Source organism: Undibacterium sp. GW821-FHT07F11 (assembly GCF_059418665.1).
In genome coordinates this window covers 1-115,343 of sequence record NZ_JBWKQH010000012.1, presented here as the reverse complement: position 1 = coordinate 115,343, position 115,343 = coordinate 1, and the positions used below count along the sequence as shown (strand labels likewise).

Genomic DNA, 115,343 nt, shown 5'->3' with positions numbered 1-115,343 from the left:
CGCCTGAAACCCAAACGCCATGAAGTCGAAGCCAAGTTGCGCGAAATCTGCAAACGCTATTCGCTCGATGTAGACCCACTGGCGACGATACAGGACTTGTCTGTCGGCGTGCAGCAAAGGGTGGAAATCCTCAAGCAGATTTACCGCAGCGCCAATATCCTGATCCTTGATGAGCCGACCGCCGTCTTGACGGTGCAAGAGGCCGCTTCGCTGTTTGAAGTGCTGCGCCTGTTCAAGGAACAGGGCAAGACCATTATCCTGATCACCCACAAGCTGCAAGAAATTTTAGAAATCACTGACCAGGTCACGGTCATGCGTGCAGGCACCGTCATTGGTTCTGTCGCCACGGCAAATACCACGACCACCCAGTTGGCCGAGATGATGGTGGGTCGCCCCATCGTCACCCACTTGCCACGTGCTGCCTATGCGCCGGGCGAGACGGTGCTGGAGGTCAAGGACCTGAACCTGGTGAATTCGCAAAAAGTCAGTCTGTTGAAGAACGTCAGTTTCAATATCCGCGCTGGTGAAATCGTCGCGATTGCCGGTGTTTCTGGCAATGGCCAGAGTGAATTGCTGGAAATTTTAAGCGGCATGCGCCTGCCCACCAGTGGCAAGCTGCAAATGCAGGGCAAGGACTTGCCCTTTGCTGGCCGCAAGGATGCCGACGGTTTGCCTGCCACTTTCCGTGATCTGGGCATAGCCCATGTGCCAGAAGACCGCTTGCGTGATGCCGTCATCAAGAATTTCTCGGTGATGATGAACAGTTTTTTGGGTTACCAGAAAAAGCTGGGCAAATCCTTTGGTTTGCTCGATTACAAAAGCATTTTGAAAAATTGTACAGACTTGCTGGCCAAGTTTGATGTGCGCCCGGCAGACCCGCATCTGCGTATCGCCCTGCTGTCTGGCGGTAACCAGCAAAAAGTGGTGATGGCGCGCGAGATTGCAGCGAATCCAAAACTGATGCTCGTCGGCCAGCCTACCCGTGGTGTTGATATAGGCACGATAGAAAGCCTGCATACCCGCCTGCTGGCCATGCGTGATGCCGGTATTGCTATTTTGCTGGTATCGGTAGAACTGGAAGAAGTACGCGCCCTGGCTGACCGCATCCTGGTCATCTCTGGTGGTGCCATCACGGGTGAATTGAAGGCAGAAGAATTTGATGCGACCGAGATAGGTTGCCTCATGGGTGGCATACATACTCATTGATATGCATTGATGTGCATTCCCCCATTGAGCCGTAATTAGATTATTGCAAGAACAAGCAAATACAGACAAGCACAGACAAGCGACCAAACCAAGATGAATCAAGCCGACCTCCCACGCTGGGCCACCGCATTTGCCCTGCCGCTGTTAAACCTGTTCTCCGCCTTACTGGTCGCGGCGGGTGTGATTTATCTGCTGGGCGAAAGCCCGATAGAATCCCTGAGCATCCTCATCAACGCCGCAGTGCTGAACCCTGAAGGCCTGGGTTACACCCTGTTTTATGCAGCGACCTTTATCTTCACTGGCTTGTCAGTGTCAGTAGCCATGCAGGCCGGTTTGTTCAATATCGGCAGTGAAGGCCAGATGTATGTCGGTGGCCTGGGTCTGACCCTGGTCTTGCTGTGGCTGGATTCGTCCCTGCCAGGCTGGATGCTGATACCTTTGGCGATGCTGGGCGCGGCTGTATTTGGCGCGGCCTGGGCTTTTTTGCCGGGTTACCTGCAAGCCAAACGCGGCAGCCATGTCGTAGTGACGACCATCATGTTCAACTTCATCGCTGCCAGCTTGATGAATTATGTGATCGTCAGCTTCCTCATCCCTGCTGGCCAGCAAAACACTGCCAGCCGCGTGTTTGCCGATGCCTCATGGCTGCCCAAGCTGAATGGCATTTTGCCTGTGCTGGGTGAAACACCGCTGAACATCAGCTTCGTGCTGGCGCTGGTGGCACTGGTGATTTATGGTGTGGTCGTCTGGCGCACGACCTGGGGTTACCAGTTGCGTGCCACTGGTCTGAACCAGCATGCGGCGCATTATGCGGGTATCTCCATCAGCAAAACCATTATTGTGACGATGATGATCTCCGGTGCGCTGGCTGGGCTGGCGGCAGTCAATTCTGTCATGGGTTCTACCCACTATCTGAACCTGAACTTCCCTGCCGGTGCCGGTTTTATCGGTATCGCAATTGCCCTGATGGGGCGTCAGCATCCGGTGGGTATCTTGCTGTCGTCCATCCTGTTTGGCGCATTGATACAGGGAGGCTTTGATCTGTCGCTGGAAAAAGCCAATATCCCGCCAGAGACCTTTATCTTTATCCAGGGTTTGATCATCCTGTTCTGCGGTGCCATGGAAAATCTGTATGCCCCTGCCCTGTCTGCCCTGCTCAAGCGTAAGGAAAAATGATGTTTGATGATTTTCAATTTTCCAGCATCCTGGTATCGACCATACGCAATGCGCCGGTATTGATGTTTGCTGCCATGGCTGGCCTGTTTGCAGAACGCAGCGGCGTGGTTGACCTGGCACTCGAAGGCAAGATGCTGGCCGCCGCCTTTGTCTCTGCCGCCGTGGCCTTTGTGACCAAGAACCCCTGGCTGGGCATCATGGCGGGTGTTGGTATTTCTGTCGCCATCGCCCTGCTGCAAGGCTTTGTCAGCATCACACAAAAGGGTAACCAGCTCGTTGCCGGTATTGCCATCAATATTGCTCTCAGCGGTCTGACCTTTGTTATCGCCCAGTATTTCTTCCAGCAAGGTGGCCGCACGCCTGACCTGGGTGAAGCGCGCCTGTTTGATATCGTGCTGCCGGGCTCAGCCACTATCGCTGGCATCCCTTTCATAGGCTGGGTATATACCAAACTCATCGGTGGCCATAGTGCTCTGGTGTATCTGGCATTTGCCCTGATCCCTGTCGTCCACTGGGTCTTGTACCACACCCGCTTTGGCCTGCGCCTGCGCGCCGTCGGTGAAAACCCGCATGCAGCAGATGCGGCGGGTATCAATGTAGAACGCACCCGCTTCATGGCCATGCTGTGCGCTGGCGTGCTGTGCTCATTCTCCGGCGCGTATTTGTCCATCGTACAAAGCGGCTTCTTTTTGCGTGATATGTCAGCAGGTAATGGTTACCTGGCCCTGACGGCGCTGGTATTCGGTAACTGGCGTCCACTGCACACAGCCCTGGGCTGTTTGATGTTCGGCTTCTTCGCCGCCCTGCAAGTCCAGATCGAAGGCGTGGTCTTCCCTGGCATAGGCAAGGTACCGGGCTCCTTGATACAAATGATTCCTTACGTCGTGACCGTGATCGTTCTGGCAGGCTTGATGGCAAAGTCCGTCGCCCCGAAAGCGATTGGTCAGCCGTTTGTGAAGTCACGGTAATTTGAAAAACATAAGACCTCTCACCACAGAGGCACAGAGGGGGCGAGTAAGTAGCGAGGGCGTAGGTTGGGCTACGGTTCACCAGCCCAACACTCACCCTCTGATAAACGTATACGTAGTTGAACCGCCGAGTGTTGGGCTGATAAGGCATAGCCCAACCTACAATCTTGCAACCTCCTCGGCTTTTTCTCCTGCTTTTTTCTGTGGTGAGCCCTTAGGTCTTACACTACAAAACAATATTTCGACCTCCTTGAACCGGGTCAACTGCAACAATTCACATCGCGACTGGGTTCTGCCCAATGGCCAGCCGGTGTAATTTTGGAGAGCATCCACATGTCAACAACAGCAAAACATAAAGTCATATTTGATACTGATCCAGGCGTCGATGATGCAATGGCCTTGTACTTTGCGCTTGCGCATCCTGATATCGACATGGTCGGCATTACTACGACCTTCGGTAACGTTTATGTTGAACAGGCGACCATCAACGCCTTGTACCTGACTCGCATTGCTGGCCGCAATATCCCGGTCGCCCAGGGTGTGCCCGTACCTTTTGCCAAGGCTGCCGGTACGCCGCCTGACTTCATCCACGGTGCTGACGGTTTGGGTAACCTGAACAGCCGTATTGAAGTCGGTGGCAAGGCAGAAGTAGAAAGCGCGGCGGAATTCATCGTCAAGATGGCACGTCAGCATCCGGGTGAAATCACCCTGGTCGCGGTTGGCCCGCTGGGTAACCTGGGCCTGGCCCTGAAGATGGAACCACAACTGCCAAAACTGCTGAAGCAAGTCGTGCTGATGGCGGGTACAGTTGATGAACCAGGCAATGTATCGCCAGTGGCAGAAGCCAATGTCTGGAATGACCCGGACGCAGCTGACCTGGTCTTTACCGCAGGCTGGGATTTGACCATGGTGGGTCTGGACGTGACGCACCGCGTGGTCCTGCCTTCGACTTTCTTTGCACGTCTGGCAGAGCAGCATAAGCATGTGGCGATGGATACCCTGTCACACGCAGTCAACTTCTACGCCAACTTCTACCAAAGCATACGCCCAGATCTGGGTCATGCCTGCTATGGTCATGATGTACTGGCATTTGTCTGGCTGGTGGCACCGCAGATTTTCGAGACTAGTTCTGGCCGTGTGCGTGTCGCCAAAGAAGGCATAGGCAATGGTCAGACCATGATGGCAAAACTGCCTATCCCTTACCCACAGGCGGGTTGGGAAGCCAGTAAGCCAGAGACCCGCGTTTGCATGAAAGTCGATGCTGAGGCTTGCAAACAATTGATCGATGCAACACTGTCTTCTGACTGGTTGCAAGCTCCCCTGGCACAGTAAGGAGGAATCATCATGTTTATCGAACCAGTTGATTATCGCGCACCCGATGCTGCGAAAAAATTCACTGAAAGCCTGCACCGCACCGGCTTTGGTGTCTTGACCAATCACCCGCTGTCGCAAAGCCTGCTGGAAACCATCTACAAGGAATGGTATGACTTCTTCCAGACCGATGCGAAGAACAAGTATGACTTTGACCCAGAGAAAATGGATGGCTATTTTTCGCCAAAAATTTCCGAGACAGCCAAGGGCCAGACCAAGCGTGACCTGAAAGAGTTTTATCATATCTACCCTACAGGCCGTTATCCGTCTGAAGTGTCGGATGCTGCGCGCAAGTATTATGACGATGGTGCCAAGCTGGCCGCAGAGTTGTTGCAATGGGTAGAAGACCACTCCCCTGCAGACGTCAAGGCCAAGTATTCCATGCCTCTGTCAGACATGATCACCGACAGCGATCTGACCCTGCTGCGCGTTTTGCATTACCCGCCGCTGCGTGGCGATGAAGAACCGGATGCAGTACGCGCTGCAGCCCATGGCGACATCAACCTGCTGACCTTGCTGCCTGCTGCTACTCAAGCCGGTTTGCAGGTACAAGGTAAGGACGATGCATGGCATGACGTGCCTTGTGACTTTGGCATGCTGATCGTGAACATCGGCGACATGCTGGATGAAGCCTCTGCAGGCTACTATCCATCGACTATCCACCGCGTGCTGAATCCGACCGGTGAAGAAGCGAAAAAATCACGCATCTCGCTGCCGCTGTTCCTGCATCCGCGTCCTGACGTAGTACTGTCGGATCGCCATACTTCTGGCAGTTATCTGCAAGAACGTTTGCGTGAGCTGGGTGTGAAGAAATAAGTTTTTTGTAGCTTGGTTTTGCAAGGTTCTACAATTGAAAAGCCCGCAACAGTTTCCTGTTACGGGCTTTTTTATGTTGCACATGTCCCTGGATATTCTTCGAGGTGCTGCCCGACGCAGGGCAATATTCATCGCCAGTAATAGCCTCCCAATCGTCATGCCAGGCTCGATCTGGCATCCAGCGTCGTTAAGCCGTGCCGCTTGTTTTATCGTTCACACAGCAAAGCAGTGAATTTACTCGCCGACCAAGAATAGCCTGCTTCAGCATGCCAACAACGCCACTGGATGCCGGATCAAGTCCGGCATGACGGGTTTGAGGGTGTGCGTTTAAATAGCGATATGCGTATTCACAAAGCGCAAACTACTCTATGCGAACCACAATCGCTTTCACCAAGTTCTCATGCCAAAGCTGATAATAGAAAACTTGGGCAGCCAGTTCATTTGCTAAAAGTTTGTTCCACCACGCAATGCCAACAATGCCGAGGCAAGAGCTATCAGGCCGATTATTGTGCGGAACCAATGCCACGCGGCCCAGCGTGCCAGCTCTGCGGGAAGAGCTTCGTGTGTGATGCTCGCTTCAGCAAAACTGGCATTGGCACGCCGAAAATACAGGCCGTAGGTTGAAAGAATAAGTAAGGCGAGAACAGCTGCGACAACCGACGCCCAACTGAGTGGACGGTTTGTGGCGACAGAAGTAATGGCAGCGACAACCGCAAGAAGCGTTGCGCCCATGGTGAGTGGTGCAAAAAAAGTGTACAGGCGATGAGCATGTGCCGCATGTAATGTGAAAAACTCTTGTGGTGGCAATGATCGCCACATGGGAACAAGCACCATCGCCTCGGTTAACAGCGCGCCAATAAACAGGGCAAAGCCCGCAGCAGCAAAAAAAGGCATTAGCTCGGCGAACAGATTCATGGACTATCCCTTAAGTTTGTTGGACGGCTAATTCAATGTATATCGCAAAATGCCAGTTTAACATGGGGGTTTGCGATATCAATCACGCAAACTGCAGCATTGCTTTCCCCAACTCTTCATGCAAAAGCTGGAACACCGCCTTGACACGGGTAGTCTCACGCAAATCCGGATGGATCAGCAACCATAACGCCGCCGCACATTCGGGTATAGGTTCACCCACCCGCTGCAAGGCATCTGAGCTATCACCCAGTATGCAAGGCAAGATCGCCAGCCCCATGCCATGCACGCAAGCTTGCTGGACCAGGCCAAAGCTGCTGCTACGATAACCCACCTCATCCAGTGGCAGGATATTGGCCAGCCAGCGCAGGCTGCGGTGACCGCTATAGGCATCATCGAGCGCTATCCATTCATGCTGTTCCAGCGGCAAGTCTGCATGCAATGCAAGATAAGACGTGGCAGCATAGATGCAAAATTCCAACGCGGCGATGTGCTTGCCTATCAGGTAATCCGGCGGCGCTATGGTCGGGCGCACGGCAATATCGGCATCGCGCTTGGACAGATTGGCAGACTTGTTATCGACTTCCAGCGTCAGTCTGATCTGCGAATAACGCTGGCGGCACAAGGCCAATATCGGTGGCAGCAGCGTTAAAGCCAGGCTGTCGGTGGTGGAAATACGCACCTGGCCGCTGGGTCGCAAATCTGCGCCCGCTACCCGCAACATGGCGCTGGTGGCAATCGCGTCCAGCTCTGCCCCGGCGAGCATGAGTTCTTCACCTGCTGCTGTTGCGTGGTAACGACCTGCAATACGCTCAAACAGGCGCACGCCAGTTTCAGCTTCCAGCTGGTTCAGGCGGCGGAATACGGTTGCATGATTCAATCCCAGACGACGGGCAGCACCTGCCAGCGAGCCAGTCTCGGCTATCCAGGCAACCAGCCGCAAATCATTGAGGTTTTCTACGCTTTGCATTTTCGCAAATAGAGTTGTCATTGATAGCTAATTGTATTGCATAAATGTAGTAACTACACTGCATACATCAACACTTTCAATGAGAACAAGATGAAACGCACAGTATTAGCCGTCATGACAGGTTTGGTGTTTGCCACTACTGCTCAGGCAGCCGAACCTATCTGGGATGGCAACAAGGTCGAGATGGTCAGTGAAAAGCTGGGTGATGGCGTCTATGCCTACTATGCCAATAACGCCAAAGAACTCAATGCCAAGGGTGGTGCAGCAGCCACCAGTGGCGGCCTGATTGTAGGCAGCAAGGGTGCCTTGCTGATAGAAACCATGCTCAACAAGCGCCTGAACTCTCAAGTGATGGCACTGAGCCAGAAGCTGGGCAAGAAACCCATCCTGTACGCCGTCAACACCAGCTCACATGGTGACCATGCATATGGCAATATGTATATGCCTGCCAGCACCAGGATCATCCAGCATGCCCAGACCAGCAGTTATATCCATGCGCATCTGGATGATGACAAGGCCTTCATGATCAAGAACTTTGGCACTGGCCGTGGCATAGAAGAAATCAAGGCGCGCACTGGTGATGTATTGGTGGCACCGGGCAGCACATTGAAGCTGGATCTCGGTGGCAAAGTGGTGGAGATCATGGACTTTGGCTTTGCCCAGACCGGCGGTGACTTGTGGGTGTGGGAACCGCAAAGCAAGGTCATGTGGAGTGGCAACCCTGTCATCGCTGGCAAACCTGCGCTGCCGTGGTTGCTGGACGGGCACCTGATTGCCACGCTGGAAACCCTGCGTCGTGTTGATGCCTTTTTACCGGCAGATGCCCGCATCGTACCTGGCCATGGCGTTGCCATAGGCAAGGAAGATTTGAAATGGCAAATCGCTTATCTTGAAACCGTACGTAGCCAGGTACAGGCAGCCATTACACAGGGCTTGAATCTGGAGCAAACCGTGCAGCAGGTTGCCATGCCTGATTATGCGGGTTATGCGCTGTTTGGCTGGGTACACCCGGGCTTGAATGTGCCTGCGGCGTATAAGGATTTGGGCGGGAAGTAAGCGAACATAAACCTGCAGATGCCGCTGTCGTGGCAGCATCTGCAATGCAGCGTAGGGTGCGCCGTGCGCACCGCCGGTAAAACACATCGTAAGCCAAGGTGGTGCGCACGGCGCACCCTACAAGAGCTTAATTCAGGCTGCTTTAGCTGTCGCTGGTTTTGCCAAACTTACTGTATCACCGGACGGTATACCTTCAGATTTCCAGCGTGCAAATTCTGTGCGTATGGTTTCCAGGGTTTGCTTGCTGATATCAGGCAGGCTGCCACCCAGAATTTCCGCCGCTTCTTTAAAACCTTTTTCTACTGCAGCAGTAATTTTATCCAGCTTGGCTGGGTCATCGCCAATCGCAGCCTTGGCAAAACTGAGTATGCGTTCGGCAGTTTTTTGTACGCTGAATTCACCGCCATCTGCAATCGCTGCCTGGGCGGCTTTAATGGCTTCAGGGCTGGCTGATATTTTTTGCTGACCGCTGACGACCTTGGATAATTCCAGCCCCTGTTGCTCAACCAGAGGTTTGATGAGGTTGATAATATCTTGTGCCTTGCGGTTGGATTCTTCCAGCAGGGCTTGCAGGTCAGGTGCCGCCGTTTTGTTCAGGCGCGGGTCAGTGTAGACGACCGTGTCGTTCTTGCTGCCTTCCAGACTGACATTGGCACTGTCGGTATTGGCCGAACCGCTGTCTTCTGCCGCATTGTCGCCCACTTTGGGTGGCTTGGTTTGCGCAGTCTGGTAAGTGCGGACGTACAAATCTTGCCTGGATATGCCGATACTCATAGTATTGCTCCATAGTAAATAGTGGGGGACTTTTGATCCTGTACTTTAGTTATGGTGTATGAAGAGAGAAATTGCAATGGCAAAAATAGATCATTATTGCCGTACAAAAGTTTGCTCAGGCAGCCTCATCTGTCACGGCATCAAACATGATGCGGTTACGGCCTGCATGTTTGGCTGAATACAATAACTGGTCAGCCCGTGTGCGCACCATGTCAGGGGTAACGTCACCGCCCTGGTATTCTGTAATACCTATGCTGCTGGTGACATAAATATTTACGCCTGCAACTGTCACAGGATTGTTTTCCAGGCGCAAGCGCAGCCTTTCCATGGCTGCGGCTGCATCCATGGCATTCGATTCCGGAAAGAGGACTGCAAACTCATCACCACCCAGGCGTGCGGCCTTGTCTATGCCACGGGTATTCGACTGCATCAGGCTGGCAAAGTGGGCCAGCACTTCATCACCGGCCTGGTGACCATACACATCATTGACTTTCTTGAAGTGATCAATATCGAGCAGGGCAAGCGCATAAGTGCGCCCCAGGCGCTTGGCACGCTGGTGCTCTTCTGCCAGCATGGGTAAAAAGGTGGCGCGGTTAACCAGTTTGGTCAGTTCATCGACCTCAGCCGCTTTTTGCCATTCCTGTCTTGCGGCTTCTATGGTCAGCAACTGGCGGTTATGCAAGGCCACCGCCATGATGGTGAACGTGGTAGTGCAGACAAAACAGACCAGCATGAAATTCGCCTCGACCAGATTTGTGCTCTGGAATGGCCCCAGCTGTTGCCCGGTAATCGCGATGATGGCGACCATGCTGGCAGTCACCGCCAGTGTCATCAGGTTAAGGCTGATATAAAAAGCCAGCAGCAACAGCACGGGCAACACAAAATAGATAAAGCCGGGATGACCGCGAAACGCCAGGTACAGTAGCACGCCTATGCCCAGGCCAGTCAGCACCAGTCTTTGCACTTCGCTGCTTCGCCATTCGTGGTCGTCGCGCCATGCCTGGTAAAGTGGATAAATCAGCAATATCCCCAGGCTGTCTGCCAGCACCAGCATGCGGAAAAAATTGCCTGCCTCATCCCAATGGATGTAACCACCGACTGCCATATTCAGGCTGATGATGAGGCTGCTGAGCATGGTTGGTATCAGACAGACCTTGATGCCGAAATGCAACAGGTCAGTAGATTTGCGTAAGCCATCAGGCAAAGAAAGACGCATCATGAGCATGGCGACGACGCCGGCCATGGCATCTGCCGTGGCAGAAATCAGGGTGTAGAGCTTGGGTGAAACCCTGTGGGCTTCCAGCATGCCGGGATAATTTGCACAAAAACTGGCAATCAGAATAAAGGGAAAAGCCAGCAAACCATGCCGCATGCACATCACCATGCCTATGCCTGAGGCCAGCCACAACAAGGTAATATTGCTGGGCTTTAAGGCAAACAATTGCATGCCGGTGCGCGCCGCCAGATAATAGAGACCGGCAGCGAAGATCAACCAGGCTATTTCCTGCAGTTTTTGCCTGACGCCAGCATGAGTTCGTCCGCCCTGCCCGCCAAGGCCGGGAGCGGAGGAATTAAGCTGATTCACCATATTTGACATGTTTTGATAATACAATGTCGCCTATATCAACGAAAGACGAACATGTTTAACAAAAGTGAACTATTGCAAGCTGCGAATACAGCCCGTGAATCCGCTTATGCGCCCTACTCCAAATTCAAGGTCGGCGCAGCCGTTTTGACCAAGGATGGCAAAACTTTCCATGGTTGCAATGTAGAGAATGCCTCTTATGGTTTGTGCAACTGTGCTGAACGCACTGCCCTGTTCTCTGCCATTGCTGCCGGCTACCGCCCTGGCGACTTTGCTGCCATAGCCGTGACGGGTGATACCGAAGGCCCGATCGCCCCTTGCGGCGCTTGCCGTCAGGTCATCATAGAACTGGGCGGGCCAGAATTGCCGGTGCTGCTGACCAACCTCAAAGGTGATGTCAAGACCACCACTGCGGGTGATCAGTTGCCGGATGCGTTTTACCTGAAGCCGGAATAATCCTCCACTATCCCGCACAGCATCCCAACAACATCGCTGTGCGGGATTTTTAACATCTCTATCTTCAACATCTCCATCATCTCCTGCATGAGCAAATCCATACTGATCATCGAAGATGAAGTCAGCATCGCCGACACCTTGGCCTATGCCCTGAAGACTGACGGCTTTCTCCCGCTACACCTGAGCCTGGGCCAGGAAGCTCTGGAACTATTACGTACCACTGCCACGCCCCCGGCCCTCGTCGTGCTCGACATCGGTTTGCCCGATATCAGCGGCTTTGATGTCTGCCGCCAGTTGCGCCAGTTCTCTGATACGCCAGTGCTGTTTTTAACTGCACGCAATGACGAGATAGACCGCATCGTCGGCCTGGAAATCGGTGCCGACGACTATGTCAGCAAACCCTTTTCACCACGTGAAGTCGTCGCCCGCATACGCGCGATTTTGCGGCGTCAGCAAGGCAAGGTGCAAACTGCAGCAGATGCAGCCGCGCCTCGTTTTGAATTGAAGACGCAAGAAGCACGCATACTTGCATTTGGTCAAACCTTGAACCTGACGCGTTATGAATACCTGTTGCTGAAGACCTTGATGGAAAGCCCCGGCCATTTATTCTCACGCGCACAGCTCATGGAGATCGTCTGGATCAACGCACCAGATACGCTGGACCGCACCGTCGATGCCCATGTCAAATGCTTGCGTGCAAAACTGCGGCAGGTAAGGCTCAACAATACAGGTGCGGCATACGATGTCGAAACCACAGACGAAGGCATTATCACTCACCGCGGCATGGGCTATAGCTGGTCACCTGCATGAAGATAGGCCTGCGCATACTGCTGGGTTATTTCCTGATACTGGGCCTGAGTGCCTGGCTGATCCTGAATGTGGTGGTCGAAGAAATCAAACCCGGCGTGCGCGCCACGCTGGAAGACACCCTCATTGACACTGCACAAATGCTGGCCACCCTCGTTGCCGACGATGTGGCAGCAGGCAAGGTCGCCGATAGTGACTTGATGAAGCGCCTGCAAAACTATGCGCAACGCAGCATCGATGCCAACATCAGCGGCATACGCAAGACCAGCCTTGATTACCGGATCTACATCACCGACATCAAAGGCATCGTCATCTTTGACAGCGATGGTAAGGACGTAGGCAAAGACTATTCACTGTGGAATGATGTCAATCGCACCCTGCAGGGCAAATACGGTGCACGCAGCACCCGCAGCAAGGCGACAGATGAAGGCAGCAGCGTCATGCATGTGGCCGCCCCCATCATGGACCATGGCAATATCATCGGTTCATTGACAGTGGCCAAACCCATCTCCACCATCAACCCTTTTATCTGGCGCAGCCAGCGCAAGATACTGCAGCGCAGTGCCTGGTTGTGGCTGGGTTCGCTCTTGATAGGGCTGGGATTTTCATGGTGGCTCAACCGTACTTTGCGCAAACTGCAAAGCTATGCTGCCAGTGTGGAAAACGGTGAGAAAGCCAGCCTGCCAGAACTGGGCAATAATGAAATCGGCAGCCTCGGCCGCGCCCTCGAAGCCATGCGCGACAAGCTCGAAGGCAAGCAATACGTAGAACAACTCATGCACACCATGGCGCATGAATTGAAGAGCCCTATCGCTTCAATACAAGGCTCTGCCGAACTCATGCGCGAAGACATGGCCGCCGCTGACAGGCAGCATTTTCTCAACAACATTCTCGAACAAAATTCCCGTCAGCGGCAATTGATCGACAAATTGCTGGCCCTGGTCAAGCTGGAAAAACAGCAGAGCCTGAGCCACGTACAAGTCGTCAACATCCCGCGCTTGCTGGCACTGGTGACTGAAGATGCCCAACCCAGGTTATTGGCCAAGTCGCTGCAATTGCAACAGGATATCGACACAGCCATCGTCAGCATCAGTGGTGATGAATTACTCTTGCGCCAGGCGCTGGGTAATCTGCTCGACAATGCCATTGCCTTTGCGCCTGTTGGCAGCACGATAAAAATGCAATCCAGCCTGGTCAACAATGCAGACAGTACGCCATTCCTGCAAATCAGCATCAGCGACCAGGGGCCGGGCATACCCGACTATGCCCTCGATAAAATCTTCGACCGCTTCTACTCCCTGCCCCGTCCACATGCAGCCAAAAGCACAGGCCTGGGTTTGCCATTTGTGCGTGAGGTGGCGTCGCTGCATGGGGGGAGTATCAGTGTGAGTAATCAGGCTGATGGTGGAGTAAGGGCAATGTTGTGCTTGGGAGTGTAAATACCGTATAACGTAGGTTGGGCTGGTAAATCGTAGCCCAACCTACGACTGACTGACACTCCAGCGACAAAAAAACACCTCCCCACTTCACACAAACCACATCATCCCCGCACATTACTTTTTTACATTACAGGCTACACCATTACCGGAGCCTGTCATGCAAAGAAGTCTGTTATTCAAAATCGTCATCGTTGGCCTGCTGGCTATCCTGCTGTATGTGCCGCTGACGATGATACAAGCCACCATCTGGGAGCGTATGCGTTACCGTGATGAAGCGGTGCGCAGTATCACGGCGGATTCTGTCAGTGAGCAGGTCATCGTCGGCCCAGTACTTGTAGTCCCCTATACCGAGACCTGGGAAGATGAAAGCTTTGATGCTTCGCTCAATAAAACCGTGCGCCGCCAGTTGTCTGCCAATAAAAAACATTACATCTATCCGAACGAGATGCAGATCATGGGTAATATCGATACCGACCAGCGTTATCGTGGCATCCATAAAGTGCTGGTGTATACCGGTCATCACAAAATAACTGGTGACTTCATGTTGCCAGAGTTGTCGAACATGGTGCAGAAGGACAATCCCAAGGCCATCATCACCCTGGCAGAAACGCCCTATATTTCCATGGGCCTGAGCGATACCCGCGGCTTGCAAAATTTCCCTAAACTGACATGGGATGAAAAAACCCTAGAGTTCAAACAAGGCAGCAAACTCAGTGCTTTCCAGCGCGGTATTCATACGGGGCTGGATGGTGTCAAGCTCGCCAGCGCCGAGCAAGTTAAATTCAAAATAGATCTGGATCTTGATGGCATAGAAAAACTCAGCTTTGCGCCACTGGCAAAAAATAACCAGGTGACGCTGGCATCAAACTGGCCGCATGTGCAATACGGTGGACGCTTCTTGCCATCACCAAAAGGCAGGGTTAATACAGACAAGAGTGTCAGTGCGAACTGGAATATCTCTTCCCTGTCCAGCAATGCGCAGCAACAAATGACGCGACTTGAAAATGCCGGGAATGCAGTCAATGTGGCGCGTGGGACAAGCACGAATGAAGATGGCAGCCCCACTTCATCTGCCTCACCTATCGATATCTTCAGTGTTTCATACATTGAGCCCGTCAACATCTATTCGCAGGCTGACCGTGCTGTCAAATATGGTTTGATGTTCGTCGCCCTGACCTTTGCTGCCTTCTTTTTGTTTGAGGTCTTGAAGCAGTTACCCATCCACCCGGTGCAATACACCCTGGTTGGTCTGGCGCTGGTGATTTTCTTTTTATTGCTGGTCAGTTTGTCAGAAAAAATCAGCTTCGTACTCGCTTATCTGATTGCCAGTGCCGCCTGTATTTTGCTGATCGGTATCTATCTGGCGAATGTGCTGCGCGACCGTAAGCGTGGTTTTGGATTTGCTTGCGCGCTGACGGTCTTGTACGGCATCTTGTTTGGCTTATTGAGTTCAGAAAACAATGCCATGATGATGGGTAGCTTGTTGCTGTTCGCAGTCCTGTCCGGCATCATGATTGCCACCCGCAAAGTGGACTGGTATAAGCTGGGCAAACCTGCTACTGATATTGCCTACGATCACGCCTGATAAGCCAGATCAGGTAAATGTATGAACACCAGAACCTCGCCTGCAGCATGCAAGGTTCTGGTTTTTATGCATGGTCTATCGTCAGCCCGGCATTGATCTCTGTCAGGCTGCGCATCAGGGTTTCGGAATAATGCAGGCCCGCACCGGAAGTGGCATAGATCAGCCTGAGCAGGATGAAATATTCACCATCGCAAAAATCGCCAACAGCAGGTAATTTGTATTTGACCTGTTCAATAAAGCCCAGCAACTGGGCTTCTTCTGCCAGCCATGCTGGCAAATTTGCCTCTGCCTCTGCTACATTTTCAACCAGGCCCGTGCACCATTGCCTGGGGCCGCCATGAGGGACAGAGCTTGCTGGCTGTTCTGCGCCTGCCAGACTGATCGCCACCGATGCATCTTCACCCCAGCGCTTGAGCGTCTTGCTGTTATTGCTGATGCGGGATACGGCACCGTCTAGCCCTTTGTTATCCGCCGCCTGGGCAAAGCTGTCAGCATCAAATTCTTCACCGCCCACTTCGAGATAAAAACGCAGTAATTTCATTCTTGCCCCCGTATCCAGGATTTGACAATGTGGTGCCATGCTCATTCACCCGGCTGCGAAATAAACCGGCCAGACCATCCTTATTCTAGTCGTGATTGAAGCTTTTGCAATTTTTATCACCAGGAAATATCTGGCCCGAGGCTTATCGGGCCGGTAGCCTTTCTCAAAAACTACCGGCCTTTGCTCTTGAGAACAGGATTAAAAACACAGCCCCTCAGTCTTGACCAGGCTGGCAAACAGGCCATTCAGAGTCATATTGTGATGCGCAATGATGGTGCTGGCGGGCAGCAAGGCTGTGTCATTGCAGCTATGCGCATCTTCTACCAGAATGACTTTGAAGCCCAGCTCGCTGGCGGTGCGGCAATTTGTGTCTATGCAGTACTGGGTTTTCAGGCCAGCGATGATGAGTTCCTGTATGCCTTTTGTGCGCAATTGCTGCAGTAAATCCGTGCCCTCAAAACAGCTGGGTCTGGTCTTTTCAAATACGGTATCCCTTTCCATGTCTATCTGCAGTTCAGGCATGAATTGCCAGTTGGCGCTACCAGCTTCTATGGGCGAGCCTTGCGGGCCGGTGTGGCGCACGGCAAATACCGGCACGCCGGCAGCGTGTGCTTTGGCCAGCAGGTGATTGATATTGGTCAGCACCTGCTCTGCTGCATGGATAGCCCCACTCTGCAACAAACCTACCTGCACATCGATGACCAGCAAGGCCGGGCTTACATACGATTGTTGTTCCATTTTCCAGACTCCTTTTTGCATTCTGCATGGATAAATTGCCAGCGAACAGGCAAGAAAAAACCCCGCTCATTGCTGGCGGGGCTTGCTATATCAGGTAAATTTTTAATTACCTGTGATGACTCAATCAAATCAGGCGCTAGCCTACCCCGCCACTACCAGTGGTAGTCGTGGTGACGGTGAAACCAGTCGTCGTGGTCAATTGAAATGTCATGCAGGGAGTGTAGTTGATAGAACTCATTTCATCAATAGAAATGAGTTCTACAAATACAATAGTCAAGTACCTGGCACATATCACTTCCTCAGGAACTTTGGATAAGCATTGATCTTCGCCTGCAAACGTTGCGCCAGGCCAAAATCTGCCGTCAGCAATTCATCGTGGATGAGTTGTGCTTCGTCACGATAAGAGAGAATCTTCTCGTTGTCCCAGTAATGTGGTGGGTGGTACAGATTGGTGATGCGGTCAGCCATCTTGACCATCCAGATTTCTGCCGGTTGCTGGCGGATGCGGTCGAGGCTGTCACGCATCTGTTCTGCCTTGGTCGGCAGGCTGGTGTTCTTGGACAGCGCTTGCACACCATCAGCCACGGCCAGGCCAAATTCCTGTTTCAATAATTCATGGCTGGCGCTGGTATCTTCTATGGTGTCATGCAATAAGGCACATTGCACCGCCAGCGCACCATCGGCAGTGGTATTCGATTGCAATGCCCAGATGACTTCCATGGCAACGCTGGCGATGTGGTTGATGTATTCCACACGCTCACCTTCCACTTTGCCACCGTAGGTTTGCCCGCTATGCTGGCGCGATGAAAACGACCAGGCCTTTTCGTAGATATCGGGGGTCCAGTTATTCATTTGCATTCCTTTCACAGGTCAACTTCTTCAGGCGACTCTCATTACTGAATTGCGTCATAGTGCCGGATTGAACTACAGATTTGTCAAATTTTGCAGGAAAGCAAGTCAAAAACAAGAATGTCATGTCTGACTAAAGCTCACCATATAAGCCACGGAATGGGCTAGCGAGGGGTAAATCAGCCCGGTTCTGATCCGTGCTGCCAGACGTATTTTACTACGATCTTCAGGTTGGAAAATTACAGGATGACAAAATCCCGCATAAAAATATCACCCTGTGGCAAAGATGCCGCTTGCTGCAAATTTAATCAAGTCACGGGCTAGGCAAGCAAGCATCCGCTCATTAGAATGGCCGACCTTTCCAGACATGCCAGGAAATTGAATCAACGCGAAGGAGATTCCATCAATGGAAGACTATAGTGGCAGCTATCTCAAGTGTAGCGGGTGTTTTTACACGGTTGGCTTTCAAGATTTCAATTGCTCTCACACATACACACGCAACACGACCAATCAACAAGCATTTTCACAGGCAAACTATCCTAGATGTGAGGTCACAGGTCTGCCTCACTATTGCGATCCAAACACAATGGTGATGCTCGCCTCACCTTGTTGGTGCCTGCACTGCAACAAACCAACTTTAATTGAACGCATACCGGACATAGGCCAATACATGAAAGCTGCTGCCTTGCGCAGATTACCAGAGCAAGAGAGACATAACGCTGCAAGTGACTACCTGCTTTATCTTGAAGATGAAAATTTCCTTGAGCACTATCAATGGCGCATGACACGCACAGCGCCATCAAAGTGTCTGCGTTGCGGTAATAGCGCCTATATATTGATTGATGAAAACCAACGCGATACAGGCATCACACATGAATACTGCTGGAATAGTCCCATAGAATGCATACCTCCACATATTTGCTCTCATGAATATGTGGCGCAAATAAACTGTTATCACTCTTTGACAGGCGAACTGAATTGGCTGCATGTACATAGAAGAACGGTTATTTCCTGCATGACTGATGACCCGTGCAAAGCTGATTTGCGTAAAGCTGCATACGCTATCGTACGCTATAAAGAAACAGAGGCCTTTGATATTCTTGAGGCACTCTCAAAAGAAAACAGAACCCCTGCCATGACCGCGCTGGGTACGCTTTACCTGTTCGGCATTGGAGTTGAGGCAGATGGCGAGCAGGCTTTCCACCACCTCAGCAAGGCACTCCAGGCAGGCGACGGTCTGGCTGCCATGAACCTGAGCAGGATGTACTGGGCAGGCATGGCGGGCATCAAGGCTGATGATGAAAAGATGAAATATTACCTGCATACGGCGAGGGAAATGGGGATATATATCCGCTAGCCATCATTTATCTTTTGTCACTTCACAGCTTTTTCCAGCTCGGACTTAGACATGAAGACGTATCTTTAAATGCACGGAAAAATATGAGGAAGCACGGATGGAAGACTATTGTGGCAGCAATTTGAAGTGTACCGGGTGTGGTAAAGTTTTTTTCTTTGCAGACTCAGATCGCTATCACCGGTACACCAGCAGTAACACGAATCATCAGGTATTTGCCCAAGTCAACAATCTCCAGTGTGAAGTCACAGGTCTGCCGCATTTTTTTGATGGCAGCGCAGTCACGTTACTGACTTCACCTTGCTGGTGTCTGCGATGTGATACAGCAACTTTAGTTGAGCGTATCCCTGAGATAAATCATTACATGAAAGCTGCCGCTGTACGCAAGATGCAGGAGAAAAAGATTTACGTCTCTGACAGATTACTTGATCTGGACGATCAAAGTTTTTTGGCGCATTATCAACGGCGTATGACCCGCGCTTCGCCACCAAAGTGTTTACAATGTGGCCATAGTAATTACGTACTGATTGAGGAAAACAAAAGCCTTACCGGCATCACCCACGAGCCTTGCTGGAACAGCTCTATTGTATGCATGTTCCCTCCACTCATCGTGGCACTAACAAACGCGACTGTATATTGCTATCACGCCTTGTCAGGCGAACTGAACTGGCTGCATATACAAGAAAGAGCTGTTTTTTCCTGCATGACAAATGATCGATGTCAACTCGATTTACGCGAAGCCGGATATGCAATCATCAGGAAAAATTATGCGCCAGCACTGGACATCTTGCAGTCTCTTGCCAGGGATGGCATACCAGCAGCAATAACAGGTATGGGGGCACTTTACCAAACCGGCACGGGTGTCGAACCGGATGGCAGCATGGCACTCCATTACCTGAGCAAAGCAATGGAAGCAGGAGATGGTATTGCCGCAGCCAATCTGGCCATGCTATATCGTTTTGGTTCAGCTGGCATCGATAAGGATGAAAAAACTTCATGGTCATATGCCCGCACCGCCAGAAAAATGGGAATATTCTTATGTTAGTTTTTAGCAGCCGATAAGCAAGCCCATACGCTCACATTGCCACCCACCTGGTACGACGCCGCCGGTCGCGGAACATGTGGATGGCGGAATGCACCATGCCTTCCGGGCTGCCGCTTTCCTGGTATTGCTGGCGCAGGTACTGGGCATCATTGCCGGTGCGTGCCACTTCGCTTAAATGCGTCAGTGCGGCCACTGCATCCAGACTTTCTGCATGGGGTTTGAGCCTGTTCAGGGTAGCCAGTATGTCTTCGCGCAAGACTGTGCTCTCATAGGTCTTGGGGTGCACAGTAACACCATCAAAACCGAAACGGCAAGCCTGGAAACGGTTGTAGTTATACACCAGGTAATCATCTTCTGCCGGTGGCGGCTCGCGCCTTTCCAGCAGATAGGCACACAGAACTTGCAGGTAGGCGGCCAGTGCAGCAGCTCTCTCCACGTTCAGCGGAGTATCGCAGACGCGCAACTCTATTGTGCCGTATTCGGGCTTGGGGCGGATATCCCAGTAAAAATCTTTCATGCTTTTGACGACGCCGGTTTTTTCCATCTTGCTGAAATAGTCGTGAGAAAACTCATCCCAGTTCAATACGAAAGGGGCCCGCCCTGACAAGGGGAAGGCATATACAGAATTGAGACGGGCAGAATTGAACAGGGTGTCACCACCCTGCACATAAGGTGAGGAAGCAGACAGGGCAATGAAGTGCGGCACATAGCGGTTCAGTGCATGCAGCAGGAACATGGCGTCGTCACCGGATGTGCAACCTATGTGTACATGCTGGCCAAAGATGGTGAACTGTTTGGCCAGATAGCCGTACAGGGCCGACACTTCGACAAAGCGTGGCTTGGAAAATATCTTGCGGTCTGTCCATTTCTGGAAGGGGTGGGTGCCACCACCGCAAATGCCTATATTGAGAATGTCGGCGGCCCGCACGAGAGTGTCGCGAATCTCTGTTAATTGCCTCAGGACACCGGTATAACTGGTTTGTACATCGGTGCAGATTTCTATCATGCTCTGGGTAATTTCTGGTGTCACATTACCGGGGAAAGCTCGCTTGGCCAGCAGGTGCAAAAGATCAGGGCTGGCAGCGGTGAGGTCAAAGTCCGACAGGTTGACCAGTTGCAATTCCAGTTCTACTCCCATGGAGAGGGCGTTAGACTGCATGAAGTCTCCGAGTGGCATATTATTGCTCCGTTTCTTCCGGGGTTTCTTTGGCGGCAAACAAGGCCAGATGAGTCAGGATGGGGCCGGCGATTTCCAGTATCAGGGTCATGGCAACCAGGGCAAACCATTCGTCGGTCATGGCCATGCCCAGTTTGTTGGGCTGCTCAAGATTAAGGATCAAAAAGACGGATACCGGTGCCAGCCCCAAACCACTGAGCATGCCCTTGCGCATGGAGATACCGCTGACAGGTGCCAGCAAGGTGGTGACAACGATCTTGCTGCCCAGACGCATGACCAGCAACAGGCTGCCCAGCATGGCACCCGCCAGCACCTGCGCCCACGGTAATGTGGATGCTGCAAAGACGAACAGCACGACTGCCAGCAATTCACCCAGGACACCAAAGTTTCTTTGGGTGCGGCCAAGGCTGATGCGCCTGTGCCTGGCAATCAAGCCAAAACTCAGGGTCGCCAATATCGGTGACAAACCGCTGGCATGGGTGAGTGCCACCAGAACGATAACAGCAAAGGCAAAACCCAGGGTGGCATCCTGTGCCTGCCGGCCACGCCAGCGCAATATCGTGGGCAACAAAATGCCAAATATGGAACCTGCCAATACAGAAGCACAAGCCACCAGCATGACATGCAAACTTTGGGCAGAGGCTTTCAGGATATCACCTGGGCCTTGCATGACCCAGTACACCAGGATGAGTTTGAAGACAAATACTGCCAGCACAGAATTGATGGCCGTCAAATGCAGGATGCGTTCGCTGACCTGGCCTGAACTGCGCTGTTCATTAATCACACGCAATACGGCAGCAGGCGAAGACGACATCGCCAGTGCGGCCAGCAATAGCGATATCAACTGCGTACTGCCATACCATAAGGCCACACAATACACGGCGGCGAAGGTGGCACCCGCCTCCAGCAGACCTGTAACGGCAACCCATGGATTTAGACGCAACCAGCGCAAATTGATGCGATAAGCAAACTCAAACAACATCAAGCCAAAAGCGATATTCGCCAACAGCACCAGGCTATGGTTGTCCAGCGGCGACAGATAATCTGGAAACAGGTTCACCAGCACAAAGCCTGTCAGCGCATACACACTGATACGCGGCAGGTGCAAGAGACGATTGAGAATATCACCCAGCAACCATGCCAGCGCAAGCACGCAGGGCCAGGCCATCTGGCTGATATTGATGGAAAATTCAGTCATGCTGTCTCCCTGCCGGACCAGGCTGTTTTTTAGAATCGGGTTTCTCTGGCAGCCCGTAAAAAGCTGTCCAGTATGGGTGTGCAATCAAGCAGATCGCTCTGCCCTGTCAAATGAAATTCAGGGTGCCACTGCAGGCCGACGACAAATTTGGCTTTTTGGTAGCGTATTGCTTCTACGATATTATCTGCTGGTGAAATTGCCTCTACCTTGATATCCCTGCCAAGATTTTTAATGGATTGATGATGAATGGAATTAACTTTGGCAACGACACCTGGTGGGAATAACTGCGCCAGTGAAGATTGCGGTGTGAACTGTAATTCATGGCCATGCTGGTCATACAGTTCATTCACGTGGGCAAGTGCACCGGGTACTTCAGTGACGATGTCCTGATACAGACTGCCACCAAAAGCCACATTCAATAACTGGCAACCGCGGCAAATGCCCAGCAAGGGTTTGTCAGCTTCAATAAACTCATGCAAGAGCTCCAGCTCATACATATCGCGGGTGCGATCACCATTCCATTCAGGGCGGGTGGATTGTTGTGAATAACTCTCGGGTGCCACGTCAGCACCACCTTGCAGAACCAGGCCATCCAGATGCCTGGCGTAATCGCGCAAGCGTATATTGCTGGGCCGTATCAAGCCATTGGTATTGACTGAAGGGATCATGAACACCATCACATCACGCGCCATGACCCACTGCGCGATCGATTCTTCCAGATATTGCAGGGTCTTGCTGGAGAGGCCTTTGGAGCCAGTCTGGGGATGGAATATGCGGGCAGAAACACCTATCTTCAGCGTGCGCTGAGTGATGCCTTTTGCGGTACGCATGGACGTTGCCCGCAAGCGCGCGGTGATCACACGTATCATCGTGCGCCAGGGTGATTCATCAGCCAGGTAAGGTGCTTGTCTGTCGGCTTGATCCTTGGCCATCGGCTGGGCCATGGTTTCTGTCTGAGTCACCGCAATGGCAGACTGAAACGCTGTCGACTGTGTAGCAGGTTGCGTGGTGGGTTGCGTGCTTGTCTGAATAGTCGATGGTACATCCGGTAAAGTGCCCGGTGCAATATGGACAGGCAAGCTTGTTGGCACAGGAGGCTGCACTAGCTCTGTTTTTTTGGTGTCTTGAGGTGCTTGATCATTTTTTTCATCCGGCATGGTATCTATCCATCGCTGATAAGCTGAAATGTGTCTGCATTCTCATGCTGATAGCAAATTACATGAAAAAAAAGCGATGCTACATCAGGGGCAGATATGGAAATTCCCTGTTTTCACCAATGCCACCCTGCACAAATCGCACAAAATGCGCGTCGCAATGGTGTACGCGCCTCCATGAGTGACATACTACACTGCTGGCGAGCCTGGGTCTGTCAGATAACGCCTACCCAGTAGCAAAGATCATTTCCCAGAGCTGCTATGCGTTCTCCCACCTACTCAGTATAGTTCAAATCCATTTTTTTGAAACACACCTGTAACGACGGATAACATCCCGCTTTTATCTGAATTTGATCGTACTCAGGCATCACAGCAAGAACAGCAATGCCGCCACCACCGTTGGTGGCAAGGCACCCAATAGCAATCCCATTGCGCCTATGGATTCATCATTGAAACCGCGTTTCAACAAAGCCACACCTGCCGGGTTAGGAGCATTGGCGATCACGGTCAGGCCGCCACCTGCAACAGCACCGGCGACCAGCAAATATTTCGCCTGGTCGCTCAGGCCCGCAATCAATGAACCCAGATAAGTCAGCGCCGCATTATCAGTAATCGCAGTCAGGCCCAGAGCCGCAAAGAACAGGGTATGCGGTTTCAGGCTCGCGACTATGGGTTGCAACCACCATTGCTGCATGCCACCCAGCACCACCAAACCAGCAAGAAAAAAACCAACCAGTAGCCCCTCTTTTAAAATCAAGGGGCTTTGATAACGTTCATACGCCTGGGTATACCCCATGAAGAACAGGAATAGCCCCAGAAAGAATACCGGGTGATGCGCGAACAAGACCACGCCCGCCAGAAAGGCCAGGTGGATCAGGCTGACGATCAAAGGCACAGGTGTAACCGCTGTGTTTGTTTCCGTGTTTTCTGCAGTGATATGCTTACGCAAAAGCAGTGTGACGACAGTAGCGTTGAACAACACGGCGACAGCGGCTTTCAAACCAAAAGTCGCCAGCATGAAAGCGCTGTCCCATTGCCAGGCAGTAGCAACCATCAGCACTGGTGGCGCAGCGTAAGAAGTAAGAGTGCCGCCGATAGACACATTCACAAACAACACACCGAGCGCTGCATACTTCAACCACTCCGGCATGCCCTGGCGGAAAATTCTTGGAGCCAGCATCAAGGCGGCCAGCGTCATGGCTGCCGGTTCGGTAATCAGCGAGCCCAGCAAGGGCACTGCCGCCAGGCCAAACCAGACCATCGCCAACGCATCAGGCACAGGCATGAAGCGCGCCAGCATTTTAAGGACGCGGCCGACAATCTCTAATACAGGGCGCGATGCGGCCACCACCATGACAACAAAGACAAACAGGGGTTCAGTATATTGACGCGACTCGGCGTAAGTTATTGCTGCATCACCACCAGACACCAGGGCCATAACGACGATGAGTACAAAAGCCCAAAAACCAAATACGACTTCCACTTCACCCAGGAGATGGAACAGACCGGCATGCCTGGCATGCCTGTGCGCCAGCACTTCAAAAAACTTGGCGCTGAAAGTGTGCAACAGGGCCAGGCCAAAAATCACTGCGCCCAGGGTTTCCATTAAGCTCATCACGTTCATTCCCGCATAAGTACAGATACATATCTTACACGAGCTTGCGTGTGCTTACGAGCTAAACCGGCATATTATGGACTGTAAAAATCGGCTGATTACCCTGGTCACCTGTTGATCAAATGCAGCAACCAGGTCATGAAAAGCTTTCGTCCGATCCCACCATATGCATGCTTAAAAATCAGTCCCCTTGCTGCTGCCAGACTGCTTTACCCGACTTCAAATAAATCAAGCCGCTGGCGGAGCCTTCTTTCGCTACCACAATGCCATCATTCTGCAATTTCACAGACTTGGCATGATAGCTGTGCGGCTGCGAACCTTTATCTTCGACATACCAAAGTTCCAGCCAAGAAAAGTCGTCGCCACCATTGCCTGTCACATGCCCTGCACCGACGATGACAGGCCTGGCTTTGCCGTGTGACAAAAAGACGATGCCTTCTTTATTGCTCTTGCTGTCCTTGACCAGAACCGCCAGGTCTCCCTTACCGGTGCCCAGGAAATTGCCACGCCAGACGAAGGGATTGATACGGCTGTTCACCTCGATTGATTCTTGCCTGGACAAGCCATCAAGCTGCTTGTTTGCCCAGTCAGGCAATTGCATCCTGGGCGATACCTCCTGTGCAAAAGCGATGCTGTTGGCGAATAACAGGACGACGGACGCTAATTTGAAATTCATGGCAAAACTCCTGGTAATGATATAAATGTATAAGTATCGTTTGAATAAAAGCCTGCTTTGCTTCAACTGATTATTGCTAATGATGTCACTACAAATACCTCACCTCAAACTGACGGTCTGCCTCTTCCACGCTGGGTCTTGCCACTTGTAGAACACACTCAAAGAGCCCGGTTTGTCGGCATAATTTTCAACTTGCAGGCTGTCCATGCTGACGACTTCAAAGCTCTTTTTGAAGCGGCCTTCGACTTTGGCTTCACGTGCTACCAGCATCTTGTTGGTACCGGGTACCCAGCCTGCGAATTCTGCATAGCCAAGCTCAGGGTCACTATTCGCTGGGGGCAGGATGTCGATGATCCAGCCCTGGCTGGTCTGGTGGAATAGCCAGAGTTCACGCCAGTTTTCCATGGGTTGCACGGCCAGCGTCAGTGCGGTGTTCTGTGCATTGGCGCGGGCGGATGCGGGCCAGACCACGCTATAAGTGCAGCGCTTTGCCAGCGGGGTTTTGACGTCGTGTTTGGCGTCAGTCAGCATGACACAGGTTTCACCTGGCTGGCCTGGGGCGGTGATGATGTTCAGGCCAGGTTTGGGAATGACTGCGGGTTCGGCTGCCCAACGCGTTGTGCCTGCACGCACACCGGCGTCAGCATAGGCATACACATCTTCATCGGCGAATTCTTCTTTGTTGACGGCTGCCAGTTCTGTCAATGCGCGGTTGGCGGCATCTTCTACCTTTTCGCCTTTGCGGGCGCGCTGAAAGGCGATGCTGGACCAGACGCTGGCCTTGCGCATGCGCATACGGTTTTTCAGATACTCGGGCAGGCTGGTGGTGTTGACCTTGTCGAGCACATCGGCACGCCACTGGTCGAGGGCATAGCGCTCGGTCGGGCGCATGGTGGGGTCTATGCAATCCTGCCTGGTCAGTGCCAAGGCAGCGCGGGCTTTTTGGTCGGGCGTGGCATTCATGGCCAGCACGCGGCGGAAGGCTTCGCCGTCATAACATAGTTGCATGCGGCCTTCGCGTTCATAGCCTTTGATGTTGATACCGTAATTGGCGACCACTTCCAGGTGGGCGGCAATAGTCGCCTCATTTTGCTTGGGCTGTTTGCTGGATGCACGTTTGGCCAGGCGCTCTGCCATGCTGCCGAGTGCATCAAAAGCTTCGGCACCTATGGCATTGGCGGGAGCAGCCTTGAGGTAAGCAGCGGTATAGCTGATGCCCAGGGATTCTGCACCTGGTGTATCACGCAGGAAGCGGATAACGGCGAAGGCATCCGGTGCATCATCAGGTTGCATGGACACCAGGCGAACTTGCGATGCCTTGATATAGCCTGCCCGTTCGCGCCTGTGGTCATACACTTGCAGGTAGTCGAGTTTTTCACCACGGATTTCCAGGCTGTCGCCCTGCCATAGCACGGCTTGTTGTTGCGCGCCGTCCTTGGGGGCGGCGCGCAATTGTGCCTGGTCTTGTGTGACAACAGCCAACACGGCGACAGCAGCTAAAGTAGCAAACATGATTATTGGCTCTCTTTGTTTTCGTTAGTGGTTTCTGTTTCAGCTTCGGTTGATACTTTTTGCATGCCCTGCTTGCTGTTCCTGCCGCTACCCAGTAATGCGGCACCAATGAAGCTGCCATCTGTTGGTGGGGGTGCGATGATGACCGATATCTTGTCTGACAATTTGTCGGCCATGGTTTTCTGTATCAACAAGGGGTGCTTGGTCAGCAGGACACCTTCCCTCTCCATCTGCACGCTAGTGACCTTGCCAACCAGGTCTTGTCTATAGGCTTCGGCATCGGCCAGTTTGCGGCGTGAATCGGCTTCACCCTGGGCTTCGATGACGCGTGCCTGCGCTGTGCCTTCCGAGGTTTTGATGCGGGATACTTTTTCTGCCTCGGCTTCAAGCTTGCGTTGCTCTATCTGCTTTTGCTTGAACGGCAGGACATGCTTCATGGCTTCTTCCTCTGCTTTTGCAGCGATGATTTGCTCGTTACCAGCAGCCTCGGCGGCTTTCTCGCGCTTGATCTTGTCGGCGTCAGCTTCCAGCGCGGTTTGTTTGACCTGTTTGTCTTTCAGTTCCAGGGTGTAGCGCATTTTTTCGCTTTCCAGTTCTTCGGCCAACAGTTTTTCCATGCCGCGTTTATAGTCGGCAGGCAGATCAACCTTGCCCATCATGACACTGCGCAGGATGATGCCATCAGCCGCCAACTTTGGTTTTAATTCAGCTTCTATCTGCTTCTGGATTTCTGCCCGCTTGCTGGAGAATATCTCGCGTACTGTATACAAGGTGAATGCCTTGTAGATCACGCCCTGCACTGCCGGTTCAACGATGTCGGTGTTGATGTTCTCTGGCAGACTGGTAGACATATTGGTCAGCTTGGTTGGGTCAACGGCATAACGTATGCTCAGGTCCACGCCCAACGACAGGCCTTCTACCGACTGAAAAGGCGCTTCGCCATCGGCACGGCTGCTGCGTGTGGGTTTATATAACTGGTCTTGCAAACTGAACAAGCGCAACTCATGCAGACCTGGCACGACAATCAGGGCACCGTCACGCACCTGGTCGGCATGACCTGTCAATTGATTGATACGTACACCGATTTCACCACGCGGAATATGCTTGACAGGCGGATGAGTGCTGATCGCATACACGGCACCACCTACCAGGCTGAGCACTACCAGACGCTTGAAAGTGACTTTGCTGAACATGCCTGATTCTGTCGTGACCCTGGCCCCCGCTTTGATTCCCGATGCGCTTTTGCTGAAAACGGAAGACAGAGTGGATCTTACGGCTTGTACCAGGGATTTGATACGGTCAGACATGATAGTTCTCCAATGAGGTAGTAACAGGTTCTTAGGGTTAGCGCAGTGGCGTTTGCCCTGCATCCCTGAGACACATCATGCGCTGTACTAGGCGGAACATACAATGCTGGGGCGGGGGCAGAAATATCACTGTGGCAAGCTATTTATTCCGCGCCTGGAATAAGCCTTGCCGCGTGTGAAGAAAAACTCACAGCGGCTTTATGACTTTTGCCTGAAAAGCGTAGATACTGCGAATATTGATATCAGTGCAGGAGAATGAAGTGGTCAAAGTAGCTGTCATTGAAGACGATCTGCCCACCAGCAATCAGTTAAAAACCTGGATAGAAGCAGCAAAACCAGGCATACAGATAGACCAGTGGTTCAGCCGGGACGATGCCGAGGCAGCCATCGCACGCGAAAACTATGACCTTGTGGTGCTCGATATTGAACTGGGGCGCGAGCGCCATGCCGGCGTTGCCATCATCAATGCCATCAACAAGCAGCATGCAACGCCAGTGCTGGTGGTGTCGGCCATGCCAGCCACCATTTACCGCAGCATCATGAAGGCACTGGATGCCTGGGATTACCTGCAAAAGGCGACCTTTGAAGAAGCCGATTTCATAGAAACCTTCCTGGAAATGCTGCGCTCGGTCAAAGAACGCAAGCAACATAAAGAGAGCCAGAGCGCTGCTTATAAGGAAGCGGCCAAGTCCCCGGTTGCCGACCAACTCAGCATGGACCCACTGCGCCAGCGCACTCCTATCTGGCGAGGCCAGCGTATCAACCTGCCACTGACTGCGCAACGCATACTGGCAGCCCTGTTTGCCCGCCGTGGTCAGGTGGTGTCGTATGAAGACTTGTATGAAGTCGTCAAGAGCGGGCGCAACCGCGACAATATACGCAAGCATGTATCAACCATACGCGACGCCTTCCGTGAGATTGATGCAGACTTTGAATGCATAGAAAACGTCCCCATGCGCGGTTTCAGATGGGTGGATGACGACGCGGGCAGAAGCTGAGATGGGCAAGTTCTTGCTGGCGACTTACCGGCTACGGATATTATTTCGCGGCGTTTTTTTATTGCTGGCGCTGGCAACAGTGGGCCTGGCGCTGTCTGTCTTACAGCAGGAAAAGCAACTCAGCTATAACAATTACCAAAGCAATTTCAATAAAACCCGGCTGCAAATATCGGCCACGCTACGCCACCCTGCCGGGCAACTGGCGCTGCTCAATCCTCCTGATGACAAACAGCGCGCATCCTTGCGTCCCTTGCTGCTGCCGTATTCTGCAATAGATTTTGACGACCAGAACAAGGTGCAGCAAGCCATTGCCATGTCGGGTTGCCTGGTGCAATATGGTAATGAAGGCGCACTCTGCAGCGGCATAGGCAATAACCCCTGGGCGGGCGGCTTTATCTATATAGCGGGTAACTTCAATAGCAGCCAGCTGGTGTCACACAAGCGCGGCAATGAAAGTCTGACACAGGCACACAGGCTGAAAGTCAGTGTCAGCCTGCGCGGCCAGACATATCGCTGGATAGCACCGTTTGAAGAAGAGATAGCGCCAGCGAGACAAAACCAGGGTGTACGTGGGCGCTGGACAGGGTTCATTGAAAGCGAAGCCAACAGACCGAATGCTCGCCCGGTAAAAGACTTCCGTGGCTGGGCCTGGCAACAGGCGATCTGCAACCAGGCAGACCAGGATGACAAGGATGCTGACTGCCAGAAAAATACCTTCTTCTCGCTGCGTCTGCCCATACCGGTATTGCAGGAAGCCCTGTTTGAAAAAAAACGCCCGGTCTGGCCACCACAGGATCTCGATCAGATGGAAGTCAGCCTGTCCGTCCTGCCACCGGATTCTGACACCGCCCTGCTGGACAGCAAGAATGCGCCAACTGCAACACCATTCTCCCTCAAGGATTTGCAAGACAATCTCTTGCCTGGCGAAACCCTGCGCATACGCAAGCGTGATGCTCAGGACAGCAAGGATAACAAGGATGACCTGATCAACCTGACCGGCGCCTTTGAGCAAAGCGATGAATCATGGAACATCGTCACCCGCCTGATACGCCGCCTGCCTGTTGATGAATACGATGTCCCGCTCGAAAGCCGTGAAACCATCAGCACACCGCTGGCCAATTATGAAGTTTTGCTGAAGGGGGATGTGCGTAGCGTCAGCAAGAGCCTGAGCGTAGTTGCCAGCCGTGTGTCCTGGTTTGTCGGTGCGATGCTGCTGGCATTGACACTGGCCTGGCTATTGATCGAGGTCAGTATCATCAGGCGCATCACTCTGCTGACCAGGCGTGCCGTGTCATTGTCAAAGACCATGAAGGGTGCGGGTGAGCTCGAACAATTCGACGTCAGCGACTTGCGCAGCCCGGATGAGCTGGGTGTGCTGGCCAGTTGCCTGCATGATTTATTGCGGCGCGTGAAGGAAGACGTGGAACGCGAAACCATACGCACTGAACAAGAGAAAGAAATGTGGCATGCCGTCGGCCATGAAATCATGTCACCGCTACAGTCTTTGATGGCCTTGCATGGTAATGCCGAAGACCAGAGCAACCGCTACATCAGCCGCATGCAGCAGGCCATACGTGTGCTGTATGGCAGCGCCTCACCCAGCGAGGCATTTCAATCTACCGTCTTGCAAGTCAGTGAAATTGATATCACCCTGTTCCTGAAAAACGTCGCAGACAATGCCCCCATGGTAGGCATACCTGATGTCAGCTATCAGGGCACGGATGATGTCGTCATGGTCAAGGCTGATGAGTATTCGCTGGAAGATGTAGTGACCCATGTCTTGCGCAATGCCGAGCGTTACCGCAAGCCAGGCAGTGCTATCAGTATCCAGTTGCAGAATACTGAGACGGCGGCGACCATCACTATCCACAATGATGGCCCGCATATTGCGGACGATCTGATCGACAAGATTTTTGAATATGGCGTGTCGGACCAGCATGATTCGGGCGCGAATGGTAACCGGGGCCAGGGATTGTTTGTTGCCAAGACCTATATGGCGAAGATGGGTGGGACGATCAGCGTGCAGAATGTGGACCAGGGTGTGAGTTTTGTACTCACTTTGCAACGAGGAAATCCGTAAGTCTGCAGAGAGACAAAATAACGACACTGGATGACGGCCAGGAGCATGCCGGAATGACGTGGCTAAGGCATGGCAAATCAAACTCTGTGCCAGTCTGCATAATTCCAATAAATTATTAAAAAAATAATAATCCGACGACTTCAACAGTTTTTGCCGAAAAAGCAAAACTTAGTTTTGCATCCCACCACAAATCACGTCGCACTATCGGAAAGCATGGCTTTAGAATCCTTGACGGGCGCGCTGAACTAAACGCCAGCTCACGGGGTCAATTACTGCACTATCCATATAGTCATATTCAAACCCCTGAGAAAAAATACCAGGCTGAGACAGCCTGTCCAACAATAAGGAAAGCAATGAAACCACAATTGAAACTGATCGCGGCGCTGTGCATGGCAGGTGCAAGCGGCCTGGCACTGGCCCAGGCAGAAGACAAACACCAGTGGCTGGAAGACGTCACCGGTGACAAGGCCCTGAGCTGGGTCAAGGACCAGAACAAGGTCACCCGCGGCAAGCTTGACAACGACGCAGGTTTTGCCAAGCTGAAAGCTGATTTACAGGTCGTGCTGGATTCGAAAGACCGTATCCCAGGCATACGAAAAATGGGTGATGCCGTCTACAACTACTGGATGGATGCAGAACACCCGCGCGGTGTCTGGCGTAAAACCACACTGGAAGAATACAAGAAAGCCCAGCCTAAATGGGAAGTCGTGCTGGATGTTGATGCACTGGCCAAAGCTGAAAATGAAAACTGGGTATTCAAGGGCAGCGTATGCCGTGAACCCGTGTACGACCGTTGCCTGATCGAGTTGTCACGCGGTGGTGCCGATGCGGTTGTCACCCGTGAATTTGACCTGGCCGACAAATCCTTCGTCAAAGGTGGTTTCAGCCTGCCAGAAGCAAAAATGAACCTGGACTGGGTCAACAAAGATACCCTGTTTGTCGCCACTGACTTTGGTGCCGGCACGCTGACAGATTCTGGCTATGCACGCGTCGTCAAGGAATGGAAACGTGGTACGGAATTATCTGCAGCCAAGACGCTGTTCGAGGGCCAGAAAACTGATATGGCGGTGGGTGCCAATTCCAGCGACCATAAGGGCATACACAGGGAACTGGTTAACCGCCAGATCACTTTCTACACTTCAGAACAATATCTGAAAGAAGGCGACAAACTGACCAAGCTCGATGTGCCAGCCAAGAGCAATCTGTATTTCTTTGACAAACAGGCCGTGATCACCCCGCGTGAAACCTGGAATGTCGGTGGCAAGACTTATGCATCCGGCAGCGTACTGGCCATCGATTTTGATGCCTTCATGAAGGGTAACCGTGAGTTCACCGTCTTGTTTGAACCCAGCGACACTACCTCTTATAGCGGCGCTACCATCACAAAAAATTATCTGTTATTGCAGACCCTGGATAACGTCAAGAGCAACCTGAAAGAATGGAAATTCGATGGCGGCAAGTGGTCTTCCCGTCAGGTCAGCCTGCCTACCCTGGGTGCGGTTGGCGTGAGCGGCATTGATGCAGAAAATTCTGACGATTACCTGCTCAGCTATTCTGATTACCTGACACCCAGCGTTTACATGATGGCACATGCAGGCAATGACAAGCGCGAGCTGCTGAAGTCTGCACCGAGTTTCTTTGATGCCGGTGCGTATGAAACAGTACAAAAATTCACGTCCTCCAAGGACGGTACCAAGGTGCCTTACTTTGTCGTGCGCCGCAAGGATGTGAAATACGACGGCAATAACCCTACCCTGCTGTATGGCTATGGCGGTTTCCAGATTTCCATGACACCTTCTTATTCCGGTGGCCTGGGCAAGAGCTGGCTGGACAAGGGTGGCGTGTATGTCGTCGCCAATATCCGCGGTGGTGGCGAGTTTGGCCCGCGCTGGCATCAACTGGCGCTGAAAGAAAACCGTCAACGTGCTTATGATGACTTTGCTGCCGTAGCAGAAGACCTGATCGCCAGCAAAATCACCAGCCCTAAACACCTGGGTGCCATGGGCGGCAGTAACGGCGGCCTGCTGGCCGGTGTTGCTTTGACCCAGCGCCCTGACTTGTTCAATGCGGTGGTCAGCCAGGTGCCTTTGCTGGATATGCGCCGCTTTAACCAGCTGCTGGCGGGTGCCTCATGGATGGGTGAATATGGCAATCCTGATGTAGCGGCAGAATGGGATTACATCTCCAAATATTCTCCATACCAGAACGTCAAGGCAGGTGTGACTTATCCTAATGTGCTGTTCATCACCTCTACCCGTGATGACCGCGTACATCCTGGCCATGCACGCAAGATGGCAGCCAAGATGATGGATCAGGGCCATAAAAATGTCTGGTATTACGAAAACATAGAAGGTGGCCACGGTGGTGCGGCGAACAATGCACAACGTGCCGACATGAGTGCGATCACTTACACCTTCTTGTGGAATATGCTCAAGCGTGACAATGATGCTGTGCAAGTGCACTAAGTAGCAAATAAGGCGGCCTGTATCTGCCGTAAAAACAAAAGCCCGGGATGCACAATCCCGGGCTTTTTCTTTTTGCGATGAAGCGTTTTAATTCACCTTGTCAGAAGGAAAGCGTATGGTTTCCTTCAGCAAAGAACCCATGGGCCAGGCCAGGTTCATATTGTTTGGTTGTATGGCTTTGGTAAACCACTTCTCATACAGTCTGGTGATGTCGCCATCGGCCATCAGACGTGCCATTTCTATGTCAATGGCTTTCTTGAATGCGGCATCGCCTTTGGGCAGCATGATGGCATAGGCTTCAGAAGCCAGCGGGTCGCCGACGATCATGAATCTGGATGGGTCTTTGGCTTTGGCTTTCAAGCCAAACAAGATCGCCTCATCCTGGGCAAAGGCATTGACGTGACCAGTTTCCAGCATGGTGAAAGAATCACTGTGATCTTTGCCTTCCACCAGCGCCATATGCAGGGCACGCACCTTGTCACGCTCCAGTATGAATTTATCGGTGGAGGTACCCTTGGTGAAGACGACTTTCTTGTCCTTCAAATCTGTCCAGTTCTTGATGCCTGAACTGGTATTCACCATCATGCGCAGAGTAGAAAAGAAATGCGGTATCGTGAAATCAACGAGCTTCCTGCGGTCAGCCGTATTACTGGTTGAACCACATTCCATATCAGTCTGGCCAGATGTCATGGCCTGGATGCGGTTATCAGCCGTCACTGGGACAAAATTGATTTTCAGTTGTGGCAACTTCAATTCTTTTTTGAGGGCATCGACCATTTTCTTGCAGATATCGATGGTGTAACCAACTGGTGCTTTGCTTTCTGATAAATAAGAGAAAGGCAAGGCTGACTCGCGATAAGCGATATTGATGGTCTGGCTTTTTTTAATACGCTCCAAAGTGTCAGCTGATGCCAGTTGAGCAAGAACAGCGGCCGACGCAAATACGCCAGCCTGAAAAATACTGCGCAATTTCATATGATTTCCTTATGCCCTGCATGACAACTTTAACTGTCTGAGCATTTTGTTGGGGGCTGCTGCAAAAGATGTTCAGGTGCAGCCTTGGTTGAGCTTGCCTGAATAGGGGTAGTACGAAAGGGCCATGCAATCAGGCCCGGATTATTTGCAAAAGCGTGGGGGTTTTAAAAATGAGGAATCGGATTATATCGTGGTCTTGCAATATTGAGGGAGAGGTAATCCTCTATGTTTCTATCCAGCTAATGATCAGGCTAATGACCAATTAACAGCAAATTAGCAAAAGATTCTCGCAGTGACAGGTCATGCAAATAAAAAAACGCTGGCATCAACATCAGCGTTTTATATGCGGGGCTCCTGCTATTCAGCGACCTTGCGCTGCATCTCTGCCAGATAAGCATCAAGCTCTGCGGTACTGGTAAAAATTTCATTCAACGGTGCGGCACGGACAATTTCAAATACTTTTTGTACCTGGCGGCTAAGATTGACAAAATAAGTGGCACCGCCATGATTGCGCATGGTTTTGCGTATCTTGGCCAGCACCCGCAAACCCTCGCTGGAGATGAAGGTCAAGGCTTCCATGCTCATGACCAGAATCTTGACTTCTTCACTGACGCTGCTGGCAAAGAACTGCTCAAGGTCGGCTGCGGTACTGGTATCAAGGCTGCCGGACAAATCTATTCTTGCGGTTGGTAATTGGGTTTCATCTATGGAAATTTCTAACACTGTCTGTCCTCTATGGTTTAGCTTGCAGGTGTTCAGGGTTTGACAAGAAATTTACGTATGTGCAAATTATTCTGGCCGTGCGCGTAGTTGTAATCAATATGATCTGCCAGGGCATTCACCAGATACAGGCCCAGGCCGCCTTCAGGACGGTCAGCAAAATCCACTTCGAGGTCGGGCTGGCTGACGCCATGCAGGGGATTGTAAGCGTGGGAATTGTCGACCACGTCGAGTATCACTTCTGACTCTTGCAAATGCACGTCCAGCCGTATGGATGCCGGGTCCTGATCTGTTGCACCATGCTTGAGTACATTGACCAGTACTTCTTCAGTAATCAATTGCAGGTCATCAACCACTTCATCACTGACTTGCTGTGCATGCAGCAAACCAGCCAGACGAGGCCTGACCTGATCATAGGCAAGTGACTGACCATTAAGGCTGATCTGCCAGTCGGCAAAAGCCGGTTTGCGTCGTTTGGCTTCAGGATGAAATTGCATACTTAGTAATGTCAAATCGTCAAACTGCGGAGCTTGCGCAATAAACTGCTGATGCGCCAGTGTCACACTGCGAATAATGTCTGCTGCAAATGCCGGTGCCTGTCGACTAATTGTAGTCTGTAATCGGGCTTCTGAGAATTCTTCATTATCCTGATTCCTGGCTTCGGTGATGCCATCGGTATACATGACGACAATGTCATGAGCAAGCAGGCGAATTTCAAACTGCGGGAAACTGGCTTCTTCTTCCAGCCCCAATGCCGGGCCGGTTTCCAGTGCCAGCTTGCTGACCTGGCCATCACGTAACAGCAGCGGCGCATCATGACCTGCGCTGGCGTACTGCAACACACCGCTTTTCAGGTCGAGCATGGCAAAGAACATGGTGACAAAACGGCATTCGGGATTGTTGTGCGCCAGTTCGCGGTTCACGGCAAACAGCAAGGCTGCCGGTGAACTGCTCTGATGTGCCAGTGTGCGCATCAGGCTCAGGGTGCGCGCCATGAACAGGGCAGCTGGCACACCCTTGTTGGCGACATCCCCTATCACCATGCAAATACGCTCATCAGCTATATGAAAAAAATCATACAGGTCGCCACCAACTGCCCTGGCGGGTTGCAGCAAAGTACTCACGCTGTAGCGTGGATCGATAGCCGCATCTGCGCTGGGCAACATGGCTTGCTGTATCTGGGCTGCGATGGCGAGTTCACTTTCCATACGCTGTCTTGCCGCTGTAGCTTCCTGCAATTCCAGTATGTGCAGCTTCAATGAATCACGCATGCGCCTGAATGAACGCGAGAGGCGCCCAACCTCATCGCTCCTGGGGATTTTGGTCAGTTCTGTATCCAGATTGCCCTGGGCAATTTCTTCCGTGCTTTTGCTAAGGCTGCGCAGTGACCTGGTCGTCTGCCGTGATACCAGGGCAATGGCGATGCACATCAGCAGCATGTCCTTGCCCATGGAAAAGATGACGATCATGAAATACTTACCGAGGTACGTCTGAAACTCTGATGCAGGAAAATAAAAGCCATAGACCAGCGGCATATCCCGCAATTGCAGGCTGTAATGTATGTCACCGCCCTTGCCAGATCCCTCAGTTGGCCGTGTAGATATATTGTTGAGATTGAATTCAGCTCCCAGCAAGAAATTGCCAGTCAACTTATTTTTTACATAAGAGTGGCCTTGCACGCTATGATCGACCTCATCAACCAGGTGCAAATTGTTTTGCAGGTCTAGCAACAAGGGCTGCATATTGATCTGGATGGCAATGCTTTGCAGCGATTGCCCTTTCATAAAAAAGCCGGTGCAGAAAACCAGTTCCTGATTACTGATATGACTGGTCCAATAATCATGACCATCAACAGCATTGCAGGAATGCAATAGATCCTCATCTGCTGCGGTACTTTCCCAGGATTGCCTGTTTACCCCTGCTTGCCAGCCAAAGCGATGTTCCTCATTTTTCGCGCCAGAAGAAATAGCCAGTTTGCCAACATAGGGCGAGAGGGGCAAAATTACTTTAAGACCGTTCTGATCAGCTAGATAAAGGCGCTCATCCATTTGCACCAGGCGGCTGGCTTGCTCAGCGATCAGGTGCAGGCTGGATTGGTGTTTTGCCACTATGGCATCGAGTTTGGATATTGCTATCTGATTAATCCAGCCCGTCATGACTTGCTGCAGCAAGGCACGCATCTGGTAATAAGAACTGCCATAAATCACCACCGCCGCCATCAGGCAGGCAAAAACCAGGCGGTAAGTAATACTGGTGAACTGCAATGCTTTTAATTTAATCACGCTGTATTTAGTCACACTATATGTCTATACGAAAGTCTGCCGGATACGGGTGAGCAAGGCCAAAGTCTGAGGATACTGTATCATTTCCTGCTTTGCCATCTATCGAGGACTTGCATTTGATGCATGCAACCATTTTCTGTCTTGCTGGTCTGAATCATCCATGAGTCTGTACCAGCTTTTAGCGCAATTTATCCGCCAGCACTGGCGTCAGTACATCAGTGCTGGCCTCATGCTGTTTGCCGTTGCCGTCATGACGGTGCTGATACCACGCCGTGTCGGCATGATTATCGATGGCATGGTGGCGGGTCGTTTTGACAACACAGCCCTGATGTGGGAACTGTCCTGGCTGCTGGGCATGGGCCTGGCCATCTACTTCCTGCGGGTAGGCTGGCGCACGCAATTGTTTACGGCTTCTTATCAACTGGGCATGCAGTTGCGTACCCGTTTGTATGAACGTTTGAGTGTGCAGGGTTCACGCTTTTTCCAGCAACAAAGAACTGGCGACCTGATGGCGCTGGGCACCAATGATGCAGATGCCATAGAACTGGCCGCAGGTGAAGCCGCCCTCGCCGGTTTTGATGGCAGCATGACCTTTGCCCTGGTGATAGGCATGATGCTGCTGGGCGTGGACTGGCGACTGGCACTGGCGGCCTTGCTGCCCTTCCCTTTCATGGCCTGGGCCTTCAAGCACATTACCCATCATATACAGGATGCATCACGCGATTCGCTAGACCGTTTCAGCAAGCTCAATGACCAGGTACAGGAAACTTTATCCGGCGTGCGCACCCTGCGCGCCCTGGGCCTGGAACAACGCAGCGCCGCGCAGTTCGCCGAACTGGCAGAAAACGCTGCCGCTGCCAGCCTGAATGCGCAACGCTGGGAAGCTGCCTATGAACCGGCAGTGGGCCTGTCCCTGACTGCGGCCGGTGCGCTGACGCTGGGCGTCGGCGGTTACCTGGTCTGGCATGGTGAAATGAGCATAGGTGCCTTGACCAGCTTTTCCATGTATCTGGGCCAGTTGATCTGGCCGATGTTTGCTGCGGGTTGGGTCTTGTCATTGCTGGAACGCGGCAAGGCTGCCTGGGCGCGGCTGGAACCGGTATTGACGCAGGAACTCAGCGTCAATGATGAGGGCAAGCTGGACACGCCACCAAGCGGTGATCTGGTCGTGGACAAAGTCAGCTTCGCTTATCCTGGACAAACCAGGCCAGCCTTGCAAGACATAAGCCTGCGTATTGCGCCTGGACAAACCCTGGGCATAGTTGGTCCTACCGGCTCAGGTAAATCCAGCGTGGTGCGCCTGCTGCTGCGCCAGATTGAGGCTGAGCAAGGTCAGGTAGCCTGGGGCGGACATGCACTGGCAGACTATAAATTGCAAGCCCTGCGCCTGTCCATCAACTGGGTGGCGCAGGAACCGTTTTTATTCTCGGCTTCGATTGCTGACAATATCTCGCTCAGCAATCCTGCCGCCAGCCGTGCCGAGGTCATGAAGGCTGCACAACTGGCATCGGTGGATGATGATATCCAGCGCTTCCCGCATGGCTATGACACACTGGTGGGTGAGCGTGGCGTAACTCTGTCTGGCGGCCAGAAACAGCGTGTAGCCATCGCCCGTGCCCTGTTGACGGCCAGCCCTTTATTATTGCTCGACGATGCCTTGTCGGCAGTAGATACGCAAACTGAGACTCATATCCTGCAACACCTGGCAGAGTTGCGACAAGAACATCCTGAACGCAGTGCCGTCATCGTCAGCCACCGCCTGAGTGCGGTACTGGAAGCCAATCACATCCTGGTTTTGCGCGAAGGCAAGATCATAGAGCAAGGCAATCATCAGGCCTTGCTGGACTTGAATGGATGGTATGCAACGCAATGGCGTTATCAACAATTGGAAGCAAGCCTGGATGCAGCCTGATACGAAACAATTACCCGCTGCCATGTCAGAAAAAAAACAGGCAGTGCATTTGCTGCTGCACGCAGCCCGCAGTGAAAAACGCCATGTCTGGCTGGGCATCTTCTTTTTATCTATCGCCGCTGGCCTGGAAGCTGTCGGCCCTTTTCTGGGCAAGGCTTTCATAGACCGTTACCTGTTGCCACACCAGATGGACATGGGCATGGTCATCGGCCTGCTGGCAGCTTATGTGCTGACGGGCTGGGGCGCGACCTGGCTGCGCTACCTGCAACTGACGCGCCTGGCTGGTGTCGCCATGCGTTCTGTACGGCGCTTGCGTGAACAGGTGTATGAACATGTACTGCGTCTGCCCATGGCTTTCTTTGACAAGGCAATTACCGGGCAACTGGTGAGCCGCGTAACAAATGACACTGAGGCGGTCAAGAACCTGTATGTGCAGGTGCTGTTCGTCATGCTTGACAGTTCCATCGTCGTCCTTGGCGCCCTGACTGCCATGGCCTTGCTGGAATGGCGCTTGATGCTGATTGTGCTGATGCTGATACCGGCGGTCATCATCATCGTCTGGTTTTACCAGCGCTGGAGTGCGCCTGCCGTGAGCAAGGCGCGCCAGTTGCGCAGTGAAATCAATGCCCAGGTGGCAGAGAGCATCAATGGCATGAGCACGCTGCAAGCCAGCAATGCCGAGCGCCGTTTTGGTGAGCGCTTTGCCACGACCAATCAATTGCATTATGCCGCCAGGCTGGATGAATTGCGTGCTAATGCCTGGCTGTTGCGCCCGGCGCTGGACCTGATGAATTCGCTGTTACTGGTAGTGGTGATTTTCACTTTCAGCCAGCGCAGTTTTTCTGGTGTGGAGATAGGTGTGCTGTATGCCTTTGTCAGCTATATCGCCCGCGTGGTAGAGCCGCTGATACAGATCACCCTGCAGTTTGGCCAGATACAGCAAGCCGTGGTTTCTGCTGCGCGTGTCAACAAGCTGCTGAATGAACACCAGCATGTACAGGCCAGCAGCGATGCGCGTATTACTGACGGCCACCTGACGCTGGACAAAGTGAATTTTGGTTATGATCCGGCGCGTCCAGTCTTGCATGACTTCAGTCTGGATATCCCGGCGGGCAGTTTTTATGGCATCGTCGGCCATACCGGTAGCGGCAAATCCACCCTGCTGAGTCTCTTGCTGCGTTTTTACACGCCACAGTCTGGCCGCATGGAAGTCGATGCTCAGCCGCTGGCCAGCATCACGGATGCGCACTTCCGCGAGAAGGTGGGGCTGGTACCGCAAGAGCCATTTTTACTGGCGGCTAATGCCCGCGAAAACATCGCCATGGGCCGTGACATCAGCGAGGCAGATATCATCGCTGCGGCCAAAGCGGCGCATGTCCATGATTTTATTTTGCAACTGGAAAACGGCTACGATACACCGCTGGGCGAAGGTGGTGCGCGACTCTCCACCGGGCAAAAACAATTGCTGGCAATTGCCCGTGCGCTGGCTGGCAAACCGCGCATCCTGTTCCTGGATGAAGCGACTTCCCATATCGACAGTGAAACCGAACAGGTAGTACAAACCGCACTGATTGAATTGCGGGGCAAAGTCAGCATCATCGCGATTGCCCACAGGCTCTCTACCATACGTGACGCCGACAACATCATCGTGCTGAATCACGGCAAGCTGGCAGAGCAAGGCAATCATCAAGAATTAATGCAAGTGGATCAAGGCATATACCAGCGCCTGTATCTGTTGCAAACCCTGGAAGAGTAAGGAATAGCATGAAGAAATGGATAGTGTTTGGCCTCAGCCTTTGTACCACCCTGTTACTGGCGGGTCTGGCCTTTATATTTTTTGTCGTCGCGCCTGGTTTACCAACACTGGAAGCGGTGACTGACTACCGCCCAAAAATCCCGCTGCGCATCTACACGGCAGACAATGCCCTGATCGGGGAGTTTGGTGAAGAACACCGGGATTTTGTACCCATCAAGCAGATTCCTGCTGTCATGAAGAATGCCATCCTGTCGATTGAAGACGAGCGTTTTTATGAGCATGGTGGCATTTCTTTCCGCAGTGCGGCCCGCGCCATCGTGGCAGATTTGCGTGGCGGTTTTCATCAGGGTGCATCGACCATCACCATGCAGGTGGCACGCAATTTCTTCCTCAGTAATGAAAAGTCATTGCCGCGCAAATTGAAAGAAATCCTGCTGACTTACCGCATTGAAGACGCACTGAGCAAGGACCAGATACTCGAGCTGTATATGAACCAGATTTTCTTGGGCCAGCGCAGCCATGGTTTTTCCAGTGCAGCCAAAACCTACTTTGGCAAATCGCTCGATCAGCTGACGCTGGCAGAAGCCGCCATGCTGGCAGGTGTGCCGCAAAACCCCGTCAGGCATAATCCCGCGGTCAATTTTGAAAAGACCAAACAAAGACAATTACTGGTCCTGAGAAACATGGTCAGGAATGGCTTCATCACGCAAGCGCAGATGGAAGCCGCTGCCAAAGAAGAAATCAAGGTCGTCAAAGGCCAGCAATTCGATGCCCATGCTGATTATGTTGCCGAGATGGTACGCCAGAGTATTTTTGCGCAATACAAGGAAGACACTTACACCAAGGGTATCAAGGTCTACACCACCATCAACAAGGCCGAGCAGGATGCTGCTTATGAAGCCGTGCGCCGCAATATCATGGCCTATGACCAGCGTCATGGTTATGACGGCCCGGAAGCCCATATAGACTTGCCTGCCGATGAAGATGAGCGCGATGACGCCATAGACCAGATCTTGCGCAAACATCCTGACAATGACAAGGTATTGGCGGCAGTCGTGACCCAGGCATCCGGCAAGATCGTCAAGGCTGAACTGCAATCCGGTGACAGCATAGAAATCACTGGCGATGGCTTGCGCTTTGCCGCAGCGGCACTGACCGACAAGGCCAAGGCGGGCATCAAGATACGCCCAGGCTCGGTGATACGTGTGATACAGGATGCAAAAAAACGCTGGGCGATTACACAAATCCCGGAAGTTGAAGGTTCATACGTGGCACTGAATGCAGACGATGGTTCTTTCCGCGCGATGGTAGGCGGCTTTGATTTCAACCGCAAGAAATTCAACCATGTGACCAGTGCCTGGCGTCAGCCGGGTTCCAGCATCAAGCCCTTCATTTATTCTGCCGCGCTGGAAAAAGGTTTTTACCCTGGCACACTGATCAATGACGTGCAACTTTCGGAGACATCAGACAGCAATCTGCGCTGGGACCCGCGTAATGATGACGGCAAATATGACGGCCCCATCACCATGCGTACTGCGCTGGCGCAATCCAAGAACGTGGTGTCGGTACGCATATTGAAAGCCATCGGTGTTGACCAGGCCAAGTCCTGGTTGCCGCGCTTTGGTTTTGACAAGGACAAGCACCAGGCCAACCTGACCATGGCCCTGGGCACAGGTTCGGTGACACCCTTGCAACTGGCATCGGCCTATGCGGTGTTTGCCAATGGTGGCTACGCGGTCAACCCCTGGCTGATCAGCAAGGTGGTGGATGGCAAGGGTGCCGTACTGTTTGAGAACAAACCGCCTGCCAAGGCGCAGGAAGAATCTCGTGTCATCGATGCACGCAATGCCTACATCACGGACCTGATGTTGCGTGAAGTGGTGCGCAGCGGTACCGGTGCCAGCGCCACGGCAAAACTGGGACGCCGTGACCTGGCTGGCAAGACAGGCACGACCAGCGACGCTGTCGATGGCTGGTTTGCCGGTTATGCCGCCAATGTGGTGGCGGTGGCCTGGATGGGCTATGACGATCCGAAAAGCCTGGGTGGCCGTGAATTTGGAGCGACACTGGCCCTGCCTATCTGGATAGACAGCATGCGCGTGGCACTGTCTGGCAAGCCAGAAGTAGCCCGTGCGGTACCTGAAGGTGTCAGCAATGCAGAGGGGGACTGGATGTTTAATGAATTCTTGAATGGTGCCGGGGTACGCACGCTGGATATGGGGGACACCCCGGCAGCAGCAGCACCAGCTACGACTGCGACGCAGTAGTCAGATAGAAAAAGCCCGCAGATCGCTCTGCGGGCAAGTATCCCGACCTTTGGAGGTAAAACTTTTCAGGACTGCCGCATGGTAGTGGCTGGAAGTGACAGGCGCATGACAAATCATGCTCGCCATAAAAAAAGCCCGCTGGCAGAGGCCAACGGGCTGGAAATCCTGACCGGGAACAGGCACAGGATGGCGGTAATTCAGTATTGCCAACTTCTATTCCGAATTTCTAAGCAACAAACAGAGCGCAAAGCACCCCCTTATTCCGCGTCTGAAACATCCCTCACATTTTGTAGACTCTTCAGCATCCCTTTACAAAATGTCAGGTTAAGAGATGACTACTACCTACCGCCCGCAAAGGTCTTTGCCACGCGAACCGCAATTCATGCATGGGACGCCAGGTACTATCTACATTTTGCAAAACGATGGCTTGCGCCAGGGTCTGTACAAGATCGGTGCTACCCGCCGCTCTGGTGTCTCCAAGGCCATGGAACTCAACCGTGACCAGCAGCAACTGATCCCTGGTCTCTATGAATGCGCATTCGAACTGCATACCAAGGATTGCGGCCAGGCTCTCGATGAAATCCTGAAACTGTTCCAGCATGAACGTCGCGGCAAGCGCGGGGATGAATTCTATGAATTCGATCTTGACGACGCCGCCGGGAAAATAGCCAATATTATTGCCACCATCAACCGCCAGGGTCTGATACGCCAGCAACACACCCTATCGATGATGCGCCACCTCGAACCAGACGAACCCAGCACCAGCAATACCGAAGCCTTCACCCCGCCGCCTTCCGGCATATTCAAGAAGGCAATCGCCTGGGTGAATAGCTGAACTGGTGGGCCGTATTTCAACTCAATATTCCAACTACACCACGGCCTTCAGATAATTGCGCTCACGTCCTGTTTCCTGGCCCTTGCGCAGGGCTGCAAAACCCTGATCAAGATCAGCTAATAAATCCTGCACTGCTTCCAGCCCTACATGCAGGCGCAACATGGGTGCCTGCCATTTGGCGGCATTCACAGTGCGGTAGGATGCCGGATTGGTTGGCAAGATCAGGCTCTCGTAGCCACCCCAGCTAAAACCGATGCCGAACAGACGGGTACGGTCTATCAGTGCCGCGACTTGCTGCTCTGTAATGTCAGCACGGAATACCGCACCCATCAAACCGCAGGCATATTCGGCTTTGAAGTCACGCTTCCATAATTCATGGCCAGGGCTGCCGGGCATGGGCGGGTACAAGACCTCGGCCACTTCTGGCTGCTCTTGCAACCAGAGCGCGACCACGTGTGCACTTTCTCTGTGCGCAGCCAGGCGTGCTGCCAGGGTGCGCAAACCCCGCAAGGCCAGTGCCGCGTCATCTGCACCTATGGTCATACCCAGTTGGCGGTAGGTATTGCGGATGCGCTCTTCCAGCGCTGCCGTGGTCAGGATCGCACCCATCAGGGCATCAGAATGACCGACGATGTATTTGGTGGCGGCATGGATGGAGACATCAATACCCAGTTCAAACGAATCCCAACCTATCGGTGTCGCCCAGGTGGAATCAGATACCACCACCGCGCCGCGCGCATGGGCGGCAGCGGCAATGCCGGGAATGTCTTGTATTTCAAATGTCAGAGAACCTGGCGACTCAACAAAGATCACCTTGGTATTGAATTGCATGAGATCAGCAATGCCACGGCCTACCAGTGGGTCGTAATAAGTCGTGGTGACGCCCATCTGTTTCAACATGCCATCGCAAAACAGACGTGTAGGGTCATACACGGTATCGACCATCAGCAAATGATCGCCAGGCTGCAGCAGCGCCAGCAAGGTAGTGGTGACGGCTGACAGGCCAGACGGTGTCAGCATGCAGGCAGCAGCGCCTTCTGCAGCGCACAGGGCCTGCTCCAGCGCCTGTGTGGTTTCATTACCATGGCGGCCATAGGCGCGGCGTGTGCCACAGGCATTCTTGAGGGAAGCGACATCAGGAAACAGCATGGTCGATGCGCGCACTACGGATGGGTTCACAAAGGCTGCATGGTCCTTGCCCTTGCGGCCGGCATGGGTCAGGCGGGTTGCGGTTTGCATTACTGGCTCGACGATATTCATGGTGATTCCTTTGTTAATTCTGTGCATTAGCTGATTGCTCCCCTGATATGCATTCATAAAGACCATGAACACTTCAGGGTGTACAAGACACATCCTAGCAACAGCCGATAAGAATTTTTTACCAAATTATTCAAGGATTTATGCTATTTTTAGAAAAATTTACTATAAATTAGAAAATATGGATAAAATTGATCTAGAAATTCTGAATATCTTGCAGAAAGATGCCTCCATTGCACTGGCTGACCTGGCCCAGGCCGTGCATCTGTCCGTCACGCCCTGCTGGCGGCGCGTGCAAAAACTGCAGGAGGATGGCGTGATCAGGCAGCAGGTCACGCTATGCGACCCGGTCAAGCTGAACCTCGGTTTGACGGTGATGGTGGCGCTCAAGGCAGCACAGCACAATGAGAAGTGGATGCAGCGTTTTATCGCTGGCGTCGGTGCGATCCCAGAGATAGTCGAAATCTTACGGATGAGTGGCGAGATCGACTATCTGTTGAAGGTGTATGTGCCAGATATGGCAGGCTTTGATCAGGTCTACAAAAAACTGGTGAAGGTGGCTGACTTGCAGGACGTCAGTTCCAGCTTTGTGATGGAAGTCATCAAGAACACCACGGCCTTGCCGTTGAATTATGCGGTGCTGAAAAGTGGCAAAACCTGAGCTTTTTTATCCCCTGAAGCGATAGTGCTCTTGCGTGAACAAGTCTATGCCGCATTGCAGGTTTTCTATCCAGTCCAGAAAAGCCGTGATTGCTTCACGCCCCTGGAAGTAGCGGCCATGCTGGGGCACCAGCATATCCACATCCATTTTCCTGACCATATTCGCCCACAGGCGGCAGACCTTGTTGGAGACCATATAGCGCTTGTGAAAACCGCTCATGGTATGCACATGGTCAAGGAATTGCGCCTTGGTCGTGATGGCTGCTTCTATATCATGCGCATCGACCATGGAAGCACCGACATCGCCAGAAAACAGTATCTTTGATTTGCTGTCGTAGAACTGGAAATTTCCTTCTGCGTGCAGGAAATGCGCCGGCACGGCATGAATGATGGTGTCGCGCAAACGCACAGGCATGCCTTCATCGGGGATGCCGACGATACGGCCTTCTGCACGGTTCAGGTTACAAAAATGCGGGACAAAGCGTGACCATAATTTAGATACATACAAATCACAATTCGTGCCCATCAGCCACTTGTCGAGTGCGCCTATGATGTCCGGGTCCTGGTGCGAAGCAAACAAATACTTGAGATCTTTCTTGGGCAAATACTTGTGTAAACTCACCAGCAGCGCGTTATAGGTCAGATTGCCGGAAGGATCTATCAAAGCCCCCTCACCGTCAGAAACGACAAGGAATTGATTGGCCTGGACGGCATGGTCTGCAGTGTCATCGAGCAGATCATTGAACATCACACAGATGTGTTTGCCATCATTAAAAAGTTCTATCGCCAATTGATCCCCGCACGTAGCTATGAACGGATATTGTAGGAAAACTGGCGGCCTTGCTCTTGACGTGGATCAAGGATAGAGAAGGCTTTTTGCTAATGCCGTTCACATGAAATCTTGTCATCTGTGTTTTCTGCCACAGCGCAATACCAGCAAAGCAGCTACACTCTGGCTGAAGCAAGACTATCTCTCCTCATTTTTCCGGCAAGCGCACGCATGATAGAACGCATACTTTCCATTATTCTTCCTGTGTTCATCATCATTGGCCTGGGCTATGTCTATGCACGGCGCAAAGGCCCGTCTGCAGCGGCGGATATGGTGTCAGTCAACCGCATCAGCATGGATGTGCTATGCCCCCTGCTGATTTTCACTGCGCTGGCGGGCAAGGACTTTGATGTTGCCCACAATCTGTGGCTGATACTTGCCGGGACATTGATCGCCCTGGGTTCGGGTTTGCTGGCCTGGCCGGTAGCACGTTTGCTGGGTTACGATGTACGCAGCTTTGTGCCGCCGATGATGTATAACAATTGCGGCAATATGGGCTTGCCGCTGGCAGCACTTGCATTTGGCACCAGCGGCCTGTCGGCTGCGGTGGCATTGTTCATGGCCTGCAACCTGGTGTATTTCACGGTGGGCATACGCATCATCCAGCATGGGCATCCTGATCATCAGGACAACCCTTGGCGCTTTTTGTTAAGCCCGATGATGCTGGCAATGGCGGCAGGCATGCTGTTCGCGATCTTGCATATTCCCCTGCAGCCCACCTTATTCCTGGCTTTGAAAATGACGGGCGACGCCTGCATCCCCATCATGCTGTTTGCGCTGGGAGTGCGCATGCTGGATATCAATTTCGCCAGCTGGCGCATAGGCATGGCCGGTGCCATCGTCTGCCCGCTGGCGGGTTTGCTGGTGGCCGGAATGCTGGAATTTATCTTGCCGCTGACAGCGACCCAGCGCGGCCAGATGTACCTGTTTGCGGCTCTGCCACCGGCAGTATTTTGCTTCATGGTGGCAGAGCAGTACAAGCAAGAACCAGATAAGGTGGCTTCAATAGTCTTGCTTGGTAACGCCGCAGCTGTACTGTTTGTGCCTGTGGGTTTGTGGCTGGGTTTGCGTTAGAAAAAACGCCAGGCAATATAAGCTGGCACCAGCATCACAGGCCCGGCCAACAAGCCTGACCAGGCAAAGCGGTTTGCACCCGGAATCAATACACTCAAACCGGGCTTGTCCGGGTGGTAAGCAATAGCGACAGTGCTGCCCTCAGAATATTTGGCAACGATATTCCTGGCGACACGCTTGCTCGGCGCACTGCCAAAAAATGGCCGGTAACCCTGATAAGCCTGCCCAAGGACGCTGTAGTCATACAATATCTGGAAACTCCACTCCTGCCCAATACTGTCTTTATACCCCGTCATGGGACGCCAGTATCGTTGCAACTTGCATCGCCTGATTGTTGCATGCGCAGTAGGCCAGTGAGTACTTTGACGCGCCCGGAAAAACTCAAGGGCGGACCAAGCCGTGGCCACAACGGCCAGGAGCAAAAACACAATAGTGCAAATAATTCCTGTTGAAATCATCATTCTGGCTTAAAAAAAATCCCCGGCAGATCATCTCTGGCGGGGATTATTTAGAGATGAACACAAACATCTATATTAAACCAGTCTTTGCCAGATTGCCGTCGTTGCCGCGGCCTGATTCAGAGAATAGAAATGCAAACCCGGTGCACCACCTGCCAGCAAACGCTCACACATGGCAGTCACCACATCCAGGCCAAAGGCTTTGATGGAGGCAGTATCGTCACCATAGCTGGCCAGCTTCAGGCGTATCCAGCGCGGGATTTCTGCGCCGCACATTTCAGAGAAACGCTGTAACTGCGTGCTATTGGTGATAGGCATGATGCCGGCCACGATAGGTGCTGTGACGCCAGCCTTGCGCGCTTCTTCAACAAAGCGGAAGTAGGCATCCGCATTATAAAAATACTGGGTAATCGCAGCATTGGCCCCTGCATTCATCTTGCGCACGAAGCTGTTCAGATCATCTTGCGGTGAACGTGCCTGTGGATGCATCTCAGGATAGGCTGCTACTTCGATATGGAACCAGTCACCAGTCTCGGCACGGATGAATTCCACCAGCTCATTGGCATAGCGGAATTCACCGCCCATGCCATAGCCACTGGGTAAATCGCCACGCAGGGCAACCAGGCGGCGTATGTCATTGGCCTTATATTCATTGAGGATCGCACGTATCGATGCATGCGTACCACCGACGCAGGACAGATGCGGCGCGGCATCGTGGCCTTCACGGCGTATCTCGGTCACGGTATCGAGCGTGCCCTGCTGGGTAGTACCGCCGGCACCAAAAGTGACAGAGAAATATTTGGGTTTAAGTTCGGCCAGTTTGGCCCGGGTGACACGCAGCTTTTCCGTGCCTTCCGCCGTCTTGGGCGGAAAAAATTCTATGCTGAAATTAGGCGTCTTCATCTTTTTTATTTTGCAACAATAAGGTCGAGAGTGCCCAGGAGATCACGCTATACAACAATGCACCACCCACTGCGGCCCAGAAGCCGGTGACATGAAAGCCATCCACCATATTTGCCACTGCCCAGAACATCAGGCCATTAATGATGAAGATGAACAGACCCAGACTCAATACCGTTGCCGGTAACGTCAGTATCAAGACTATGGGGCGGATGATGGTGTTCACCAGGCCCAGCACGACTGCCACGACCAGTGCCGTACCAAAAGTGTCGATTTGCACCGACGAAATGAGATAAGGAATCGCCAGCAAAGCCAGCGCATTGACCAACCAGGTTGCCAGTAAACGCATACATGCTCCTGTTGTAGAGGGATGAAGCTGTAGCCACAAGATACAGCTTCATTGCACCTATCCACGTCTGCAACCCAAAAACTGCAAACACGGATAGGCAACTAAGGTGATTAATAACGGTAGTGATCTGGCTTGTATGGACCGTTTTGATTCACGCCGATATAGGCAGCCTGCTCTTCTGTCAGCACGCTCAGTTGTGCATTGAGTTTTTTCAATTGCAGACGGGCGACTTTTTCATCCAGATGCTTAGGCAACGTGTAGACGCCTACCGGATATTTCGCTGTATTGGCAAACAATTCGATTTGCGCAATAGTCTGGTTAGCAAAAGAAGAACTCATGACATACGATGGATGGCCAGTACCGCAACCCAGATTAACCAGGCGACCTTCTGCCAGCAAGATGATGCGCTTGCCGTCAGGGAAAATCACGTGGTCAACTTGTGGCTTGATGTTTTCCCAGGTGTATTGCTTCAATGCAGCGACGTCGATTTCATTATCGAAGTGACCGATGTTGCAAACGATGGCCTGGTCTTTCATCTTCAGCATGTGAGCATGGCTGATGACGTGGTAGTTACCTGTCGTCGTCACGAAAATGTCGCCATGTTCAGCAGCATATTCCATGGTCACGACGCGGTAGCCTTCCATCGCTGCCTGCAATGCGCAGATAGGATCGATTTCAGTTACCCAAACCTGTGCAGACAAAGCACGCATGGCTTGCGCAGAGCCCTTGCCTACATCACCGTAACCGGCGATAACGGCGACCTTGCCAGCGATCATGACGTCAGTGGCACGCTTGATACCATCAACCAGGGATTCGCGGCAGCCATACAGGTTGTCGAACTTGGACTTGGTAACGGAATCATTGACGTTGATAGCCGGGAAAGCCAGTTTGCCGTCTTTGTGCATCTGGTACAGGCGATGTACGCCTGTCGTTGTTTCTTCTGTCACGCCCTTGATTTCTGCCAGACGTTTGGAGTACCAGGTGCCATCAATCGCCAGGTGTTTTTTGATCGCATTGAACAGGCAGATTTCTTCTTCTGAACCTGGATTGGCCAGGACAGAAATATCTGTTTCTGCACGTGTACCCAAATGCAGCAACAATGTCGCATCGCCACCATCGTCAAGGATCATGTTGGAATAGCCGCCGTCTTTCCATTCGAAAATGCGGTGGGTGAAGTCCCAGTATTCATCCAGGTTTTCGCCTTTGAAAGCGAACACTGGTGTGCCGCCAGCAGCAATCGCTGCGGCTGCGTGATCTTGTGTGGAGTAGATATTGCAAGATGCCCAGCGCACTTCTGCCCCCAGGGCCAGCAGTGTTTCGATCAGCACGGCAGTCTGGATAGTCATGTGCAGGGAACCGGTGATACGCGCACCCTTCAGAGGCTGGGTAGCAGCGAATTCTTCACGGATAGCCATCAGGCCTGGCATTTCTGTTTCAGCAATGCGGATTTCTTTACGGCCCCAGTCAGCCAGACTCAGGTCAGCAACGAAAAAATCTTGGGAAGCAGTATTGGATGTGTTTGCTACGACGGCGTTCATCACGCCCTCCTTTCTAATGAAAAAAGTAACGTGAGCGCGGTTATGGATATCCCAAGCCTGGCAAAAACTTGTAGTTTTCGTCGCAACGCTCCTTGGAAGATTTCAAGTATAGCGCAGCTCAGGCATTTTTGCTGATTTCTTGCATTGTCAAAGAAATCAGCAAAATCGCTGTCATGGCTGGATTTCGGGCAAATTCAGTTGTTTTTCAAAGCAAACGGCCTCTGCCTTGCCCACATATTTGCCAAAATTGGGAATGCGGTAATAGCCATGTTTTTCATAAAAGGCAACAGCGCGCTGGTTGACCAGACGGGTTTCCAGACGCAGCCTCAGATAACCATATTCTTTGGCGGCAGCTTCAAGATGCGTCAATACGGCAAGACCTACACCTGATACCTGCGCATACATGCGTTTGACTTCTGCCATCCCTTCACCCATGGGGCGAAAAGCGCCACAACCCACTGCCTTGCCATCGGCATTGTGTGCCAGCACAAACAAAGCGCCGGGTACACGAACATCTTGCATGTCAAAAGAAGAACGGCCACTGTCACCCGTGATAGCAGCCAGGCTGGCAGACAACTCATCCAGCATAACCTCAGCCTCGGGCAAGGCAGGGTCAACGGCAGCAATATGAAACGAACTCATTGAAACATGCTCATGTGGGCGACAGCGCTTAACCTATTGATTATATTGCTTATTATACTTCTTGCTACATTAATTAATGGCCATCAAAATTACAGACGGTGAACAACGGCAAGCCACTGTCACGGATAATTTTTGAGCCACCCAGTTCAGGCAAGTCAACGATGACGGCGCCTTCTACTACGGTTGCGCCCAGACGTTCCAGCAATTTCTTGCCTGCCATCATGGTGCCGCCAGTGGCGATCAGGTCGTCGATCAACACCACGCGATCGCCTTTTTTGCATGCATCGGAATGCAGTTCTACCGTCGCGCTGCCGTATTCGAGCTCATACTGCTCAGACACAGTATGAAAAGGCAGTTTGCCCTTCTTGCGGATAGGCACGAAACCCAGGTTCAGTTCATATGCCAGGACAGAACCGATGATGAAGCCGCGTGCATCCAGGCCAGCCACGACGTCGAGCTTTTCATCCATGTAGCGGTGCACGAACATATCGATCAGTACACGGAATACTTTAGGATTTTGCAACAAGGGGGTAATGTCGCGAAACATCACGCCCGCTTGTGGCCAGTTTTCCACCGTGCGTATATGTTCTTTAATGTACTCTGATGGATTTAACATCAAGCATGTCCTTCAAATTTTAAAATAACCAGCTATTTTAACAGCCGCTGCTCTGCTCTAGCGACTGCTTCGGAAGTTCCTCTGACAACGACCACGTCGCCATTCTGTAAAACGATGTCATCCAGATGGTCAAGCCTGACTTTACCACGCCGTACTGCATGGATATCGACTTCAAATTCTTCCAGCTTCAAGTCTGCCAAATGCAAACCCAGTGCATTGGCGCGTTCGGTCAGCACTACGGTGTGCAAGCGTATCTGCATGCTCTCAGGGCTGTCGGCAGCATCACTGGCACCATGGAAGAAGCCGCGCAGGGATTCATAGCGCGCCTCACGTGCTGCCTGTACCCTGTGCACCACGCGCCGCAAAGGCACGCCCAGCATGACCAGGGCATGAGAGGCCAGCATCAGGCTGCCTTCCATGAGCTCCGGCACCACTTCAGTAGCACCGGCGCTCCTGAGTTTATCCAGGTCTACATCATCATGGCTGCGCACAATGACAGGCAGGCTGGGGTTCATTTCATTAACGAAATGTAAAACCTTGAGGGCGGATGCGGTGCTGGTGTAGGTCACCACCAGTGCCGAGGCGCGGTTGACACCGGCAGCCAGCAGACTCTCGCGCCGGGCCGCATCGCCATACGAGACATTGGCACCGGCAGTCTGCGCTTCGCGGACACGGTCAGGGTCAAGATCAAGGGCGTGGTAATCAATATTTTCTTCCGCCAGGATACGCGCCAGACTCTGGCCGCTACGGCCAAAACCGGCGATGATCACATGCTTCCTGGTGGTCATGGTGCGGGCAGCGATCTGGGTCAGTGCCAGCGACTGCATCATCCATTCATTGGCAGAGAATTTCATGACGATGGCGTCGGACTTGGCCAGGATGAAGGGTGAGATCAGCATGGAAATCACCATCGATGCCAGAATCAATTGCACCAGCATGGGATCTACCAGTTGCAAGCCACCTGCCTGATTCAGCAAAACGAAACCAAATTCGCCAGCCTGCGCCAAACCAAGGCCGGTACGCAGGGCGACGCTGGTGGAGTTGCCAAAAGCCCTGGCCAATGCAGCAATCAGTACCAGTTTCAACAAGACCGGCCCGGTCAGCAACAATAACACCAGCCAGAATTGCTCATAGACCAGCCGCACATTGAGTAGCATGCCCACAGTAATAAAGAACAAGCCCAGCAGAACATCACGGAAGGGTTTGATATCTTCTTCCACCTGATGGCGGTATTCAGTTTCAGATATCAGCATGCCAGCGACAAAGGCACCCAGCGCCATCGATAAACCGGCTTTCTCAGTCAGCCAGGCCGCACCCAGGGTAATAAACAAGAGATTGAGCATGAACAGCTCTTGCGAACGCCGCTTGACCACGATATGGAACCAGGCACGCATGAGTTTTTGCCCTACCACCAGCAGCAACACCAGGACGACGATGGCCTTGCCACTCGCCAGTGCCAGGGTTTTACCCAGGTCAGGGGACTTAGATGCCAGTGCTGGCACCAGGATCAGCAGTGGTACCACGGCCAGATCCTGAAACAGCAGCACGCTGATGATTTGCCGGCCATGCAAACTTTCCAGCTCCAGCCTTTCCGTGAGCATTTTGGACACAATCGCCGTTGATGACATGGCCAATGCGCCGCCCAGGGCAAATGAGGCTTCCCAACTGATCTGGAACAGGCTGGGCAGCCAGCGGCTGGCTACCCAGCCAAATACCATACTGGTTAGTATGGTGACCAGTACCTGTGCCATCCCCAGGCCAAATACCGCCTTGCGCATGGCCATGAGCTTGGACAGGGAAAATTCCAGTCCTATGGAAAACATCAGGAAGACCACGCCAAACTCGGCAAGTTCGTGGGTAACGGCGCTTTCTTCTGCCATGCCGAAACCGTGCGGGCCTATGAAAATACCAACCACCAGATAACCCAGCATGGGCGGCAGTTGCAGCATACGGAATGCGACCACGCCCAATACGGCAGCAGCCAGCAATAAAAGTGTGGTGTCCAGTCCTGTCATGCCGCCTATTATTGCCGATTTATCGCCCTGCTATCCTGCTTTTGGGCAAACATTATTCATTACGTTACAACTGGCAAAGTTTTTGCTTTGAGGATTTCGTTTATACTTCCGGCATGAATGAACTGAATGCACCTTTAACTTTTAAACAAGTACCCACGACAGACGCAGCTGTCGCAGCACAGCGCGCCCTGAAACTGGCTTGTGAAACCCTGCAAATCGAGGCTGACGCCCTGCTTGCCCTGCAAAAACGCTTGGGTAATGGCGATGCTGCCGGCTTTTCCCAGGCTGTCAGCATGTTGTTGGCATGCCACGGTCGGGTCGTCGTTTCTGGCATAGGCAAGTCTGGTCATATTGCGCGCAAGATTGCGGCGACCTTTGCTTCTACCGGCACCCCATCGTTTTTTGTCCATCCGGCTGAGGCGGCGCATGGTGACCTGGGCATGGTGACATCGCAAGATGTGTTTATCGCCATCTCTTATTCTGGCGAAGCCTCAGAGCTGATGTCCATCCTGCCCATTATCAAGCGTCTGGGTGTGAAGCTGATTGCCATGACAGGCAACCCGGAATCCAGTCTGGGCAAGCTGGCAGATATCCACCTGAACCTGCATGTGGACAAAGAAGCCTGCCCGCTCAATCTGGCACCAACGGCCAGCACCACGGTCACACTGGCGCTGGGCGATGCCCTGGCGGTGGCGGTACTGGATGCCCGCGGTTTTCGTGAAGAAGACTTTGCCCGCTCCCACCCCGGTGGCTCACTGGGCCGCCGTTTGCTGACCCATGTCAGGGATGTCATGCGTGTTGAAGAAGCCATACCGCGCGTCGGCCCGGAAACCAGTCTGAAAACTGCGCTGCTCGAAATCACCAAAAAAGGCATGGCGATGACTGCCGTAGTGGATGAACACCAGCATGTGCTGGGCATCTTCACCGATGGTGACTTGCGCCGCCTGATGGATGGCACGCGTGACTTTACCCAGTTACGCATTGCCGATGTCATGAACCACGCCCCACGTCGCATACGCCCTGAACAATTGGCAGTAGAAGCTGTCGAAGTCATGGAAACTTACCGCATCAACCAGTTGCTGGTCGCTGACGACAGCGGCAAATTGGTGGGTGCCTTGCATATACATGACCTGACCAGGGCCAAGGTGATTTGATGGGTACAGCAATAGAGATAGCAACAGCGGCGGCCAGCAAGATCAGACTGATGATTTTTGATGTGGACGGCATACTGACCGACGGCAGCCTGTATTTTGGCTCCGAAGGTGAAATGATGAAGTGCTTTAATGTGCTGGACGGGCAAGGTATCAAACTCTTGCAACAGGCAGGCATCATCACGGCCATCATCAGCGCAAGACAATCGGCCATCGTCAGCAAGCGTGCTGCTGATCTTGGCATCAGCCACGTCAGCCAGGGCGTCCATGACAAGAAGAGTGCATTCCTGGGACTGCTGGAGAGGCTGGATATTCCCGCACAAGAATGCGGCTTTATCGGTGACGACGTGATTGATTTGCCGATACTGACCAGGGTCGGCTTTGCAGCCAGCGTACCGAATGCCCATGCCGAAGTACAACAGCGCGTGCCATACATCACCAAGGCCAATGGCGGCCAGGGTGCAGCGCGCGAAGTCTGCGACTTCATCCTGCGCGCCCAGGGTAAATATGAACAGGCTTTACAAGCATATCTGACATGAAACCCCAAATGACCATAGACCGCTTCCGCATCTGGCTGGCCGTGATCCTGCTGGGCGTGATCACCATGGGCACCATCTGGGTCATGGAAGTCATACGCCGTCATGCCGATGATGAGCAAAACCGCAGTTCGGCCAGATCAGCGCCTGATTACTATGTGGAGAAATTCAATTTCATCCGTCTGTCGAATAATGGCAAGGCCAATTACCACATCACCGGCGACAGCCTGGTGCATTTGCCACGTACCGACAATATAGAAATCAAGCACCCGCAGATCAATAGTTTTGACCAGGACAGGCCGCCCCTGCATCTGCGTGCTGACCTGGCTGTAGTGTCACAAAAATCATCACTGGTCACACCCAGGCGCGAACATGACGAAGTCCATCTGCATGACAATGTCAGTATGGAAAGACCGGAGGGTCTGAGTTCACAGTTCGTGCGCGTGGAGTCAGATTATCTTTTGCTATTGCCGGATGATGATATCGTGAAAACCGATAAACCCATTTCGGTCACGACGGGAAAACTAAGCTCTACAGCAACAGGCATGATTGCCAATAATTCTACTCAAAGCCTGGCGATGCTGAGCAAGGTCCACATTCAACTCAAGAAGCGTGAACCGGCTCCCAAAGCCAGCACAAAATAATGAAGAAAGCGAATATGCGTATGATCAATACACCATTCAGCGTCGCCCGCTTATTGGGTCTGGCCTTTCTGAGCCTGGCCTGCGTTTCTGCCCATGCAGAAAAAGCCGACAGTAATAAAGAGACCATCATCGAAGCCGGTTACGGCGAGAGTGATGGCAAGACCAGTGTGCGCAGATTGTCCAAGGGTGTCTCTTTGGTACGTGGCACACTCAACGTCAAGGCAGAAAATGCCGTGGTTACTGAAGCGCCTAATGGTGACCAGTTCGTCGTCCTCACCGGTGGCAGCAACCGCAAGGTCACCTTCCGCCAGAAACGTGATGGCGGCCCGGACCTGTGGGTGGATGGTGAGGCTGACCGCGCTGAATACAATCAGAGTACAGAAATCGTCAAGTTCATTTCCAAGGCCAAGGTGCGCTACCTGGAAGGTAAACGGGTCACCCAGGAACAGGAAGGCGAATACCTGTCTTACGACAGCAAAAATGACTTTTTCATCGGCACCAATTCGACCAGTGGCCAGCATGTGGATGGCTCTGGCAGCCTGAAAATCATCTTGCAACCAAAACCAGAAAAACAGGCTAATTAAGATGACAGCACAGTCCAGCAGCACCTTGCTCGTCAAGGGCCTGCAAAAGCGCTATGGCGCGCGCCAGGTGGTGCGCGATGTTTCCCTGCTATTGAAAAGTGGCGAGGTGGTGGGTTTGCTGGGGCCGAATGGCGCAGGCAAGACCACCTCGTTTTACATGATCGTGGGCCTGGTGCCTTCCGACGCCGGGGATATCACGATTGATGACGTGAATATCTCGCAACTGCCTATCCATGAGCGTGCAGTACTGGGTCTGTCTTACCTGCCCCAGGAAGCTTCGGTATTCCGCAAACTGACGGTGGAAGACAATATCCGCGCCGTACTCGAATTGCAAAAAGACAGTGAAGGCAAATATCTCGGTGCCAAGAAAATTGAGCAAAGGCTCAATGCCCTGCTGGCAGATTTGCAGATAGAAAAGATACGTGAAAGCCAAGCACTATCACTCTCAGGTGGTGAACGCCGTCGTGTCGAAATTGCCCGCGCGCTGGCGACCAACCCACGCTTTGTTTTGCTGGATGAGCCCTTTGCTGGCGTTGACCCGATTGCCGTCATCGAAATTCAACGCATTGTGCGCTTCCTCAAGGAACGCGGCATCGGTGTGCTGATCACCGACCATAATGTGCGCGAGACCCTGGGCATCTGCGATCACGCCTATATCATCAACCAAGGTGCGGTACTTGCCAGTGGCAAGCCTGACGACATCATACAAAATGAATCTGTACGTCGCGTTTATCTCGGAGAACACTTCCGGATGTGACGGGAATCATCATGAAACAAAGCCTGCAACTACGTACCTCACAACATCTGGCCCTGACGCCGCAATTGCAGCAATCAATACGATTATTGCAGTTATCGACTCTGGAATTGCATCAGGAGCTGGAGACGCTGCTGACCGACAATCCCATGCTGGAGCGCGTCGATGACCCACTTGATCACGCCGTGCGCCTGCTGGCAGACGGTGCCATCAATACCAGCAGCACCTCTGCCGATGCTGGCATGGAAGCACCCGCAGCAAGAGACGACAGCGACAAGTCTGCAGAACCTGCGGCGGCTGATGCTGAAACCGTCATCAGCAATGACAGCACCACCTCCAGTGAAGAAGACTGGGGTTTTGATGACGTGCAGCATGGCAGCAAGTCTGGCGATGATGAAGATGGCCGCCCACAACTGGGCGCAGCCCATGTCACCCTGCGTGAACACCTGCTGGAACAGATGCGCCTGAACCTGCGCGAGCCGCGTGACCGAGCCCTGGTCGAGCTGATGATAGATGCGCTTGACAGCAACGGTTACCTGACTGAAACCTTGGATGAAATACATGCCAGTTTGCCACTGGAATTGTTCGTAGAACCAGAAGAACTGGCTTTTGCCCTGAACATGCTGCAGAGCTTTGACCCTGCCGGTGTTGGTGCGCGCAGCCCTTCAGAATGCCTGGCACTGCAAATCAGGCGCTTGCCCAAGATTGCTTTTGTCACGCGCAGGCTGGCGTTGCAAATTGTTGAAACGCAACTGAGTTTATTTGCGCAAAGAGATTTCACAAAACTCAAGAAAATACTCGACTGTGATGACGAAGATTTGCGCGATGCACAAACGGTCATCCGTATGTGCAAACCCAGACCCGGCATCGCTTTTGCTGCCGATGAATCTGACTATGTTGTACCAGACGTCATCGTCAGAAAATCCGGTAACGGCTGGCAAGTCATGCTGAATCAGGATGTCATGCCCAGGCTGCGGGTAAGCAGTATGTATGCCAACATCATGAAGCAAAATCGCGGCGAGGCAGGCATGGGTGCGCAACTACAGGAAGCACGCTGGCTCATCAAGAATATGCGGCAACGCTTCGAGACCATATTGCGCGTTGCACAAGCGATAGTCGAAAGGCAACGCAATTTTTTCACGCACGGTGCTGTTGCCATGCGCCCCCTTGTTTTGCGCGAAATTGCTGATACACTAGGATTACACGAGAGCACTATCTCACGTGTAACAACCCAAAAATACATGTTGACCCCACATGGCATGTTTGAGTTGAAGTACTTTTTCGGCAGCCATGTCGCGACGGAAACAGGGGGTGAAGCATCTTCCACCGCGATACGTGCACTCATCAAGCAGCTGATAGGAGCAGAAGACCAGAAAAGCCCACTCTCTGATAGCAAAATTGCAGACATGCTGGGTGAACAGGGCATGGTAATTGCCCGACGGACAGTTGCCAAATACCGTGAAGCCCTCAAAATCCCCCCAGTGAGTTTGCGTAAATCTTTGTAAGCAGTCCTTGTAATCACGGTTTGAATTGCTATATATGATTTAGCTCAAGGCAAATAAATGCCAGGAGCTTATCGTTACAGCAAGTAACATCACTATAGGAGCACAGTATGAATCTCACCATCAGTGGACACCACGTCGAAGTAACTCCTGCAATTCGTGAATATGTACATACCAAACTAGAACGTATCAGGCGGCATTTCGACCAGGTCATTGATATCGCCGTCATCCTGACGGTGGACAAGCTCCGGGAAAAGGAAAAACGACACAAAGCCGACATTAATTTGCATATCAGCGGTAAAGATATCCACGTTGAAAGTCTGGCGCATGATCTGTATGCAGCCATTGATGCACTGGTAGACAAACTGGATCGCCAGGTCATCAAGCATAAAGATAAAATGCAAGACCATCAGCACGACGCCATCAAGCACATACCTGATCCGGCATCGGCTTCATAAAGACCCCAGTCCTTACCCGAACAGGGTTGTGGACATCCAAAACAAGGACGCTAGAAGGCGTCCTTTTTGTTGGGTGATTGGTTTTGATTTAATGATTTACCTCAATCATTAATTGAATTGCCCTGCGACAATCCGTACACATAATAACCGTCATTCCAGCGTGCTTTTAGCTGGAATCCAGCGGCGTTCGTTATATGCCGTGGCTCTTGTTGCAAGTGGCACTTTGACTAAAACGTTTGCCCTCCGTGGATACAAGCCGGGTCTCGGCCCGGCAGCCGAAATACTTTCTTTGCGTCGCCAAAGAACGTATTCAAAGAAAGGCGACCCAGGCGTCGTCGCCCCCTGAAGGGGGTTCCCGTTTGTGCTGTACAAAAAATGGGAAGGCCCGAAACTCGCTTCGCTCAAACAGCGGTCCTTCTTAATCCATTTTCTGTACGGCACAAACGGCGTCGACACATGGGAACTGCTAACGTCAAAAACAACAGCAACGAGCATGCAGTCCTTACGCTATTTCCTCATAAGCATAGACACCCCGTGACGACCAAGCCTGACAAAGTTAAAATAGCAGCTTCATCCTCTACCCTGCATAGTCAACCATTATGAGCGAATTTGTCCTCACCTCCGTCAAGAACAATATAGGCTATATCACCCTGGACAGGCCCAAAGCGCTGAACTCGCTGTCTCTCGATATGGTAAGAGCGCTGACGACGACCTTGCTGGCCTGGCAGGATGATCAGAATGTGCGTGCGGTGTTTATCCATAGCAGCAGCGAGAAGGCATTTTGTGCTGGTGGTGATATCCGTTTCTTCTATGACGTTGGTACTGCCACACCCAGAGGTGACTCGGCCCTGCTGGAAGATTTTTTCACCGAGGAATATGCCTTAAATCATTTAATCCATTTCTACCCAAAACCCTATATCGCGCTGATGAATGGCGTGGTCATGGGTGGTGGCATGGGTATTGCGCAAGCAGGTGAAGACTGTCGTTTGCGCATCGTCACGGAGCGTACCAAGATGGCGATGCCGGAAGTGAATATTGGTCTTTTCCCTGATGTGGGCGGCGGTTATTTCCTGTCGCGTACTGATGGTGAAATTGGTACTTACCTGGGATTGACTGGTGAAATCATCACCGCTGCGGATGCCATTTATGCAGGGCTGGCGGATGTCTATATTCCCACAACTGAAATACCTGCACTGATGAATTTGCTCAGTGAAAGTACGGCCACAGACTTGCATCTGGTAATACGCGATTTTGCTGCGGCTTTTGCAGACCAGGCAAAACCGGACACCAGCAAACTGGCTGCACAACACGCCATCATCAACGACATTTTCGCAGGCGATAGCGTTACTGCGATCTGTGAAAAACTACAACAAGACAACAGCGACTTCGCCCAGCAGACCCTGGCCACCATGCAAAAGCGTTCACCACTACTGATGTCAGTCACACTGGAACAACTGCGCCGCAGTAAAGGTATGACAGTATCGGCCTGCCTGCGCATGGAAAGAAACATGGTACGCCATTGCTTCAAGCATGGTGAAGTGCTTGAGGGCGTGCGGGCCCTGGTGGTAGACAAAGACAATGCACCACGCTGGTCACCTGCGACATTGGCTGAAGTGACGACGGAACAAGTGACAGGATTCTTTGCTGAAGCCTGGCCTGCTCATGCGCATCCTTTGCGGTATTTGGAAGCTTGAGTTGAAAGACTGACTGATCAGAGTTTGATCAATCGTATATCTAAAAATTAGATCAAGGTCGTATTGACGTTGATTTTGACTTTGGGGTTGTTTTTGACTTTCTGCAGTTCCCATGTGTCGACGCCGTTTGTGCAGTACAGAAAATGGATCAAGAAATGCCCGTGTTTGAGTGTAGCGAGTTTCGGGCATTTCCCATTTTTTGTACTGCACAAACGGGCACCCCGCAGGGGCGACGACGCTGGGTCGCATTTCTTTGAATTCTTTCTTTGGCGACGCAAAGAAAGAATTTCGGCTGCCGGGCCGAGACCCGGCTTGGTTCTACGAAGGGCAATCGCTTTAGTCAAAGTGCAATATTCAACAAACAACACGGCATACCACGAACGCCGCTAGATTCCTGCCTACGCAGGAATGACGTGAATAAGATTGCCATAAAATCCAAGGCTGAGCAGCCTGTTATGCATATCTGCAATCACTTCAACTCAAACGCCTTCTTATCCCCCTTAAACCATCCAGCCAACCCCGCAATAAACTCCTGCGCCCCATTCCTCCTCGCAGTCTTCAAACCATGACTGGCACCTGGAAATTCCACGAACTGAAAATCTTTTTCCGGATGCTTCAAAAAGTAATCCCGCAAGGCATGTCCTGATTCTATCGGCACACTCTCATCCTTCTCACCCATTGCTGCCACCATGGGAATATCCAGGCTTGCGTACACAATCAAAGGATCAGAAAACAGATGTCCAGACCAATACGCATAAGGATGTCCAAAGAACTCTTTCCTGAGATTCTTGTCATCTTTCCTGATCTCAGCATACACATGCAAAAAATAATCGCGTGAAAATGGATTGGCATAAGGTTCCACGCCGCGGTCTGCAAAGATCAAAAATTCTTCACTCTGCGGCAAACCACCACTTCCTGCGGTCGCCAGCCAGTCTATTTTATTACTGTCCCTGGCAATATAAGGAGCGACAGCTCCGCCTTCAGAAAAGCCCAAGACTGCAATAGAGCGTACAAGCATTTTTTGAAGCTCAGGCTGAAGCGCCAAGAACTTCAAATGATCAGACAATCGTTGATCGAGCTTATCTTCCGCCTGGAATTCTGCGGAGCACTTGCTGCCATCGGCATTTTTGGCAACGCCAGGTTTTTCCAGGTAATAGACATTTACCGTTCCGGGATAGCGTTCAAAAAACATGGGCAAACGAACTGCAAAATCATCGCATCCTGAACCGCTGACCAGCAATACAGGATGGCCATGTGTTGTCGCAGCCGGATCAGATAAATGATAATAGCGCCTTTGCTTGCCATCGATTTTTATGCTGTGTTCTTGCAGAACAGGTGCCGCCATCGTGGAAGCACAAAAGAGTGTGATGGAAGCCAGAACGATATGACGGATGTGCGAAGAAAAGGAATTGATGTGCATGGGAATGCTTGGTTTTCTTAAAATGAATCAAGAAAATATCATAGCCCTGCCAGCATTGCGATAAAAATAAAAATGGGGAGCAAGCTCCCCATTCCCTGAACGTGCATAAACTTGCGTATGCAATACTATCAGTGCTGCGCACCACCACCCAGATAAGCCGCCTTGACTGCCGGATCATTCTGCAAACTGGCCGCCGCACCATGCACGGATATCCTGCCATTTTCCAGCACATAACCATAGTCAGCCACTGCCAGTGCCGCTGCCGCAAATTGCTCCACCAGCAGCATGGTCGTGCCCTGCTCTTTCAAACGCACGATGATGCGGAAAACTTCATCGACCAGGATAGGTGCCAGGCCCATTGATGGCTCGTCCAGCAAAACCACATCGGGATTGAGCATGACAGCCCTTGCCATCGCCAGCATCTGTTGCTCACCGCCAGACAAAGTACCAGCCAGCTGGTTCTTGCGCTCTTTCAGGCGCGGGAACAATTCCATGGCTTTTTGCAGATCACTTTCTATATCGCCACGTGGCCGGCTACGGGTGAAACGCGGGAAGGCACCGAGCAAGAGATTGTCTGTCACCGACATGGTGGCAAACACACGCCTGCCTTCTGGCGAATGTGCCAGGCCTGCCCTGGCGATCTTGTGGGAATCAAGGCCAGTGACATCCTTGCCCGCCAGCGTGACCGTGCCTTCGCGCGGCTTGAGCATGCCGGAAATCGCGCGCATGGTGGTGGTCTTGCCAGCACCGTTGGAACCGATAAGAGTGACAACTTTACCCTTGGGCACTTCCATGGAAATGCCATGCAAGACTTCGACCTTGCCATAGGCTGCATGCAGATTTGAAATAGTTAACATTGCTCTCTCCTTATGCAGCTGCGACTTCAGTGGCATCAGCTACGCTGCCACCCAGATAGGCTTCAATCACTTTGGGGTCGGCCTGTACGGCTGCCGGTTTACCTTCTGCAATTTTCTGACCGAAATCCAGTACAGTCACAGTATCGCAAATCGACATGACCACATCCATATGGTGCTCGATGAGGATGATGGTGATACCGTGTTCGCGTATCTTGCGGATGATGGCGATCAGGTCTTTGATGTCAGGTGCAGTCAAACCAGCAGCAGGCTCATCCAGCAGCAACAATTGCGGATTGAGACCCAGTGCGCGGCCTATCTCCAGCAGGCGTTGTTTGCCGTAGGGCAGATTGCGCGCTTCCTCATTGGCCAGGTCAGCCAGGCCAACAAATTGCAGGATGTTGGCAGCACGTTCTCTCGCCAGCCGTTCTTCGCGCAGATAGCGTGGTGTATGCAGCATGGCGTCACCCACATTACTGCGGAAGGTACTGTGCAAGCCAACCAGGATATTTTCTGTCGCCGTCATCTCGCCAAACAACTGCACGTTCTGGAAAGTGCGCGCCACACCACCCAGGGCAATTGCCGAAGGCGTGCTGCCGGAGATGACTTTACCGGCAAATTCCACTACACCGTCAGTAGGCTGATAAATACCGGTCAGCACATTCATCATGGTACTTTTACCGGAACCGTTAGGACCGATCAAACCATGCACCGTACCTTTGTTAATTTGCAGATCAACCTGGTTCAGTGCTTTCAAGCCACCGAATTGCATGAGAATTTTTCTGCCTGTCAGCAGGACACCCATGCGGGCATCACTGGCATTGACGATGGCATTGCCAGCATTGGTCTCGGCGCTTTCTGCATTGATGATGAGATGCTGCTGGCCCTTACCCAGCAAACTGTTGACGAAGCCGACGATACCATCTTGCAGGTAGTACACGACAAACAAGGTCATCAAACCAAAGATGGTCAGACGCCAGTCGGTAATGTTTTCCAGCTTGTACGAGAACAAGGCCATGGCGACAGTCGCTCCAACTGGCACGATAAGCTCCCTGGCTGTCTTGCGTTGTTTGGCAATGGCTAAGCCACCGGCAACTACGGCTATCACGGCAGCCACGGTAGCGATCTTGCGGAACAGTTCTATATCGGCAAGCAGTGACGGCAACATGACGACGATCAGGGCACCCAGCAGTGAACCTGTGCGGGTCTTGCGCCCGCCCATGATGACTGCCAGCAGGAACATGATGGTCAGTTCAAAGTTGTAGGTATTCGGCGAGATATATTCTTCCGAATACGCATACAGGCTGCCTGCCAGGCCAGCCAGCGCAGCACTGATGACGAAGGCAATAACCTTGTACTTGTAGACTGACACACCCATGCAGTCAGAAGCAATCGGGCTGTCACGCAAGGCCTGGAAAGCCCTGCCGTAGTGAGAACGCAAGATGCGATGAACCACAATCAATGACAGCACCAGCATGATGGCAACAACATAGAAAAAACCTACCTCGCCCAGTTTTTGTCCAAAGATCACAGGCTTGGTAAGTTTGATACCCATCGGCCCTTCAGTCAGGAAACTCATTTCATTGATGAGGATCTGGATGATGGTACCAAAGGCCAGAGTCACCATGGCCAGGTAGGGGCCGGTCACGCGCAGTGCGGGCAGGGCCAGCAAGGCACCAAATACGGCAGTGACGGCGATACTGCAGGGGATGGCGACAAACACCGACATGCCGAGCTTGAACACCAGCACGCCCGTTGTATACGAGCCTATACCAAACAAACCGGCATGACCGAGTGAGACCTGGCCGGTGTAACCAACCACGATGTCCAGACCAAACAGGAGGATAGCGTAAATCAGTATGGTTTCTGCCAGATGCAGGTAATAAGGATTGTGTACGACCAGGGGCATTAGCGCCAGTGCGGCTATACCCAGTATGGAAAAAACTAAAGTCTGCTTATTCATGTTCCTGCCTCACACTTTCTTGATGGCGGCTTTGCCAAACAAACCGGCAGGTTTGACGGCCAGCACCAGCAGCAACAAGACCAGGCCCGGCACTTCCTTGTAGCCAGTGGAAATGTAGAAACCGGTCAATGTTTCAGCAATCCCCAGGATCAGGCCACCAACGATGGCACCTACGCCAGAAGTCAGGCCACCGATAATGGCAACGGCAAAGGCTTTCAGGCCCAGTGCCGAACCCATGGTGGCGCCTGTCAGTGTCAATGGTGCCACCAGCACACCTGCGAAGGCAGCAGTAGCAGATGACAAGGCATAAGAGAAGGTAATCACCATGCTGGTATTGATACCCATGAGGCCAGCAGCATCCCTGTCATTTGAGGTTGCCACCACTGCCTTGCCGTAAATCGATTTGCGGTTAAAAAATTCAACTGCCAGCATCATCGCCAGTGCGCCAAGAACCACCACGACTTGCATGGCTTGTACATTTGCGCCAAGCACCTGGAATGGTGCGGCAGACAATGGAGATGGGAAGGTCAGGTCATCCTTGCCCCAGATATTTTCTGCGACGTTTTTGAAGATGATGGCGAGTGCGATGGTGGACATGATCCAGCCAAATTCTGATTTGATCTTGATGGCTGGACGTACACCTATCCACTCCACCACCATGCCTTGCAAGCCACCGAAGAGCAGGACGATAGGTATCATCACCCAATAATTCATATAAGGGCCACCGTGCACATTGCCGACCACACTAAGGCCGACCAGGGCACCCAGCATCAGGGCTTCACCCTGACCAAAGTTGAGGGTGCCAGAAGTGGCAAATGTGAGTTGATAGCCGAACGCGATGACAGCATAAATCATCCCCAGGGCGATGCCGCTGAAGACGAGCTGAAGTAATATTTCCATTTTGTTTCACCCGTGGAATGCAGCCTGCCAAGGCTCTCCAAAACTGTTGGAGAACCTTACGGCTGTCTGTCTGAATAACAAGCTCAGCGCCACGCGGGCGGCTGAGCCAAGGGCTGGTTTAAGCTAAGGACTTGTGTGGTTGCCCGGCCTTATTTAGCCTGGACGATCTGACCAGCTTTGGCCAGGCCCATGACAGGCATGCCAGGCTTGATGGCTTCATGATCGTCATGCGTGAAAGGCTTGTTGTAGGTGGTGATCACGCCTTCCACTTTTTCATTCAGGTTTTCCAGTGCTTCGCGTACTTTGACACCATCTGTACTGCCTGCCTGCTTGATGGCAGCAGCCAGCAAATAGATGGAGTCATAGCCCTGTGCAGCAGAGACTGCTGAAGGCATACGTTCGAGCTTATAAGCCTTTTGATAGGCTTCGATGAAGGCCTTGCGCTTAGGTGTATTCGGATCTTGAATGAAGGTTTGCGGCATGGTCGCACCATCACCATTTTTGCCTGCGTTGTCGAGGAAGTTACCCATGGACAAAGTCCAGCTGCCGATGATAGGTACTTTCCAGCCCAGTTTTTCCATGCCATTGGCGATCTGGGCCAACTCAGGGCCTATGCCATAGGTCAGCACGGCTTGCGCACCACCCTGCTTGGCTTTCAACAACTGGGCTGTCATGTCGACATCCTTGATATTGAATTTTTCTACGGCAACTGGTTTGATGCCTTTGGCGCTCAGGGTTTTTTCCAGATCTTCACGGCCCAGCTGGCCATAATTGGTAGAGTCAGCCAGGATGGCGACCTTGGTAAATTTGTTTTTGACGACGGCTTCATCAACAATCATGGCGGACTGTATGGTGTCATTGGCTGCCGTACGGAAGATGTAATTGTCCTTGTGTTCAGGTGCGACAAATTGCTTGGTCACCACGCTGCCTGTGGCAACATTATTGAGGACAGGGATTTTGGCTTCCTGATAGAAACGCTGGGATGCCAGCGCTACACCGGTATTGATATAACCAACCGTGGCGACCACTTTTTCTTTGTTGATAAGTTCTTGTGCTACCTGTACACCGCGCTCATTTTTTGCTTCATCATCACGCTCGATCAATTGCAATTGTCTGCCCAGCACGCCGCCTTTGGCATTGATTTCACTGACGGCAAGTTTGACGCCATCGCGCATGGATACACCCATGGGGGCGGAACCGCCAGTGAAAGGACCGGCAACACCGATCTTGATAGGCTCTGCTGCATTGCTTGCAGCGGCCAGGCCAAAAATGATGGATGCAACTAGGGCTTTGACTTTGTATGACATCTTTGTCTCCTGATTTTTTATGTGAGTACTTCAAAAAATAAATTCATGAATTACCGACATAAGTTAGCAGGAAACCGGAAAAATCTCAGACTCCATTCTACTTAAGTAAAACTACGCAAACGCTTGAGGGGGCAGCTTGGCGCTATGAGCAGGAGGCCGCAAAGCCTTATGCAGCAATGGTTTTCAGCATGCAGGCAAATTTTGGAGAGGCAAAAACGCGACACTGAAATATCGGGGAAGAAACTCTTTCAAGCCTGCGATGAAAGATTTTCATGTGAACAGCAGGGGACAGGGAAATTGACAACAAAACTGCTGCAAAAAAGCTGCAGACTTTTCATGTGAATCTCATGTGATTCTATATCTCCGGCCAGGCAAACACACTGCCTGGCCGGTTTATGCCTGCTTATTTCAACAGGCTGAATACTTTACTGATGGCTTTGCTGCCGGCACCCAGAGGGTCCTGGCGGATTGCTTTTTCTTCTTCGGCGATCATCAGGAACAGGGCATCCATGGCTTTCTGGGTGACATAGCCTTCAACAGTTGCCTCTTGCTGCGACACGGCTCCAAACTTTTGCGCCTGCCCCATGATGCTATTGTATTTGGCTGACAAACCCACCTTGTCGGTGACACCTTTGACCATAGGCAAGAATTTAGCGCTTAAAGGTGTGGAGGTTTTTTCCCTGAAAAAATCAGTGACTGAGGTTTCGCCGCCGGTCAGGATATTTTTGGCATCGGTCAAAGACATGGACTTGACGGCATTGACCAGCAAGGGTTTGGCCATGGGCACCGCAGCTTCTGCAGCGCGGTTCATGGAGACCACCAATTCATCAAGTTGCTGGCCCTTGCCTGTCATCTGCAAAATCGGACGTGCTTTTTCGAGTATCGAAGGTAACTGGATCTTGACCTTGTCATTATTCAGGAAACCGCCATCGACTCCCAGCTTGCTGACAGCAGCGGACGAGCCCTTGTCAAGCGCCGCTTTCAATCCCGTACTGGCATCCTGATTACTAAGATCAGCAAAGGAGATAGCATGCGCCGCTGCAGTGGCGAGAACCAGGCTGCTGGCAACCAGCAGACGGGCAAATAGAGTTGAGATGGATGGCATGGTTTCCTCCTGATAAAGAGTTGGTATTCTATACAAAGCGCAGCCTGTATCCTGAATTTGAAAGTACAAATTATGTAAATACACTATTTATCTGAGAAATCCAGAGCGCATCAGAATCATGCAAGCGGCAGTTCTGCCGGAGCTAGATTTCATCCACCATATATAAGCGTCTGTGTTCACGCATGGCGTAGTGGTCTGTCATACCGGCGATGTAGTCGGCTATTTTCCTGACTTGCAAATGCTGCTGCTCTTCGCTGCCTGCCTGACTTACCTGATAATCTGGCGGCAGCAAATTTGGCTGGGCATGCAGGGCATCAAATAATTCTGTGATCGTGCGTCTGGCCTTGAAGGTCATGCGGTTGACCTGATAATGACGGTACAGGTTTTCAAACAGAAACTGCTTCAGTGTCTGCGCCTCCTGGTACATGCCATCAGAAAAAGCGATCATTCTTTCCATATTGCGGACGTCATCTACTGAGCGTGGCTGGCAATCCTGGATTTTCTGCGCCGAAGTCTCAATCAAATCGACGATGAGGGTATTGATCATGCGGCGTATGGTCTCGGCGATGCCACGGCGGCCGCTGATGCCGGGATAGGTGGCATCGACGATGGCGCGATGGCGTGCGTAGATATCCACTTCCAGCATTTGTGATTCAAGTAACAGGCCGGAGCGCAAGCCATCATCGATATCATGATTATTGTAAGCAATGGAGTCCGCCAGATTGGTGACTTGTGCTTCCAGCGCAGGGCGCTTTTTATCAATGAAACGCTGCCCCACATCTCCCAGCGACCTGGCATTCGTGATGGAGCAATGTTTGAGTATGCCTTCGCGGGTTTCATACGTGAGGTTAAGGCCATCAAAAGCGCCATAGCGCTCTTCGAGCTCATCCACTACACGCAGACTCTGCAGATTATGTTCAAAGCCGCCAAAGGGCTTCATGCAGGCATTCAAGGCATCCTGACCAGCGTGACCAAAGGGGGTATGGCCGAGATCATGCGCCAGCGATATTGCTTCAACCAGATCTTCATTCAGGCGCAGGTTGCGGGCAATCGAGCGGCCTATCTGAGCTACTTCAAGGCTGTGCGTGAGGCGATTACGGAACAGGTCGCCTTCATGATTGACAAAGACCTGGGTCTTGTATTCAAGCCGGCGGAAGGCTGTGCTGTGGATGATGCGGTCACGGTCGCGCTGGTACTCGCTGCGCGAGGAAGATGATTCTTCGGTGTAACGCCGCCCTCGCGAGCTGGCAGATTGTGCTGCATAGGGAGCGAGGTGGGCGTCGGTAAACATGATTTTTAATTGGTGATACAGCTACGCAAGGTTTCCAGCAAAATCTCTTTGGGTACTGTGGTGATGTGCGCCTGTCCCAAAGGTTTTAACAAGATGAATTTGATTTTCCCACCTTCATTTTTCTTGTCGACTTCCATCAATTCCAGCCAACGCTCTTCGCCGAGATCCGGTGCTACGCCTGGCAGGCCTGCAGCTTCCACCACTTGTTTGATACGGGTCTTGGTGACGTAATCGATATAACCCAGGCGACATGACAAGTCAGCAGCCATGATCATGCCACAACCGACGGCTTCACCATGCAGCCATTTGCCATAACCCAGACCAGACTCGATGGCGTGACCAAAGGTGTGGCCGAAATTAAGGATGGCACGCAAGCCACCTTCGCGCTCATCCTGGCGGACGACATCGGCCTTGATTTCACAAGAACGCAAAATCGCATGCGTCAACGCCTTGGGGTCTTTGGCGCGCAGGGCAACCATATTGGTTTCTATCCAGTCAAAAAACACGGGATCAATGATCGCACCATGCTTGATAACCTCGGCCAGACCGGCGGAGAGTTCATTGTCGGGCAGGCTTTGCAGGCTGCCGATATCGGCCATCACCGCTTCAGGCTGGTAAAACGCGCCTATCATGTTCTTGCCCAGAGGGTGATTGATACCGGTCTTGCCGCCAACGGATGAATCAACCTGGGATAATAAGGTGGTGGGAATCTGCACGAAAGGCACGCCACGCATATAGGCTGAGGCGGCAAAGCCTGTCATGTCACCAATGACACCACCACCCAGAGCCAGCAAGGTAGTTTTTCTATCGCACTTATGTTCCAGCAGGGCATCAAAGATCAGCATCAGGCTGGCCCAGTTTTTTTGCTCTTCACCATCAGGCAATATCACGGACAATACTTCTTTGCCAGCGGCGTGCAGGGCTGCTTCCAGCTTGGCAAGATAAAGAGGGGCAACGACTGTATTGGTGACGATGACGGTCTTTTTTCCTTTGATTTTCGACTGCAGGAACTGGCTGTCGGACAGCAGGGAAGTGCCTATCGCGATGGGATAGCTGCGTTCGCCCAAGTCTACATTCAGGAGCGTGGTGGTGCTGGCGGTGCTTTCTGCTGACATAGTTGTTTTACTGTTGCTGAGTAGGGCGTCAGGAATGTCGAATAACTTTTCCTGCGCTAATTTGTCCAATACGGTTTGCACCAAAAATTGTACATTGGGCCTGCCGGTCTCAATGCTGATATGGGCAACTTCCTGGTAGAGGGGGGCACGCTGGGATTCCAGCTCTTCGAGTTTTTTGCGCGGGTCTGCAGTGCGCAAAAGAGGACGGTTCTTGTCGTGGCGAGTACGCTGCAAAATGCTGTGTATACCTGCACGCAAATAAATGACAATGCCGCGTTCATGCAGATATTTACGGCTCTCTGCATTCAACACGGCACCACCACCTGTAGCTAAGACTATGTTTTCTTGCCCAGTCAGGTCACGGATCACGTCCGCTTCACGCTGTCGAAAACTTGCTTCGCCTTCAATCTCAAAAATCACGGGAATCGAGACACCTGTGCGTGCCTCAATTTCGTGATCAGAATCAATAAAACGTTTATTGAGTTTTTTTGCCAGGGCCCGGCCAACCGTGGTTTTGCCGGAGCCCATCAGGCCTACGAGAAAAATATTCTTCAAAACTGTTTACCTGGCTTAAGACTTTTGCTGACTTTCCCTGAGCATTCATGCCCAGGGGAATATTACCAGTTCGAAGCAAATAAACAGCTATTTTGTAGAAATTTTCCGCTTCAGGCAAACCTGTCTAACCGTATTAACAGCCAGCGCCACCATTCAAGTCCTTGATAGTCATAGTACTTGTCGTAGTAACGTTCCGGCTATCTTTGACTGTGATAGTCACGGGAGTATCTGCAATCACGCAACGTGTACCCTGAGTACCCAAACTGACGTTCACAGTAAGGCCAGTGAATGTCAACGGATTCGCAGCATCAGGCACAGTACCTGCGACACTGGACAATAGTGTGTTGCTGGTAAATACCTGATATGGCGATGTACCACCAGCAATAGTCAGCGGTATAACAGAATTATTTGTCTCGTTCACAGTCCAAACTGCAGGGCTCAGGGTTAATCCACCCGGTGCAGCAACAACCGTTATCGCAACAGATGAAACGGTACCTTGACCATCTGTGACAACAATAGTTGCAGCACCTACCCTTGCCAACAAGACAGAAATATTGCCTGCGCTAGCCAACGTTGGACCAGATGTTACTGTTGCCGTTCCAGGCACACTGGAAACCACAGAGTATGGAGCACTACCACCATCAACCCTGATGGTAACCACATCGCCAACATATCCACTGATAGTCCCCGGAGCGACCGAGAGTGCTGAGTTCGTTCCAGATACGACATTGACAGTAATAGATATTGACGCCCCAACACTATCAACCAATCTGACCGTGGCAGAACCTGGAGCAACCCCAGTAATTGTCATCGTGGATCCAGACACTCCTACAGTAGCTACTGAAGTATTGCTGCTGGTCGCCGCATAAGGTGCAGTACCGCCACCAACCAGGTAAGCAGGTGCTGAGCCAGGCGCGATAGTGACCGTAGCTGGTGCAGAAGTATAAAGAGCAACTGTCGCTCCAGAGCCAACACTTACAACAATGGTAACTGAACCACCAGCAGCGTCTTTCACAACGATGTTGGCTGTACCGGTTGCCAATGCAGTAATCGCGAAAGTACTACCAGTAAGTGTTGCCGTCGCAATCGAAGTATTGCTACTGGTGACTGAGTAAGGCGCAGTACCACCACCAATTTGGTAAGCAGGACTGGCGCCAACTGCGATAGTTACCGCACCAGGTGCAGTAGTGAACAGGGCATTTACGTTACCGGAGCCAATTGTCACATTCACATTAATGATCGCACCAGCAGCATCACGCAGCACTACAACTGCCTTGCCGGAACCTACGCCAGACAAAGTCAGGCTATTTCCAGATGCGGATGCTGTAACGACCGAGGTATTGCTGCTAGTAGCAGTGTAAGGAGCACTTCCGCCGCCCATTACATAAGTACCACCACCACCGGCCGTCAAAGTAATATCACTAGGGGCTGTCGTATAGAACGGTGCGCCAGAACCAACTGTGACCGTGATCGTAACGGTGGCACCCAAACTATCCTTAACGATGACTGATGTTGTTCCAGCTGAAACACCACTGATCGTGAATTTGTTGCCATTGATACCTACACCCGCGATCTGGGTATTGCCACTGGTGACCGTGTATACCTGACTACCACCACCGATAGTGAAGGTAGGGCTGGATGTACCTATGCCAACCGTCAATACAGTAGGAGCAGATGTAAACAAGGCCGCTGTTGAGCCCACAGTTACTTTGATTAACACATTGCCGGATGCAGCATCACGAAGGATAACGTTAGCTGAACCAACGCCAACACCTGTGATAGTCAATTTTGTGCCTGAAATACTGGCTGTTGCCACTCCGACGTTGCTGCTACCCACGCTATACGGACCGTTACCACCGCCAACCAGATAGGTTACAGCAGAAGAAACGCCAACGTTGATATCATTGCCGGCAGTAGAAAAGAGTGCATCAACAGAACCGATAGTAACGTTTATGCTAACCAGCCCGCCAATAGAGTCACGTACAGTCACCGTTGCTTTACCCCCGGTAACGCCGACAATAATGAAACGATTTCCAGAGACAACTACGTCCGCAATCTGATTATTGCTGGAGCCAACGGTATATACAAGGCTACCGCCACCTATCGTATATTCAGCCGATTGAGCACCAACAGCTACGGTCACTGTATCCGGCGCATTGGTGAACAATGCCAGACCAGTACCAACAGTCACTTCTATAGTTACAGAAGCACCCGCTGCATCTTTTACCGTCACGGTTGCCAGACCACCGCCGCCCCCCTTGATTGTCAAGGTCTTGTCAGAGACTGTCACAATCGCAGCACCATTGCTACTGCTTGCAGAGTACCCAGGAACACCACCACCGATAGTGTAGGTTTGCGTAGCACCCGGGGCTACGGTTATTTTGTCTGCAGCTGTCGTAAACAGCTTGGCACCATTACTTGTATTACCAGCTGAACCACCGCCGCCGCCACAAGCCGTCAGGCCTATCAGTAAGATCAGTGCGAATAAACCGCGTATATACTTCATCATGAAACACCTATATTTTTTACGAATTCAGAAAATCGGTTTGCCATTCAATGACATTCATCTCAAGCCCAGAACTCTTTATTGTTTGTTGCTAAATTTCTCTGCAACAATCTTGGGAGTAATAAAAATCAGCAATTCAGTTTTGTCATTCGTGCGACCAGTGGTTTTAAACAAATTGCCAAACAATGGGAGGTCGCCAAAGAACGGTACTTTTGTCACACTATCGCGCTCAGTTTGCTGGAATATACCACCCAGAACAACTGTGCCGCCATTTTCAACCAGGACGATGGTTTTTACTTCTTTGGTATCAATCGCAAAGCCAGCCCTGGTTTCTTGACCGACGCTGTCTTTATGCACGTCAACATCCAGGATCACGTTACCATCTGGAGTAATTTGCGGCGTCACTTCCAGTCGTAAAGTTGCCTTACGGAAGAAGATCGAGGTCGCACCACTTGAAGTAGCAACCTGATATGGCAATTCCGTACCTTGCTCTATCGATGCTTTCAACTGGTCAGCCGTCACAACGCGTGGGCTAGACACTATTTTACCCTTGCCATCTGCTTCCAATGCTGACAATTCCAGATTCAGAAAGCGGTTGGCAGCGGACGAGAACAGACTGACTGCCAGACTGCCAGGATTCAAACCATTAATACCAGCCGCAGGTAAGCTCACAAATTGCGTATTTGGAACATAGCTTTGATCGGTTATTTTTGCTTGCAGTGTCTGTTCACCAACACCGAGGTAATTACCAGTCAGGGCCACTCTTTGATTTCCTGCTACCTGGTAACCAGCATTACCGCCGGCGATGCCGCGTAAGTCAGCAAAACCCAGTTTGGCACCGAGGTTTTTACTGAACTTATCATCTGCTTCAACAATGCGTGCTTCTATCAATACTTGCCTCGAAGCGATATCGGTTTTGGCAATCAGCTTGCGAACCTCTTCCAGTTTGGAAGGGATATCAGTGACAAACAATTGATTCGTACGCGGCTCAATCACGGCGCTACCACGCTTGGAAAGTATACGGTTGGTACTGCCCGCATCGACACCAAAAACCTGTTTGAAGGCTTCAGCTTTCTGATAATTGAGCTGGAATGATTCCGTTTTCAGCGGTTCCAGTTCAGCGATCTGTGCTTTTTGCTCAAGTTCAAGTTTTTCTTTGGTCAGCAATTCTTCTTTTGGTGCTATCCAGATGACAGAACCATTTTTGCGCATATCCAGTCCTTTGGACTGCATGATGATATCGAGTGCCTGATCCCATGGCACATCTTTCAAGCGCAAAGTAATCGTGCCGTTGACAGTATCACTGGCAATAATATTGAGACTGCTGACTTCTGCAATAATCTGCAAAATGGCGCGAATTTCAATATTCTGGAAGTTGAAGGACAGGCGTTCGCCACGATACCCCTGTGTGCCCTGTGTCAGCTTGTTCGGATCTTCCTTGATAGGTTTGACCTCAACCACAAACTGGGTATCACTCTGGTAAGCACTATGTTCCCACAAGCCAGTAGGCTCAATGACCATACGGACATTTTCACCATTTGGCGTAGTAGTGATCAGTTGCACAGGAGAACCATAGTCAGCTACGTCAAGACGACGGCGCAACGATTCTGGCAAGCTGACTTTGAGGAAATCGACAACAATTTTTTGTCCTTGCTGGCGAATATCAACTGCAACCTGATCCAGTGGCAAATCGATGACAACACGGCCTTCGCCTGCTGCGCCACGACGGAAATCGATATCACGCAAAGCACGTTTTACTGCCGTCGCTGGCTGTACATTGACTGGTAAGCCTTGAGAATTGACTGCCGTTGCAACACCGCCAGAAGCATCAATCGTGACAATGAGAGAATTACCATCAATTGCCGTTGCATAGTTGAGTGACTTGTTCAGATTGAAAATCAGGCGGGAACGACCAGTTGCCTCAATCAGGTTAATCCCCCTCAAATCGCCCATGTTCATCTCGAATGAGGTTTTACCAGTGTTATTGCTGACATCTGCAAAATCAATAGCTACCCTGGCAGGATTGGCAATGGCAAAACCCAAAGGAAGTTTTTCCAAAGGTTTTTTCAAGGTAATCTTGACGATGATGTTCGCCCCTTGCTGGTTAGCAGTTAACGACTCTATTGAGTTCGTCTGGGCGAAAGCCGCACTGCAAAAACCAAGCAACGCAAATAAAATAAATTTAACCAATTTGGCGCCCCTTATACTTGTATTTATCAACGCATTCATTTCTTTGCCTCCTGCAACTCTAACTTGGATTGCCGCTCAGTCCAATCACCCGCCGCATCCTGAACCGTTTCCTTGATTTCGATTTCACTCTCCGAAATTTTTGTAATCAGTCCGAAATTCTGACCCACATAAGAACCTAACTTGACTTGATACACCGTCTTATCCACTTGCACGAGGGCATACACCATCTTGTTTTTTTCGATTGTGCCCACCATCTTCAAGCTATCCATAGGAAAAGATTCGAGCGCCTCCCGTGGCCTGTCCATATTGGGCTTGAGACCATTGCTTGATTCAGCCTTCAGGCGCGCGAGCACCACGAGTAATTTGGCAGGGTTAAAGGGCTCGATACTTTCTTTGCCACCGTATGCAAATGGCACGTAAACTTTCGGAGGACTGATCTTGGGGATAACCGCTTTTGCCTGCTTTTGCTCTGCATCCATCCAGGTACGCAGTTCTGTTTCCTGACTATCCCCACAAGCGGATAAGGAGAGCACCAAGGACAAACAGAGCGTCGATCTAATGACGATGTTCTTCATTTTTTAGGCTCCTTCTTCTTCTTCTCAGCCTGATCCAGAACTTCGTCCCTATTCAAGTAGCGGAATGTTTTCGCTGTCACATCAAGTATCAAAACACCATCCGGAGTACGGGTGATATTCAGATTGTTCAAGGTAACAATCCTTGGCAATTTTGCAACATCAGCTACAAACTGCCCAAGATCGTGATAATTGCCCTGGATCTTGATGGCAATCGGCAATTCTGCATAATAATCTTTTACAGCTGGCAACCCTGGTACAAAGGAATCAAAAGCCAATCCACGCCCCTGACCGGCCTGGTTAATGTCAGCCAGCAAAGCCGCCATTTCTGCCTGGCTAGGCAATTGCTTCTCCATGGTGGCAACATATTGTTGTACCAACTTGCGTTGTTCTTTCAGGGCATCCAGATTGATCGCTTGTTGCAGTTTTTGTTTGTACTCACCTCTGAGCTTGACCTCTTCAGCCTGACCAGTTTCTATGGCCGTCATCTGGCCATCCCATTGGAAATACCAGCCCAATGCAACTACAACAATCAAGACACCCATTGCAGACGCAATGCGTGGCGCAATTGGCCACAGGCCAGGGTGCAGTCCATTCAAGCCTTGAAACTGGGCACTTACCGACTGGCCAATTTCATTCAGATTAATCGCCATTTACAATCTTCCGTTGCATTGCATAAATAATCACACACTAAGGTTTTTTACCAGCATCGGCGGCTGACGAAGCAGGCGCTGGTGCTGCAGGAGCAGACCCAGGTGTAGCAGCTGCCAGCGAGGCGGCAGCTTGCGAAGCAGCTTCCTCTCGCTCACGCGGACGCTTGATACCTGCATTCACCTTAAATTCAAATACTTTTTTCGCATCCCTGCCCTGGCCCAAACCTGTAGAGTGAATGTCATTCAATTCTGGCTTGAACATCCAATCCGATTTATTACCCAGATTGCGGATAAACTCAGCAACCCTGTCTTGCGATTGTGCGTAACCGGCCAAAGTAACTTTCTGACCATCCTGATTCAGTTGCTTGAGGTAAACGCCTTCGGGTGTCAATTTGACCAATTCATCCAGCAAATACACAGGTTGATTACGATCTCCCTGCAAATCCTCAACAGCTTGCTGACGGGCTTTCAAGCCATCAATTTCCTGCCTCAAAGTAGCGATTTCTTTAATGCGCTCATCAAGTTTGGCGTTTTCTTTCTTGATAAATTCATTTTTTTCAGTCTGGATTGCCAGCTCATGTCCAAAGTAGGCACTGACAACCACCACAACCAAAGCACCTGCTATCGCAGCCAACAGCAGCAGGCCATAAAAGTCACTTTTTAGCTGTTTGCGCTTTTCTTCCCTGTGCGGCAGGAGATTAATCTTGATCATCAGCCAAATCTCCGTAATGCCAGACCGCAGGCAACCATATACGCAGGCGCATCATTGCGCAAAGCTTTCTCGTTGACGCCTGAGCCCAGCTCCATTCCCTTAAAAGGGCTGACAACTGCAGTAGAAATCTTGGTACGCTCAGCAATAATGTCGACCAGGCCAGGTATTACTGCGCAACCGCCGGACAAGTAAATCTGATCCACCCGGGTGAAAGGCGTGGAGGTGAAAAAGAATTGAATGGCGCGGGTCACTTCCAGTGCGGCGCTTTCCAGGAATGGTTCCAGCAATTCCATTTCATAGGTATCTGGCAGGTCACCATTTTTCTTTTTCTGCTCAGCTTCTTCTATGGAAAGACCATAATTTCTGACAATATCCTGGGTCAGCTGGGCACCACCAAACTGCTGCTCACGCTCATAAATGACTTCGCCATTGAGCATGATAAAGATATAAGTACGCTTGGAACCTATCTGGAATATCGCGTAAATCTGATCCTTGCCAGCATTTGCTTGCTGATCAACCAGACGCGACACGGCAGCACGCGCGGCATAGGATTCAATATCCATGACTTTGGCTTGCAAGCCCGCTGCCTGTATGATGGCTACGCGATCTTCAATTTTTTCTTTTCTAGACGCAGCAAGCATCACTTCTATATCTTCTTCCGCATTGGCCGCCGGCCCCAGCACACAGAAATCCAGGCTTACCTCATCCATGGAGAAAGGAATGTACTGACTGGCTTCGGACTCAACCTGCACTTCTAGTGCCTGCTCGGTCAAGGTCCCGGCGAGTATAATTTTTTTTGTAATGACGGCAGATGCCGGCATTGCCATTGCTACGTTTTTGGCTGAGGTCCCGCTTTTCTTGACGAGTTTGCGGACCGCCTCAGTCACTTGTTCAATATTCTCGATATTGCCATCCAGCACCGCACCCTTGGGCAGTGGTTCAGAGGCATAACGCTCAAGTCGATAGGACTTGTTGCTTCCTTCCGAAAGTTCAACAAGCTTGATATCGAGAGAACTGATATCCAGACCAAATAGTGGCGGATTTTTTCTGCCGAGCAACGAAGCCAGATCTAAAGCCAAGAATATCCCCTCACGATTACATCATCATTTCAATTTACACAAAATTACATGTGCGAAACATTATATTGCCAAAAGTAAATTGCCTTTAAAAACCGCTATTTACAAGACAATTATCCAAGCTTACATGAAATCCTAGCAATAAGACTGGCATTGGTAAAGCAATTTCCGCGCAGCACTACCCTTATCCGTTGCCAAATATCCACGTACATTTCGAATATTCTGAAAATTTGCTTACAAATCCACTTATCTACTGACAGTCTAATGCTCATGGAAGGCGGCTATAATGTCTGCTGCCTTATTTACAATTAGCCCCTATGTCAGATCAAAACCAAGAACCCGACAATCAAACTGAGCCACAAAAGCGCACTGCTGGAAAGCTTTTCGCCCGCATTGTACTCGGAACTACGGGTGTTTTATTCGGATTAGTTGTAGCAGGAGTATTAATTATTGGTTTTGCACTTACAATGGCTTATCCAAATCTGCCAGAACTGGACTCGATCACCAGTTACAAACCCAAAATGCCACTGCGGGTTTTCTCGGCTGACAATATGTTGATCGCCGAATTTGGCGAAGAGCGACGCAATGTCGTGCGCTTCAAGGATATTCCGGAGATCATGAAAAAAGCCGTGCTGGCGATTGAGGATGACCGATTTTATGAGCATGGCGGTGTTGATTACCAGGGCATTACCCGGGCTGCGGTACACAATCTGACTGGTGGCGCCAAGCAGGGTGCATCAACTATTACCCAACAGGTCGCCAGGAATTTCTTCCTGTCCAGTGAGCAAACCTTCAAGCGCAAGATTTATGAAATCCTGCTGGCCTGGAAGATAGAACAAAACCTTACCAAGGACCAGATCCTTGAAATCTATATGAACCAGATTTATCTGGGACAGCGCGCCTATGGTTTTTCTTCTGCTGCCCAAATCTATTTTGGCAAGGAGTTGAAAGACGTCACCATCGCAGAAGCAGCCATGCTGGCTGGCTTGCCAAAAGCGCCGTCAGCCTACAACCCTGTCGCCAATCCCAAGCGCGCCACCGTCAGGCAACAATATATATTGCAAAGGATGCGCAACCTTGGTTACATCACTGAAGCGCAATACGAACAAGCCAAGAATGAAGAACTGATCACCAAAACCAATAGCAATGAATTTGGCATTCATGCCGAATATGTTGCAGAAATGGCGCGTCAACTGGTGTACGAGCAATTCAAGGAAGAAACCTATACCCGTGGTCTGAATGTTTACACAACAATTACCAAGGCTGACCAGGACACTGCTTACCTGGCGTTACGTCGTGGCGTCATGGATTATGAAAAACGCCATGGTTATCGCGGACCAGAAGCCATCATTACCATTCCAGAAGGCAAGGAAGCTGCCGAAGAGGCGATAGAAAAAGAACTGGCCGAACATACAGACAGCGACGACTTGCAGGTAGCCATGGTGCTGGAAGCAACACCCAAGCTGGTCAGGGCGGTCTTGTCGTCGGGCGAAGAAATCCGTATCGAAGACACTGGCCTGACGTTTGCTGCCAGTGGCTTGTCCCCCAAGACGCCAGCGAACAAGCGCCTCCAGCGTGGTGCCGTGATACGCGTAGTACTGGAAGGCAAAAGCTGGAGTATTACCCAAATGCCTGAAGTACAATCCGCTTTTGTCGCCGCCAATACTACCGATGGAGCAATTCGCGCCCTGGTCGGTGGTTTTGACTACAACCTGAATAAATTTAATCACGTCACCCAGGCCTGGCGTCAGCCTGGTTCCAGCTTCAAGCCCTTCATCTATTCAGCATCGCTGGAAAAGGGTTTGTCGCCATCCACCATCATCAATGATGAACCTATCAGTTTTGATGCTGGCCAGACTGGTGGCCAGGCGTGGGAACCCAAGAATTATGACGGTAAATATGAGGGGCCAATGACCATGCGCCGTGGCCTGACCAAGTCCAAGAACATGATTTCCATCCGCATCCTGCACAAGATAGGCGCGAAATACGGCCAGGAATACACCAGCCGCTTTGGCTTCCTGCCGGAGAAAAACCCGCCTTACCTGACCCTGGCTCTGGGTGCAGGTGCGGTCACTCCCTTGCAAATGGCTGGCGCCTATTCAGTGTTTGCGAATGGTGGCTACAAGGTCAATCCTTATCTGATCTCCAAAATCACTGACAGCAATGGGCAGTTGCTGGTACAGACCAAGCCTGATATGGCCGGTGATGAAGCCAATCGTGTCATCGATGAGCGCAATGCCTTCCTGATGGACAGCATGATGCGGGATGTCGTCAAGATGGGTACGGCAACCAAGGCGCTAATACTGAAACGCCCGGACATCGCAGGCAAGACCGGCACCACCAATGATTCCTTCGATGCCTGGTTTGCCGGTTATCAATCCAAAGTCGTGGGCATAGCCTGGATAGGTTTTGATCAGCCGAGAAACCTCGGCAACAAAGAAACCGGTGGTGGCCTGGCCTTGCCTATCTGGATAGGTTATATGCAAAAAATCCTGAAAGATTTCCCGATAGAAGAAAGGCCAGTACCTAAAGGCATTATTGCTGCTGATGGAGATTTTTATTATGCGGAAAATCCACCAGGATCAGGCGTCAGCAGTCTGGCACCACCAATAAGTATTATTGAAGAGTAATACTAAACTCAGCGACCTTGTTCTTGCGCCACGCGGGACAAGGTGGCAAACAATTCTGAGCCGTCGCGGGTATTGAGCCAATGCTGGCCATCATATTTATAATGGAAGCCACCACTGCGCGCCGCCACCCACATTTCCTGCATGGGTGCCTGGCTGTTGACGATGATCTTGGAGTTGGTATCGACAAATTCTACCGTCAATACATTGCCGCTACGACTGCACTCGACATCGTACTCATCGTTTTCAAAGGCTTGCTCAAATAATTGCTCGACTTGCTGCAAGCAAGTATCTGCCAGCACCAGAAATTCAGATTCAGTCATGCTACACTCCAGCGTCTTTATATGTAAAAACGCCATTCTATACGGTGTTCAGGGAATACAAGATGCGCAAACTGATTAGCCTATTTTTCATCATGTCTTTATTGACTGCTTGCGGCCAGAAAGGTCCGCTGGTCATGCCAGCCAAACCTGCACCTGCTGCCAGCACCAGCACACCAAATCAACCCTGAGTATTTTCTTCTTCAGGGCGCAATGCAATAGCACCAGCCTGCGCCGGATGACAGCCCTGCACCCCACGATAAATGGCAGCAATACTGGCCATATCCTGTTCACGTTCACCAGTCAGATTGATGTAATCGACCAACGATACCTCTCGTTTGGCAAAATCAAACCAGGCGCAACCTAGAGGTACTTTTGCTGTAGTGGCAATATGATAAAAACCGCTGCGCCAATAGGGCTTGTGGCTGCGCGTACCCTCAGGCGTAATCGCCATCCAGTACCAGTCTGATCGGTTGATTTTTTCTGCAAGACGGGCAATCGCCCCAGTCGAGACACCACGCTCTACTGGCTCGCCCCCAAGATAACGCACCAGACGGCCTATGGTGGCACCAGTCAGGCCTTCAAATAACGAAGATTTGGCGATGAAATGAAAAGGCATGCCTATTGCCAGCTTGGCCAGTACGCCAACCACGAAATCCCAGTTCGAAGTATGCGGGTAGACGATGATCACGCCACGCGGCCCAGGCAACGGGCGATAACGTACACGCCAGCCTATCAGTTTCAGGATACTTATCGCGACACGTTGGGTACGTGTCGCCAGGGCCTTCTTTTCCAGTAAATAGTCTTCCATGTTTTACGCTGTGAGCGGGTCTGTGCCCGTATTCTTCAAAATCGCGATTATGCCGTGAAGAAATATGCGCTGTAAAACAAGATCAATGTGCGCCCGCAACATGAAAAGCAGGCAGGTCAGGAGGGAAACTCAAACCCCTGTAACGACTACCGGGTCGCGCCCAAGCCAGCGCCACCACAGTCGCAACATGAGCAAACCTGCAACGACGAGGCCAAACAATACCGGCTGGGAAAAATCATGCTTGCCTGCCTTCATCCAGAAGTAATGCAGCACACCCAGTGGCGCGATCAGGTAGATCAATTTATGCAGCCACTGCCAGCGTTTGCCGCCCAGGCGCTTGATCATGCCATTGGTACTGGTCGCAGCCAGCGGGATCAGCAAGACAAAAGCAATAAAGCCAACAGTGATAAAGGGGCGTTTGATGACATCTTTCCACATTTCTGCCACATCAAAGAAATGATCAAACCAGAGAAAGGTCATGAAATGCAGGAAGGCATAAAAGAAGGCATACAGGCCCAACATGCGGCGGCAACGGATAAGCCAGGGCATGTGAAAAAGCTTGCGCAATGGTGTCACTGCCAAAGTAATGCACAGGAAATACAGGGTCCAGTCGCCGGTATTGCGGGTGATAAATTCAACCGGATTAGCCCCCAGTTTATCCAGAAATACAAAACTGACCAGCCGGATAAATGGCAACAATGCCAGTATAAACAAGACTATCTTGAACCGGGAAACCTGCTTATTGGTGAGCAACATGGGGCGGTAATCCTAGAAAAACTTCTTCAAGTCCATGCCAGAATACAGCGACGCCACTTCGCTGTAACCATTGAACATCAGGGTCTTGCGCTTGCGGGCAAACAGACCATCTTCACCAATACGACGCTCGGTTGCCTGTGACCAGCGCGGATGATCAACATCCGGATTCACATTCGAGTAAAAACCATATTCGCTGGGTGCAGCAATATTCCATGCCGTGCGCGGTTGGTCTTTGACGAAACGGATTTTGACGATGGATTTGGCTGACTTGAAACCATATTTCCAGGGCAAGACCATGCGAACTGGCGCACCATTTTGATTTGGCAAGACTTCGCCATACATGCCAAAGGTCAGCAAAGCCAGTGGATGATTGGCTTCATCCATACGCAGGCCTTCGACGTAGGGCCATTCCAGTACAGGGCTGCGCAGGCCTGGCATTTGCTTTTTGTCTTCTAGCGTGACAAATTCAATATACTTGGCATTGCCTGTGGGTTCGACTTTTTTGATGAGATTGGACAGTGAATAACCTGTCCATGGAATCACCATGGACCAGCCCTCAACACAGCGCAGGCGGTAGATACGCTCTTCCAGTGGTGCCAGTTTCATCAGGCTGTCCAGGTCGAGTGTCAATGGCTTCTTGACTTCACCTTCTATGCTGACAGTCCAGGGACGCGGCTTGAGCGTGTGAGCAGTCACTGCAGGATCGGCCTTGTCGGTGCCAAACTCGTAGAAATTATTGTAGGTCGTTGCATCTTTGTAGGCGGTCTTCTTTTCTACCAGGGCATAGGCAGAATTCAGATTGGCAGCCAGCTTTTGTGCACCAGGGTTCTGGGCAAAAGCGGCGCGGTTGGCCATTTCAAACAGGGCTGTGCCAGCGATAGAGCCCAGCGCCATCTTGCGGATAAAATCACGGCGCGCCTCAAACACGGCACGCGGTGTAATTTCAGAAGAGTAAGGCAGGTCTATGCCATTGGGACTACGTTTGATCAGCATGGTGGACTCCGTGGTTGAGACTGGCGAAACAATCATTCGACATGACTATTCCGCCCTAGTTTCTCATGAGTCGCAGAATTCTGCTGATCCTTACAAATTAAAAACAGAACTTACAGCGTGCCGTAAGAATGCAGGCCAGACAGGAACATGTTCACACCCAGGAAAGCAAAAGTGGTCACTAACAAACCCACCAGCGCCCACCAGGCCGCAACCTGCCCACGCAAGCCCTTCATGAGGCGCATGTGCAGCCAGGCTGCATAATTGAGCCAGACGATCAGCGCCCAGGTTTCTTTGGGGTCCCATGACCAGTAACCACCCCAGGCTTCGGCTGCCCACAGGGCGCCAAGAATGGTGGCGATGGTGAAGAAGGCAAAGCCGACGGCAATTGCCTTGTACATGACATCATCCAGCACTTCCAGTGCGGGCAAGCGGTCAACCAGATAGCCTTTGGATTTGAGCAGGTAGGCAACAGACACCATGGCCGCCAAGGCAAAAGTCCCATAACCGATGAAATTGGCTGGTACATGGATTTTCATCCACCAGCTTTGCAGGGCTGGCACCAGAGGCTGGATTTCTGCAGCATCGCGACTGACGGTGTACCACAGCAGAAAACCAACAGCCGCTGAAATAATCAGCATGACAAATGGCCCCAACTGGCGGGTACGGTATTGCTGTTCATAATACAAATAGAACATGGCAGTAATCATCGAGAACAGGATGAACACTTCATATAAATTTGATACCGGGATATGACCAACATCGGCACCGATCAGGTAAGACTCATACCAGCGCACCAACATACCAGTAAAGCCCATGACCACGGCAGACCAGCACAAGACCGAACCTACCGACGCACCGAAGTCTGAACGGGCAATCAGGCCACCCCAGTAAAATAGTGTGGACAGGAAAAACAGAGTGCTCATCCACAAGATTGCCGACTGGCTGGATAGCAGGTATTTCAGGAAGAATTTCTTGTTCGCCATATCCAGCGAACCACCATATAACTGTATCGCGAACAGGCTCAGTATGGCCAGTATCACCAGCAAGGGGCGTACCGATTTCCAGTGCCAGCCCAGCCAGGCAAATGTCGGCGCTGCCAGCAAGACGATGGCTTTTTCATAGCCATCCATATACGAGCCAAAACGGCTGAAGGCAAACAGGGATGCCATGCATAAAGCCACGGCATACAACCAGTCAGCGATACTCAGTCGTTTAAAAAATCCCTGGTAGGGTGTGTAATTCTGTGTCACTTCCATCATATATCCCCAGATGCTTGGGCCATCAGGCCCCATGCTTCGTAGTGTAGTCGATTACGCTGCATTTCGTGGCGTATCTGCTGATGCTGCCAGTGCTGGTTGTGTTTCCAGCCCAGGCTGCGTACTCATTTGTCGCAAATGCATTTTCAATTGATCAAATTCTTTTTCAAAGTCCAGTGTCTTGCGCTGCGAACTCAGGGCCATCAGTGCATGTGCACCGGTGCCATCATCCTTGATCCAGACCCAGAGACGGCGCTCACGGATATAGAACATGGAAAACACACCCAGCACCAGGAACAAACAACCCAGATACACCACGTTCTTACCGGGCGAACGTGTCACTTGTAATACTGATGCCTTGACCTCGTCAAAGCCGGTGAGTTGCAAATACACAGGTGCGCCATAGAAAGAGGCGTCAGACAATGCACCTATCGCCAGTTGCAGGAAGCGGGCATGTTTTTCATCCAGTTCATAGACTGGCAAGCCTTCTTTTTCACGTGCCACCATCCACAGTTCCCACATGCTGCCATTCAAGACCTTGATAAAGCCTTCGGCGACTTTTTCTTGCTCTGCCTGTGGTACTTTTTCCAGCAGTTTGGAAATGGCTGGCAGGCCAGATAGCTTCTCGTCACCGGCAAAAGCATCCAGACTGATCTTGGCAGAAGTTGCCCACAAATCCGTTTTTTGCGCACCGCTGGTCTGATTTTTCTTGACGGCATGCTCGGCAAAGCGTGTTACCGCCAAGGCGCGCATTTCAGGGTTTTGCACTGCTGCACGCAAACGCATCCAGTCCTTGATACTGTCTTCATCATCGGCAGGGATGCGCAGATAGCGGAAGGCTTCACCTGGAGAATCGCGCGTGCCCGCCAGTATCATGTAGTCGCCATTGATCTGGACAGGCTGCATGTAGTTATGAAATTCCCTGGCCTGGCCGGTTTTATCACGCAATTTATATTGCAGGCTGGGGCCGACGTTCTTCAAATCTTTGTTATTGGCATTCTTGGCGGCAGAGCCCAGGTGCTTGTCCAAGTCAGCTGTGAGTTTTTCGTTCAGGCTCTGGTTAGGATTCACTGCCCTGACATCACTGCCATTGCGTGCCATGTTCTCGACGTTGAATGGCCGGAAGCCTGACCACTCTATCGTAAAGTCATTGCCTGTACCCGGCTTCAACGCCGTGCTGCCACCCACCTCACCTGTCATGGCCAGGGTACTGACATCAGGACCCAGCATGGGGTAAGCCTTGATCTGCAGGCGGCTGCCGCCATCTTCAAAACTTGACTGATAAACAGCAATGCCTTTGTAAATCAGGGGCTCATTGACCTTGATGGTAGAGGCAAAGGACTTGCCGGTTTCATGGTCAGTGACTTCCACATCACTGGCAAACAGCTTGGGCATGCCAGTGGAATAAAAGTCGATGGTAAATTTTTTCAGTTTGATGGTGAATGGCAGGTCTTGCACCAGCACGCCCGTGGCTTGCGGCAAGATGGCCGTGCTGCTGCTGGCCCCTTCAGGGATCATGGTGTTGCCACGGAAGGTGGGATTCGACAGCGACAAGCGGTGCTGTTCTGGTATTTTGGCAATGACACCACTACCTTCAAACGGCACCTTACCCATGAACCATTGCTGGAAGCGGATAGGTAATTCAGAGTCCAGCAAACCACCTATGCAGATGATGACAATCGCACTATGGGCAAATATATAACCCCATTTATTTGCCGCGCCTTGCTTGGCAGCAATCAGGGTAGCCCCTTCTTTTTCAACGAGCTTGAAGCGATAACCAACGCGCGCCAGGTGAGCCAGGATTTGCTCTGTAACTTTGGTCCGGCTGTTGCCACTATACCATTCGGAACGGTGATGGAAATTGCGCAGTGATTGTTCACGCACATTATCGCGCCAGCTGCGCATGTCTTTCAGCATCTTGGGTGCATTGCGTATCACGCACAAGGATGTTGAAGTGACCAAAAAAGCCATGATGAGCAAGAACCACCAGGCAGAATACACGGCATACAAGCTGAGCCTGCTGTAAATCTCGAACCAGAAGGGGCCGAATTGATTGACATAGTTAGGCATAGGCTCATTTTGCTTAAGCACCGTACCGATAACTGAGGCAATCGCAATCAGCGTCAATAAACTGATGGCAAAACGCATGGAAGACAGCAATTCCACCGCGTCCGCCACCCAGGCACGCCGGGTTTGCAGTTGTATGCCGCCAGTATCCGCAGGCTGATCGCCTTCTATCTTGTTTTCCATACTCTCTGTTTACTTATTACTGATGAGGTTTGCACATAATGAATGAGGCTGATGCTAGAGGAAACGTCTTCACCAGAAGGTGGATTACATCAACATCCGGGCGCAACGAATAGTACACGCTTCACTAAAATTTGGCTGAAACGTACTCAGCTGGTTTGCACCGACATCCATCATGAAAAAAGGGGATGGCTATCGCCACCCCCTCCTCAATTACTTAATCTTAATCAGGACTTACGCAAACTTGTCCCAGCAAGGCGCAGCGACGAAGACAGTACTTTAGTACGACTAGGAGCTGCAACGTAGCTGGGGCGGGTTTGCGTGAGTACTGTTATTTCAAGCCTGCGACATAGTCTGCAACAGCTTTAATTTCATCTTCAGACATCTTCTTGGCGATAGTCATCATCTGTGCACTGTTTTGACGGGCACCTGTAATTTTTGCGCCATCCTTGCGGGAGCCGTTCTGGAAGCCAGTCAGCTGGGCAATGGTGTAGTCCTGATGTTGACCAGCAATACGCGGGAATTGTGCAGGTATACCAGCACCGTTCGGGCTATGACAGCCGGCGCAGGCTGGAACATTTTTCTCAGCGATACCACCGCGATAGATTTGCTTGCCCAGTTCAACGATATCTTTGTTTTTTGCAGTGCCTGGTTTGGATTTTTGCGTCGACAGATAAGCAGAAACGTTTTTTATATCATCTGCAGTCATGGCCTTGGCAAAGGTGGTCATGATGGCATTTTTGCGTGTATCACCAGTGAAATCTGTTAATTGCTTGACCAGATAAGCTTCATGCTGGGCAGACAATTTAGGATTGGCAGCGATGGTGGAATTACCGGCAGCGCCATGGCAGGATGCGCAGGCAGTGATACCACGTGCTGCATCGCCATTGGTATACAGTGCTTCGCCCTTGGCTGGATCAGCTTTGGCTGGTTTGGCTACTTCATTAGCGTAGACCGACGAGGCAAAAGAAGATACCGCCAGGACTGCGACGCTGATGGACTTAGTAAACGATAAAAAAGCACGGTTCATTCAAACACCCTGAGACTAAATAATGGAAATCTGCCCTATTGGCGACACATTGCAGCGAGTTGACACGTAAAAAGGCACTTTTTGGCAACAAAATACGTTCAAAACTGGTCTGTGGACATGGTTTTAATCGCTGCCCAAGACCTAACCCCTTATTGTACAATAGCTTTCGGGCGTTTTTACTGCCTTATGTTGCATTTTTCCATTATTCCTTTCCTCTATGTCTATCCTCTGGCAAGCCCGCTTCTTCACTACGGTGAATCATCTGCGCGATCTCCCGCGCACCCACGTGCCCGAAATTGCTTTCGCTGGCCGTTCCAACGCTGGCAAATCGACCGCAATCAATACCCTGTGCAATCAGAAAAAACTCTGTTTCGCCTCAAAAACACCGGGCCGCACACAACATATTAATTATTTCTCGATTGGTGGTGCCCATGTGGGCCAGCATCGCAAAGATGAAACCAGGGTCGATGAAATTCGCGCCCTGCTAGTAGATTTGCCAGGTTATGGCTATGCCGAAGTACCGGGCGCCGCCAAACAACATTGGAACCAGTTACTCGGTGCCTATGTACAAAGACGCACGCAACTGGCAGCCTTGGTCTTGATCATGGATGCCCGCCGCCCGTTTACCGACCTGGACATACAGATGCTGGAATGGTTTGCACCAACTGGGCGACCTATCCATTGTATTTTGACCAAAGCCGATAAACTTAATCGCAGTGAATGTACCGATGCTTTGCGCAAAGCCAAGGCAGTACTCGACAGTTATGTGGATGATGAAGGGCCGCTCTTCCCTTTCAGCCTGCAATTGTTTTCTGCACTGAAACGCATAGGCATAGAAGAAGCCGATGCAGCAGTGCAACGCCTGGTTGGACTGGACCGCGACCCTATCGTTGATACTGCCGATACTGACGCTGAAGTAAGCGCATCGGAAGCACCCGCAGAAGCCCAGACAAGCAAACCGGCTGACGCAGAATAAAAAAACCCCGGCAAAGAGTCTTTTTGCCGGGGTAATAACACCGTTACGAATAGGGACGCACGGTGCCCGCTCAGGGAGGAGAAGCGGTAGGCGTGGAGTAGATCCAACCTATGCATTAAGATGTTGCAACTTAAAAAAAGTTTCATTAACCTGCATAAAATTCTTTTCATTTGATTTTCATCTGATTATGTCATTCATAAAACCATCTCATCCCTCAACACATTTCCCTGCAATACGTATGCGCCGCATGCGTAAAGATGCATTTTCGCGCGCATTGATGCGTGAAAACATGGTCACTGCTGCTGACCTGATTTACCCCGTTTTTGTCATTGACGGCGTCAATCAAAGTGAAAAAGTTTCATCCATGCCTGGCGTGGAAAGAGTAACGATAGATTTGCTCATGGGCGTGGCCGAAGATTGCGTCGCCCTGGGCATACCGGTGCTAGCGCTATTCCCCGCCATTAACCCGCATTTGAAAACGCCGGATGGCATAGAAGCGACCAATCCCAAAGGTCTTATCCCGCGCGCAGTACGTGAACTGAAAAGCCGTTTCCCTGAACTGGGTGTGTTGACTGATGTGGCGCTCGACCCCTATACCAGCCACGGTCAGGATGGTTTGCTCAATGCGGACGGTTATGTACTCAATGATGAGACAACCGCCATGCTGGTACGCCAGGCACTGGTGCAGGCTGAAGCCGGTGTCGATATCGTCGCCCCCAGCGATATGATGGATGGCCGTATAGGCGCAATCCGCCATGCGCTTGAAGCCAACAATTTCATCCACACCCGCATCATGGCTTACTCGGCCAAATATGCTTCGGCCTTTTACGGTCCGTTCCGTGAAGCAGTAGGTTCTGCTGCCAATCTGGGCAAGAGTGATAAAGCCAGTTACCAGATGGACCCGGCCAACAGTGATGAAGCCTTGCGCGAAGTTGCACTTGATCTGGCCGAAGGTGCCGACATGGTCATGGTCAAACCTGGCATGCCCTACCTGGACATCGTGCGCAGGGTCAAGGATGAATTCAAGGTGCCGACCTTTGCTTATCAGGTCAGTGGTGAATATGCGATGATCAAGGCAGCAGCACAAAATGGCTGGCTTGATCATAACAAGACCATGATGGAATCCATGCTGGCATTCAAGCGCGCCGGTGCCGATGGCGTTTTGACTTATTTCGCCCGCGATGTTGCGCGCCTGCTGAAACACACTGGCTGATCGCCGTGTCTGCGATGTTGCGCTCTGTCTTCATCTTCATTTTTGCTGCACTGGCAATTGCTGGTGCAGAATGGGGAAAAGAGATAAGCAGTGCGCAATATCTGCACTATATTTTCAAACCGCTGACGACACTCAGCATCTTCTTTTTTGCCTGGCGCAGCAAGCCTGTCATCAGCCTTGCCTATCGAAAAGGAATACTGGCAGGCATAGTCTGTTCGCTGATTGGTGACATCTTTTTGATGTTACCTGGCACAGTATTTCGCCATGGATTTTTATGTGGCCTGTTAAGTTTTTTACTGGCTCACATCTGCTTTTTACGAGCTCTGATCAGTGATAGCCGCTTTGCCGGAAAACCTCTGGCTTTTACTGTGATTACTACACTTGGCATCGTCAACCTGGTGATACTGTGGCCGGGCTTGCCAACGGCTTTACAGATCCCTGTTGTTGCCTATGTCTGCCTTTTGCTTTGCATGACGGCACAAGCCATCAGCCGCGGTCTGCAGTTGCGCAGCATATCTGGTCACCTGGCCTTGATTGGCGGCCTGTGTTTCATGCTATCTGACACACTGCTCGCCTACAACCGTTTTTACGCGCCTATTACACATTCTCCTTTACTCATCCTCAGCAGCTATTATCTGGCGCTGTGGCTGATTGCAGCTTCGGTCATGTCATCCCATATTGAATAGGGCCAGGATCATGCATGAAAAAATCATCACCTTTGCCAGCCCGGTTTTTTTCATTCTGATCGCCCTAGAATTTATCGTGGCACGCAAGCGCCAGCGTCATTTGTACCGCATCAATGATTCGCTCAACAGTCTCTCCCTGGGTGTGATGAGCCAGATCATAGGAGCATTTTCCAAGTTGTTTTCGATAGGCATGTATGCGCTGGTGCTCAAGCATCTTTCGCTGTTCAGCCTGCCATCAGACAGTGTGTGGGTATGGATAGCAGCCCTGCTGCTCTACGATTTTTTATACTACTGGCTACACAGGATGGGGCACCAGACCAATCTGTTATGGGCGGCCCATGTGGTACATCACCAGAGTGAGCAATACAATCTGAGTACAGCATTGCGGCAAACCAGCACCGGGCCATTATTTGGCTGGATATTTTATTTGCCGATGGCGCTGATAGGTTTTCCACTGGATGTGTTTATTGCGGTTGCCCTCATCGATTTACTTTACCAGTTCTGGGTGCATACCGAGCAGATAGGCAAGCTGGGCTGGTTTGACCGCGTGTTTGTATCACCATCGAATCACCGCGTTCATCATGCTGTCAATGATATGTATCTGGACAAGAACTTTGGCGGCATCCTCATCATCTGGGACAGATTGTTCGGCACTTTCATAGAAGAACGCGATCACGTCGCCATCGTCTACGGCACGCGCAAACCACTGCGCAGCTGGAACCCTTTATGGGCCAATCTCGAAGTGTATGAGCAAGTCTGGCGCGATGCCTGGCAAACAAAAAACTGGCTAGATAAATTGCAGATCTGGTTACGCCCGCCGGGCTGGCGTCCTGGCGATGTGATGGCGCAATCTGCGCCTGCAGCATTCGATTTGCACAGACCTGTTTATGACCCCGTCATGAGCAAGGCCACGACCTGGTATTGCATAATGCAGTTCATCTTGTTGCTGCAAGCGGCGACACATTTCCTGATCATCTATAAAACCATCAGCGCCTTGAATGCGACCATCTACCTTAGCTGGCTGGTGATGGGCCTGTGGTGCATAGGCGGTCTGATGGAAAGGGGCCGTATTTATCTGTTGCCTGAGACTGTGCGTATACTGTGCGTCCTGATCATGAATTTATTGACTGCCAGCTGGTTTTATTCCTTTGCTTTGTCTACACCAGTACAGGCATTATTGTCTGCCACTTGCCTGATTTCGCTGGGCGGACTCTGGCTTATTTTTTATCAACAAAAAGCGCATGGACATCTTCCACATTAACGATACGCAGACCCTGCAAAATCCTGAGCAACCAGAAACCCTGCTCAAAGCAGGAGGTTTTTTATGGCTGGATGCCAGTCATGATGAAGTCGCTGCAGACCCGATTGCCTGGCGTAATCGGGTTGAGGCCATCACAGGTACACAGATTTATGAATTGCATCTCAAGGATGTCAGCAATCTTTCACACCCGTCTTATTTTGATGCGACCGAAGAATATGAAATGGTGGTATTTCGCAAGCTGACATTGACAGAAGCAAATAGCGACAACAAGAATGGTGTGAAGCGCAAGATACCGGCTGCATTGAATAAACTGGCGACCACACCAGTGTCTTTTTTGCTCATGCAAAATGTCTTGATCACAGTGCGCCCGGCACAGAGCCGCACGGTAGAGCTGGCACGCCAGCGCCTGCTGGATTATAAATCGCGGGCAGAGAATAATACCCACGGCAGCCGCCTGCCAGCGTCACCGGAAGAGCTGATGCTGCGCTTGCTCAATTCCATGGTTGATCAATACCTGGAATTGCGCCAGCCTCTGACCCAGCAACTCGATCGCTGGCAACATGCCCTGCTGGACCCGCGCCGTCCCTTCAATAACTGGCTGGCCTTGCTCGATTCACGCGTGGAATTACGCAAGCTTGACAACCTGTGTGAAGAACAGCGCGATGCCATGCAGGAATTGCGCGACCATATCGTCGATACCCATGATGGCAATAGCCGCGCCAAGGATTTGCTGCTGGTGCGCACCAACGACGTGATGGAACATATCAGCCGTGTATTGAACCATGCGCGTCGTCTCGAAGCCTCGCTGGAATCGGCAGTGCAAATCCACTTTGCGGCAATGGCACACAGGACCAGTGAAATCATGCGCACCCTGACCGTTATCACCGCCCTGTTCATGCCACTGACATTAATCACAGGCATCTTTGGTATGAACTTTGAAGTCATGCCCCTGCTCAAGCATGCATCTGGCTTCTGGTACACCATGGGCGGCATGGGTGTCATCGTCGTGCTCTTGCTGATTTACTTCCGCAGCCAGCGCTATTTGCAAGACCAGGCCAGCCGCAGGATAGAGTAAGTCGCAAAATTTTTTCAAGTTCAGAACACACAATTAAATTTAGATACCAATGCAAGAACACACTTTTCTCTGGCATGACTATGAAACCTTTGGCGCTGCCGCCCGTCGCGACAGACCTGCGCAATTTGCCGCCATACGCACAGATGCCGAGCTCAATGAAATCGGCAAACCAGTCATGCTGTACTGCCGGCCCGCCAATGATTTCTTGCCAGATCCACAGTCTTGCCTGATCACCCATATCACGCCACAAACCTGCCTTGAGCGCGGCATACCTGAGCATGAATTTGCAGCAAAGATAGAACAGGAACTGGGCAAGACTGGCACCATAGGCGTGGGCTATAACACCATACGCTTTGATGATGAAATTACCCGTTTTATGTTCTGGCGCAACCTCATCGACCCGTATGCGCGTGAATGGCAAAACAATTGCGGCCGCTGGGACATCATGGACATGGTGCGCACCTGTTATGCGTTGCGCCCTGAGGGCATCAACTGGCCAAAGAATGATGAAGGCAAGCCCAGCTTTCGCCTTGAGCACCTGACCAAGGCCAATGGTATTGCGCATGAGGCAGCGCACGATGCGCTGTCAGACGTACGTGCCACGATAGCCCTGGCCCGCCTGATACGTGAGCGTCAGCCCAAGCTGTTCGACTTTTGCTTTGCCCTGCACAAGAAAGACAAGGTTGCGGCGGAAATCGATATGCCGGTGCTGAATAAAGCTTTTTTGCATGTATCTGGCATGTTCCCGGTTGAGCGCGGTTGCCTGGCAGTCATGTGGCCGCTGGCCATGCATCCCAAGAACAAGAATGAAGTCATCGCCTGGGACCTGTCCCATGACCCGTCAGAGCTTGCAGGGCTGGATGCTGAGACCATACAGCTACGCATGTTCAGCAAGAGCGATGCCTTGCCTGAAGGCGTGCAACGCCTGCCAGTGAAAAGCATACACATCAACAAATCCCCCATCGTCATAGGTAATCTGAAAACCTTGTCAGCCCCCATGGCTGAACGCTGGAAAATAGATATGCATCTGGCGCAAGAACACATTATCAAAGCCGCTTCCCTGCCCGCCTCTGCCAAGGCGATCTGGGAAGAAGTGTATGCCCGCCCTGAAGCAGCAGCCAGCGATGTCGATGAAGACTTGTACGGCGGTTTTGTCGGTGCCGGTGACCGTCGCCTCTTGAATGATTTGCGCCGTATGAATGGCACGCAACTCGCCAAGGCCAGCACCAGCTTCCAGGACCCGCGTTTGGCTGAATTACTGTTCCGCTACCGTGCCCGCAATTTCCATGAAAGCCTGAGCATGGAAGAGCAGGAAAACTGGGAAGAACACCGCGCCGCACGTTTGCTTGATGGGGCAGGCAATGCCAGGACTGTGGATATGTATTTCAATGAAATAGATACTTTGTCAGAAACAGCAGATGAAGCGGCAGAAGAGATTTTGGGTGCTTTGTATGACTATGCTGAAATGATCGTGCCGTCGCGATAAGCTTCATTTTTTTCGCTGAAAAACAAAAGCCACGAATCATTCGTGGCTTTTGTTTTCAGTAACCTGATATCGACTTACTTGTTAGGCTGTGGTGTAACTCGCAGGTACGGACGCGCAGCAGTATAGCCTTTAGGATATTTTTGCTTGATCACATCTTCATCCTTGACTGACAAGGGGATGATCACGTCATCACCATCACGCCAGTTGCCTGGTGTGGCAACTGTATAACCATCAGTCAATTGCAGGGCATCGATGACGCGCAAGACTTCGTCAAAATTGCGGCCTGTGGTCAGCGGGTAAGTGATGATGAGGCGGACTTTTTTGTTCGGATCGATGACGAACAATGAACGCACAGTCACAGTCTCGGACTGGTTGGGGTGGATCATGTCATACAGTGCGGCAACTTTTTTGTCTGCATCAGCAACGATAGGGAAACCGACGACGGTTTTTTGTGTGTCTTCAATATCCTTGATCCATTGCAGATGGGATTCTGCACCATCAACTGACAAGGCGATTGCTTTTACATTGCGCTTGTCAAACTCTGGCTTGAGCTTTGCAGTCAGGCCCAGTTCTGTCGTGCAGACAGGTGTGAAGTCAGCTGGATGAGAAAACAAAACCACCCAGGAATTGCCTGCCCATTCATGAAATTTCAAAGGACCGATAGAAGAATCTTGCTCGAAATCAGGGGCGATATCGCCTAAACGCAAAGTCATTTTTTTCTCCAAAAAGAAACGAGAACTCGAATATAGCCTCTCTACCCTGCTTACTCAAGGATAGATTAGTTGCATGCTTATACATTCTTCGAATATGCCTTATTTTCCTTCTGCACGATTCAATGATTGCAGGAACTTATCTGCATTCTGATAACCGATCACCCGCTGCCCCTGGATTTCTTTACCCTGAGCGTCAAAGAAGATAATGCCTGGCGGGCCAAACAGACCAAAGCGTTTCAGCAAGGCTTTGTCGTCAGCGTTATTAGCCGTGACGTCGACTTGCAGCAGGAGCATATTGTCCAGCCGGGCTTTGACCTTGGTTTCAGGGAAAGTCAATTTTTCCATTTCTTTACAGGAGACACACCAGTCAGCATAAAAATCCAGCATGACCGTCTTGCCTTTGGATTGCGCCACGGCAGCATCGAGTTCGGCGATGCTACGCACACGGGTGAATTTCACATGTTCCGTACTGCCGCCGTACAAGTGGGCAACAGGAGAAAATACATCGCGGCCACCTGTGATAACACCTACCAGTTGTACAGCACCCAGGAGGAAGAATATGACAGACACTCCCTTGGCAAACATACCGCTACGCTGGAAGAATAATTGATAGCTGGCATAGGCGATCAGCAAGATGGCCCAGCCCAGCATTTGTGACCAGACAGGTATCACTGGACTGATCATCCACAAGGCCATGGCCAGCATCAAAACACCAAAGAAGCGCTTGATGCTTTCCATCCACATGCCAGCACGTGGCAACAGGCTGCCAGCCGAGATACCTACCAGCAACAAAGGCACACTCATGCCCATCGCCATGGCAAACAGGGCAGAACCACCAACGACAACATCACGGGTCTGGCTGATATATACCAAAGCACCCGCCAATGGTGCAGCCACGCAAGGGCCGACGATCAGTGCTGAAATGGCACCCATGACAAACACGCCAAGCAACTTACCATTACGTTGACCTTCTGAAGCCACCGTCAACTTGGTTTGCAAGGCGGCGGGCACTTGCAATTGATAGACATTGAACATGGACAGCGACAGTATCACCATCAGCAAAGCGAATGCACCCAGTACCCAGGGATTTTGCAAAGTCGCCGACAGACCTTCACCAACCAGGCCAGCAGCAATACCAAGTGCGGTGTACACCAGCGCCATACCCAGGGCATAACACAAGGACAGAAGGAAGCCACGGCTACGCTTGATGCCCGTACCTTCGCCCACGATGATGAAGGACAGGATAGGCACCATAGGCAAAACGCAGGGAGTGAAAGACAAACCCAGACCAAGCAGCAGAAACAATGGCAGGATGAGAACCAGCCTGCCGCTCTTTAGCGCAGCACTGATGCTGCTGGTTTCTTCGTCACGGCTGGCCTCTGTGGCCTTTCCATTGGCTTCTGTACCAGCACTGGCAGCAGAGTTGGCGCTTACATTTGTTGCTGCCTGCGTACCTGCAGCGCTACTGCCGGCGATCTGCAATTTAACCGGAGTTTCCAGTGGTGGATAACACAAGCCACCGTCAGCACAGCCCTGGCGCCCTATCTTCAAGGTGAAATCTGCTGCAGCCTGCACTGGCACGCGCACCACCAGGGACTTACGGTAAGTCTCGACTTCTTTCTGAAAGGTTTCATCAAACTTGACCTTGCCTGCGGGCATGGCTATGTCACCGATTTTGGCATCGTCTGAGCTGAATTTAAAGCGTTCGCGGTAGAGGTAGTAGCCATCTGCTATCGTAAAAGTGACTTCGGCCATGCCTGGCTCCACCATTCTGGCAGATACTTTGAAAGCTTCTTCGGGATCAAGGAAGTCTTCTGCACCAGCGAAAGGGGTCAATAGCGACGCAAACAGTATGGCAAACACCAAGGCGCACAAACGCCATAGCTGCGATATACGGAGATTCTGTAGCCTTACTGGCATGTGTGCAGAAAACAGCGGAGTTGAGGCATTCATGGCGTTTCGGTTTCTTTTCTCACCCAGTCCAGATAAGCCGGTAATCCGGCTACCAGAGGGATGGCTATTATTTCGGGTAGATCATAGGGGTGCTGGCTCAATATCAGTGCTTCCAGCCTGGCGTAACATGTTTGCCGGGTCTTGATCATCAATTGCACTTCAGTGTCAGCCTGTTGCTCACCATCCCAGTTGTAGATGGACAATATATCAGCAGAAATGTTCACGCAGGCAGCCAATTTTTCGGCAACGATCAGACTGGCCAGCTTTTTGGCCATTTCGCGGTCTGGCAGATTAGTCAGTACCAGGATCAGATTGTCATTATCCATCGCTACCCCATATTCGCCGGCAATGTCATTGAGCTTGATAAAACCTGCATGATGATTGGTCGGGCGTACAACAAGCGCATTACTGCATACTGCAAGATAAATGTCCGGCAGTAAATTGCCTGAGTGCTTCCTTCAGTGTGCAGATAAGCATAAGCTCTATCATATCCAAAGCGCACGCTCATAAGCAAAAAGCCGTTCAGTTTACACTGAACGGCTTTTTTAAGTTTCAAGCAGTCTGGGCATGACGCCCAAATATGCTAATTACTCAGCAACTGGTGCATCAGCTGCATCTACGCCTTCTGGACGGTCCAGCAGTTCAACGTATGCCATAGGAGCATTGTCGCCGACGCGGAAACCCATTTTCAGGATGCGCAGGTAGCCGCCGTTACGATTTGCGTAACGTGGGCCCAGTTCAGCAAACAGCTTGACTACCATTTCGCGGTCGCGCAAACGGGAGAAAGCCAGACGCTTGTTAGCCAGTGTGTCTGTTTTACCCAAAGTCAGAATCGGCTCGATAACGCGGCGCAGTTCTTTGGCTTTTGGCAAAGTTGTTTTGATGGCTTCGTGACGCAACAGGGATACTGTCATGTTGCGCAGCATTGCCAGACGGTGGGAAGAAGTACGATTCAGCTTACGTAAGCCGTGACGATGACGCATGGTATTTCCTTTCAGATTTAAATGCCAGCTCTTCTATCGATAAGCGGACTTATCGCGGGCCGGTAATTATTTTTACTACGGTTAAAAAACGGGCAGGCTGTCTCAGCCGACCCGTCATACAAAATTATTTTTCCAGGCCAGCAGGTGGCCAGTTTTCCAGTTTCATGCCCAAAGACAAACCACGGGAAGCCAGAACTTCTTTGATTTCGTTCAAAGACTTGCGACCCAGATTTGGTGTCTTCAACAGTTCATTTTCGCTACGTTGGATCAGATCACCAATGTAGTAAATATTTTCTGCTTTCAGGCAGTTGGCTGAACGTACTGTCAGTTCCAGATCATCGACTGGACGCAACAGGACAGGATCAACTGCAGGTGCGCGGGATGGAGCTTCAGCAGCGGCTTCAGTACCTTCCAGTGCAGCGAAGACATTCAATTGATCAACCAGCACGCGGGCAGATTGACGGATTGCTTCTTCAGGAGAGATAACGCCATTGGTCTCAATATTGATAACCAGTTTATCCAGATCAGTACGTTGTTCAACGCGGGCAGATTCCACAGCGTAAGAAACACGGCGTACTGGAGAGAAAGACGCATCCAGGATCATACGACCGATGGTTTTGTTCGCATCTTCAGACAAGCGACGAACGTTACCTGGCACATAGCCACGGCCTTTTTCTACCTTGATCTGCATGTCCAGCTTACCGCCGGCTGTCAGATTGGCGATAACGTGATCTGGGTTAATCAGTTCTACGTCATGCGGCAGATCGATGTCGGAAGCCAATACTGCGCCTTCGCCATCTTTTTTCAATGTCAGCGTGACTTCATCACGGTTGTGCAACTTGAAGACTACGCCTTTCAAGTTCAACAGGATGTCAACGACGTCTTCTTGCACGCCATCGAGGGAAGAGTATTCATGAACTACACCAGCGATCACAACTTCAGTCGGTGCATAACCAACCATAGTGGACAACAGTACGCGACGCAATGCGTTGCCCAGTGTGTGGCCATAGCCACGTTCAAACGGTTCCATCACGACTTTAGCGTGACCGGCACCCAACATTTCCACATCGATAATACGTGGTTTTAACAGATTGTTTTGCATGAATGTCCTTTTCAATACCCTCGGTTCGTTACACCGATAAGGCTGACGGCATTAAAGAAAAAAGCCTGCCTGTAGTAAAACAGGCAGGCGGTGAAACTTGAATATTAACGAGAATACAATTCAACGATCAGGGATTCGTTGACATCGTGAGCGATATCGCTACGATCTGGCATGGACTTGAAAGTACCTTCCAGTTTTTTCGCATCAACAGCTACCCATGAAGGCATGCCGGATTGTTCTGCCAGGGACAGAGCTTCAGCGATACGAACTTGTTTCTTCGCTTTTTCACGAACAGCAACTACGTCACCAGCTTTAACCTGGTAAGAAGCGATGTTGACAACGATACCGTTGACTGTGAATGCTTTGTGGCTTACCAACTGACGTGCTTCAGCGCGTGTGGAGCCAAAGCCCATACGGTAAGCAACGTTGTCCAGACGGGATTCCAGCAATTTCAACAGTGTTTCGCCTGTGTTGCCTTTTTGACGGTCAGCTTCAGCGAAGTAGCGGCGGAACTGACGTTCCAAAACGCCGTACATACGTTTAACTTTTTGCTTTTCGCGCAATTGGTTACCGTAGTCAGAGGTACGAGCACCAGAAGTGCGACCATGTTGACCTGGTTTTGCGTCCAGTTTGCATTTAGAGTCCAGGGAGCGGCGTGCGCTCTTCAAGAACAGGTCCGTGCCTTCGCGACGGGAAAGTTTTGCTTTTGGTCCGATATAACGTGCCACGATGTTTTCCTTGTAAATGACGCAATGTTTTCTACACTACGCTAGTCTGATCTGCCTGCAACCAGACGGTGGTCTTAACAACAAAGGCTATGCCTTTGATTTATTTTTTTGTACTCTGAAATTTCCACAACACAAAACCCGCCAACGAAATGGCGGGTCTGCATTCTAACGGAGATTCCGCCAGAATGCCAGCAGAGAATGAATCTGCTTGTCTAAGGCGCTTAAATAATAAGCAGCCTAGAGTTCCAACTTAGATACGACGACGCTTTGGAGGGCGGCAGCCGTTATGTGGAACTGGAGTAACGTCTTGAATCAGGGAGATCTTGATACCCAGATTGTTCAAAGCGCGTACTGAAGATTCGCGACCTGGGCCTGGGCCTTTGATACGAACTTCCAGATTTTTGATGCCGCATTCAACAGCCACTTTGCCTGCTGCTTCTGCTGCGACCTGCGCTGCAAATGGAGTAGACTTACGTGAGCCTTTAAAACCAGCACCACCGGCAGTTGCCCAAGACAACGCATTGCCTTGACGATCAGTGATCGTGATGATGGTGTTGTTGAAAGAAGCGTGAACGTGAGCAATACCTTCTGCAACGTTCTTTTTAACTTTCTTACGCGCACGTGCTGCTGCAGCGTTATTTTGAGCTTTTGCCATAATGTTTTCCTTGGATCCGGGCTAGCCTGGATTATTTCTTCAAAGATTGCGCTGCTTTACGTGGACCCTTACGAGTACGCGCATTTGTGCGTGTACGTTGGCCACGGCAAGGCAAGCCTTTACGATGACGGAGACCACGGTAGCAACCCAAGTCCATCAAGCGTTTGATGTTCATGGACAGTTCACGACGCAAGTCGCCTTCGACGATAAATTTACCGATTTCGTCGCGAAGCTTCTCGAGTTCGTTGTCATCCAGATCTTTAACCTTTTTATTGGTCAAAACACCTGTTGCGTCACAGATTTTCTGTGCGCGTGGACGGCCAATACCATAGATAGCTGTTAAGCCGATTACGGTATGCTGATGATTTGGGATATTAACCCCTGCGATACGTGCCATTCGTTATTCCTCGTTCAATAACGTTAAATTAACCTTGGCGCTGCTTATGGCGTGGTTCTGTGCATATAACACGAACAACACCCTTGCGCTTGATGATTTTGCAGTTGCGGCAGATCCGCTTAACTGATGCGAGAACTTTCATTTTTGCCCTCTTTCCTTCTAGTTCATTTTAAATTTACTTGGTACGGAACACTATTCGCGCCCGGCTCAAATCATAAGGCGTCAATTCCACTGTCACCTTATCACCTGGAAGAATACGAATATAGTTCATTCGCATCTTCCCTGAAATATGGCCAAGTACAACATGCCCGTTTTCCAACTTAACTCGAAATGTTGCATTCGGAAGATTCTCAAGAATCTCGCCCTGCATCTGTATAACGTCGTCTTTTGCCATTCGATCTGCTGTCCCCTGGGCGATTACCTCGAAGGAATCCCGCCCTTGAAATTTGCTTTACGAAGAAGCGATTCATATTGCTGGGACATAACATAGTTCTGTACCTGCGCCATAAAGTCCATGGTCACCACCACGATAATCAGCAGAGACGTTCCGCCGAAATAAAATGGTACTTTCCACTTCGCAATCAAAAATTCTGGCAACAGACAAACCAGCGTAATGTAAATCGCACCTGCTAGCGTCAAACGCATCAAAATCTTGTCGATATAGCGTGCGGTCTGGTCACCAGGACGTATCCCGGGAACAAAAGCACCACTTTTCTTCAAGTTGTCAGCGGTTTCTTTGCTGTTGAATACCAAAGCGGTATAGAAAAAGCAGAAGAAAATGATCGCTATTGCATACAACAAAGCGTGTATAGGTTCACCAGGCGCCATCGACGCTGCCAGATCCTTCAGGAAAGTGATAAAACCACTTGTTGAAGATTCTGCACCCTTGGTAAACCAGCTGGTAATCGTCGCTGGGAACAAGATAATGGAAGAAGCGAAAATAGGAGGAATTACACCAGCCATATTCAACTTCAGTGGCAAATGACTGCTTTGACCACCATAAATCTTGTTACCAACCTGACGTTTTGCATAGTTCACCAGTATCTTGCGTTGACCACGCTCAACATACACTACCGCAAACGTTACTGCAGGTACAACAACACAGATAACCAGTGCAGCAAAGTTACTCATCTGACCGGTACGAACCAGTTCAAACAAATTACTCAGGCCACCAGGCAAACCTGCTGCGATACCGGCGAAAATGATGATCGAAATACCATTTCCCAGACCGCGCTCAGTGATTTGCTCACCTAACCACATCAGGAACATGGTGCCCGTCACCAGCGACAATACCGTCGTTAAACGAAATGCCATGCCAGGATCAAGTACCAGACCGGCCTGACCTTCCAGACCAAATGCGATAAAGTAACTTTCGATTAAGGCCAGAACCACAGTGCCATACCGTGTAAATTGCGTGATCTTTCTACGGCCGGATTCGCCCTCTTTTTTGAGAGCTTCCAACTGCGGAGAGACTATCGACATCAATTGCATGATGATAGACGCAGAGATATACGGCATGATACCCAGGGCGAATACAGTGAATCTTTGCATCGCACCACCGGAGAACATATTAAACATACCCAGCAAACCACCCTGGTTTTGTTTGAACATATCTTCCAGTACTTTGGCGTCTATACCCGGTACAGGAACATGTGCACCAATCCTGTAGACAACCAGTGCCGCCAGCAAGAACCAGAGTCGCCCCCAGGGAAACCCGCTTGCAGCACTTTTAGCTTGTTGTGGAGATGTTGCCAATTAATGCTCCGGTTGTCTGCTTTAATTAAGCGATTGTGCCACCAGCAGCTTCGATTGCAGCTTTAGCGCCTTTAGTGACGATCAAGCCGTTCAAAGAAACTTTCTTGGTGATAGCACCAGACAAGATCACACGGACTACACGTGCGAGCTCAGAAACTACGCCGGCTTGTTTCAAAGCCAAAACGTCGATCTCTGTCACTGGCAGGTTTTCCAGATCTGTCAGGCGAACTTCTGCTTTGTACGGTGTTGCCAGTGATTTAAAACCACGTTTTGGCAAACGACGTTGCAGAGGCATCTGACCGCCTTCAAAACCGACTTTATGAAAGCCGCCTGAACGGGATTTTTGGCCTTTATGACCGCGACCCGCTGTTTTACCTAAGCCTGAACCGATACCGCGACCAACACGACGTTTGTAGTGTTTTGCGCCATCAGCTGGCTGGATTGTATTCAATTCCATAATTTGCTCCGATCGCAAACCTGACGGCTTACGATACAACCTTCACAAGATACGAGACTTTATTGATCATGCCACGTACGGATGGCGTGTCTTCCAATTCGGAAACTGAATTAACACGACGCAGACCCAGGCCACGTACAGTTGCACGGTGATCCTGGCGTGTGCCGATCAAACCTTTAACCAATTGCACTTTTACTGTCTTAGACATGAGGTGCTCCTTAACCGAGAATTTCTTCAACAGTTTTGCCACGCTTTGCAGCGATTTCAGATGGAGTACTCATCTTGGCCAAACCATTCAAAGTTGCACGAACCATGTTGTATGGATTTGTGGAGCCGTTGGATTTCGCCACGACGTTTACAATACCCATTACTTCAAAAATCGCGCGCATTGGACCACCAGCGATAACGCCAGTACCTTCTTTTGCTGGAGAAATCATGACGGAAGACGCGCCGTGCTTGCCAGTAACGGTGTGTTGCAGAGTACCGTTCTTCAAAGTCACTTTGATCATCTTACGACGTGCTTCTTCCATCGCTTTTTGTACAGCAACTGGAACTTCTTTCGATTTCCCTTTGCCCATACCGATACGGCCATCGCCGTCACCAACGACTGTCAGCGCCGCGAAACCCATGATACGACCACCCTTGACCACTTTGGTCACGCGGTTGATCGCGATCATTTTTTCGCGCATGCCATCATCCGGCTTGTCGGCTGCTGTTTTTGCTTGCATTTTTGCCATGACAAATTTTCCTTAGAACTTCAAGCCAGCTTCACGGGCTGCTTCTGCAAGCGCCTTGACGCGACCGTGGTAACGGAAACCGGAGCGGTCAAACGCAACTTCGGTAACCCCTGCTTTGATTGCCTTCTCTGCAACACGTTTGCCGATCAAGCTTGCTGCAGCAGCGTTGCCGCCTGCACCAGACTTGCCAGCCAACTCTGCACGTACTTCTGCTTCTACTGTAGAGGCAGATGCCAACACTTTGGCGTCTGGGCCAATGATGTTTGCATAGATGTGCAGGTTTGTGCGATGCACGGCCAGGCGGTTCACTTTGAGTTCTGCGATCTTGGCACGGGTTTGACGTGCGCGGCGCAGACGTGATTGTTTCTTGTCCATCGTCAACCCCTATTACTTCTTCTTGGTTTCTTTAATCACAACCACTTCGTCCGCATAGCGAACGCCTTTGCCTTTATAAGGCTCTGGACTGCGGTATGCACGAACTTCAGCGGCAACCTGACCAACTTTTTGCTTATCAATCCCTTTGATCAGGATTTCAGTTGGAGTTGGTGTTGCACATGTAACGCCAGCTGGCATTGCGTGAACAACCGGGTGCGAGAAACCAAGAGACAAATTCAATTTGTCGCCTTGAGCTTGCGCTTTGTAACCAACACCGACCAGATTCAGTTTCTTTTCGAAACCTTTAGTGACGCCGTTAACCATGTTGTTGACCAGGGCACGCAGGGTACCGCTCATCGCATTGGCTTCACGACCATCATTTGCTGGGGAAAAACTCAAAGTGCCATTGTCGTTCGCAACTGTCACCAGGCCGTTCAAGGCTTGAGACAACACGCCCTGTGGGCCTTTAATTGTAATCTGCTCTGTCGAAATGGTGACTTCAGCACCTGCCGGCAAAGCGATTGGCATCTTACCTACTCGAGACATCTTTCACTCCTTAGGCGACGTAGCAAATCACTTCGCCACCGACACCGGTTGCGCGCGCTTTGCGGTCAGTCATGACGCCTTGTGGTGTGGAAACGATCGCCACTCCCAAACCGTTCATGACACTTGGGATCTCGTCTTTACCTTTGTAAATACGGAGACCTGGACGTGATACACGTTCCAAGCGTTCAATCACAGGACGTCCTGCGTAATATTTCAAGCCGATTTTTAATTCGGACTTACCTGCAGTTTCAGAAACTGCGAAATCTTCAATGTAACCTTCGTCTTTAAGTACGTTCGCAATTGCGATCTTTACTTTGGAGGACGGCATCGCGACGACAGTCTTTTGAACAACTTGTGCGTTACGGATGCGGGTCAGCATATCGGCGATAGGATCGCTCATACTCATTGCTTATTCTCCTATTACCAGCTGGCTTTAGTCATACCCGGGATTTCACCACGCATGGCGACTTCACGGAGTTTAATACGGCCCAAACCGAATTTACGGAATGTGCCACGTGGGCGACCAGTCAATGCGCAGCGGTTACGCTGACGGGTCGGATTGGAGTTACGTGGCAAGGCCTGCAACTTCAGACGGGCAGCGTACTGCTCTTCTTCAGTCTTTGATTGGTCATCAATGATGGCCTTCAATTCGGCACGCTTACCAGCGAATTTCTTCACCAGGTCTGCACGCTTTTGCTCACGATTAATCAGTGCCAGTTTTGCCATGGCGACCTCAGTTTCTGAACGGAAATTTAAATGCGGCGAGGAGCGCTTTCGCTTCTTCGTCGGTCTTTGCTGATGTCGTGATACTGATATTCATACCACGCAACGCGTCGATCTTGTCGTATTCGATTTCAGGGAAAATGATCTGTTCCTTGACACCGATATTGTAGTTACCACGACCATCAAACGCACGACCAGAAACACCACGGAAGTCACGTACACGTGGCAGAGCCACAGTGATGAAACGGTCCAGGAATTCATACATCTGAGCGCCACGCAAAGTTACCATACAACCAATTGGATAACCTTCACGGATTTTAAAACCAGCGATCGCTTTGCGAGCTTTGGTAACTACTGGTTTTTGACCAGCAATCTTGGTGAGGTCACCAACTGCATGCTCAATAATCTTTTTGTCTGCAATTGCTTCAGACAAACCCATGTTCAGGGTGATTTTCAAGATACGTGGAACTTCCATGACTGATTTGTACGCATACTTTTCAGTCAGTTCACCAACGATTTTATCTTTATATATTGCTTGTAGACGGGCCATGATGTTATGCCTTCACAACTTCGCCAGTCGACTTATAGATACGGACTTTCTTGCCATCCACTACCTTGAAGCCTACACGGTCTGCTTTGCCAGACGCTGCATTAAACAATGCAACATTCGACACATGAATCGGCATCACTTTATCCACGATGCCACCTACTGCGCCAGTCATTGGGTTAGGCTTAACAGCTTTTTTAGCGACGTTAATACCTGCAACAACAACGTAATCGCTATCGATGCAAACTTGCACCTGACCGCGCTTACCTTTGTCTTTACCCGTCAAGACGATGACTTCGTCGTTTTTACGAATTTTGTTCATCACGACCCCTTACAGCACTTCTGGAGCCAAAGACACGATTTTCATAAAGCGCTCAGTACGCAGTTCGCGTGTTACTGGGCCGAAAATACGAGTACCGATAGGCTCAAGTTTTGCATTCAACAATACTGCAGCATTGCCATCAAATTTGACCAACGAGCCATCTTGACGACGAACACCCTTAGCTGTCCTCACGACAACGGCGTTGTAAATTTCACCTTTTTTTACACGACCGCGCGGAGCAGCAGACTTAACAGTGACTTTAATTACATCACCAATACCCGCATAACGACGCTTGGAACCGCCCAACACTTTAATGCACAAAACTTCGCGCGCACCAGTATTGTCAGCCACTTCCAGCCGGCTTTCTGTTTGAATCATAATGTTCTCTTTCCCAACTTAATCCACACAACTTGCACAATGCAAATTTGTAGTCAGTCTTGGTCCCGCCAGCTAACCCCTACATAACCTACAATGCACGAGCCAACTGATTAGGTGGACGATTTTTTAACCACTTTCACAACAAGAGGGCGTTATGAAAGACATTTAGGCTGTCACTCGCATACCTTGCAAATGACAGCCCATCATTATTACACCAAAAAACTATTTGTGCAATAAATTTATACTACTTGTGCGACTTGAACCACACGTGTCACTGTCCAAGCTTTAGTCTTGGAGATAGGACGACCTTCTTGAATTTCAACGGTGTCGCCGGCCTTTGCCTGGTTCGCTTCATCGTGTGCGTGGTACTTTGCACTACGGACGATGATCTTGCCATACAAAGGATGCTTGACGTGACGTTCAACAACCACTGTTACGGTTTTGTCCATCTTGTCGGAGACAACCTTGCCAATCAATGTGCGCTTCAGTGCGACTTTAACTTGATCGTTCATTATTTGGCATCCTTCTGGTTCATGACGGTTTTCACACGTGCGATGTCACGACGAACTTTCTTCAATTGAGAAGTATTAGTCAGCTGTTGCGTAGCGATTTGCATACGCAGGCTGAATTGTGCCTTCAACAATTCATTCAGTTCTTTGGTCAAAGCCGCCTGATCCTTACCTTGGAGTTCAGATACTTTCATTTACAACTCCTATTATTGGCCGACTTGACGGACGACGAACGTTGTCAACAGCGGCAATTTAGCTGCAGCCAAGCGGAACGCTTCGCGTGCCAGCGTCTCATCGACACCATCCATTTCGTACAGCATTTTGCCTGGTTGAATCTCGGCAACGTAGTACTCAGGATTACCTTTACCATTACCCATACGGACTTCCGCTGGTTTCTGGGAAATTGGCTTGTCCGGGAAAATGCGGATCCAGATACGGCCACCGCGTTTAATGTGACGAGTCATTGCACGACGCGCTGCTTCAATCTGACGCGCTGTGATACGACCACGACCAACTGCCTTCAAGCCAAACTCACCGAAGGAAACTGCTGTACCACGAGTATGCGAGATACCCTTGTTACGGCCTTTCTGTTCCTTGCGATATTTTCTGCGTGCTGGTTGCAGCATGATTATTCTCCTGCTTTCTCAGCCGGTGCTGCAGCGTCAGCTTTTGCGCGTACGCGCTTGGCTGCCGGGGCTGCTGCGCCGGTCGTCGGTGTTTGTCCTTCTGGACGCTTGGCGCGTGGACGGCTATTTGGCTTGCCATCATCACGACGTGGACCGCGACGTTTTTTGTCGTCTTCCGGTGTCGATTCGATAACAGGCGCATCGCCATTTGCCAAACGATCGCCTTTGTAGACCCATACTTTTACGCCAATAATGCCGTAAGTTGTGGATGCTTCGCCAAAGCCGTAGTCGATGTCAGCACGCAGAGTATGCAGAGGCACACGGCCTTCGCGATACCATTCTTTACGTGCGATCTCGATACCGTTCAAACGACCACCAGACATGATCTTGATACCTTGAGCGCCCAAACGCATTGCATTTTGCATCGCACGTTTCATGGCGCGGCGGAACATGATGCGTTTTTCCAGTTGCTGAGCGATAGAATCAGCGATCAGTTGAGCATCGATTTCTGGCTTGCGAATTTCTTCGATGTTGACGTGCACTGGCACGCCCATCAATTTCGACAAGTCGGCTTTCAATACTTCAATGTCTTCGCCTTTTTTACCGATCACAACGCCTGGACGGGAGCTGTATATCGTGATGCGTGCGTTTTTAGCAGGACGCTCAATAACGATGCGGCCTACAGACGCGTTTTTCAGTTTCTTCTTCAGGTATTCACGTACCTTCAGATCTTCGATGAGCATAGTGGCAAAGTTACCATTGCCAGCATACCAGCGAGAAGACCAGTTACGTGTTACTGCCAAACGAAAACCGGTTGGATGTATCTTCTGTCCCATCGTGACTCCTTAGTTACCAACGGTCACATAAATGTGACAGGATTGTTTAGAGATACGATCACCACGACCCTTAGCGCGTGCTGTGAAGCGCTTCAGAATCGCACCTTTTTCGACATAGATAGTCTTTACTTTCAGCTCGTCGATATCCGCGCCATCATTGTGCTCGGCGTTTGCAATTGCAGACTCCAACACTTTCTTGATGATCGCAGCACCTTTTTTAGGGCTGAATGCCAGGATATTCAATGCCTGATCTACTTTTTTACCGCGAATCAGGTCAGCCACCAGGCGACCTTTTTGCTCAGACAGACGCACACCGCGCAAATTTGCTTTAGTTTCCATCATCGGTCCTTATCTCTTAGCCTTTTTATCGGCAGCGTGACCCTTGAACGTACGGGTCAGCGCGAATTCGCCGAGCTTGTGACCAACCATGTTTTCGGAAACATAAACTGGTACGTGTTGCTTACCGTTATGAACCGCAATGGTCAAACCGATGAAGTCCGGCATAATTGTCGAACGACGGGACCAAGTCTTGATTGGCTTTTTGTCTTTAGTCGCTTGCGCGGTTTCGACTTTCTTCACCAGGTGGGCGTCGCAAAACGGCCCTTTTTTCAATGAACGTGTCATGTTTTATCCCTTATTTCTTGCCACGGCGTGAGACGATCATCGAAGTAGTGCGCTTGTTGCGACGAGTCTTCTTACCCTTGGTTTGCTGACCCCATGGTGATACTGGATGACGGCCGGCTGCAGTTTTACCTTCACCACCACCGTGCGGGTGATCAACCGGGTTCATGACCACACCGCGAACGGTAGGACGAACACCGCGCCAACGCATTGCACCAGCTTTACCGATTTTGCGCAGGTTATGCTCACCGTTGCCTACTTCACCGATAGTCGCGCGGCATTCGATATGAATACGACGAACTTCACCGGAGCGCAGACGAACCTGAGCGTAAGTACCTTCGCGTGCCATCAGGACAACGCCAGCACCAGCTGTACGTGCAATCTGAGCACCTTTACCTGGCAGCATTTCTACGCAATGCATAGTTGTACCGACCGGGATATTACGGATAGGCAAGCAGTTACCAGATTTGATCGGCGCTTGAGAGCCGTTCATGACCTGATCACCAGCAGCCATACCTTTAGGGGCAATGATGTATGCACGTTCACCATCCGCGTAGCACAACAAAGCAATGTGCGCTGTACGGTTAGGATCGTATTCAATACGTTCTACTTTTGCAGGGATACCATCTTTGTTGCGTTTGAAGTCAACCAGACGATAATGCTGCTTGTGACCACCACCGATATGACGGGTAGTGATGTGACCGTTGTTATTACGGCCAGCAGTTTTTGATTTCTTTTCCAACAAAGCAGCGAACGGACGACCTTTGTACAGGCCTTCTGTCACCACCTTCACCATACCACGACGACCTGGTGAGGTTGGCTTCATCTTAACGAGTGCCATGCTTATGCCCCCTCAGTGAAGTTAATTTCCTGACCTGGCTTCAAGCATACAAAAGCGCGTCTTGTATGATTGCGGCGGCCATTAAATTTACCGGTACGTTTTTGTTTACCTTGGCGATTTGCTACTTGTACGGATTCAACTTGTACTTTGAACAGCAATTCGACGGCAGCTTTGATTTCTGGCTTGGTTGCATCTGGCATAACCAGGAAAACCACTTGCTCATTCTTTTCAGCAACCATAGTTGCTTTTTCAGAAATAACAGGAGCCAGCAACACCTTCATCAGGCGTTCTTCGCTAATTTTGACTTGTGCGCTCATGCCAGCATCTCCTCAATCTTTGCCAGTGCTGGCTTGGTGATCAACACTTTCTTGTAGAACACCAAAGAAACTGGATCAGCATAACGTGGTTCAACAACCAGTACGTTTGCCAGGTTACGCGCTGCCAACATCAGGTTTTCATTGAATTCGTCAGTGATGATCAGGACGGAATCCAGGCAACCCATTGCCTTCAGTTTTTCGGACAACAGTTTTGTCTTAGGTGCGTCAACAGTAACATCGTCAACCACATTCAAACGACCTTCACGAGCCAACTGAGACAGGATCGAGCAGATACCTGCGCGATACATCTTTTTGTTAACTTTGTGAGAGAAATTCTCATCAGGTGTGTTCGGGAATATACGACCACCGCCACGCCACAATGGAGAAGAAGACATACCAGCACGTGCACGACCAGTACCTTTTTGACGCCAAGGCTTCTTGGTTGTGTGATGGACTTCTTCACGATCTTTTTGTTTGCGATTACCGCTACGAGCATTGGCTTGGAATGCAACGACGACTTGATGGATCAAGGCTTCATTGTAGTCACGACCAAAGATAGTATCAGGAGCGGCTACGTTCGACGCTGCTTGACCTTGTTCGTTTAGGAGCTTCAGTTCCATGGATTAGGCTCCCTTCTTGGCTTTAACTTTAACAGCAGGAGATACAATCACCTGACCATTTTTTGCACCCGGCACGGCACCCTTCACCAGCAACAACTGACGCTCTGCATCTACGCGAGCGATTTCCAGATTTTGCACAGTGCGAGTTGCATCACCCAGATGACCAGTCATGCGCTTACCAGGGAATACACGACCTGGATCCTGCGCCATACCGATAGAACCAGGTACATTATGCGAACGGGAGTTACCGTGAGTTGCACGACCAGAAGAGAAATGGTGACGTTTGATAGTACCGGCATAGCCTTTACCAATCGTTACGCCTTGCACGTCTACTTTTTGACCAGCTTCGAACATACCAACAGGCACAACATCGCCTGCTTTCAATTCAGCAGCTTTAGCAGCATCAATACGGAATTCTTTTAATACAGTACCAGCTTCAACACCTGCTTTTGCGAGGTGACCGGCAGCCGCTTTTGTTACGCGGGATGCACGGCGCTGACCGAAAGTTACCTGAACAGCGGAGTAACCGTCTGTTTCAGGAGTTTTGACTTGCGTCACGCGGTTGTTGGATACGTCCAGAACAGTAACAGGAATTGAATCCCCATCATCTGTAAAGATGCGCATCATACCAACCTTGCGACCAACTAGGCCCAAGCTCATTGTTTTCTCCATTCTCACCTACGATTGGGTGAGGCTGATGTTTAAAAAACTTAAACGAATAGGCCAGCCGAAGCTGACCTACATCTAAGCCTTCGATTATAGCCCGCAAATTTTTTATTTACAAGACTAATTTATTTGAATTTTCGAAAAATTGTGGTATGTCGAATTTTCAGTATTTTTCTGAGAATACTAATTTGCATCAGTATTTTCAAATCAATAAGAATTATTGCAGTTTGATTTCTACGTCAACGCCAGCTGGCAGATCGAGCTTCATCAACGCGTCAACTGTTTTGTCAGTTGGGTCAACGATGTCCATCAAACGCTGGTGAGTACGGATTTCAAATTGATCACGGGAAGTTTTGTTCACGTGCGGGGAACGCAGTACGTCGAAACGCTGGATACGTGTAGGCAAAGGAACCGGGCCTTTAACAACAGCGCCAGTGCGCTTGGCTGTTTCTACGATTTCCAGAGCGGACTGATCGATCAGTTTGTAATCGAAAGCCTTCAGACGGATACGGATTTTTTGATTTTGTGTGGACATGTTCATTCCTATAAAGAGCGAGCCAGGTACGGCAGAGCCGCCGGCATATTTAATAAAGAGCGAAAACTAAATTGGCTGCCGCATTAAATTCAATACGACAGCCAACTAGTATACTACAAATTACGGCAGATATTACTCGATGATTTTAGCAACAACGCCAGCACCGACTGTACGACCACCTTCACGGATAGCGAAGCGCAAGCCTTC

General features: G+C 51.1%; 118 protein-coding genes and 1 riboswitch (1 of these 119 running past the window's edge). Of the genes, 37 read left to right on the top strand and 81 right to left on the bottom strand.

The features are described from left to right. The 5 genes from AC07OI_RS26515 to AC07OI_RS26495 form a co-directional block, all read left to right on the top strand. On the top strand, positions 1–1,206 hold the 3' portion of the coding sequence (locus AC07OI_RS26515; protein ID WP_492705484.1) for an ABC transporter ATP-binding protein. Its footprint begins 324 nt before the window's first position; the window shows 1,206 of its 1,530 coding nt (coding positions 325–1,530); its start codon lies off the left edge, out of view; its stop codon occupies positions 1,204–1,206. Between the two features lie 93 nt (positions 1,207–1,299). After that, positions 1,300–2,382 carry an ABC transporter permease gene (locus tag AC07OI_RS26510; protein WP_492705482.1) on the top strand — a complete coding sequence of 361 codons (1,083 nt, stop codon included), beginning with the start codon at positions 1,300–1,302 and terminating at the stop codon, positions 2,380–2,382. After that, positions 2,379–3,350 (top strand): ABC transporter permease, encoded by a 972-nt coding sequence (locus AC07OI_RS26505; protein ID WP_492705480.1) that lies wholly within the window; start codon positions 2,379–2,381, stop codon positions 3,348–3,350. Before AC07OI_RS26510 ends, AC07OI_RS26505 begins: the two co-directional genes overlap by 4 nt. A 333-nt stretch (positions 3,351–3,683) precedes the next feature. Then, positions 3,684–4,682 carry a nucleoside hydrolase gene (locus AC07OI_RS26500; protein WP_492705478.1) on the top strand — a complete coding sequence of 333 codons (999 nt, stop codon included), beginning with the start codon at positions 3,684–3,686 and terminating at the stop codon, positions 4,680–4,682. A gap of 12 nt (positions 4,683–4,694) precedes the next feature. After that, on the top strand, positions 4,695–5,537 hold the full coding sequence (locus AC07OI_RS26495; protein ID WP_492705476.1) for an isopenicillin N synthase family dioxygenase: 843 nt from the start codon (positions 4,695–4,697) through the stop codon (positions 5,535–5,537). Positions 5,538–5,981: 444 nt separating this feature from the next. Here AC07OI_RS26495 and AC07OI_RS26490 read toward each other — a convergent pair whose 3' ends face one another. Further along, a complete protein-coding gene (locus AC07OI_RS26490) occupies positions 5,982–6,452 on the bottom strand; it encodes a hypothetical protein (RefSeq protein ID WP_495259257.1) in 471 nt (156 codons plus the stop codon). Positions 6,453–6,534: 82 nt separating this feature from the next. Next, positions 6,535–7,440 carry a LysR family transcriptional regulator gene (locus tag AC07OI_RS26485; protein WP_495259256.1) on the bottom strand — a complete coding sequence of 302 codons (906 nt, stop codon included), beginning with the start codon at positions 7,438–7,440 and terminating at the stop codon, positions 6,535–6,537. 69 nt (positions 7,441–7,509) lie between these two features. Here AC07OI_RS26485 and AC07OI_RS26480 point away from each other — a divergent pair, with 69 nt between their 5' ends. Beyond that, positions 7,510–8,475, top strand: coding sequence for an MBL fold metallo-hydrolase (locus tag AC07OI_RS26480; protein WP_495259255.1), 966 nt, complete (start codon positions 7,510–7,512; stop codon positions 8,473–8,475). 132 nt (positions 8,476–8,607) lie between these two features. Here AC07OI_RS26480 and AC07OI_RS26475 read toward each other — a convergent pair whose 3' ends face one another. Then, a complete protein-coding gene (locus tag AC07OI_RS26475; RefSeq protein WP_495259254.1) occupies positions 8,608–9,249 on the bottom strand; it encodes a hypothetical protein in 642 nt (213 codons plus the stop codon). A 115-nt stretch (positions 9,250–9,364) separates the two neighbouring features. Continuing rightward, the gene (locus AC07OI_RS26470; RefSeq protein ID WP_495259253.1) at positions 9,365–10,837 is read right to left on the bottom strand and encodes a sensor domain-containing diguanylate cyclase; all 1,473 of its coding nucleotides are present in this window, start codon (positions 10,835–10,837) and stop codon (positions 9,365–9,367) included. A 51-nt stretch (positions 10,838–10,888) separates the two neighbouring features. Here AC07OI_RS26470 and cdd point away from each other — a divergent pair, with 51 nt between their 5' ends. From cdd to creD, 4 genes are all read left to right on the top strand, one after another. Continuing rightward, positions 10,889–11,290, top strand: coding sequence for a cytidine deaminase (gene cdd / locus AC07OI_RS26465; RefSeq protein WP_162039640.1), 402 nt, complete (start codon positions 10,889–10,891; stop codon positions 11,288–11,290). A gap of 87 nt (positions 11,291–11,377) precedes the next feature. After that, entirely contained in the window at positions 11,378–12,100 is a 723-nt protein-coding gene (gene creB, locus AC07OI_RS26460) for a two-component system response regulator CreB (protein WP_495259252.1), read from the top strand. Next, positions 12,097–13,536 carry a two-component system sensor histidine kinase CreC gene (gene creC / locus AC07OI_RS26455; RefSeq protein ID WP_495259251.1) on the top strand — a complete coding sequence of 480 codons (1,440 nt, stop codon included), beginning with the start codon at positions 12,097–12,099 and terminating at the stop codon, positions 13,534–13,536. The genes creB and creC overlap by 4 nt, the downstream gene beginning before the upstream one ends. Before the next feature lie 157 nt (positions 13,537–13,693). Continuing rightward, complete coding sequence (gene creD / locus AC07OI_RS26450; protein WP_495259250.1) at positions 13,694–15,121, top strand: cell envelope integrity protein CreD; 1,428 nt, start codon at positions 13,694–13,696, stop codon at positions 15,119–15,121. Positions 15,122–15,185: 64 nt separating this feature from the next. Here the strand turns inward: creD and AC07OI_RS26445 are convergent, their stop codons facing one another. The 4 genes from AC07OI_RS26445 to AC07OI_RS26430 form a co-directional block, all read right to left on the bottom strand. After that, a complete protein-coding gene (locus AC07OI_RS26445; protein ID WP_495259249.1) occupies positions 15,186–15,662 on the bottom strand; it encodes a hypothetical protein in 477 nt (158 codons plus the stop codon). Positions 15,663–15,860: 198 nt separating this feature from the next. Further along, positions 15,861–16,400, bottom strand: coding sequence for a cysteine hydrolase family protein (locus tag AC07OI_RS26440; RefSeq protein WP_495259248.1), 540 nt, complete (start codon positions 16,398–16,400; stop codon positions 15,861–15,863). 136 nt (positions 16,401–16,536) lie between these two features. Beyond that, the gene (locus tag AC07OI_RS26435; protein WP_495259247.1) at positions 16,537–16,677 is read right to left on the bottom strand and encodes a hypothetical protein; all 141 of its coding nucleotides are present in this window, start codon (positions 16,675–16,677) and stop codon (positions 16,537–16,539) included. 14 nt (positions 16,678–16,691) lie between these two features. Next, positions 16,692–17,252 carry an HD domain-containing protein gene (locus AC07OI_RS26430; protein ID WP_495259246.1) on the bottom strand — a complete coding sequence of 187 codons (561 nt, stop codon included), beginning with the start codon at positions 17,250–17,252 and terminating at the stop codon, positions 16,692–16,694. Positions 17,253–17,655: 403 nt separating this feature from the next. On the opposite strand from AC07OI_RS26430, the gene AC07OI_RS26425 reads away from it, so the two are divergent. Both AC07OI_RS26425 and AC07OI_RS26420 read left to right on the top strand, forming a co-directional pair. Then, positions 17,656–18,606 (top strand): tetratricopeptide repeat protein, encoded by a 951-nt coding sequence (locus tag AC07OI_RS26425; RefSeq protein ID WP_495259245.1) that lies wholly within the window; start codon positions 17,656–17,658, stop codon positions 18,604–18,606. A 385-nt stretch (positions 18,607–18,991) separates the two neighbouring features. Next, on the top strand, positions 18,992–19,648 hold the full coding sequence (locus tag AC07OI_RS26420) for a tetratricopeptide repeat protein (RefSeq protein WP_495259244.1): 657 nt from the start codon (positions 18,992–18,994) through the stop codon (positions 19,646–19,648). A gap of 31 nt (positions 19,649–19,679) precedes the next feature. Here the strand turns inward: AC07OI_RS26420 and AC07OI_RS26415 are convergent, their stop codons facing one another. The 7 genes from AC07OI_RS26415 to AC07OI_RS26385 form a co-directional block, all read right to left on the bottom strand. Further along, positions 19,680–20,825 carry a YbdK family carboxylate-amine ligase gene (locus AC07OI_RS26415; RefSeq protein WP_492705454.1) on the bottom strand — a complete coding sequence of 382 codons (1,146 nt, stop codon included), beginning with the start codon at positions 20,823–20,825 and terminating at the stop codon, positions 19,680–19,682. 1 nt (position 20,826) lies between these two features. Continuing rightward, positions 20,827–22,023 carry a cation:proton antiporter gene (locus AC07OI_RS26410; protein ID WP_492705452.1) on the bottom strand — a complete coding sequence of 399 codons (1,197 nt, stop codon included), beginning with the start codon at positions 22,021–22,023 and terminating at the stop codon, positions 20,827–20,829. 29 nt (positions 22,024–22,052) lie between these two features. Then, positions 22,053–23,180 (bottom strand): gamma-glutamyl-gamma-aminobutyrate hydrolase family protein, encoded by a 1,128-nt coding sequence (locus tag AC07OI_RS26405; protein ID WP_495259243.1) that lies wholly within the window; start codon positions 23,178–23,180, stop codon positions 22,053–22,055. Positions 23,181–23,544: 364 nt separating this feature from the next. Continuing rightward, entirely contained in the window at positions 23,545–24,792 is a 1,248-nt protein-coding gene (locus AC07OI_RS26400; RefSeq protein ID WP_495259242.1) for a putative Na+/H+ antiporter, read from the bottom strand. Positions 24,793–24,973: 181 nt separating this feature from the next. Beyond that, a complete protein-coding gene (locus AC07OI_RS26395) occupies positions 24,974–25,468 on the bottom strand; it encodes a hypothetical protein (RefSeq protein ID WP_492705434.1) in 495 nt (164 codons plus the stop codon). A 99-nt stretch (positions 25,469–25,567) separates the two neighbouring features. Continuing rightward, positions 25,568–26,980, bottom strand: coding sequence for a hypothetical protein (locus AC07OI_RS26390; RefSeq protein ID WP_495259241.1), 1,413 nt, complete (start codon positions 26,978–26,980; stop codon positions 25,568–25,570). Positions 26,981–26,982: 2 nt separating this feature from the next. Then, positions 26,983–28,287 (bottom strand): SPFH domain-containing protein, encoded by a 1,305-nt coding sequence (locus AC07OI_RS26385; RefSeq protein WP_492705430.1) that lies wholly within the window; start codon positions 28,285–28,287, stop codon positions 26,983–26,985. A gap of 260 nt (positions 28,288–28,547) precedes the next feature. Between AC07OI_RS26385 and AC07OI_RS26380 the strand changes: the two genes are divergently transcribed. The 3 genes from AC07OI_RS26380 (at position 28,548) to AC07OI_RS26370 (ending at position 33,830) form a co-directional block, all read left to right on the top strand. After that, positions 28,548–29,285 carry a response regulator transcription factor gene (locus AC07OI_RS26380; protein WP_495259240.1) on the top strand — a complete coding sequence of 246 codons (738 nt, stop codon included), beginning with the start codon at positions 28,548–28,550 and terminating at the stop codon, positions 29,283–29,285. Beyond that, positions 29,263–31,365 (top strand): sensor histidine kinase, encoded by a 2,103-nt coding sequence (locus AC07OI_RS26375; protein ID WP_495259239.1) that lies wholly within the window; start codon positions 29,263–29,265, stop codon positions 31,363–31,365. Before AC07OI_RS26380 ends, AC07OI_RS26375 begins: the two co-directional genes overlap by 23 nt. 353 nt (positions 31,366–31,718) lie before the next feature. Further along, a complete protein-coding gene (locus AC07OI_RS26370; RefSeq protein ID WP_492705424.1) occupies positions 31,719–33,830 on the top strand; it encodes a prolyl oligopeptidase family serine peptidase in 2,112 nt (703 codons plus the stop codon). Between the two features lie 87 nt (positions 33,831–33,917). On the opposite strand, the gene AC07OI_RS26365 is transcribed toward AC07OI_RS26370, so the two are convergent. The 3 genes from AC07OI_RS26365 to AC07OI_RS26355 form a co-directional block, all read right to left on the bottom strand. Continuing rightward, positions 33,918–34,805 carry an amino acid ABC transporter substrate-binding protein gene (locus AC07OI_RS26365; RefSeq protein WP_492705422.1) on the bottom strand — a complete coding sequence of 296 codons (888 nt, stop codon included), beginning with the start codon at positions 34,803–34,805 and terminating at the stop codon, positions 33,918–33,920. 357 nt (positions 34,806–35,162) lie between these two features. After that, positions 35,163–35,528, bottom strand: coding sequence for an STAS domain-containing protein (locus AC07OI_RS26360; protein WP_492705421.1), 366 nt, complete (start codon positions 35,526–35,528; stop codon positions 35,163–35,165). A gap of 32 nt (positions 35,529–35,560) precedes the next feature. Beyond that, the gene (locus tag AC07OI_RS26355; protein ID WP_495259238.1) at positions 35,561–37,822 is read right to left on the bottom strand and encodes an ATP-binding SpoIIE family protein phosphatase; all 2,262 of its coding nucleotides are present in this window, start codon (positions 37,820–37,822) and stop codon (positions 35,561–35,563) included. A 145-nt stretch (positions 37,823–37,967) separates the two neighbouring features. Here AC07OI_RS26355 and AC07OI_RS26350 point away from each other — a divergent pair, with 145 nt between their 5' ends. The 4 genes from AC07OI_RS26350 (at position 37,968) to AC07OI_RS26335 (ending at position 44,577) form a co-directional block, all read left to right on the top strand. Continuing rightward, entirely contained in the window at positions 37,968–39,719 is a 1,752-nt protein-coding gene (locus tag AC07OI_RS26350; protein ID WP_495259237.1) for an ABC transporter ATP-binding protein, read from the top strand. Continuing rightward, positions 39,667–41,475, top strand: coding sequence for an ABC transporter ATP-binding protein (locus AC07OI_RS26345; protein ID WP_495259327.1), 1,809 nt, complete (start codon positions 39,667–39,669; stop codon positions 41,473–41,475). The genes AC07OI_RS26350 and AC07OI_RS26345 overlap by 53 nt, the downstream gene beginning before the upstream one ends. Positions 41,476–41,483: 8 nt before the next feature. Next, the gene (locus AC07OI_RS26340; RefSeq protein ID WP_495259236.1) at positions 41,484–43,742 is read left to right on the top strand and encodes a penicillin-binding protein 1A; all 2,259 of its coding nucleotides are present in this window, start codon (positions 41,484–41,486) and stop codon (positions 43,740–43,742) included. A gap of 331 nt (positions 43,743–44,073) precedes the next feature. Further along, positions 44,074–44,577 carry a GIY-YIG nuclease family protein gene (locus AC07OI_RS26335; RefSeq protein ID WP_492705416.1) on the top strand — a complete coding sequence of 168 codons (504 nt, stop codon included), beginning with the start codon at positions 44,074–44,076 and terminating at the stop codon, positions 44,575–44,577. Positions 44,578–44,610: 33 nt separating this feature from the next. Here AC07OI_RS26335 and metC read toward each other — a convergent pair whose 3' ends face one another. Continuing rightward, positions 44,611–45,837, bottom strand: coding sequence for a cystathionine beta-lyase (gene metC / locus AC07OI_RS26330; protein WP_492705415.1), 1,227 nt, complete (start codon positions 45,835–45,837; stop codon positions 44,611–44,613). Between the two features lie 178 nt (positions 45,838–46,015). Between metC and AC07OI_RS26325 the strand changes: the two genes are divergently transcribed. Then, positions 46,016–46,495, top strand: coding sequence for an Lrp/AsnC family transcriptional regulator (locus tag AC07OI_RS26325; protein WP_423012917.1), 480 nt, complete (start codon positions 46,016–46,018; stop codon positions 46,493–46,495). Between the two features lie 6 nt (positions 46,496–46,501). Here AC07OI_RS26325 and AC07OI_RS26320 read toward each other — a convergent pair whose 3' ends face one another. Next, complete coding sequence (locus AC07OI_RS26320) at positions 46,502–47,284, bottom strand: oxygen-binding di-iron domain-containing protein (protein WP_492705413.1); 783 nt, start codon at positions 47,282–47,284, stop codon at positions 46,502–46,504. A 210-nt stretch (positions 47,285–47,494) separates the two neighbouring features. Here AC07OI_RS26320 and AC07OI_RS26315 point away from each other — a divergent pair, with 210 nt between their 5' ends. Next, positions 47,495–48,397: an AEC family transporter gene (locus AC07OI_RS26315; RefSeq protein ID WP_495259326.1), complete on the top strand. Its 903-nt coding sequence runs from the start codon at positions 47,495–47,497 to the stop codon at positions 48,395–48,397. Here AC07OI_RS26315 and AC07OI_RS26310 read toward each other — a convergent pair. From AC07OI_RS26310 to AC07OI_RS26280, 7 genes are all read right to left on the bottom strand, one after another. After that, the gene (locus AC07OI_RS26310; RefSeq protein WP_495259235.1) at positions 48,394–48,693 is read right to left on the bottom strand and encodes a DUF3592 domain-containing protein; all 300 of its coding nucleotides are present in this window, start codon (positions 48,691–48,693) and stop codon (positions 48,394–48,396) included. The two genes, AC07OI_RS26315 and AC07OI_RS26310, sit on opposite strands and share 4 nt — an antisense overlap. 237 nt (positions 48,694–48,930) lie before the next feature. Beyond that, positions 48,931–49,758, bottom strand: coding sequence for a methylenetetrahydrofolate reductase [NAD(P)H] (metF, locus tag AC07OI_RS26305; protein WP_492705409.1), 828 nt, complete (start codon positions 49,756–49,758; stop codon positions 48,931–48,933). Then, complete coding sequence (locus AC07OI_RS26300) at positions 49,745–50,104, bottom strand: phage holin family protein (protein WP_492705407.1); 360 nt, start codon at positions 50,102–50,104, stop codon at positions 49,745–49,747. The genes metF and AC07OI_RS26300 overlap by 14 nt, the downstream gene beginning before the upstream one ends. A gap of 110 nt (positions 50,105–50,214) precedes the next feature. Beyond that, on the bottom strand, positions 50,215–51,642 hold the full coding sequence (gene ahcY / locus AC07OI_RS26295; RefSeq protein ID WP_492705405.1) for an adenosylhomocysteinase: 1,428 nt from the start codon (positions 51,640–51,642) through the stop codon (positions 50,215–50,217). Positions 51,643–51,667: 25 nt separating this feature from the next. Continuing rightward, positions 51,668–51,742: riboswitch (S-adenosyl-L-homocysteine riboswitch) on the bottom strand. Between the two features lie 71 nt (positions 51,743–51,813). Next, positions 51,814–52,284 (bottom strand): GNAT family N-acetyltransferase, encoded by a 471-nt coding sequence (locus tag AC07OI_RS26290; RefSeq protein ID WP_492705403.1) that lies wholly within the window; start codon positions 52,282–52,284, stop codon positions 51,814–51,816. 73 nt (positions 52,285–52,357) lie between these two features. Further along, on the bottom strand, positions 52,358–52,900 hold the full coding sequence (locus tag AC07OI_RS26285; RefSeq protein ID WP_492705402.1) for an adenine phosphoribosyltransferase: 543 nt from the start codon (positions 52,898–52,900) through the stop codon (positions 52,358–52,360). Between the two features lie 32 nt (positions 52,901–52,932). Next, positions 52,933–54,915, bottom strand: a complete 1,983-nt coding sequence (locus AC07OI_RS26280) for a monovalent cation:proton antiporter family protein (protein WP_492705400.1) — start codon at positions 54,913–54,915, stop codon at positions 52,933–52,935. Positions 54,916–55,028: 113 nt separating this feature from the next. Between AC07OI_RS26280 and AC07OI_RS26275 the strand changes: the two genes are divergently transcribed. The 8 genes from AC07OI_RS26275 to AC07OI_RS26240 all read left to right on the top strand — a co-directional run bounded on the left by AC07OI_RS26275 (position 55,029) and on the right by AC07OI_RS26240 (position 62,238). Beyond that, positions 55,029–56,069 (top strand): KpsF/GutQ family sugar-phosphate isomerase, encoded by a 1,041-nt coding sequence (locus AC07OI_RS26275; protein ID WP_495259234.1) that lies wholly within the window; start codon positions 55,029–55,031, stop codon positions 56,067–56,069. Next, positions 56,069–56,605: a KdsC family phosphatase gene (locus AC07OI_RS26270; RefSeq protein ID WP_495259233.1), complete on the top strand. Its 537-nt coding sequence runs from the start codon at positions 56,069–56,071 to the stop codon at positions 56,603–56,605. The genes AC07OI_RS26275 and AC07OI_RS26270 overlap by 1 nt, the downstream gene beginning before the upstream one ends. After that, a complete protein-coding gene (gene lptC, locus AC07OI_RS26265; protein ID WP_492705395.1) occupies positions 56,602–57,246 on the top strand; it encodes an LPS export ABC transporter periplasmic protein LptC in 645 nt (214 codons plus the stop codon). Before AC07OI_RS26270 ends, lptC begins: the two co-directional genes overlap by 4 nt. Before the next feature lie 14 nt (positions 57,247–57,260). Continuing rightward, a complete protein-coding gene (lptA, locus tag AC07OI_RS26260; RefSeq protein WP_495259232.1) occupies positions 57,261–57,830 on the top strand; it encodes a lipopolysaccharide transport periplasmic protein LptA in 570 nt (189 codons plus the stop codon). Position 57,831: 1 nt separating this feature from the next. Then, positions 57,832–58,587: an LPS export ABC transporter ATP-binding protein gene (gene lptB / locus AC07OI_RS26255; protein ID WP_162039597.1), complete on the top strand. Its 756-nt coding sequence runs from the start codon at positions 57,832–57,834 to the stop codon at positions 58,585–58,587. A gap of 11 nt (positions 58,588–58,598) precedes the next feature. Further along, positions 58,599–60,089, top strand: coding sequence for an RNA polymerase factor sigma-54 (locus tag AC07OI_RS26250; protein ID WP_492705393.1), 1,491 nt, complete (start codon positions 58,599–58,601; stop codon positions 60,087–60,089). A 107-nt stretch (positions 60,090–60,196) separates the two neighbouring features. Next, the gene (gene hpf / locus AC07OI_RS26245) at positions 60,197–60,544 is read left to right on the top strand and encodes a ribosome hibernation-promoting factor, HPF/YfiA family (protein WP_422948895.1); all 348 of its coding nucleotides are present in this window, start codon (positions 60,197–60,199) and stop codon (positions 60,542–60,544) included. A gap of 599 nt (positions 60,545–61,143) precedes the next feature. Further along, positions 61,144–62,238, top strand: coding sequence for an enoyl-CoA hydratase/isomerase family protein (locus AC07OI_RS26240; protein WP_495259231.1), 1,095 nt, complete (start codon positions 61,144–61,146; stop codon positions 62,236–62,238). Positions 62,239–62,707: 469 nt separating this feature from the next. Here the strand turns inward: AC07OI_RS26240 and AC07OI_RS26235 are convergent, their stop codons facing one another. The 14 genes from AC07OI_RS26235 to AC07OI_RS26170 all read right to left on the bottom strand — a co-directional run bounded on the left by AC07OI_RS26235 (position 62,708) and on the right by AC07OI_RS26170 (position 80,460). Beyond that, positions 62,708–63,430 (bottom strand): alpha/beta hydrolase family protein, encoded by a 723-nt coding sequence (locus AC07OI_RS26235; RefSeq protein ID WP_495259230.1) that lies wholly within the window; start codon positions 63,428–63,430, stop codon positions 62,708–62,710. Between the two features lie 356 nt (positions 63,431–63,786). Next, positions 63,787–64,515, bottom strand: a complete 729-nt coding sequence (locus AC07OI_RS26230) for an ABC transporter ATP-binding protein (RefSeq protein ID WP_492705390.1) — start codon at positions 64,513–64,515, stop codon at positions 63,787–63,789. 10 nt (positions 64,516–64,525) lie between these two features. Further along, positions 64,526–66,475 carry a branched-chain amino acid ABC transporter ATP-binding protein/permease gene (locus AC07OI_RS26225; protein WP_495259229.1) on the bottom strand — a complete coding sequence of 650 codons (1,950 nt, stop codon included), beginning with the start codon at positions 66,473–66,475 and terminating at the stop codon, positions 64,526–64,528. Positions 66,476–66,484: 9 nt separating this feature from the next. Next, positions 66,485–67,375: a branched-chain amino acid ABC transporter permease gene (locus tag AC07OI_RS26220; RefSeq protein WP_186953159.1), complete on the bottom strand. Its 891-nt coding sequence runs from the start codon at positions 67,373–67,375 to the stop codon at positions 66,485–66,487. Between the two features lie 149 nt (positions 67,376–67,524). Next, on the bottom strand, positions 67,525–68,682 hold the full coding sequence (locus tag AC07OI_RS26215; protein WP_492705386.1) for an ABC transporter substrate-binding protein: 1,158 nt from the start codon (positions 68,680–68,682) through the stop codon (positions 67,525–67,527). 403 nt (positions 68,683–69,085) lie between these two features. Further along, positions 69,086–69,787 (bottom strand): DUF4197 domain-containing protein, encoded by a 702-nt coding sequence (locus AC07OI_RS26210; protein WP_495259228.1) that lies wholly within the window; start codon positions 69,785–69,787, stop codon positions 69,086–69,088. Positions 69,788–69,929: 142 nt separating this feature from the next. After that, the gene (locus tag AC07OI_RS26205; RefSeq protein WP_495259227.1) at positions 69,930–71,078 is read right to left on the bottom strand and encodes a deoxyguanosinetriphosphate triphosphohydrolase; all 1,149 of its coding nucleotides are present in this window, start codon (positions 71,076–71,078) and stop codon (positions 69,930–69,932) included. A 5-nt stretch (positions 71,079–71,083) separates the two neighbouring features. Beyond that, positions 71,084–72,721, bottom strand: coding sequence for a bifunctional shikimate kinase/3-dehydroquinate synthase AroKB (aroKB, locus tag AC07OI_RS26200; protein ID WP_495259325.1), 1,638 nt, complete (start codon positions 72,719–72,721; stop codon positions 71,084–71,086). A gap of 160 nt (positions 72,722–72,881) precedes the next feature. Continuing rightward, on the bottom strand, positions 72,882–75,257 hold the full coding sequence (locus AC07OI_RS26195) for a beta strand repeat-containing protein (protein WP_495259226.1): 2,376 nt from the start codon (positions 75,255–75,257) through the stop codon (positions 72,882–72,884). 75 nt (positions 75,258–75,332) lie between these two features. Next, positions 75,333–77,483 carry a type IV pilus secretin PilQ gene (locus AC07OI_RS26190; RefSeq protein ID WP_495259225.1) on the bottom strand — a complete coding sequence of 717 codons (2,151 nt, stop codon included), beginning with the start codon at positions 77,481–77,483 and terminating at the stop codon, positions 75,333–75,335. Further along, entirely contained in the window at positions 77,480–78,019 is a 540-nt protein-coding gene (locus AC07OI_RS26185) for a pilus assembly protein PilP (RefSeq protein WP_495259224.1), read from the bottom strand. Before AC07OI_RS26185 ends, AC07OI_RS26190 begins: the two co-directional genes overlap by 4 nt. Next, on the bottom strand, positions 78,016–78,669 hold the full coding sequence (locus tag AC07OI_RS26180) for a type IV pilus inner membrane component PilO (RefSeq protein ID WP_492705377.1): 654 nt from the start codon (positions 78,667–78,669) through the stop codon (positions 78,016–78,018). Before AC07OI_RS26180 ends, AC07OI_RS26185 begins: the two co-directional genes overlap by 4 nt. Positions 78,670–78,706: 37 nt before the next feature. Next, the gene (locus AC07OI_RS26175; RefSeq protein WP_492705375.1) at positions 78,707–79,381 is read right to left on the bottom strand and encodes a PilN domain-containing protein; all 675 of its coding nucleotides are present in this window, start codon (positions 79,379–79,381) and stop codon (positions 78,707–78,709) included. Continuing rightward, positions 79,381–80,460, bottom strand: a complete 1,080-nt coding sequence (locus tag AC07OI_RS26170; protein WP_423031919.1) for a pilus assembly protein PilM — start codon at positions 80,458–80,460, stop codon at positions 79,381–79,383. Before AC07OI_RS26170 ends, AC07OI_RS26175 begins: the two co-directional genes overlap by 1 nt. A gap of 314 nt (positions 80,461–80,774) precedes the next feature. Between AC07OI_RS26170 and AC07OI_RS26165 the strand changes: the two genes are divergently transcribed. After that, positions 80,775–83,087 (top strand): penicillin-binding protein 1A, encoded by a 2,313-nt coding sequence (locus tag AC07OI_RS26165; RefSeq protein WP_495259223.1) that lies wholly within the window; start codon positions 80,775–80,777, stop codon positions 83,085–83,087. Positions 83,088–83,095: 8 nt separating this feature from the next. Here the strand turns inward: AC07OI_RS26165 and cyaY are convergent, their stop codons facing one another. Beyond that, positions 83,096–83,407 (bottom strand): iron donor protein CyaY, encoded by a 312-nt coding sequence (gene cyaY / locus AC07OI_RS26160; protein WP_492705371.1) that lies wholly within the window; start codon positions 83,405–83,407, stop codon positions 83,096–83,098. A gap of 62 nt (positions 83,408–83,469) precedes the next feature. Between cyaY and lptM the strand changes: the two genes are divergently transcribed. Then, positions 83,470–83,595, top strand: a complete 126-nt coding sequence (lptM, locus tag AC07OI_RS26155; protein WP_492705369.1) for an LPS translocon maturation chaperone LptM — start codon at positions 83,470–83,472, stop codon at positions 83,593–83,595. Here the strand turns inward: lptM and AC07OI_RS26150 are convergent. The 6 genes from AC07OI_RS26150 to AC07OI_RS26125 all read right to left on the bottom strand — a co-directional run bounded on the left by AC07OI_RS26150 (position 83,586) and on the right by AC07OI_RS26125 (position 90,497). Further along, the gene (locus AC07OI_RS26150; RefSeq protein ID WP_492705367.1) at positions 83,586–84,215 is read right to left on the bottom strand and encodes a 1-acyl-sn-glycerol-3-phosphate acyltransferase; all 630 of its coding nucleotides are present in this window, start codon (positions 84,213–84,215) and stop codon (positions 83,586–83,588) included. The two genes, lptM and AC07OI_RS26150, sit on opposite strands and share 10 nt — an antisense overlap. A 129-nt stretch (positions 84,216–84,344) precedes the next feature. After that, on the bottom strand, positions 84,345–84,971 hold the full coding sequence (gene msrQ, locus AC07OI_RS26145) for a protein-methionine-sulfoxide reductase heme-binding subunit MsrQ (RefSeq protein ID WP_495259222.1): 627 nt from the start codon (positions 84,969–84,971) through the stop codon (positions 84,345–84,347). A 12-nt stretch (positions 84,972–84,983) separates the two neighbouring features. Beyond that, on the bottom strand, positions 84,984–85,964 hold the full coding sequence (msrP, locus tag AC07OI_RS26140) for a protein-methionine-sulfoxide reductase catalytic subunit MsrP (RefSeq protein WP_495259221.1): 981 nt from the start codon (positions 85,962–85,964) through the stop codon (positions 84,984–84,986). A gap of 110 nt (positions 85,965–86,074) precedes the next feature. Next, complete coding sequence (gene ccsB / locus AC07OI_RS26135; RefSeq protein ID WP_495259220.1) at positions 86,075–87,223, bottom strand: c-type cytochrome biogenesis protein CcsB; 1,149 nt, start codon at positions 87,221–87,223, stop codon at positions 86,075–86,077. Between the two features lie 51 nt (positions 87,224–87,274). Continuing rightward, the gene (locus tag AC07OI_RS26130) at positions 87,275–89,470 is read right to left on the bottom strand and encodes a cytochrome c biogenesis protein ResB (RefSeq protein ID WP_495259219.1); all 2,196 of its coding nucleotides are present in this window, start codon (positions 89,468–89,470) and stop codon (positions 87,275–87,277) included. Positions 89,471–89,798: 328 nt separating this feature from the next. Beyond that, positions 89,799–90,497, bottom strand: coding sequence for a c-type cytochrome (locus tag AC07OI_RS26125; RefSeq protein WP_110255945.1), 699 nt, complete (start codon positions 90,495–90,497; stop codon positions 89,799–89,801). Positions 90,498–90,714: 217 nt separating this feature from the next. Between AC07OI_RS26125 and yihA the strand changes: the two genes are divergently transcribed. The 6 genes from yihA (at position 90,715) to sbcB (ending at position 97,194) form a co-directional block, all read left to right on the top strand. Beyond that, the gene (gene yihA, locus AC07OI_RS26120) at positions 90,715–91,473 is read left to right on the top strand and encodes a ribosome biogenesis GTP-binding protein YihA/YsxC (protein ID WP_495259218.1); all 759 of its coding nucleotides are present in this window, start codon (positions 90,715–90,717) and stop codon (positions 91,471–91,473) included. Between the two features lie 187 nt (positions 91,474–91,660). Continuing rightward, a complete protein-coding gene (gene hemB, locus AC07OI_RS26115) occupies positions 91,661–92,686 on the top strand; it encodes a porphobilinogen synthase (protein WP_495259217.1) in 1,026 nt (341 codons plus the stop codon). A gap of 14 nt (positions 92,687–92,700) precedes the next feature. Then, on the top strand, positions 92,701–93,372 hold the full coding sequence (locus tag AC07OI_RS26110) for a lysoplasmalogenase (RefSeq protein ID WP_495259324.1): 672 nt from the start codon (positions 92,701–92,703) through the stop codon (positions 93,370–93,372). Between the two features lie 10 nt (positions 93,373–93,382). After that, complete coding sequence (locus tag AC07OI_RS26105; protein WP_492705353.1) at positions 93,383–94,633, top strand: sterol desaturase family protein; 1,251 nt, start codon at positions 93,383–93,385, stop codon at positions 94,631–94,633. Further along, on the top strand, positions 94,614–95,708 hold the full coding sequence (locus tag AC07OI_RS26100) for a magnesium transporter CorA family protein (RefSeq protein ID WP_492705351.1): 1,095 nt from the start codon (positions 94,614–94,616) through the stop codon (positions 95,706–95,708). Before AC07OI_RS26105 ends, AC07OI_RS26100 begins: the two co-directional genes overlap by 20 nt. A gap of 49 nt (positions 95,709–95,757) precedes the next feature. Further along, positions 95,758–97,194 carry an exodeoxyribonuclease I gene (gene sbcB / locus AC07OI_RS26095; protein ID WP_495259216.1) on the top strand — a complete coding sequence of 479 codons (1,437 nt, stop codon included), beginning with the start codon at positions 95,758–95,760 and terminating at the stop codon, positions 97,192–97,194. A gap of 74 nt (positions 97,195–97,268) precedes the next feature. On the opposite strand, the gene AC07OI_RS26090 is transcribed toward sbcB, so the two are convergent. The 33 genes from AC07OI_RS26090 to AC07OI_RS25930 form a co-directional block, all read right to left on the bottom strand. Further along, on the bottom strand, positions 97,269–97,907 hold the full coding sequence (locus tag AC07OI_RS26090; protein ID WP_492705348.1) for a peroxiredoxin: 639 nt from the start codon (positions 97,905–97,907) through the stop codon (positions 97,269–97,271). A gap of 99 nt (positions 97,908–98,006) precedes the next feature. Then, a complete protein-coding gene (gene dsbD, locus AC07OI_RS26085) occupies positions 98,007–99,860 on the bottom strand; it encodes a protein-disulfide reductase DsbD (RefSeq protein WP_492705346.1) in 1,854 nt (617 codons plus the stop codon). Then, on the bottom strand, positions 99,857–100,186 hold the full coding sequence (cutA, locus tag AC07OI_RS26080; RefSeq protein ID WP_495259215.1) for a divalent-cation tolerance protein CutA: 330 nt from the start codon (positions 100,184–100,186) through the stop codon (positions 99,857–99,859). Before cutA ends, dsbD begins: the two co-directional genes overlap by 4 nt. 261 nt (positions 100,187–100,447) lie before the next feature. Continuing rightward, positions 100,448–100,843 (bottom strand): 50S ribosomal protein L17, encoded by a 396-nt coding sequence (rplQ, locus tag AC07OI_RS26075; RefSeq protein ID WP_110255935.1) that lies wholly within the window; start codon positions 100,841–100,843, stop codon positions 100,448–100,450. 124 nt (positions 100,844–100,967) lie between these two features. Next, positions 100,968–101,945 carry a DNA-directed RNA polymerase subunit alpha gene (locus AC07OI_RS26070; protein ID WP_110255934.1) on the bottom strand — a complete coding sequence of 326 codons (978 nt, stop codon included), beginning with the start codon at positions 101,943–101,945 and terminating at the stop codon, positions 100,968–100,970. A 104-nt stretch (positions 101,946–102,049) separates the two neighbouring features. Further along, positions 102,050–102,673: a 30S ribosomal protein S4 gene (gene rpsD, locus AC07OI_RS26065; RefSeq protein ID WP_110255933.1), complete on the bottom strand. Its 624-nt coding sequence runs from the start codon at positions 102,671–102,673 to the stop codon at positions 102,050–102,052. 250 nt (positions 102,674–102,923) lie between these two features. Then, positions 102,924–103,328 carry a 30S ribosomal protein S11 gene (gene rpsK, locus AC07OI_RS26060; protein ID WP_110255932.1) on the bottom strand — a complete coding sequence of 135 codons (405 nt, stop codon included), beginning with the start codon at positions 103,326–103,328 and terminating at the stop codon, positions 102,924–102,926. 31 nt (positions 103,329–103,359) lie between these two features. After that, complete coding sequence (gene rpsM, locus AC07OI_RS26055; RefSeq protein ID WP_186950499.1) at positions 103,360–103,725, bottom strand: 30S ribosomal protein S13; 366 nt, start codon at positions 103,723–103,725, stop codon at positions 103,360–103,362. A 28-nt stretch (positions 103,726–103,753) separates the two neighbouring features. Further along, complete coding sequence (rpmJ, locus tag AC07OI_RS26050; protein ID WP_014004415.1) at positions 103,754–103,867, bottom strand: 50S ribosomal protein L36; 114 nt, start codon at positions 103,865–103,867, stop codon at positions 103,754–103,756. A gap of 33 nt (positions 103,868–103,900) precedes the next feature. Further along, entirely contained in the window at positions 103,901–104,119 is a 219-nt protein-coding gene (gene infA / locus AC07OI_RS26045) for a translation initiation factor IF-1 (protein ID WP_005663428.1), read from the bottom strand. 23 nt (positions 104,120–104,142) lie between these two features. Next, the gene (gene secY, locus AC07OI_RS26040; protein WP_110255930.1) at positions 104,143–105,480 is read right to left on the bottom strand and encodes a preprotein translocase subunit SecY; all 1,338 of its coding nucleotides are present in this window, start codon (positions 105,478–105,480) and stop codon (positions 104,143–104,145) included. Positions 105,481–105,505: 25 nt separating this feature from the next. Beyond that, positions 105,506–105,937 carry a 50S ribosomal protein L15 gene (gene rplO / locus AC07OI_RS26035; protein ID WP_110255929.1) on the bottom strand — a complete coding sequence of 144 codons (432 nt, stop codon included), beginning with the start codon at positions 105,935–105,937 and terminating at the stop codon, positions 105,506–105,508. 28 nt (positions 105,938–105,965) lie between these two features. Further along, on the bottom strand, positions 105,966–106,145 hold the full coding sequence (gene rpmD, locus AC07OI_RS26030) for a 50S ribosomal protein L30 (protein WP_110255928.1): 180 nt from the start codon (positions 106,143–106,145) through the stop codon (positions 105,966–105,968). A 10-nt stretch (positions 106,146–106,155) separates the two neighbouring features. Further along, a complete protein-coding gene (gene rpsE / locus AC07OI_RS26025) occupies positions 106,156–106,674 on the bottom strand; it encodes a 30S ribosomal protein S5 (protein ID WP_110255927.1) in 519 nt (172 codons plus the stop codon). A gap of 12 nt (positions 106,675–106,686) precedes the next feature. Then, positions 106,687–107,049 (bottom strand): 50S ribosomal protein L18, encoded by a 363-nt coding sequence (gene rplR, locus AC07OI_RS26020; protein WP_110255926.1) that lies wholly within the window; start codon positions 107,047–107,049, stop codon positions 106,687–106,689. Between the two features lie 12 nt (positions 107,050–107,061). Beyond that, positions 107,062–107,595, bottom strand: a complete 534-nt coding sequence (gene rplF, locus AC07OI_RS26015) for a 50S ribosomal protein L6 (RefSeq protein WP_110255925.1) — start codon at positions 107,593–107,595, stop codon at positions 107,062–107,064. Between the two features lie 10 nt (positions 107,596–107,605). Continuing rightward, positions 107,606–108,001 carry a 30S ribosomal protein S8 gene (gene rpsH, locus AC07OI_RS26010; RefSeq protein ID WP_110255924.1) on the bottom strand — a complete coding sequence of 132 codons (396 nt, stop codon included), beginning with the start codon at positions 107,999–108,001 and terminating at the stop codon, positions 107,606–107,608. Positions 108,002–108,015: 14 nt separating this feature from the next. Further along, the gene (gene rpsN, locus AC07OI_RS26005; protein WP_110255923.1) at positions 108,016–108,321 is read right to left on the bottom strand and encodes a 30S ribosomal protein S14; all 306 of its coding nucleotides are present in this window, start codon (positions 108,319–108,321) and stop codon (positions 108,016–108,018) included. Between the two features lie 7 nt (positions 108,322–108,328). After that, positions 108,329–108,868 (bottom strand): 50S ribosomal protein L5, encoded by a 540-nt coding sequence (gene rplE, locus AC07OI_RS26000; RefSeq protein ID WP_492705329.1) that lies wholly within the window; start codon positions 108,866–108,868, stop codon positions 108,329–108,331. Between the two features lie 4 nt (positions 108,869–108,872). Further along, positions 108,873–109,187, bottom strand: a complete 315-nt coding sequence (gene rplX / locus AC07OI_RS25995) for a 50S ribosomal protein L24 (RefSeq protein ID WP_110255921.1) — start codon at positions 109,185–109,187, stop codon at positions 108,873–108,875. 9 nt (positions 109,188–109,196) lie between these two features. Then, a complete protein-coding gene (rplN, locus tag AC07OI_RS25990; protein ID WP_006464924.1) occupies positions 109,197–109,565 on the bottom strand; it encodes a 50S ribosomal protein L14 in 369 nt (122 codons plus the stop codon). A gap of 239 nt (positions 109,566–109,804) precedes the next feature. Then, positions 109,805–110,077, bottom strand: coding sequence for a 30S ribosomal protein S17 (rpsQ, locus tag AC07OI_RS25985; RefSeq protein WP_110255920.1), 273 nt, complete (start codon positions 110,075–110,077; stop codon positions 109,805–109,807). Further along, positions 110,077–110,268, bottom strand: coding sequence for a 50S ribosomal protein L29 (gene rpmC, locus AC07OI_RS25980; RefSeq protein WP_110255919.1), 192 nt, complete (start codon positions 110,266–110,268; stop codon positions 110,077–110,079). The genes rpsQ and rpmC overlap by 1 nt, the downstream gene beginning before the upstream one ends. Positions 110,269–110,280: 12 nt before the next feature. Beyond that, positions 110,281–110,700: a 50S ribosomal protein L16 gene (rplP, locus tag AC07OI_RS25975; protein WP_110255918.1), complete on the bottom strand. Its 420-nt coding sequence runs from the start codon at positions 110,698–110,700 to the stop codon at positions 110,281–110,283. A 2-nt stretch (positions 110,701–110,702) separates the two neighbouring features. Beyond that, a complete protein-coding gene (gene rpsC / locus AC07OI_RS25970; protein ID WP_110255917.1) occupies positions 110,703–111,536 on the bottom strand; it encodes a 30S ribosomal protein S3 in 834 nt (277 codons plus the stop codon). A gap of 9 nt (positions 111,537–111,545) precedes the next feature. Further along, complete coding sequence (gene rplV / locus AC07OI_RS25965; RefSeq protein ID WP_174244915.1) at positions 111,546–111,878, bottom strand: 50S ribosomal protein L22; 333 nt, start codon at positions 111,876–111,878, stop codon at positions 111,546–111,548. 6 nt (positions 111,879–111,884) lie between these two features. After that, positions 111,885–112,160 carry a 30S ribosomal protein S19 gene (gene rpsS / locus AC07OI_RS25960; protein WP_110255916.1) on the bottom strand — a complete coding sequence of 92 codons (276 nt, stop codon included), beginning with the start codon at positions 112,158–112,160 and terminating at the stop codon, positions 111,885–111,887. 10 nt (positions 112,161–112,170) lie between these two features. After that, a complete protein-coding gene (gene rplB / locus AC07OI_RS25955; RefSeq protein WP_186950513.1) occupies positions 112,171–112,998 on the bottom strand; it encodes a 50S ribosomal protein L2 in 828 nt (275 codons plus the stop codon). A gap of 2 nt (positions 112,999–113,000) precedes the next feature. Further along, complete coding sequence (gene rplW, locus AC07OI_RS25950; RefSeq protein WP_110255914.1) at positions 113,001–113,315, bottom strand: 50S ribosomal protein L23; 315 nt, start codon at positions 113,313–113,315, stop codon at positions 113,001–113,003. Beyond that, positions 113,312–113,935 (bottom strand): 50S ribosomal protein L4, encoded by a 624-nt coding sequence (rplD, locus tag AC07OI_RS25945; protein ID WP_422976189.1) that lies wholly within the window; start codon positions 113,933–113,935, stop codon positions 113,312–113,314. The genes rplW and rplD overlap by 4 nt, the downstream gene beginning before the upstream one ends. Before the next feature lie 3 nt (positions 113,936–113,938). After that, complete coding sequence (gene rplC / locus AC07OI_RS25940) at positions 113,939–114,595, bottom strand: 50S ribosomal protein L3 (RefSeq protein ID WP_110255912.1); 657 nt, start codon at positions 114,593–114,595, stop codon at positions 113,939–113,941. A 223-nt stretch (positions 114,596–114,818) separates the two neighbouring features. Further along, positions 114,819–115,136 carry a 30S ribosomal protein S10 gene (gene rpsJ, locus AC07OI_RS25935; RefSeq protein WP_110255911.1) on the bottom strand — a complete coding sequence of 106 codons (318 nt, stop codon included), beginning with the start codon at positions 115,134–115,136 and terminating at the stop codon, positions 114,819–114,821. 132 nt (positions 115,137–115,268) lie between these two features. Then, a partial coding sequence (locus tag AC07OI_RS25930) for an EF-Tu C-terminal domain-related protein (protein WP_201785588.1) occupies positions 115,269–115,343 on the bottom strand: 75 nt, incomplete at its 5' end.

Coding starts and splice junctions, on each gene's coding strand:
- AC07OI_RS26190 (WP_495259225.1), bottom strand. CDS start 77,483: ATGAATGCGTTGATAAATACAAGTATAAGGGGCGCCAAATTGGTTAAA.
- AC07OI_RS26230 (WP_492705390.1), bottom strand. CDS start 64,515: ATGTTAACTATTTCAAATCTGCATGCAGCCTATGGCAAGGTCGAAGTC.
- AC07OI_RS26220 (WP_186953159.1), bottom strand. CDS start 67,375: ATGGAAATATTACTTCAGCTCGTCTTCAGCGGCATCGCCCTGGGGATG.
- rpmD (WP_110255928.1), bottom strand. CDS start 106,145: ATGTCTAAGACAGTAAAAGTGCAATTGGTTAAAGGTTTGATCGGCACA.
- AC07OI_RS26400 (WP_495259242.1), bottom strand. CDS start 24,792: ATGAGCTTAATGGAAACCCTGGGCGCAGTGATTTTTGGCCTGGCCCTG.
- AC07OI_RS26125 (WP_110255945.1), bottom strand. CDS start 90,497: ATGAACCGTGCTTTTTTATCGTTTACTAAGTCCATCAGCGTCGCAGTC.
- hemB (WP_495259217.1), top strand. CDS start 91,661: ATGTCATTCATAAAACCATCTCATCCCTCAACACATTTCCCTGCAATA.
- AC07OI_RS26470 (WP_495259253.1), bottom strand. CDS start 10,837: ATGGTGAATCAGCTTAATTCCTCCGCTCCCGGCCTTGGCGGGCAGGGC.
- AC07OI_RS26150 (WP_492705367.1), bottom strand. CDS start 84,215: ATGGAAGACTATTTACTGGAAAAGAAGGCCCTGGCGACACGTACCCAA.
- AC07OI_RS26395 (WP_492705434.1), bottom strand. CDS start 25,468: ATGAATTTCAAATTAGCGTCCGTCGTCCTGTTATTCGCCAACAGCATC.
- rplF (WP_110255925.1), bottom strand. CDS start 107,595: ATGTCTCGAGTAGGTAAGATGCCAATCGCTTTGCCGGCAGGTGCTGAA.
- msrQ (WP_495259222.1), bottom strand. CDS start 84,971: ATGTTGCTCACCAATAAGCAGGTTTCCCGGTTCAAGATAGTCTTGTTT.
- AC07OI_RS26250 (WP_492705393.1), top strand. CDS start 58,599: ATGAAACAAAGCCTGCAACTACGTACCTCACAACATCTGGCCCTGACG.
- metF (WP_492705409.1), bottom strand. CDS start 49,758: ATGAAGACGCCTAATTTCAGCATAGAATTTTTTCCGCCCAAGACGGCG.
- yihA (WP_495259218.1), top strand. CDS start 90,715: ATGTCTATCCTCTGGCAAGCCCGCTTCTTCACTACGGTGAATCATCTG.
- rpsN (WP_110255923.1), bottom strand. CDS start 108,321: ATGGCAAAACTGGCACTGATTAATCGTGAGCAAAAGCGTGCAGACCTG.
- hpf (WP_422948895.1), top strand. CDS start 60,197: ATGAATCTCACCATCAGTGGACACCACGTCGAAGTAACTCCTGCAATT.
- AC07OI_RS26505 (WP_492705480.1), top strand. CDS start 2,379: ATGATGTTTGATGATTTTCAATTTTCCAGCATCCTGGTATCGACCATA.
- msrP (WP_495259221.1), bottom strand. CDS start 85,964: ATGCTGATCAAACGTAGTCCCAATGGCATAGACCTGCCTTACTCTTCT.
- AC07OI_RS26495 (WP_492705476.1), top strand. CDS start 4,695: ATGTTTATCGAACCAGTTGATTATCGCGCACCCGATGCTGCGAAAAAA.
- AC07OI_RS26100 (WP_492705351.1), top strand. CDS start 94,614: ATGGACATCTTCCACATTAACGATACGCAGACCCTGCAAAATCCTGAG.
- rplO (WP_110255929.1), bottom strand. CDS start 105,937: ATGGAATTGAATACAATCCAGCCAGCTGATGGCGCAAAACACTACAAA.
- AC07OI_RS26340 (WP_495259236.1), top strand. CDS start 41,484: ATGAAGAAATGGATAGTGTTTGGCCTCAGCCTTTGTACCACCCTGTTA.
- AC07OI_RS26425 (WP_495259245.1), top strand. CDS start 17,656: ATGGAAGACTATAGTGGCAGCTATCTCAAGTGTAGCGGGTGTTTTTAC.
- cyaY (WP_492705371.1), bottom strand. CDS start 83,407: ATGACTGAATCTGAATTTCTGGTGCTGGCAGATACTTGCTTGCAGCAA.
- lptB (WP_162039597.1), top strand. CDS start 57,832: ATGACAGCACAGTCCAGCAGCACCTTGCTCGTCAAGGGCCTGCAAAAG.
- rplD (WP_422976189.1), bottom strand. CDS start 113,935: ATGGAACTGAAGCTCCTAAACGAACAAGGTCAAGCAGCGTCGAACGTA.
- AC07OI_RS26315 (WP_495259326.1), top strand. CDS start 47,495: ATGATAGAACGCATACTTTCCATTATTCTTCCTGTGTTCATCATCATT.
- AC07OI_RS26180 (WP_492705377.1), bottom strand. CDS start 78,669: ATGGCGATTAATCTGAATGAAATTGGCCAGTCGGTAAGTGCCCAGTTT.
- AC07OI_RS26185 (WP_495259224.1), bottom strand. CDS start 78,019: ATGAAGAACATCGTCATTAGATCGACGCTCTGTTTGTCCTTGGTGCTC.
- metC (WP_492705415.1), bottom strand. CDS start 45,837: ATGAATATCGTCGAGCCAGTAATGCAAACCGCAACCCGCCTGACCCAT.
- AC07OI_RS26345 (WP_495259327.1), top strand. CDS start 39,667: ATGCAACGCAATGGCGTTATCAACAATTGGAAGCAAGCCTGGATGCAG.
- rpsK (WP_110255932.1), bottom strand. CDS start 103,328: ATGGCAAAAGCTCAAAATAACGCTGCAGCAGCACGTGCGCGTAAGAAA.
- rpsH (WP_110255924.1), bottom strand. CDS start 108,001: ATGAGTATGAGCGATCCTATCGCCGATATGCTGACCCGCATCCGTAAC.
- AC07OI_RS26235 (WP_495259230.1), bottom strand. CDS start 63,430: ATGTTTTTTGAACGCTATCCCGGAACGGTAAATGTCTATTACCTGGAA.
- rpsS (WP_110255916.1), bottom strand. CDS start 112,160: ATGACACGTTCATTGAAAAAAGGGCCGTTTTGCGACGCCCACCTGGTG.
- AC07OI_RS26110 (WP_495259324.1), top strand. CDS start 92,701: ATGTTGCGCTCTGTCTTCATCTTCATTTTTGCTGCACTGGCAATTGCT.
- rplV (WP_174244915.1), bottom strand. CDS start 111,878: ATGATGGAAACTAAAGCAAATTTGCGCGGTGTGCGTCTGTCTGAGCAA.
- AC07OI_RS26165 (WP_495259223.1), top strand. CDS start 80,775: ATGTCAGATCAAAACCAAGAACCCGACAATCAAACTGAGCCACAAAAG.
- AC07OI_RS26090 (WP_492705348.1), bottom strand. CDS start 97,907: ATGACTTTGCGTTTAGGCGATATCGCCCCTGATTTCGAGCAAGATTCT.
- dsbD (WP_492705346.1), bottom strand. CDS start 99,860: ATGAATGCCTCAACTCCGCTGTTTTCTGCACACATGCCAGTAAGGCTA.
- cdd (WP_162039640.1), top strand. CDS start 10,889: ATGTTTAACAAAAGTGAACTATTGCAAGCTGCGAATACAGCCCGTGAA.
- AC07OI_RS26215 (WP_492705386.1), bottom strand. CDS start 68,682: ATGTCATACAAAGTCAAAGCCCTAGTTGCATCCATCATTTTTGGCCTG.
- AC07OI_RS26510 (WP_492705482.1), top strand. CDS start 1,300: ATGAATCAAGCCGACCTCCCACGCTGGGCCACCGCATTTGCCCTGCCG.
- AC07OI_RS26205 (WP_495259227.1), bottom strand. CDS start 71,078: ATGTTTACCGACGCCCACCTCGCTCCCTATGCAGCACAATCTGCCAGC.
- AC07OI_RS26105 (WP_492705353.1), top strand. CDS start 93,383: ATGCATGAAAAAATCATCACCTTTGCCAGCCCGGTTTTTTTCATTCTG.
- rplW (WP_110255914.1), bottom strand. CDS start 113,315: ATGAGCGCACAAGTCAAAATTAGCGAAGAACGCCTGATGAAGGTGTTG.
- rpsC (WP_110255917.1), bottom strand. CDS start 111,536: ATGGGACAGAAGATACATCCAACCGGTTTTCGTTTGGCAGTAACACGT.
- AC07OI_RS26300 (WP_492705407.1), bottom strand. CDS start 50,104: ATGCGTTTACTGGCAACCTGGTTGGTCAATGCGCTGGCTTTGCTGGCG.
- rplE (WP_492705329.1), bottom strand. CDS start 108,868: ATGGCCCGTCTACAAGCAATATATAAAGATAAAATCGTTGGTGAACTG.
- AC07OI_RS26240 (WP_495259231.1), top strand. CDS start 61,144: ATGAGCGAATTTGTCCTCACCTCCGTCAAGAACAATATAGGCTATATC.
- AC07OI_RS26410 (WP_492705452.1), bottom strand. CDS start 22,023: ATGACTGAATTTTCCATCAATATCAGCCAGATGGCCTGGCCCTGCGTG.
- AC07OI_RS26365 (WP_492705422.1), bottom strand. CDS start 34,805: ATGAAATTGCGCAGTATTTTTCAGGCTGGCGTATTTGCGTCGGCCGCT.
- AC07OI_RS26270 (WP_495259233.1), top strand. CDS start 56,069: ATGGGTACAGCAATAGAGATAGCAACAGCGGCGGCCAGCAAGATCAGA.
- AC07OI_RS26175 (WP_492705375.1), bottom strand. CDS start 79,381: ATGATCAAGATTAATCTCCTGCCGCACAGGGAAGAAAAGCGCAAACAG.
- AC07OI_RS26375 (WP_495259239.1), top strand. CDS start 29,263: ATGACGACGCGGGCAGAAGCTGAGATGGGCAAGTTCTTGCTGGCGACT.
- AC07OI_RS26385 (WP_492705430.1), bottom strand. CDS start 28,287: ATGTCTGACCGTATCAAATCCCTGGTACAAGCCGTAAGATCCACTCTG.
- AC07OI_RS26195 (WP_495259226.1), bottom strand. CDS start 75,257: ATGATGAAGTATATACGCGGTTTATTCGCACTGATCTTACTGATAGGC.
- AC07OI_RS26485 (WP_495259256.1), bottom strand. CDS start 7,440: ATGACAACTCTATTTGCGAAAATGCAAAGCGTAGAAAACCTCAATGAT.
- AC07OI_RS26500 (WP_492705478.1), top strand. CDS start 3,684: ATGTCAACAACAGCAAAACATAAAGTCATATTTGATACTGATCCAGGC.
- rpsM (WP_186950499.1), bottom strand. CDS start 103,725: ATGGCACGTATCGCAGGGGTTAATATCCCAAATCATCAGCATACCGTA.
- rplB (WP_186950513.1), bottom strand. CDS start 112,998: ATGGCACTCGTTAAGATGAAGCCAACCTCACCAGGTCGTCGTGGTATG.
- AC07OI_RS26490 (WP_495259257.1), bottom strand. CDS start 6,452: ATGAATCTGTTCGCCGAGCTAATGCCTTTTTTTGCTGCTGCGGGCTTT.
- rpmC (WP_110255919.1), bottom strand. CDS start 110,268: ATGAAAGTATCTGAACTCCAAGGTAAGGATCAGGCGGCTTTGACCAAA.
- rplP (WP_110255918.1), bottom strand. CDS start 110,700: ATGCTGCAACCAGCACGCAGAAAATATCGCAAGGAACAGAAAGGCCGT.
- creB (WP_495259252.1), top strand. CDS start 11,378: ATGAGCAAATCCATACTGATCATCGAAGATGAAGTCAGCATCGCCGAC.
- AC07OI_RS26370 (WP_492705424.1), top strand. CDS start 31,719: ATGAAACCACAATTGAAACTGATCGCGGCGCTGTGCATGGCAGGTGCA.
- AC07OI_RS26325 (WP_423012917.1), top strand. CDS start 46,016: ATGGATAAAATTGATCTAGAAATTCTGAATATCTTGCAGAAAGATGCC.
- rpsJ (WP_110255911.1), bottom strand. CDS start 115,136: ATGTCCACACAAAATCAAAAAATCCGTATCCGTCTGAAGGCTTTCGAT.
- AC07OI_RS26420 (WP_495259244.1), top strand. CDS start 18,992: ATGCAGGAGAAAAAGATTTACGTCTCTGACAGATTACTTGATCTGGAC.
- creD (WP_495259250.1), top strand. CDS start 13,694: ATGCAAAGAAGTCTGTTATTCAAAATCGTCATCGTTGGCCTGCTGGCT.
- AC07OI_RS26070 (WP_110255934.1), bottom strand. CDS start 101,945: ATGCAAAACAATCTGTTAAAACCACGTATTATCGATGTGGAAATGTTG.
- ccsB (WP_495259220.1), bottom strand. CDS start 87,223: ATGATGGAAGTGACACAGAATTACACACCCTACCAGGGATTTTTTAAA.
- AC07OI_RS26285 (WP_492705402.1), bottom strand. CDS start 52,900: ATGTTAAATCCATCAGAGTACATTAAAGAACATATACGCACGGTGGAA.
- AC07OI_RS26310 (WP_495259235.1), bottom strand. CDS start 48,693: ATGACGGGGTATAAAGACAGTATTGGGCAGGAGTGGAGTTTCCAGATA.
- cutA (WP_495259215.1), bottom strand. CDS start 100,186: ATGGATAATGACAATCTGATCCTGGTACTGACTAATCTGCCAGACCGC.
- rplR (WP_110255926.1), bottom strand. CDS start 107,049: ATGGACAAGAAACAATCACGTCTGCGCCGCGCACGTCAAACCCGTGCC.
- AC07OI_RS26280 (WP_492705400.1), bottom strand. CDS start 54,915: ATGACAGGACTGGACACCACACTTTTATTGCTGGCTGCTGCCGTATTG.
- rpsQ (WP_110255920.1), bottom strand. CDS start 110,077: ATGAACGATCAAGTTAAAGTCGCACTGAAGCGCACATTGATTGGCAAG.
- rplN (WP_006464924.1), bottom strand. CDS start 109,565: ATGATTCAAACAGAAAGCCGGCTGGAAGTGGCTGACAATACTGGTGCG.
- rplQ (WP_110255935.1), bottom strand. CDS start 100,843: ATGCGTCATCGTCACGGCTTACGTAAGCTGAATCGTACTTCTTCCCAC.
- ahcY (WP_492705405.1), bottom strand. CDS start 51,642: ATGAACGCCGTCGTAGCAAACACATCCAATACTGCTTCCCAAGATTTT.
- AC07OI_RS26130 (WP_495259219.1), bottom strand. CDS start 89,470: ATGGAAAACAAGATAGAAGGCGATCAGCCTGCGGATACTGGCGGCATA.
- lptM (WP_492705369.1), top strand. CDS start 83,470: ATGCGCAAACTGATTAGCCTATTTTTCATCATGTCTTTATTGACTGCT.
- AC07OI_RS26225 (WP_495259229.1), bottom strand. CDS start 66,475: ATGAATAAGCAGACTTTAGTTTTTTCCATACTGGGTATAGCCGCACTG.
- rplX (WP_110255921.1), bottom strand. CDS start 109,187: ATGAACAAAATTCGTAAAAACGACGAAGTCATCGTCTTGACGGGTAAA.
- AC07OI_RS26475 (WP_495259254.1), bottom strand. CDS start 9,249: ATGAGTATCGGCATATCCAGGCAAGATTTGTACGTCCGCACTTACCAG.
- AC07OI_RS26290 (WP_492705403.1), bottom strand. CDS start 52,284: ATGAGTTCGTTTCATATTGCTGCCGTTGACCCTGCCTTGCCCGAGGCT.
- AC07OI_RS26390 (WP_495259241.1), bottom strand. CDS start 26,980: ATGTTTGCTACTTTAGCTGCTGTCGCCGTGTTGGCTGTTGTCACACAA.
- AC07OI_RS26480 (WP_495259255.1), top strand. CDS start 7,510: ATGAAACGCACAGTATTAGCCGTCATGACAGGTTTGGTGTTTGCCACT.
- AC07OI_RS26430 (WP_495259246.1), bottom strand. CDS start 17,252: ATGAATAACTGGACCCCCGATATCTACGAAAAGGCCTGGTCGTTTTCA.
- AC07OI_RS26445 (WP_495259249.1), bottom strand. CDS start 15,662: ATGAAATTACTGCGTTTTTATCTCGAAGTGGGCGGTGAAGAATTTGAT.
- AC07OI_RS26405 (WP_495259243.1), bottom strand. CDS start 23,180: ATGCCGGATGAAAAAAATGATCAAGCACCTCAAGACACCAAAAAAACA.
- lptA (WP_495259232.1), top strand. CDS start 57,261: ATGCGTATGATCAATACACCATTCAGCGTCGCCCGCTTATTGGGTCTG.
- lptC (WP_492705395.1), top strand. CDS start 56,602: ATGAAACCCCAAATGACCATAGACCGCTTCCGCATCTGGCTGGCCGTG.
- AC07OI_RS26440 (WP_495259248.1), bottom strand. CDS start 16,400: ATGGAACAACAATCGTATGTAAGCCCGGCCTTGCTGGTCATCGATGTG.
- AC07OI_RS26210 (WP_495259228.1), bottom strand. CDS start 69,787: ATGCCATCCATCTCAACTCTATTTGCCCGTCTGCTGGTTGCCAGCAGC.
- rpsE (WP_110255927.1), bottom strand. CDS start 106,674: ATGGCAAAAATGCAAGCAAAAACAGCAGCCGACAAGCCGGATGATGGC.
- AC07OI_RS26350 (WP_495259237.1), top strand. CDS start 37,968: ATGAGTCTGTACCAGCTTTTAGCGCAATTTATCCGCCAGCACTGGCGT.
- rpmJ (WP_014004415.1), bottom strand. CDS start 103,867: ATGAAAGTTCTCGCATCAGTTAAGCGGATCTGCCGCAACTGCAAAATC.
- creC (WP_495259251.1), top strand. CDS start 12,097: ATGAAGATAGGCCTGCGCATACTGCTGGGTTATTTCCTGATACTGGGC.
- AC07OI_RS26275 (WP_495259234.1), top strand. CDS start 55,029: ATGAATGAACTGAATGCACCTTTAACTTTTAAACAAGTACCCACGACA.
- AC07OI_RS26415 (WP_492705454.1), bottom strand. CDS start 20,825: ATGCCACTCGGAGACTTCATGCAGTCTAACGCCCTCTCCATGGGAGTA.
- infA (WP_005663428.1), bottom strand. CDS start 104,119: ATGGCAAAAGACGACGTTATACAGATGCAGGGCGAGATTCTTGAGAAT.
- AC07OI_RS26335 (WP_492705416.1), top strand. CDS start 44,074: ATGACTACTACCTACCGCCCGCAAAGGTCTTTGCCACGCGAACCGCAA.
- sbcB (WP_495259216.1), top strand. CDS start 95,758: ATGCAAGAACACACTTTTCTCTGGCATGACTATGAAACCTTTGGCGCT.
- aroKB (WP_495259325.1), bottom strand. CDS start 72,721: ATGGGCTCCGGCAAAACCACGGTTGGCCGGGCCCTGGCAAAAAAACTC.
- rplC (WP_110255912.1), bottom strand. CDS start 114,595: ATGAGCTTGGGCCTAGTTGGTCGCAAGGTTGGTATGATGCGCATCTTT.